95 protein-coding genes and 1 riboswitch (1 of these 96 running past the window's edge) are annotated in these 115,343 nt (G+C 39.0%); of the genes, 40 read left to right on the top strand and 55 right to left on the bottom strand.

Annotation, left to right across the window (positions count from 1 at the left end; all coding sequences use genetic code 11):
• The 3 genes from WAE64_RS21580 to WAE64_RS21570 form a co-directional block, all read right to left on the bottom strand.
• On the bottom strand, positions 1–7,319 hold the 5' portion of the coding sequence (locus tag WAE64_RS21580; protein WP_340239862.1) for an SdrD B-like domain-containing protein. Its footprint begins 2,728 nt before the window's first position; 7,319 of the gene's 10,047 nt are visible here — the first part of the coding sequence; its start codon is at positions 7,317–7,319; its stop codon lies off the left edge, out of view.
• Positions 7,320–7,957: 638 nt separating this feature from the next.
• Positions 7,958–8,395: an SRPBCC family protein gene (locus tag WAE64_RS21575; RefSeq protein WP_340239861.1), complete on the bottom strand. Its 438-nt coding sequence runs from the start codon at positions 8,393–8,395 to the stop codon at positions 7,958–7,960.
• 9 nt (positions 8,396–8,404) lie between these two features.
• On the bottom strand, positions 8,405–8,824 hold the full coding sequence (locus WAE64_RS21570) for a VOC family protein (protein ID WP_340239860.1): 420 nt from the start codon (positions 8,822–8,824) through the stop codon (positions 8,405–8,407).
• A gap of 130 nt (positions 8,825–8,954) precedes the next feature.
• Here WAE64_RS21570 and WAE64_RS21565 point away from each other — a divergent pair, with 130 nt between their 5' ends.
• Positions 8,955–9,926 carry a GlxA family transcriptional regulator gene (locus WAE64_RS21565; protein WP_340239859.1) on the top strand — a complete coding sequence of 324 codons (972 nt, stop codon included), beginning with the start codon at positions 8,955–8,957 and terminating at the stop codon, positions 9,924–9,926.
• 55 nt (positions 9,927–9,981) lie between these two features.
• On the opposite strand, the gene WAE64_RS21560 is transcribed toward WAE64_RS21565, so the two are convergent.
• The 3 genes from WAE64_RS21560 to WAE64_RS21550 are packed head-to-tail and all read right to left on the bottom strand — an operon-like array spanning position 9,982 to position 11,373.
• On the bottom strand, positions 9,982–10,353 hold the full coding sequence (locus WAE64_RS21560) for a DUF1801 domain-containing protein (RefSeq protein ID WP_340239858.1): 372 nt from the start codon (positions 10,351–10,353) through the stop codon (positions 9,982–9,984).
• A 4-nt stretch (positions 10,354–10,357) separates the two neighbouring features.
• Positions 10,358–10,936, bottom strand: a complete 579-nt coding sequence (locus tag WAE64_RS21555) for a dihydrofolate reductase family protein (protein WP_340239857.1) — start codon at positions 10,934–10,936, stop codon at positions 10,358–10,360.
• Positions 10,937–10,959: 23 nt separating this feature from the next.
• Positions 10,960–11,373 carry a pentapeptide repeat-containing protein gene (locus WAE64_RS21550; RefSeq protein WP_340239856.1) on the bottom strand — a complete coding sequence of 138 codons (414 nt, stop codon included), beginning with the start codon at positions 11,371–11,373 and terminating at the stop codon, positions 10,960–10,962.
• Between the two features lie 115 nt (positions 11,374–11,488).
• On the opposite strand from WAE64_RS21550, the gene WAE64_RS21545 reads away from it, so the two are divergent.
• Positions 11,489–12,466 carry a GlxA family transcriptional regulator gene (locus WAE64_RS21545; RefSeq protein WP_340239867.1) on the top strand — a complete coding sequence of 326 codons (978 nt, stop codon included), beginning with the start codon at positions 11,489–11,491 and terminating at the stop codon, positions 12,464–12,466.
• Positions 12,467–12,472: 6 nt separating this feature from the next.
• On the opposite strand, the gene WAE64_RS21540 is transcribed toward WAE64_RS21545, so the two are convergent.
• The 7 genes from WAE64_RS21540 to WAE64_RS21510 all read right to left on the bottom strand — a co-directional run bounded on the left by WAE64_RS21540 (position 12,473) and on the right by WAE64_RS21510 (position 18,632).
• Positions 12,473–12,817, bottom strand: coding sequence for a DUF6984 family protein (locus WAE64_RS21540; RefSeq protein WP_340239855.1), 345 nt, complete (start codon positions 12,815–12,817; stop codon positions 12,473–12,475).
• 1 nt (position 12,818) lies between these two features.
• Complete coding sequence (locus tag WAE64_RS21535) at positions 12,819–13,286, bottom strand: CYTH domain-containing protein (RefSeq protein ID WP_340239854.1); 468 nt, start codon at positions 13,284–13,286, stop codon at positions 12,819–12,821.
• 27 nt (positions 13,287–13,313) lie between these two features.
• On the bottom strand, positions 13,314–14,615 hold the full coding sequence (locus WAE64_RS21530; protein WP_340239853.1) for a voltage-gated chloride channel family protein: 1,302 nt from the start codon (positions 14,613–14,615) through the stop codon (positions 13,314–13,316).
• A 28-nt stretch (positions 14,616–14,643) separates the two neighbouring features.
• Positions 14,644–14,710, bottom strand: a riboswitch (Fluoride riboswitch).
• Between the two features lie 89 nt (positions 14,711–14,799).
• Complete coding sequence (locus tag WAE64_RS21525; RefSeq protein WP_340239852.1) at positions 14,800–15,234, bottom strand: carboxymuconolactone decarboxylase family protein; 435 nt, start codon at positions 15,232–15,234, stop codon at positions 14,800–14,802.
• Between the two features lie 78 nt (positions 15,235–15,312).
• Positions 15,313–15,885, bottom strand: a complete 573-nt coding sequence (locus WAE64_RS21520; RefSeq protein WP_340239851.1) for a Crp/Fnr family transcriptional regulator — start codon at positions 15,883–15,885, stop codon at positions 15,313–15,315.
• 68 nt (positions 15,886–15,953) lie between these two features.
• Complete coding sequence (locus WAE64_RS21515) at positions 15,954–18,104, bottom strand: xanthine dehydrogenase family protein molybdopterin-binding subunit (RefSeq protein WP_340239850.1); 2,151 nt, start codon at positions 18,102–18,104, stop codon at positions 15,954–15,956.
• Positions 18,105–18,143: 39 nt separating this feature from the next.
• Positions 18,144–18,632 carry a (2Fe-2S)-binding protein gene (locus WAE64_RS21510; protein ID WP_340239849.1) on the bottom strand — a complete coding sequence of 163 codons (489 nt, stop codon included), beginning with the start codon at positions 18,630–18,632 and terminating at the stop codon, positions 18,144–18,146.
• Between the two features lie 272 nt (positions 18,633–18,904).
• Between WAE64_RS21510 and WAE64_RS21505 the strand changes: the two genes are divergently transcribed.
• On the top strand, positions 18,905–19,927 hold the full coding sequence (locus WAE64_RS21505; protein ID WP_340239848.1) for a threonine aldolase family protein: 1,023 nt from the start codon (positions 18,905–18,907) through the stop codon (positions 19,925–19,927).
• Between the two features lie 95 nt (positions 19,928–20,022).
• On the opposite strand, the gene WAE64_RS21500 is transcribed toward WAE64_RS21505, so the two are convergent.
• Together WAE64_RS21500 and WAE64_RS21495 are read right to left on the bottom strand one after the other, a co-directional pair.
• Entirely contained in the window at positions 20,023–20,517 is a 495-nt protein-coding gene (locus WAE64_RS21500; protein WP_340239847.1) for a YcxB family protein, read from the bottom strand.
• 116 nt (positions 20,518–20,633) lie between these two features.
• Positions 20,634–21,065: a DUF4783 domain-containing protein gene (locus WAE64_RS21495; protein WP_340239846.1), complete on the bottom strand. Its 432-nt coding sequence runs from the start codon at positions 21,063–21,065 to the stop codon at positions 20,634–20,636.
• Positions 21,066–21,188: 123 nt separating this feature from the next.
• On the opposite strand from WAE64_RS21495, the gene WAE64_RS21490 reads away from it, so the two are divergent.
• Both WAE64_RS21490 and gldD read left to right on the top strand, forming a co-directional pair.
• Entirely contained in the window at positions 21,189–21,689 is a 501-nt protein-coding gene (locus WAE64_RS21490; RefSeq protein ID WP_340239845.1) for a phosphoribosyltransferase family protein, read from the top strand.
• Between the two features lie 12 nt (positions 21,690–21,701).
• Complete coding sequence (gldD, locus tag WAE64_RS21485; RefSeq protein ID WP_340239844.1) at positions 21,702–22,304, top strand: gliding motility lipoprotein GldD; 603 nt, start codon at positions 21,702–21,704, stop codon at positions 22,302–22,304.
• Between the two features lie 39 nt (positions 22,305–22,343).
• Here the strand turns inward: gldD and WAE64_RS21480 are convergent, their stop codons facing one another.
• The 5 genes from WAE64_RS21480 to WAE64_RS21460 all read right to left on the bottom strand — a co-directional run bounded on the left by WAE64_RS21480 (position 22,344) and on the right by WAE64_RS21460 (position 26,372).
• A complete protein-coding gene (locus tag WAE64_RS21480) occupies positions 22,344–22,898 on the bottom strand; it encodes a YceI family protein (protein ID WP_340239843.1) in 555 nt (184 codons plus the stop codon).
• Between the two features lie 46 nt (positions 22,899–22,944).
• Positions 22,945–23,592, bottom strand: coding sequence for a hypothetical protein (locus WAE64_RS21475; RefSeq protein ID WP_340239842.1), 648 nt, complete (start codon positions 23,590–23,592; stop codon positions 22,945–22,947).
• A gap of 133 nt (positions 23,593–23,725) precedes the next feature.
• The gene (locus WAE64_RS21470; protein ID WP_340239841.1) at positions 23,726–24,235 is read right to left on the bottom strand and encodes a QcrA and Rieske domain-containing protein; all 510 of its coding nucleotides are present in this window, start codon (positions 24,233–24,235) and stop codon (positions 23,726–23,728) included.
• Positions 24,236–24,502: 267 nt separating this feature from the next.
• Positions 24,503–25,615 carry a tetratricopeptide repeat protein gene (locus WAE64_RS21465; protein ID WP_340239840.1) on the bottom strand — a complete coding sequence of 371 codons (1,113 nt, stop codon included), beginning with the start codon at positions 25,613–25,615 and terminating at the stop codon, positions 24,503–24,505.
• A 118-nt stretch (positions 25,616–25,733) separates the two neighbouring features.
• On the bottom strand, positions 25,734–26,372 hold the full coding sequence (locus WAE64_RS21460; protein WP_340239839.1) for a collagen-like triple helix repeat-containing protein: 639 nt from the start codon (positions 26,370–26,372) through the stop codon (positions 25,734–25,736).
• 231 nt (positions 26,373–26,603) lie between these two features.
• On the opposite strand from WAE64_RS21460, the gene WAE64_RS21455 reads away from it, so the two are divergent.
• The 3 genes from WAE64_RS21455 to WAE64_RS21445 all read left to right on the top strand — a co-directional run bounded on the left by WAE64_RS21455 (position 26,604) and on the right by WAE64_RS21445 (position 29,224).
• Positions 26,604–27,080: a pyrophosphohydrolase domain-containing protein gene (locus WAE64_RS21455; protein WP_340239838.1), complete on the top strand. Its 477-nt coding sequence runs from the start codon at positions 26,604–26,606 to the stop codon at positions 27,078–27,080.
• Positions 27,081–27,137: 57 nt separating this feature from the next.
• On the top strand, positions 27,138–28,391 hold the full coding sequence (gene pepT, locus WAE64_RS21450; protein ID WP_340239837.1) for a peptidase T: 1,254 nt from the start codon (positions 27,138–27,140) through the stop codon (positions 28,389–28,391).
• 167 nt (positions 28,392–28,558) lie between these two features.
• On the top strand, positions 28,559–29,224 hold the full coding sequence (locus tag WAE64_RS21445; protein WP_340239836.1) for a YggS family pyridoxal phosphate-dependent enzyme: 666 nt from the start codon (positions 28,559–28,561) through the stop codon (positions 29,222–29,224).
• Here WAE64_RS21445 and ygiD read toward each other — a convergent pair.
• Complete coding sequence (gene ygiD, locus WAE64_RS21440; protein WP_340239835.1) at positions 29,212–30,093, bottom strand: 4,5-DOPA-extradiol-dioxygenase; 882 nt, start codon at positions 30,091–30,093, stop codon at positions 29,212–29,214. The genes WAE64_RS21445 and ygiD overlap by 13 nt on opposite strands.
• Before the next feature lie 203 nt (positions 30,094–30,296).
• Here ygiD and WAE64_RS21435 point away from each other — a divergent pair, with 203 nt between their 5' ends.
• Positions 30,297–30,668 carry a DUF423 domain-containing protein gene (locus tag WAE64_RS21435; protein ID WP_340239834.1) on the top strand — a complete coding sequence of 124 codons (372 nt, stop codon included), beginning with the start codon at positions 30,297–30,299 and terminating at the stop codon, positions 30,666–30,668.
• Between the two features lie 107 nt (positions 30,669–30,775).
• Here WAE64_RS21435 and WAE64_RS21430 read toward each other — a convergent pair whose 3' ends face one another.
• Complete coding sequence (locus tag WAE64_RS21430; protein WP_340239833.1) at positions 30,776–31,987, bottom strand: MFS transporter; 1,212 nt, start codon at positions 31,985–31,987, stop codon at positions 30,776–30,778.
• A gap of 152 nt (positions 31,988–32,139) precedes the next feature.
• On the opposite strand from WAE64_RS21430, the gene WAE64_RS21425 reads away from it, so the two are divergent.
• The gene (locus tag WAE64_RS21425; RefSeq protein ID WP_340239832.1) at positions 32,140–33,093 is read left to right on the top strand and encodes a hypothetical protein; all 954 of its coding nucleotides are present in this window, start codon (positions 32,140–32,142) and stop codon (positions 33,091–33,093) included.
• 179 nt (positions 33,094–33,272) lie between these two features.
• On the top strand, positions 33,273–34,994 hold the full coding sequence (locus WAE64_RS21420; RefSeq protein ID WP_340239831.1) for a tetratricopeptide repeat protein: 1,722 nt from the start codon (positions 33,273–33,275) through the stop codon (positions 34,992–34,994).
• Positions 34,995–35,076: 82 nt separating this feature from the next.
• Here the strand turns inward: WAE64_RS21420 and WAE64_RS21415 are convergent, their stop codons facing one another.
• Together WAE64_RS21415 and WAE64_RS21410 are read right to left on the bottom strand one after the other, a co-directional pair.
• Positions 35,077–36,474 (bottom strand): S41 family peptidase, encoded by a 1,398-nt coding sequence (locus WAE64_RS21415; RefSeq protein WP_340239830.1) that lies wholly within the window; start codon positions 36,472–36,474, stop codon positions 35,077–35,079.
• 104 nt (positions 36,475–36,578) lie between these two features.
• Positions 36,579–37,445, bottom strand: coding sequence for a bestrophin family protein (locus WAE64_RS21410; RefSeq protein ID WP_340239829.1), 867 nt, complete (start codon positions 37,443–37,445; stop codon positions 36,579–36,581).
• A gap of 312 nt (positions 37,446–37,757) precedes the next feature.
• On the opposite strand from WAE64_RS21410, the gene WAE64_RS21405 reads away from it, so the two are divergent.
• Together WAE64_RS21405 and WAE64_RS21400 are read left to right on the top strand one after the other, a co-directional pair.
• Positions 37,758–38,273, top strand: coding sequence for a SixA phosphatase family protein (locus WAE64_RS21405; protein ID WP_340239828.1), 516 nt, complete (start codon positions 37,758–37,760; stop codon positions 38,271–38,273).
• Positions 38,274–38,298: 25 nt separating this feature from the next.
• Positions 38,299–38,451 (top strand): hypothetical protein, encoded by a 153-nt coding sequence (locus tag WAE64_RS21400; protein WP_340239827.1) that lies wholly within the window; start codon positions 38,299–38,301, stop codon positions 38,449–38,451.
• A 33-nt stretch (positions 38,452–38,484) separates the two neighbouring features.
• On the opposite strand, the gene WAE64_RS21395 is transcribed toward WAE64_RS21400, so the two are convergent.
• The 4 genes from WAE64_RS21395 to fdhD are packed head-to-tail and all read right to left on the bottom strand — an operon-like array spanning position 38,485 to position 43,753.
• Positions 38,485–39,339, bottom strand: a complete 855-nt coding sequence (locus tag WAE64_RS21395; RefSeq protein WP_340239826.1) for an endonuclease/exonuclease/phosphatase family protein — start codon at positions 39,337–39,339, stop codon at positions 38,485–38,487.
• A gap of 6 nt (positions 39,340–39,345) precedes the next feature.
• Positions 39,346–40,503, bottom strand: a complete 1,158-nt coding sequence (locus WAE64_RS21390) for an alginate lyase family protein (RefSeq protein ID WP_340239825.1) — start codon at positions 40,501–40,503, stop codon at positions 39,346–39,348.
• 46 nt (positions 40,504–40,549) lie between these two features.
• The gene (locus WAE64_RS21385) at positions 40,550–42,895 is read right to left on the bottom strand and encodes an FdhF/YdeP family oxidoreductase (RefSeq protein ID WP_340239824.1); all 2,346 of its coding nucleotides are present in this window, start codon (positions 42,893–42,895) and stop codon (positions 40,550–40,552) included.
• 3 nt (positions 42,896–42,898) lie between these two features.
• The gene (fdhD, locus tag WAE64_RS21380) at positions 42,899–43,753 is read right to left on the bottom strand and encodes a formate dehydrogenase accessory sulfurtransferase FdhD (protein WP_340239823.1); all 855 of its coding nucleotides are present in this window, start codon (positions 43,751–43,753) and stop codon (positions 42,899–42,901) included.
• Positions 43,754–44,002: 249 nt separating this feature from the next.
• Here fdhD and WAE64_RS21375 point away from each other — a divergent pair, with 249 nt between their 5' ends.
• From WAE64_RS21375 to WAE64_RS21365, 3 genes are all read left to right on the top strand, one after another.
• Positions 44,003–46,054, top strand: coding sequence for a prolyl oligopeptidase family serine peptidase (locus tag WAE64_RS21375; RefSeq protein ID WP_379977265.1), 2,052 nt, complete (start codon positions 44,003–44,005; stop codon positions 46,052–46,054).
• A gap of 82 nt (positions 46,055–46,136) precedes the next feature.
• The gene (locus WAE64_RS21370; protein WP_340239821.1) at positions 46,137–48,470 is read left to right on the top strand and encodes a tetratricopeptide repeat protein; all 2,334 of its coding nucleotides are present in this window, start codon (positions 46,137–46,139) and stop codon (positions 48,468–48,470) included.
• 9 nt (positions 48,471–48,479) lie between these two features.
• Positions 48,480–49,346: a class I SAM-dependent methyltransferase gene (locus WAE64_RS21365; RefSeq protein ID WP_340239820.1), complete on the top strand. Its 867-nt coding sequence runs from the start codon at positions 48,480–48,482 to the stop codon at positions 49,344–49,346.
• A gap of 3 nt (positions 49,347–49,349) precedes the next feature.
• Here WAE64_RS21365 and WAE64_RS21360 read toward each other — a convergent pair whose 3' ends face one another.
• From WAE64_RS21360 to WAE64_RS21350, 3 genes are read right to left on the bottom strand one after another with little or no spacing between them, the layout of a single operon-like run.
• Positions 49,350–50,051: a glycosyltransferase family 2 protein gene (locus WAE64_RS21360; protein ID WP_340239819.1), complete on the bottom strand. Its 702-nt coding sequence runs from the start codon at positions 50,049–50,051 to the stop codon at positions 49,350–49,352.
• Positions 50,052–50,080: 29 nt separating this feature from the next.
• Positions 50,081–51,706, bottom strand: coding sequence for a glycerol-3-phosphate dehydrogenase/oxidase (locus tag WAE64_RS21355; RefSeq protein WP_340239818.1), 1,626 nt, complete (start codon positions 51,704–51,706; stop codon positions 50,081–50,083).
• Positions 51,707–51,755: 49 nt separating this feature from the next.
• On the bottom strand, positions 51,756–52,622 hold the full coding sequence (locus WAE64_RS21350; protein ID WP_340239817.1) for a geranylgeranylglycerol-phosphate geranylgeranyltransferase: 867 nt from the start codon (positions 52,620–52,622) through the stop codon (positions 51,756–51,758).
• 131 nt (positions 52,623–52,753) lie between these two features.
• Here WAE64_RS21350 and bshA point away from each other — a divergent pair, with 131 nt between their 5' ends.
• Positions 52,754–53,890 carry an N-acetyl-alpha-D-glucosaminyl L-malate synthase BshA gene (gene bshA / locus WAE64_RS21345; RefSeq protein WP_340239816.1) on the top strand — a complete coding sequence of 379 codons (1,137 nt, stop codon included), beginning with the start codon at positions 52,754–52,756 and terminating at the stop codon, positions 53,888–53,890.
• A gap of 70 nt (positions 53,891–53,960) precedes the next feature.
• Here bshA and htpG read toward each other — a convergent pair whose 3' ends face one another.
• Positions 53,961–55,769 carry a molecular chaperone HtpG gene (gene htpG, locus WAE64_RS21340; protein ID WP_340239815.1) on the bottom strand — a complete coding sequence of 603 codons (1,809 nt, stop codon included), beginning with the start codon at positions 55,767–55,769 and terminating at the stop codon, positions 53,961–53,963.
• 288 nt (positions 55,770–56,057) lie between these two features.
• On the opposite strand from htpG, the gene WAE64_RS21335 reads away from it, so the two are divergent.
• The gene (locus WAE64_RS21335; RefSeq protein WP_340239814.1) at positions 56,058–56,867 is read left to right on the top strand and encodes a serine O-acetyltransferase; all 810 of its coding nucleotides are present in this window, start codon (positions 56,058–56,060) and stop codon (positions 56,865–56,867) included.
• Positions 56,868–56,940: 73 nt separating this feature from the next.
• The gene (gene cysM / locus WAE64_RS21330; RefSeq protein ID WP_340239813.1) at positions 56,941–57,813 is read left to right on the top strand and encodes a cysteine synthase CysM; all 873 of its coding nucleotides are present in this window, start codon (positions 56,941–56,943) and stop codon (positions 57,811–57,813) included.
• Positions 57,814–57,851: 38 nt separating this feature from the next.
• Here the strand turns inward: cysM and WAE64_RS21325 are convergent, their stop codons facing one another.
• Positions 57,852–58,325 carry a hypothetical protein gene (locus WAE64_RS21325; protein WP_340239812.1) on the bottom strand — a complete coding sequence of 158 codons (474 nt, stop codon included), beginning with the start codon at positions 58,323–58,325 and terminating at the stop codon, positions 57,852–57,854.
• 148 nt (positions 58,326–58,473) lie between these two features.
• Between WAE64_RS21325 and WAE64_RS21320 the strand changes: the two genes are divergently transcribed.
• From WAE64_RS21320 to WAE64_RS21310, 3 genes are all read left to right on the top strand, one after another.
• On the top strand, positions 58,474–59,028 hold the full coding sequence (locus WAE64_RS21320) for an RNA polymerase sigma factor (RefSeq protein ID WP_340239811.1): 555 nt from the start codon (positions 58,474–58,476) through the stop codon (positions 59,026–59,028).
• 60 nt (positions 59,029–59,088) lie between these two features.
• Positions 59,089–59,442, top strand: coding sequence for a hypothetical protein (locus tag WAE64_RS21315; protein ID WP_340239810.1), 354 nt, complete (start codon positions 59,089–59,091; stop codon positions 59,440–59,442).
• Between the two features lie 188 nt (positions 59,443–59,630).
• Entirely contained in the window at positions 59,631–60,977 is a 1,347-nt protein-coding gene (locus WAE64_RS21310) for an FAD-binding protein (RefSeq protein WP_340239809.1), read from the top strand.
• 102 nt (positions 60,978–61,079) lie between these two features.
• Here WAE64_RS21310 and WAE64_RS21305 read toward each other — a convergent pair whose 3' ends face one another.
• From WAE64_RS21305 to WAE64_RS21295, 3 genes are all read right to left on the bottom strand, one after another.
• Complete coding sequence (locus WAE64_RS21305; RefSeq protein WP_340239808.1) at positions 61,080–64,379, bottom strand: UvrD-helicase domain-containing protein; 3,300 nt, start codon at positions 64,377–64,379, stop codon at positions 61,080–61,082.
• Between the two features lie 22 nt (positions 64,380–64,401).
• On the bottom strand, positions 64,402–65,187 hold the full coding sequence (locus WAE64_RS21300; protein ID WP_340239807.1) for a transglutaminase domain-containing protein: 786 nt from the start codon (positions 65,185–65,187) through the stop codon (positions 64,402–64,404).
• 78 nt (positions 65,188–65,265) lie between these two features.
• Positions 65,266–66,096, bottom strand: a complete 831-nt coding sequence (locus WAE64_RS21295) for an alpha/beta hydrolase (RefSeq protein ID WP_340239806.1) — start codon at positions 66,094–66,096, stop codon at positions 65,266–65,268.
• Positions 66,097–66,250: 154 nt separating this feature from the next.
• On the opposite strand from WAE64_RS21295, the gene WAE64_RS21290 reads away from it, so the two are divergent.
• Together WAE64_RS21290 and WAE64_RS21285 are read left to right on the top strand one after the other, a co-directional pair.
• Complete coding sequence (locus WAE64_RS21290) at positions 66,251–67,510, top strand: serine hydrolase domain-containing protein (RefSeq protein ID WP_340239805.1); 1,260 nt, start codon at positions 66,251–66,253, stop codon at positions 67,508–67,510.
• A gap of 332 nt (positions 67,511–67,842) precedes the next feature.
• Positions 67,843–69,579, top strand: a complete 1,737-nt coding sequence (locus WAE64_RS21285; RefSeq protein WP_340239804.1) for a DEAD/DEAH box helicase — start codon at positions 67,843–67,845, stop codon at positions 69,577–69,579.
• 96 nt (positions 69,580–69,675) lie between these two features.
• On the opposite strand, the gene WAE64_RS21280 is transcribed toward WAE64_RS21285, so the two are convergent.
• Together WAE64_RS21280 and WAE64_RS21275 are read right to left on the bottom strand one after the other, a co-directional pair.
• Positions 69,676–70,341 (bottom strand): response regulator, encoded by a 666-nt coding sequence (locus tag WAE64_RS21280; RefSeq protein WP_340239803.1) that lies wholly within the window; start codon positions 70,339–70,341, stop codon positions 69,676–69,678.
• 40 nt (positions 70,342–70,381) lie between these two features.
• Complete coding sequence (locus WAE64_RS21275; RefSeq protein ID WP_340239802.1) at positions 70,382–72,220, bottom strand: sensor histidine kinase; 1,839 nt, start codon at positions 72,218–72,220, stop codon at positions 70,382–70,384.
• Positions 72,221–72,533: 313 nt separating this feature from the next.
• Here WAE64_RS21275 and WAE64_RS21270 point away from each other — a divergent pair, with 313 nt between their 5' ends.
• A complete protein-coding gene (locus tag WAE64_RS21270; RefSeq protein ID WP_340239801.1) occupies positions 72,534–73,367 on the top strand; it encodes an RHS repeat domain-containing protein in 834 nt (277 codons plus the stop codon).
• 18 nt (positions 73,368–73,385) lie between these two features.
• On the top strand, positions 73,386–73,532 hold the full coding sequence (locus WAE64_RS21265) for a hypothetical protein (protein WP_340239800.1): 147 nt from the start codon (positions 73,386–73,388) through the stop codon (positions 73,530–73,532).
• A 103-nt stretch (positions 73,533–73,635) separates the two neighbouring features.
• Here the strand turns inward: WAE64_RS21265 and WAE64_RS21260 are convergent, their stop codons facing one another.
• Complete coding sequence (locus WAE64_RS21260; RefSeq protein ID WP_340239799.1) at positions 73,636–75,930, bottom strand: fused MFS/spermidine synthase; 2,295 nt, start codon at positions 75,928–75,930, stop codon at positions 73,636–73,638.
• Positions 75,931–76,127: 197 nt separating this feature from the next.
• Here WAE64_RS21260 and WAE64_RS21255 point away from each other — a divergent pair, with 197 nt between their 5' ends.
• Positions 76,128–76,418 (top strand): hypothetical protein, encoded by a 291-nt coding sequence (locus WAE64_RS21255; protein ID WP_340239798.1) that lies wholly within the window; start codon positions 76,128–76,130, stop codon positions 76,416–76,418.
• Positions 76,419–76,484: 66 nt separating this feature from the next.
• Here the strand turns inward: WAE64_RS21255 and WAE64_RS21250 are convergent, their stop codons facing one another.
• From WAE64_RS21250 to WAE64_RS21240, 3 genes are all read right to left on the bottom strand, one after another.
• Entirely contained in the window at positions 76,485–77,846 is a 1,362-nt protein-coding gene (locus WAE64_RS21250; protein ID WP_340239797.1) for a monooxygenase, read from the bottom strand.
• 79 nt (positions 77,847–77,925) lie between these two features.
• On the bottom strand, positions 77,926–78,804 hold the full coding sequence (locus WAE64_RS21245; RefSeq protein WP_340239796.1) for a DMT family transporter: 879 nt from the start codon (positions 78,802–78,804) through the stop codon (positions 77,926–77,928).
• 11 nt (positions 78,805–78,815) lie between these two features.
• Positions 78,816–79,598, bottom strand: coding sequence for a TatD family hydrolase (locus WAE64_RS21240; protein WP_340239795.1), 783 nt, complete (start codon positions 79,596–79,598; stop codon positions 78,816–78,818).
• Positions 79,599–79,839: 241 nt separating this feature from the next.
• Here WAE64_RS21240 and WAE64_RS21235 point away from each other — a divergent pair, with 241 nt between their 5' ends.
• Genes WAE64_RS21235 through WAE64_RS21220 form a run of 4 tightly spaced genes read left to right on the top strand, consistent with a single transcriptional unit; the run spans position 79,840 to position 83,718 of the window.
• Positions 79,840–80,595: a glycosyltransferase family 2 protein gene (locus tag WAE64_RS21235; protein ID WP_340239794.1), complete on the top strand. Its 756-nt coding sequence runs from the start codon at positions 79,840–79,842 to the stop codon at positions 80,593–80,595.
• 32 nt (positions 80,596–80,627) lie between these two features.
• Complete coding sequence (locus tag WAE64_RS21230; RefSeq protein WP_340239793.1) at positions 80,628–81,140, top strand: metallophosphoesterase family protein; 513 nt, start codon at positions 80,628–80,630, stop codon at positions 81,138–81,140.
• A 17-nt stretch (positions 81,141–81,157) separates the two neighbouring features.
• The gene (locus tag WAE64_RS21225) at positions 81,158–82,663 is read left to right on the top strand and encodes a hypothetical protein (protein ID WP_340239792.1); all 1,506 of its coding nucleotides are present in this window, start codon (positions 81,158–81,160) and stop codon (positions 82,661–82,663) included.
• Between the two features lie 50 nt (positions 82,664–82,713).
• On the top strand, positions 82,714–83,718 hold the full coding sequence (locus tag WAE64_RS21220; RefSeq protein ID WP_422706513.1) for an IS701 family transposase: 1,005 nt from the start codon (positions 82,714–82,716) through the stop codon (positions 83,716–83,718).
• A 29-nt stretch (positions 83,719–83,747) separates the two neighbouring features.
• Here WAE64_RS21220 and WAE64_RS21215 read toward each other — a convergent pair whose 3' ends face one another.
• Both WAE64_RS21215 and WAE64_RS21210 read right to left on the bottom strand, forming a co-directional pair.
• Positions 83,748–84,668 carry an FAD:protein FMN transferase gene (locus tag WAE64_RS21215; RefSeq protein WP_340239790.1) on the bottom strand — a complete coding sequence of 307 codons (921 nt, stop codon included), beginning with the start codon at positions 84,666–84,668 and terminating at the stop codon, positions 83,748–83,750.
• Between the two features lie 9 nt (positions 84,669–84,677).
• Positions 84,678–85,376, bottom strand: coding sequence for a hypothetical protein (locus WAE64_RS21210; protein WP_340239789.1), 699 nt, complete (start codon positions 85,374–85,376; stop codon positions 84,678–84,680).
• A 167-nt stretch (positions 85,377–85,543) separates the two neighbouring features.
• Here WAE64_RS21210 and WAE64_RS21205 point away from each other — a divergent pair, with 167 nt between their 5' ends.
• Positions 85,544–85,858: a hypothetical protein gene (locus WAE64_RS21205; protein ID WP_340239788.1), complete on the top strand. Its 315-nt coding sequence runs from the start codon at positions 85,544–85,546 to the stop codon at positions 85,856–85,858.
• Positions 85,859–85,890: 32 nt separating this feature from the next.
• On the opposite strand, the gene WAE64_RS21200 is transcribed toward WAE64_RS21205, so the two are convergent.
• Entirely contained in the window at positions 85,891–87,363 is a 1,473-nt protein-coding gene (locus WAE64_RS21200) for a UDP-N-acetylmuramate--L-alanine ligase (protein WP_340239787.1), read from the bottom strand.
• A gap of 383 nt (positions 87,364–87,746) precedes the next feature.
• On the opposite strand from WAE64_RS21200, the gene WAE64_RS21195 reads away from it, so the two are divergent.
• Both WAE64_RS21195 and WAE64_RS21190 read left to right on the top strand, forming a co-directional pair.
• Positions 87,747–89,231 carry a type III PLP-dependent enzyme domain-containing protein gene (locus WAE64_RS21195; RefSeq protein ID WP_340239786.1) on the top strand — a complete coding sequence of 495 codons (1,485 nt, stop codon included), beginning with the start codon at positions 87,747–87,749 and terminating at the stop codon, positions 89,229–89,231.
• A 49-nt stretch (positions 89,232–89,280) separates the two neighbouring features.
• On the top strand, positions 89,281–89,412 hold the full coding sequence (locus tag WAE64_RS21190) for a hypothetical protein (protein ID WP_340239785.1): 132 nt from the start codon (positions 89,281–89,283) through the stop codon (positions 89,410–89,412).
• Positions 89,413–89,462: 50 nt separating this feature from the next.
• On the opposite strand, the gene WAE64_RS21185 is transcribed toward WAE64_RS21190, so the two are convergent.
• Entirely contained in the window at positions 89,463–89,987 is a 525-nt protein-coding gene (locus WAE64_RS21185; protein WP_340239784.1) for a D-glycero-alpha-D-manno-heptose-1,7-bisphosphate 7-phosphatase, read from the bottom strand.
• A gap of 159 nt (positions 89,988–90,146) precedes the next feature.
• On the opposite strand from WAE64_RS21185, the gene WAE64_RS21180 reads away from it, so the two are divergent.
• The gene (locus WAE64_RS21180) at positions 90,147–91,004 is read left to right on the top strand and encodes a sterol desaturase family protein (RefSeq protein WP_340239783.1); all 858 of its coding nucleotides are present in this window, start codon (positions 90,147–90,149) and stop codon (positions 91,002–91,004) included.
• 112 nt (positions 91,005–91,116) lie between these two features.
• On the opposite strand, the gene WAE64_RS21175 is transcribed toward WAE64_RS21180, so the two are convergent.
• From WAE64_RS21175 to WAE64_RS21160, 4 genes are all read right to left on the bottom strand, one after another.
• A complete protein-coding gene (locus WAE64_RS21175) occupies positions 91,117–94,350 on the bottom strand; it encodes a TonB-dependent receptor (RefSeq protein ID WP_340239782.1) in 3,234 nt (1,077 codons plus the stop codon).
• Between the two features lie 217 nt (positions 94,351–94,567).
• Entirely contained in the window at positions 94,568–95,773 is a 1,206-nt protein-coding gene (locus tag WAE64_RS21170) for a bifunctional 3,4-dihydroxy-2-butanone-4-phosphate synthase/GTP cyclohydrolase II (RefSeq protein ID WP_340239781.1), read from the bottom strand.
• A gap of 290 nt (positions 95,774–96,063) precedes the next feature.
• Positions 96,064–97,044: a UDP-glucuronic acid decarboxylase family protein gene (locus WAE64_RS21165; protein WP_340239780.1), complete on the bottom strand. Its 981-nt coding sequence runs from the start codon at positions 97,042–97,044 to the stop codon at positions 96,064–96,066.
• 100 nt (positions 97,045–97,144) lie between these two features.
• Complete coding sequence (locus WAE64_RS21160) at positions 97,145–98,458, bottom strand: UDP-glucose dehydrogenase family protein (RefSeq protein WP_340239779.1); 1,314 nt, start codon at positions 98,456–98,458, stop codon at positions 97,145–97,147.
• A 433-nt stretch (positions 98,459–98,891) separates the two neighbouring features.
• On the opposite strand from WAE64_RS21160, the gene WAE64_RS21155 reads away from it, so the two are divergent.
• A complete protein-coding gene (locus tag WAE64_RS21155; RefSeq protein WP_340239778.1) occupies positions 98,892–99,563 on the top strand; it encodes a gluconate 2-dehydrogenase subunit 3 family protein in 672 nt (223 codons plus the stop codon).
• A 33-nt stretch (positions 99,564–99,596) separates the two neighbouring features.
• Positions 99,597–101,315 carry a GMC oxidoreductase gene (locus WAE64_RS21150; RefSeq protein WP_340239777.1) on the top strand — a complete coding sequence of 573 codons (1,719 nt, stop codon included), beginning with the start codon at positions 99,597–99,599 and terminating at the stop codon, positions 101,313–101,315.
• 60 nt (positions 101,316–101,375) lie between these two features.
• Here the strand turns inward: WAE64_RS21150 and WAE64_RS21145 are convergent, their stop codons facing one another.
• The 4 genes from WAE64_RS21145 to WAE64_RS21130 form a co-directional block, all read right to left on the bottom strand.
• Positions 101,376–102,098 carry a rhodanese-like domain-containing protein gene (locus WAE64_RS21145; RefSeq protein ID WP_340239776.1) on the bottom strand — a complete coding sequence of 241 codons (723 nt, stop codon included), beginning with the start codon at positions 102,096–102,098 and terminating at the stop codon, positions 101,376–101,378.
• 120 nt (positions 102,099–102,218) lie between these two features.
• On the bottom strand, positions 102,219–102,995 hold the full coding sequence (locus WAE64_RS21140) for a hypothetical protein (RefSeq protein WP_340239775.1): 777 nt from the start codon (positions 102,993–102,995) through the stop codon (positions 102,219–102,221).
• Positions 102,996–103,415: 420 nt separating this feature from the next.
• Positions 103,416–104,624 carry an AIR synthase-related protein gene (locus WAE64_RS21135; protein WP_340239774.1) on the bottom strand — a complete coding sequence of 403 codons (1,209 nt, stop codon included), beginning with the start codon at positions 104,622–104,624 and terminating at the stop codon, positions 103,416–103,418.
• Between the two features lie 70 nt (positions 104,625–104,694).
• Complete coding sequence (locus WAE64_RS21130; RefSeq protein WP_340239773.1) at positions 104,695–105,483, bottom strand: cyanophycinase; 789 nt, start codon at positions 105,481–105,483, stop codon at positions 104,695–104,697.
• A gap of 105 nt (positions 105,484–105,588) precedes the next feature.
• On the opposite strand from WAE64_RS21130, the gene WAE64_RS21125 reads away from it, so the two are divergent.
• Positions 105,589–106,674, top strand: coding sequence for a glycoside hydrolase family 130 protein (locus tag WAE64_RS21125; RefSeq protein ID WP_340239772.1), 1,086 nt, complete (start codon positions 105,589–105,591; stop codon positions 106,672–106,674).
• Between the two features lie 85 nt (positions 106,675–106,759).
• On the opposite strand, the gene argH is transcribed toward WAE64_RS21125, so the two are convergent.
• Complete coding sequence (gene argH, locus WAE64_RS21120) at positions 106,760–108,115, bottom strand: argininosuccinate lyase (RefSeq protein ID WP_340239771.1); 1,356 nt, start codon at positions 108,113–108,115, stop codon at positions 106,760–106,762.
• Positions 108,116–108,884: 769 nt separating this feature from the next.
• Between argH and WAE64_RS21115 the strand changes: the two genes are divergently transcribed.
• Together WAE64_RS21115 and WAE64_RS21110 are read left to right on the top strand one after the other, a co-directional pair.
• Positions 108,885–110,255, top strand: a complete 1,371-nt coding sequence (locus WAE64_RS21115) for a vanadium-dependent haloperoxidase (protein WP_340239770.1) — start codon at positions 108,885–108,887, stop codon at positions 110,253–110,255.
• A 75-nt stretch (positions 110,256–110,330) separates the two neighbouring features.
• Positions 110,331–115,343, top strand: a 5,013-nt coding sequence (locus WAE64_RS21110; protein ID WP_340239769.1) for a hypothetical protein, incomplete at its 3' end; no start/stop codon positions are given.

The following is a 115,343-nucleotide window of genomic DNA, read 5'->3' as shown; positions in this document are numbered from 1 at the left end:
CTTAGACAACGTACATCCCAATAGCTGGAGTTATTGCTCAAGATAGGGTCTACCTGATCTAGCTTAGTGATTTTTGCAATATTTCTGATAATACCCGCCTTGGTTGTTTTGGCTGTATAAGTATAAGTTTTTACAGCACCACCAGGGAAAGTACCTATTACACTTACCAATGAATCGGTACCAAATGGAGTTAAGCCCGGAGTTGTTGATGTAATAGTAAGACCTCTAGGCAATACATTAGTAATATGCACATTGGTAGCAGTTTTCACAGTGTTGTTTGTAACCGTGATAGTGTAGGTCAACACATCACCTATTTGTGCCTCTGTACGTGAGCCTACAATTGTAATGCCTAATTCAGCTTTGGCTGTATCGGCCGGAGGCGTACCGCAGCTATCTATTCTCGCTATTATTGCTGCGCTTTTACTGTAGCAGCCAATTGCGCTTTTCTCGAACACATAATAAGTGCCTGCACCAACGGCAGTTGGCGTAGTAACTAACGACGACGCTACGGTAGCACCTGTGCGGAATTCAAATACACCGCCTGCGGTTCTTGGAGTGCTTGTAACAGCAGCAGAAAGATTTACTGTTTTGACAGGACACACATTTTTAGCTGTTGCCAAAACAGTTGGCGGAACGATAGTATCGTTAGCAATAACCGTGATAGCGTTTGAGCTTAGCGATGTACAACCTTGTGCATTTCTGTATCTTACCGAATACGTGCCAGAGCTTTTTACTACAATGCTTCTGGTTGTATCTCCTGTACTCCAGACTCTGGCATTTGCCTGAGCGATGGTTAATATAACCGAGTCTTTACCACAGATATTAGGTGATTTATTACTTGTTATAGTCGGAACGCCAGATATACCATTGAGTGTGAGTTTAACTGTATCAACTGCCGCTTTACATGGGCCATTACCATCAGGGTCGTTAGAGGTTAGCACAAAGTTTACAAAGCCTCTAGTTATATCCTGATTTGAATAGCTGTATTTTGCAGTAAGGCTAAGTGAGTTATCAAAAGTACCCGTGCCGTCTGTTGTCCATCTTGTGCTTTGAGCTGCACCGCTTTTCTTACCATTCAAGGTAAAGAAATCTGTTTTTACACATATAGTAGTATCTTTACCTGCATTTACCATAGCTGGGCTGGTAACACAAGAGATAGTATCGTTACAATTGATAATCTGAACATTTATTCGGCTGCCTTCACTGAAACAACCATTACCTGCTCTTTCGAACACATAATAGGTGCCCGTGCCAACCGCAGAAGGATTTGCTACTGTAGCTGAGTCAGGATTATTAACTCTACGGAATGTAAAGGTGCCACCAACTGACGAAATAACGCTTGTTACGCCCGTTGTTAAATCAACTTGTGTAAACGGACATGCATTTACAAGGTCTTTGGTGATTGGTTTGGCCAGCGCCGAACTGGTAACTTGTATCGTAACAGCATTTGATTTTACGCTTTCACATTTGCCCACATTACAAACCGCCGTGTAGGTGGTTGTAGTGCCAGGTGATACATTGATAAACGCACCGATTTGCCCGTCAGACCAATTTACTGTACCTATACAGCCGGTAGCTTCTAGTTGAGTGGTATTGCCACCACAAATCTGTGTTTTCTTGGCACTAATCGCTGGAGCCGCCGGAATGCCTACCGTAATTGTAGTTATGGCCGATGCTGCACTTTCGCAAGTACCTAGTTTACATCTTACTGTGTAACTAGTTGTTGTATCTGGGCTTACCACAATTGAAGATGTTGTTTGCCCACTCGACCACGTAAATGTGCCTGCGCAGCCAGCAGCACTCAATGTAATAGTATCGGTTTTGCATATTGTTGCGCTTGTAGCAGTAATAGTAGGCGCCGCAAGCTGCGAGGTAACTGTTACCTGTAATTTATTTGATTGGTCGCTTGTACATTCTCCTTGAAGTGCTTTACAAACGGCAGTATATTCTGTTGTTGTAACCGGGCTCACCGTAATTGAGCTTCCGGTAAGGCCATTCGACCATATTACTTGTCCGTTACAACCTGTAGAAGAAAGTATTGTAGAACTACCTGCACAGATAGTTGCCAGAGTTGTGCTAATTACAGGTTTAGTGAGTGTGCCTACTGTAATATTGATATTATTAGACTTTTCACTTTCACAATCGCCTAATTTACAGGCAGCAGCATAAACAATGTTGGTAGTAACATTTACTGTAATGCTTGTTCCGGTTTGTAGATTCGACCATATAACTGTACCTGTGCAGCCATTGGCTGTTAAAGTTACATTGCCGGCAGTACATAGGTTTGTATTAGAAGCAGAAATAACCGGAGCCGCAATTGATTGATTACCAACATTGATTGTTTTTGAAGCAGAGGTTTCGCAAGATGCTGTTTTACAGGTAACTGTATAGGTTAACGTAGCAGTCGGGTTAACCGTGATGCTGCTCATGGTTTGTCCGTTACTCCATAGTAATGTACCCGTACAACCTGCTACAGTAAGTACACTAGAGCCACCCACACAAATAGAATCTTTGCTTGCTGTTATAGTTGGTGCTGCACCTGCTGCTACTGTTACCGAAACAGGAGTAGATATAGCACTATTGCAACCATTTACGTTACAAGTAGCCGTATAAGATGTTGTAATGCTTGGACTAACCGTAATGGTGGCAGTTGTAGCACCAGTGCTCCAATTTACTGTTCCCTCACAGTTATTGGCTGTTAACACCACCGATTCACCTGCACAAATTTGTGTTTTTGCACTTGTTATTACAGGCGCAGCAGGCTGTGGTTTTACGCTTATTGATTTAGATGCTTTTGCACTACATTGTCCGTTTGTACAAGTAACTTCATAAACAGTAGTAGTTGTTGGCGAAACAGCTATAACCGAACTGCTTACACCTGTTGACCACAACAATGTTCCGGTACAGTTAGAGACAGTAAGGTTTACATTACCTCCTGCACATACCGTATCTCTATTAGCGGTGATAACCGGTGTTTGGATACTTGGTGTAACCGTGATTGTAACTGGGGTAGAGGTAAGACTACCACAAGCACTTGATGCGCAGGTAACTGAGTATGTACCCGTAGTTGTTGGTTTTATGCTGATTGATGTGCCCGTCATACCATTCGACCAAGTCAAACTTCCTGTACAAGCACTGGCAGTAAGTACTACTGTTTCACCATTACAAATAGCGTTTTTGCTGGCTGTAATTGTTGGAGCAGTACCGCTTGTTGTACCAACGGTAACAGTAATTGGTGTCGATGGGCTACTGGTACAAGTATTGGTTTTACAGATTGCTGTATAATTTGTAGTTGTAGTAGGGCTAACTGTAATGCTTGAAGCAGTAGTATTGTTTGACCAGATTACGCTTCCGCTACAAGAGCTTGCTGTAAGGGTTATACTACCACCTGCACAAATGGTGTTTCCTGATACGTTTGAAGTAATAAGCGGAGGTGTAATTACATTCAAGTTAATTACTACAGGATTTGCATCGCCACTTATACAGGTATCAGTTATTTTACATTTAGCTGTATAAGTGGTTGTAGCAGTTGGCGTAACAGTAATAGTATTACCGGTTGCACCTGTCGACCACACAACAGTACCCGTACAGCCTATTGAAGTTAAAGTAGCACTTTCGCCGCTACAGATATATGGTGTCGAGGTTGCAATTAAAGGTGTTGGTGGGTTACAAACACCAGTAGAAATAGTAACATCGGCAAAATCGGTATCATCTTCTCCATTACCTGTGCCATTGCCAGGGGTAGAGTCATTATCTTTCTGGTCTGATTTTGTAATCTGAGCCCAGTTTTTAATAGTGCCCGAGGTTGCTGTAACTCTTGCCACAATCTGGAAGGTAGAGGCAAAACCTACACCAATAGTCTTAAATTTAGCAGTTACAGTATTACCGCTGATGCTAATACTGTCTCCGCCGGTAGCATTTAAAACCTGAAGGCCATCAGGCACTATATCTCTTACTTCAACATTGGTTGCCTGGCTTGAACCATCATTAAGAACAGTTACATAAAAAGTAATTTGCTCTCCGGTAACTGCGGCACTTTTGTTAACAGTTTTGTCAAGGCTCAAGTCTGCAAAAACTTCATCTTGCACAGGCGATATAATCACCTTGCTGTTATCATCTTCTTGTGTAGTAGAAGCATTGCCCGGAGTTGAATCAATATCTTTCTGGTCGGCTTTTGTTACCTGAGCAAAGTTAATTTTTTCTCCCAGCGTGCGTGGTCTTGCCAGGTAATCGAGTGTAATGGTTTGCCCTGCTGCAATATTTGAGATTTTTGCAGTAAGAATATTATTATTTTTGGTGAACGATGAACTAGATATAAATTCCAGGTCTGTCGGCATTTGGTCTTCAATCTCAACATTCGTTGCCGCATGCGGCCCTGCGTTGGTAACTTTTATTGTATAAATTATAGTCTCCCAAAGTTTAGGATTTGTCTTACTTACAATTTTTGTAAGGCTCAGGTCAATAAGGGTATCACAGTTTTTATGATTAACTGTTACCATTCTTGGAGGGCTGAAACAACCTGCACCTGATTTCTCGAACAGATAATACACTCCTGCATTTACTGCCGATGGGTTAGCTACTAAAGGAGATTTTTCGCTGGCAGTAGTACGCCACTGAAAAATACCACCAGGAGTAGTAGCACCATTTATAACATAATCGTTTAGGTTAACAGTTTTATTTTCGCACTCATCTATAACACATGAGCAAGCTGGAAGCGACGGACGGGCATTTACAACAATTGTAACCGGCAGGCGCGGATTAGGGCAGCTTGGATGTAAGCCGTCTATTTCGGCATAATAAGTAGTTGTAGTGGTAGGGAATACCAAATAATTTGTATTACTATTGGTTGTAAATGATGGCGCTCCGTTAATTGCCGACAGATACCATCTGATAGAGGCGTTGTTGCTTGTAACACCCTTAATAAAGATTGAGTCACCTACGCAAATTTCGTTGTCGGTAGCTGAAACTATAAGTGTAGGACAAGTAAGATAAATAGCTGCATCTATTGATAAAATATCTTTTTTGCTTTGTACGGTTGGATCAATACTGATTTTTCCGGAGTAACCAGTTGCAGGATTAAAATCACTATCAATTTTATCGTTACTACCTTTGCTTACCATTGTAGACAAGATAGCACCTGTTGGAAGCGAAGTTTTATCTATTGCTACCACATAGTCGCCGAGTGTAAGGTTGCTAAACAAATAATAACCGTTTGCATCGGTTGTGTCGGTCTTTAATGCGTTTCCTGTTGGAGTACCGTCAGTATTAGCTGTATACAAACGTAGTATAATACCTTTTACACCTACTTCATCTATATCCTGAATTCCATCGTTATCAGAATCTCTCCATACAAAATCTCCAATCGAACCAAGTGGGTTAACAATTGCTACATCAATTGTTTGGTTATCTTTGTTCAACGGGTTCGCAGTGTCGTTCTCAGGGTCTAATGTAATTTTGCCACTCAGCCCTGTAATATTATTGAAGTCGTTATCTTTTCTGATGTCACCGCCAAGATTCTTTTTTGAACTTATAACCGAGCCTTCTGGCAAAGTGTTAATAAGTACCTTTACCACATAACTACCTTTAGTGATATTTGTAAATCTATAAATACCATCAACATTAGTAGTATCTTTTGCTAAAGCAGCCCCTACCGGATTTCCCGCATTATCAGCCGAATATAGTTCAACAACTACATTGTTTACACCTATTTCAATATCACCACGTATTCCGTCATTATTACCATCGTTCCAGGCAAGTCCACCTATGCTTCCCACAGGTGTATATAAAGCTGCATCTACTGTAAGGTTATCTTTTTTGTTGCCTGTAGAGTCTACATGAATGCTAATTTTTGAAGAAAATCCAGTAGAAGCATTGAAATCATTATCTTTTGTGTCATCAGAGCCTACATCTTTTTTCTTCGAAATTCTAAGCGTGTCAGATAAATTAGATGTTGGTATCTTTACTACATAATCTCCTGACAACAGATTATTAAAAAGATAACGTCCGTTGTTATCGGTTGTGTCTTTTTTAATAGGGTTTGCAGAAACCTGTCCGGAGCTATTCATTGTATATAATTCTAAAACAATGCCCTTAATGCCGGGTTCGTTAGAATCCTGCAGCCCGTTATCGTTTTTGTCTTTCCATACAAAATCACCAATGCTGCCATAAGGCCCTGATATAACCTGTATAGGACAACAGCCCTGCGGGCCGCAAGTACTGGTAGTGCCGTTTGTAAAAGTATAATTACCAATAGCTTTGATGATAAGCGAAGAATCTGAACTTATGGTAGCTTCAGGTGTGCTGCTTGTTATCAGAACACCATTTCGGAACCATTGGATAGCTGTACTTGACTTATACGCAGAAGGCACAAAAACAGTATATTGTTCGCCCGGATAAATCAGAAGCGGTACAGATAAACAAGCCGTTGTTATATCATCTTCATTTAAGTTATTATTACCCGGTGTTGAGTCAATGTCAGTATCTCCTGCAGCTATCGATTTTATTTCGGCAATATTAAAATAAGTACCTCTCTGATTAACTTTACCTGTCAACTCCAAACTCACTGAGTCGCCGGCTGCTAATGTTGCTATATTCCATGTACCTTCACCAGAATCGGCAGCATAAGTGAAGTTGGCGCCACCTGTATTAGCTGTAAGTGTAAGACCCCCAATCGGAAAGTTATTTTTTACAACAATAGTATTTGCAGTAGTTGAGCCTTCATTTTTAAGCCATAAAGTATATTTTACCGAAGCGCCAAGCGTAGGGTTTGAATTATTCACTACACTTCGTAGAGATAAGTCAACGGTAGCAAATTTATTGGCTGAAACGCCTGAAACCGAGAAAAGTAACAACAGAAGTACTGTTGCTACGCCACGAAAAAACGATGAGTTTAGTGGAGGGTCATCTTCTCTATAAGATTTTTCTTGAACAGGGTCAACATCAGTAAGGCAAGGTACCCATTGTCGGTTTTGCTCATTATATGTACTTGCTATCTGATAAGTTTTGGTGGAAGTTGTTGAATGCATAACTGTACTACTAGTACTTGGGGCTAATTTTGCCTTAACATGGAATAATTGATTGAATTCGCTTGCCTGCGAAATATAGACATACTTTTGGTCTAGGTTAATATCATTATCAACTGCTATATTATCTATTGATTTGGTGGCAGAAGTAGTATTAAAAAAAGAGTTTCGACCCAATTTTCTCAAATAAATACCAAAAACTCTGCTTAGTTTTTTTAGGAGCAGAAATACGGTAATAGATGTAGAAGTATTTTTTGCAAAATTCTCTCTCTTGTTTGTGGTAAATATGTGTCTCATTTGCAAATATTTTTAATATTTACTTACTAATTGGGTTAATTCTTATCAATAGCATAATATATGCCATCTTTAATATCTAAAACTGTGCCAATATTTTTTTGTACGGTATGGGGCATAAATCCGTTTTTTGCGGAATATATAATTATCCTATCTGGTTATGGCATAATTTTCTATGTGAAAATTAGTGAATTGCTAAAATTGTGCCAAATTTTTTTGAAGAATATTGAAGGCAATAATGCAGAATAGCGATGAATTTAACAAATCTATACAAAATACTATTAAAAGGTACTATTATTATTGCATATTGTTGTTAAAAATTATCGAGCGGATACAATTACGTTAAATAAAAATAAAGCTTGAAGTGTATAACTCCAAGCTTATAATGTATTACTCCAAGGGTTGACACTGGTAGCCGACCTTGTTTATAATAGAAATGATTTGTTGGTTCGATACCTCCTCACCCTCTACTCGCAGTATCCTGTCACAGTCGTCTAAATCAAAATTTATTTTAAATGAAGGAAACTGGTGCGCTAGCATCTCAAATAGAAAAGCAGCTTGTTGTCTTTCCCGAATATTTGTCTTAAAAACCTCTACCATTGGCTTATTGGTTTAACTAAAATCCTAAACAACTTCACTTATTAATCATGTGCCAGTTTTTCTATGCGAAGCACGGCTTTATCCCACAAATCAGACATTGAATCGAAAGAGTCGTCAGCTATATCTGACTCGATATCAAGCACGGTTTTATCATCTTTCGAAGTCAATCGATACGTTTCATGTGTACCATTATATACCTGTGCTTCTTTACTTTCAAAATCCTCGATATTATCTTTTATGACCCCGTAATATTCCATCGATAAAAGTTCGTATGGGTCATGCGTAACAATACGGCCTATAACACCATACCCGGAGTCATCAGCAAATACTATTTTGCTTCCTTGTTGCCAGTCGCTTATGGCATGAGAACCCGGGCTGAAAGCGCTTAGCCAGTCACGGGTATATTTATCTTGCGTTAGCACGTCCCACACCTTTTCTTTAGAGGCATTGAGTGCGATTGATTTTCTGATTGTTTTCATAAGCTTAATTTAATAGTCATAATTTATCATCCAGCTAATGCCAAATTTATCGTTAAACATACCGAAATAAGAGCCCCACGATGCTTTTGCCAGCGGTACTGCAATTGTGCCTCCGGCCGAAAGACCGTTGAATAGCTTTTCAGCTTCTTCTTCGCTTTCAGCACTTATACAGAGATTGTAATTATTGCCGGGTGTTAAGCTGAAACCTTGAGATGGGACAACATCGGTAGCCATCAGCGATCCTCCATTACCAATTGGTAAGCCAACGTGCATTATTTTCTCTTTTTCTGCTTCGGGCATATCAGCTCCTTCGGGTGTATCTTTAAAACGTTGTATGAAAGAAAACTCGCCACCAAAAACTGATTTGTAAAAATTGAAAGCTTCTTCGGTAGTGCCCGGAAAATTGAGATATGTGTTTAGTATTGGCATTTTGTTAAAAGTTTACAGTGAATTATTAAAACAAAGTTAGCTAATAAAAGGCATTTGTCGGGGTGCTAAAAAAGTCAATTATAGGGGGTGTTTGAGACATTTTTTTTTCGTATTTTTGAAAGAAAAATCTATGACAAGCGTAGGTATTTTACTCCCACACGATTACAGATTATTGAGCGTTGCGGCTATTTTAGATGTGCTTGAGGCAGCAAATAACATCCAGAAAGCAACAGAAAATGAAAAGGCATTTAACATTGGCTTGTATCAAATTGCTGAACCCGGCCAGCAAATAGCAGATTCTTTTCATGGCTACCCCGTAGCGAAAATAGATCAGGAAAACCTTATTGATTTAATACTTATACCATCGTTCAGTACCAATGATATGAAACAAACCATTGGCAAGAACATGGCTTATATCCCTTGGCTACATCAGCAGTTCAGGCAGGGTGCCGAAATAGGTACGTTTTGTACAGGCGCATTTTTACTGGCTGCCAGCGGTTTGTTGAATGGTAAAGTGGCTACTACCCATGTTGATGCTTGCTCGGCTTTTAGTACTTCTTTTCCTGATGTAATACTACGTGGCGATAAAACTGTAACGCAAGATGGCCGACTTTTTACTAGCGGAGGCTCTACTTCATCGTTCCACCTTTTGTTGCATCTGGTTCAGAAGTATTGCGGGCGAGATGTAGCCGTGAAAATTGCCAAGATTTTTGCGATTGATATGGACAGGCACAACCAATCATACTTTAGTACTTTTCAACCCTCGCGCGACCATAACGATAACATAGTGGCTATGGTACAGCAAAAGATAGAGGCAAATTACCAAGAGGCGGAAACGATTGAAGAATTGATAAAAGACATACCGTCAAGCCGACGTAATGTGTTAAGAAGATTCAAACAGATTACGGGCATTCCGCCTATTGAATACCTGCAACAGATACGCATAGAAGCCGCAAAGAAATTGCTGGAGCAAACCAACCAACACATGGGTGAGGTGATTTTTAGCTCAGGCTACAATGACCCCAAGGCTTTCAGAAGAATTTTCAGGAAAATAGTGGGCATGACCCCAACCGCTTACAGAGAGAAATTTCAATCTAATTGATAAATATGCTATCGGCTGCAAACACAATTGTGGCCGATAGCATTTAAGTAAATGCTTAGGCATCTAAAAAATCAACCAGTTGATTCAGAATGCTTTCAATTTCAGCCTTACTGGCTTCTATTTCTGCCATATTGCGTAAGTATGTCATACGACGGGAAACATAATTTCCTTCTAAAATGGGTGAGCTTATTTTCTCAATATTCGGATGATGAAAAACAAGGTGGACAAGGTCTTGTGCTCGTGGATTAAAAGTAACTAAGTCTTCTTTATAATAATAGCTCGGTGCAGCCCATTTGATGCGTTCAGCAATTTTGCTATTAGCGTTTTTAATAATGATTCTTACCGCCTCTATCTCTTTTTTCAGCGGATGCTCCAGTTTTTCCATGAATTCGCTTACTTTTTCAGCGTCTGATACTTTTTTAGCCATTTTATTATTGTTTTGCAGGTGCATAATGAAGTACCACAATCCCACAACTAAAAGACTGACTTTTAACTAGCTCTAAACCAAAATTCGCTGTTAAATCACCAAATATTGAACGCCCATTACCAATGGCAGTAGGGTTTATAAAGAGATGATACTCATCAATCAGGTTGTTTTGTATAAAAGAAGAAACCAGACTAACGCCACCATAAAGCAGAATATCTTTACCTTCTTGATTCTTCAGTGTGTGAATGGTCTCAACCAAATCTCCACTTGCTATAATGGCATTGTTCCAATCGGCTGTTTGCAGCGTTTTTGAGAAAACATACTTAGGCATATTGTTAAAGGCTTTGGCCGCCTTTCTATCGTCTTCACTTGTATCCGGGTTGGTTTCTGCCGCAGGCCAGTACATCGACATTCCTTCATAAAGTACTCTGCCAATAATAAACGAGTCGGCAGGTTCCATCAATGCTTTTACATAATTTTTCAATTCATCATCCCAGTTCCACGTTGTCCAATCCATCTCGCCATTAGGGCCACAAACAAAACCATCAAGCGATACCTGCATTTGTAATTTAATCTTTCTCATGTGTGTAAGTTTTAAAGGTGAATTTATTGATTGTTATTATGTGTGAAATTTACTAGTAATTCTTCAATCGAAATACCATTAATAGTTAAGCCACTCAGGTTGCAATTATTGATGGCTACATTGCTCAAGTTACAATCAGTAATAGTACTAGCCTCAAAGTCGCAGTTTTCAAAAATTAAGGGACGCTGTTTAGCCTCAGCATCATAATTCGGGTGGTCTGCCGGAAGCATACCAACATTGCGGATAATTGCGCCACCGAGTTGTGCGCCTTCTATTTCCAAATCGCTCATGTTGGCGTTTGTAATTTTAGTGCCGCTCAGGTCTACATCGTTAAAATACAAACCTTTTACGCTTACACACTCAAATGTAGAGTTGTCAAGACAAGCATCTCGTACTTTAATCAGATTTTGCGAATAATTAATATCGATTTGGCTCATGGTGTAAATTGTTTGTATTTATGTGTACAAAATTAGACGGATTTATTAACTTTGATGTGGTGTGAAAACGACAATAATGGGGGTGAATCCGCCATTGTTCTATGCTTTAAATCCTATGAAAAACATTACGATTCTGATTCCTGAAAATGCTGTTTTAGCAAGCATTAACGACCCACGCAATATATTCGTGTCGGTTAATCAATTTCTCCAGTCAGAGGGTAAACCTGCAGCATTTAATGTGCAAATGGTAGGGCTTACTAAAGAAGTAAAACTCCACGATAATATATTTACCGTACATGCCGATGCTACTATTGATGAAGTAGCAGAAACTGACATGGTATTTGTGCCAGCATTAAGCGGAGATATGCAAACGGCCTTAGAGTTAAACAAGGGTTTTTTGCCTTGGATTGTGAAACAATATGAAAATGGGGCAGAGGTCATAAGCCTTTGTATCGGCGCTTTTTTATTGGCGTCTACAGGCTTATTGAATGGCAAACGCTGCTCTACTCATTGGCTATCGGCAAATGATTTCAGAGCTATGTTCCCAGAGGTAGAGTTAGTTGATGACAAGATTATAACAGAAGACCAAGGCTTATATTCGAGCGGAGGGGCCAGCTCTTATTGGAATTTGCTATTGCATTTGGTTGAGAAAAACGTGAACCGTGAAATGGCAATTAGAGCCGCCAAATATTTTGCTATTGATATTGAAAGAGATAGCCAGGCTTCGTTTATGATATTTAACGGGCAAAAGAGCCATGAAGACGATGCCGTGAAAAAGGCTCAGGAGTTTATCGAGAAAAACTTTGAAGATAAAATTACGCTCGACCAACTCTCTGATATGTTCGCCATTGGCCGCCGAAGCCTTGAGCGCCGATTCAAAAAGGCAACAAATAATACCATAATGGAATATATTCAACGGGTAAAAATTGAAGCCGCCAAAAAGCGTTTCGAAACCAGCCGAAAGAATATCACCGAAGTAATGTATGATGTAGGTTATACCGATAACAAGGCTTTCAGAAGTACTTTTAAGAAAGTAACGGGCTTATCGCCGATTGCCTATAAAAACAAGTATAACCGTAGTGCGCTATTCTGATTCCTGTTATCCTGCCTCTGCAGGCCTGATAGTTACTTTATCAGGCGTTGGGTATTCGAGCAATTTAGAGAAGTCAACTTTCCAGAAATCTAAATCAAGCAGGCGATTCTGATGGTCTTTGGTTAGGGTAATAACCACCGGAGTGCCGTCTGTATCGGTATATTCTACTTGTATCAGGTCTCCGGCGTAGCCTTCAACATCGCCACCAAGGCTGATACTTCCCATTTTTCCACCTTCGTATTCTTCTACAAGTTCATCATAAGGATAATCAGCAGGATTCAGATTTAATTGTAACAACAGGTGCGCTATGAAATCTTTCTCGTTTTGTCTGATAGGTCTTTTCTCGTTCATGTTACCAGTTTTTAAAAGGATTCACCGATAGGTTTGAATTATAGTATTTGTTATCTCCGGTTACTTCTACACTTATCCATCCGGGTATTTCAAAAGCTTCATCTTCATGCAGTAGTTCTATTTCCGCAACAATCAGCCCCTCATTAGCACCCAGAAATACATCTACTTCCCAAAGTTTTTCGGTGTGTAAAATCTTATATCTTATTTTTGATAGTTCCGACACTGCAAAATTATCTAACAATTCTATAGCTTCTTCTTTCGGAATCTCATATTCAAACTCGGTTCGGGTTGCACCTACCGAAGCACCTTTAATAGTAAGATAAGCATTAGTATCGGTTACTCTAACCCTTATGGTTTTATTGGGGTCTTTCAGGATATATCCTTGGCGATATAGTTGCCCCATAGGTTTATTAAAACTATCCCATTGTTCGTGGTGTACCAAATACTTTCTTTCTATTTCTAATGCCATATTGCTACTCTTAAAATTCTTAACTTTTTATTTTATCTCGCTTATGCGTTTGTCTTTTAGGTTTGCAAATCTACTATGTTTTGGCTCGCCAATCATCTGTTTTTGGTAAATGCTTGTATGGCCTGATGTCAGATAAGCCACTACGCAGGCTATGGCTACATAAATACCACTTTGGTGCCCAAATAATTCTATGCCCATAAGCATACAAGCTAGCGGCGTATTGGTGGCTCCGGCAAATACAGCCACAAAGCCCATACCTGTCAGCAAACCCATTGGTAAGGGAATAATATAAGCTAAGGCATTGCCTAAAGTAGCACCAATAAAAAACAAGGGTGTTACTTCGCCTCCTTTAAAACCTGCCGCTAGTGTCAGAATCGTAAATGCCATTTTCAGTGCAAAATCATAGGAGGGTAGTGGCTCATTAAATGCTTGTACAATGGTGGGTACGCCTAAGCCTATGTATTTGGTAGTACCAATAAGCCATATAGCTGTGGCAACTATAAGCCCACCAATAAATGGGCGAAGCGGCGGATAGCTGATGTACTTTTTAAACAAGCTGCCTATATAGTGAATAGTACGGCTGAAAGTTGCTGCACACACGCCTGCAGCAATGCCTGCTAAGATTGCGTACAAAATGCTAAGAGCCGAGACATCAGGTACTATTGTAATATAGTAAACGGTATGATGCGCCCCACAAAGTTTAGTAACTAAATCGGCAATGATAGCTGATAAAAAAGCCGGAAGAATGGCATCATAACGGAGTCTGCCAATCAGAAAAAATTCTAGACCAAAAACAGCACCGGCTAGGGGAGTGCCAAAGACTGACCCGAACCCTGCGGCTATGGCAGCTATAAGTAAGACTCTTCTTTCATTTTCATTCAACCTGAAAGGCTTGCTGAATTGGTCGGCAATGGCTCCGGCCATTTGTAAGGCTGTGCCTTCCCGTCCGGCAGAGCCACCCAATAGATGTGTAAGCAATGTGCCTAAGTAAATAAAAGGCGCCATTCGAAATTGAATAATTTCCTGCGGTTGATGAATGGTGTCTATCAGCAAGTTATTGCCTGCTTCTATACTTTTACCCAAACGCATATAAAGCCAACCAATAGCAAAGCCACCTAAAGGCAATAGTGCAATGAGCCATAGATGTGTTTCTCTGAAATTGCCTACCCAGTCGAGAGTGATTAAGAAAATAGCGGATGCGATACCTATGCAAGTGCCTATAACTGAGCTGATAAACAGCCATTTAAGCAAATAGGGAATAGCGGGATAGTGCCTGAAAAACAGACGAATTTTAAGAAGTATTCTGGATGATTGTTTTTTGTTCGACATACAAGTCCTGATTAAATGTGTGAGACATTTATAACCAGGCGCCATCAGCTTTTTTAAGGCGGTTCAATTAGGAAGACACCATTTCCTGTTTTGTTTTTGCAAAAGTAATAATTGTTTAATAGCTACAAAAGAAAAGTCGTAAGAATAGCTATTCTCACGACTTTTGTAATCTTACTTATACTTCTTAATCTAGCGGTAATTCAGAAGTAATAGCTATGCGGTTCCAGGCATTGATGGTTACAATAACCATGATAATCTGCGCTAAGTGATTTGCACCAAATAGTTGTTCAGCCTTTTTGTAGGTTTCATCAGAAACATGGTTCTGAATTAGCGTTATTTCTTCTGTTAAGGCTAATATCGCTCTTTCTTCTTCGGTGTAAAGCGTAGTTTCACGCCATGCGTTCAATAGATAAATGCGTTGCTCGGTTTCTCCGTTTTTCTTGGCCTCTCTGGTATGCATATTTATACAATAAGCACACCCATTAATCATTGAAGCTTTTATTTTTATTAAATCTTTATGTGTTTTGCTTACTTGTGTAGTTTGTAAGTATCCTTCTAGGGCATACATAGCCTTAAAAGCTGCTGGTTCAACTTGTTGAATATTGATTCTTGTGCTCATTTTTATATGTGTTTTAATGAGTACAAAGGTATGATGGGGCTATCTGAAAAAACTTAAACAGGTTTAAGAAATGCTAAATCAAAACTTTTTTTTACGTATTTCGCTCAGATACTCGGGCGTAAACCCCAGATAAGAAGCTAACATATATTGAGGTACACGATTGACAAACTCTGGTTGCAAGGCAAGGAAATTTCGATACATATCTTCTCTTGATAGATTGTGAATGTGTTTGATACGAACTTGTGAAGCTCCATAGGCTCTTTGAAGAATGATTCTGAAATAGCGTTCGAGCTGAGGGATTTCGTTAGATAGTGCTTCTTGTGCCTGATAGGTAAGCACAATAACATCAGATTGCTCAATGGCCTGAATATAAAAGGCTGACGGTGCCTGGCTTAAAAGGCTTGAATAATCGCTTATCCACCAATTTTCTAATGCAAAATTAACCGTTTGCTCATCGCCTTTATCACTAACAAAGAACATTCTTGAACAGCCTTTTTCTATAAAATAACTGGCTTTACAAATTTGCCCTTCTTCTAATAAATAATGTTTCTTTTTTACAGACAAGTGTTGAATATGGGCTGATATGAGCTGTTCTTCTTGTGGGTCTAAGTCGACGAACCTCTTAATATGGTTAAGTAAGCTTACAGACATACTCGTGATGCTTGGTGGGTATGATGAAAGAAGAAGAGCAGAATTTTACTTCTGCTCTTCTTGATAAATTATGCAATATTACTAATATCAAACGGAAGTTTACGGATACGCTTGCCTGTTGCTGCAAATATGGCATTGCCCAGCGCAGGCGCAATAGGAGGTAAGCCCGGCTCACCTACACCACCCGGATTAGCTCCGCTATCAATGATATGAATCTCCATTTTTGGCGTTTCATTGATTCGCATCAGGTTAAATTGATGAAAGTTAGTCTGGTCGCAAACACCGTTTGTGAAAGTAATACCGTCTTTAATAGCGGCTGTTAGCCCCATTACGATGTTACCCTCGGTTTGGGCTTTTACGTTATCAGGGTTTACATAGTAGCCGCAATCAATTACCGATACCACTTTTTCAATCTTCACACCGCTCTCTTTTTTACTTACGGTAATACAAGCCGCCGAAATACTATCGAACGATTTGAATACTGCCAGACCTTTGCCTTGCCCTACTGGTAATTTTTCGCTCCAGTTGGCTTTTTCGGCTAATGTTTCTAATACTTTTTTGAAGCGGGCATCAGATAAAATCTCTAAACGCGCCTGTAAAGGGTCTTTGCCTGCCAGGTGAGCCAGTTCATCAATAAAGCATTCTTGCCCCCAGCCAAAGTTTGAGGCATAAACCGAGCGCCACCACACAACCGGAATATCAGTTTTTACATTAGTCCAACTTATTTTTGAGGCAGTAGAAAAATGATAATTGCTGTTTTCGGTGCTTATTTCACCTGTTAACCAAGGGTCGGCCTCATCGTCTTTTAAGCCTTTAAATACTTGCCCAACAATAGACTCCCCAATGGCATGATGATGAAAACCTGTTATTTTATTATTTTCTACAAAACCCTGCATGTGGCTTAGCATACCCGGGCGATAAGGCCCTTGGGTCATATCATCTTCACGAGTCCATATTACCTTCACAGGTTTTTTTAACTCTTTCGATAAATGGCAGGCTTCCAACAAGAAATCGTGGTAAGCTTTGCGGCCAAAAGCCCCACCTAGTAATGTTACATTGATCTTAACCTGTTCGGGTTTTACATTCATGTATGCACACACGTCTCTCATTGTCCAGTCGGGGCCTTGTACAGGTGCCCATATTTCTATGGTACCATCGTCTTTTACATGTACAACGGCATTAACTGGCTCAATAGGCGCATGAGACAAGAAAGGTGTTTCGTAGTTAGATTCTATCTTTTGTTTAGATGAAGCATATTTTGCCGCAAAATCTCCTTTTTCTTCGTAGTTAATTCCTTCTTTCTTGGCTGCTTCATATAGCTCGGTAAAATATTTTTCTGAGCTTAGTGTTTTCTCATAATCGCCATTATCCCATTGTACTTTCAGAGCTTTTTTACCTTTTAAAGCTGCCCACCAATTAGTGGCAATTACGGCTACAGCTTCTGACTTACGGTGCGGCATTGTGCGCTCGGTTCTTACAACCTGCAAAACACCTGCTACTTTCTTGGTATCAGCATCATCAATTGAGGCTATTTTGCCGTGCAACATAGGCGAGTGCACAATACTGGCGTATACCATGCCGGGTACTTCGGCATCAATACCATAAGCAGCTTTACCTGTTACACGCTCTGGCACATCAAGACGTTTATTGTATTTGCCTAGTATCTTAAAATCTTTTGGGTCTTTTAATTTAGGGTTTTGCGGAATTTCCAGCTTCGATGCATCGTCGGCTAGCTCTCCATAAGTAAAACTTTTGTCGCTGCCACGAAGTAAGATTTTGCCATCTTGTGCAAAGCATTCGCTCACCGAAACGTTCCAGCGTTTAGCAGCAGTTTGAATAAGCATTTCACGGGCTGCTGCACCTGCTTTTCGGATAGGCTGCCATAGTGCTCTTACTGAACTACTTCCGCCAGATGTTTGGTCGCCGTATTTACCTTTACCATCGCTTTGCACAATTTTTACTTTTTCAAGACTTACCTCTAGTTCTTCGGCAAGTAATGATGGCACCGCTTGTGTTGAACCCTGACCCATATCGGGACGTGGATTCACGAGTGTGATGTTCCCGGCGGTATCAATTATGATAAAAGGATTTATTTCGAGACTTATGATGGCAGGGCTTATCTTTTTAAGTACTGCATCTTTGGCAAAAGACGATACTCCCAACGCAAAACCAAAGGTGGTTAAACTGGTAGTTTTTAAGAAATTGCGCCTTGAAGTCATGATATTTTCTAAAGTTTTTGTCGTTGTAAATGAATCATGTTATTTGCCGCCAAGGCTTGCACTGCTTTTGGCATTACCGGCTGCTTTGTGAATAGCTTTACGGATACGGTCATAGGTACCACAACGGCAAAGGTTGCCGCTCATGGCCGAATCAATATCTTCGTCGGTAGGATTCGGCGTAGTTTTTAATAAAGCCACCGCCGACATGATTTGCCCTGACTGGCAATAGCCACATTGAGGTACTTGTTCTTCAATCCATGCTTGTTGGATAGCATGTAGCTGCCCATCGCCTATGCCTTCGATTGTTGTTATTTTAGCATTTTTGGCGACAGTAGAAATGGGGGTTTGGCATGAACGGATAGGTTGCCCATTCAGATGAACGGTGCAGGCTCCACACATAGCCATTCCACAACCAAATTTGGTTCCTTTCAAACCAGCAAAATCACGGATCACCCAAAGAAGCGGCATATCGGGCTCGACATCCACTTTTACTTTTTTGTTATTAACTGTTAAATTGAAAACTGCCATAGTTGTAGGTATAGATTATTTCTAAACTAATGTAAAACTTCGCAAAATCTGAGACTTTTGCAATGGAAATGATATTATTCTTCTGGATATTCGACGAACATCAGAAAACTGATAAGTTTTTGGCATTTATAACCACAAACAACAGCGGCTCATAATTTTAGGTATTCATCTATTTTAATGGGTTGCCAGCCCTTAAGCTTCTATTAATAAGCTAAAAAATACTACATTGCAGTATCTTTAGATTTTAAAATAAATAATCCTCTTGCCTATCCATGTTTATTGATTTAAGAAGCGATACCGTTACAAAACCTACGCAGGGCATGAAAGAAGCCATGTTTACCGCAGAAGTAGGAGACGATGTATTTGGCGATGACCCAACAGTAATAGCATTAGAAGAAAAAGCCGCAACGATGTTTGGCAAGGAAGCTGCTCTTTTTTGCGCCTCGGGTACCATGACAAACCAATTGGCTATCAGGGTACATACCTCGCCGGGTAGCGAAGTAATATGCGATAAACTCTCACATATATATTTATATGAGGGTGGGGGAATTGCGCTTAACTCGCTTTCTTCTCTGAAATTACTAGAGGGCAACAAAGGCCGCATCAATGCACAACAAGTACGCGATGCTATCAATAATCCTGAAGATATTCATCAACCTATTACCAGTCTGGTATCGCTCGAGAATACGATGAATAAGGGTGGAGGATGTTATTATGATTTAGCAGAAATTGAAGCTATAAGGGTAGTATGCAACGAGCACCAACTCCCTTTGCATTTAGATGGAGCAAGACTTTTCAATGCCTTGGTAGAAACCAATGAATCAGCTCTGACGCACGGAAATTTGTTTGATTCAATAAGCATCTGTTTATCAAAGGGCTTGGGCTGCCCTGTTGGGTCTTTGTTGATTGGCAAAAAAGATTTTATCAAAAAAGCCCGACGTGTCCGTAAAGCAATGGGTGGCGGTTGGCGACAAGCGGGTTTTCTGGCTGCTGCAGGTATTTATGCTCTTGATAATCATGTTGAACGCTTGAAAGAAGACCATGCCAGAGCAAGAGAAATTGGCATCATGCTACAAGGCTTACCATTTGTAGAAGAAATATACCCGATAGACACCAATATTGTGATTTTCAGATTGCCCGACTCAATATTGGCAACTGAGTTTGTTGCAAAGGCTAAAGAGCAGAATCTGGGTTGCGTAACTTTTGGTAAACACCTGGTGAGGTTTGTTACGCATCATGATTTTTCAGACGAGCATCTGGCGGCTTTTGAAAAAACTATCAAGCAAATAATATAAGTAAACAAAAATCCCTCGCAGTTTCGTACGAGGGATTTTTTAATTAGAAGTTGTTTAGAGCTTTAATTTCAGTAGAAATAATCCTAAATAACTTCTTATGCTGCAAGTAATTCTTTTCTTTTCAGAATAGACTCAAAAAGTTTCAAATCATGCTCACTGTTGAATACATTGAACGGGAAACGTAAAAACTGCCCCTTACCGATAATCAACAAATAAGAATCTTCAGTTTTTTCAGCCGATTGAATGCTTTCCCATTTCATGATACCACCCTCTTTCTGATTCATTTTAACCAGAATCTGACGGCTATCTATTTCATACATAAATTTATCGAACATTTGTTTGTTTTGTTCCATTTGCGATGCTGCATAAAACTGAGCATACCAGAACAAGACGTATAAACCTCCTCCTACAACTGCCACTACCGGAATCCACCAGTTTTTGTACGACCCTGTAAAGTGTAATACTAATCCTAAGATAACTACTGCTGCCGGAATCAACAACCATTTCCAATCTTTGCGCATGTGGCGCTTGAAGGCAATTTTTACGTAATCTTTTTTATCTAACGCAAATTTCTTTGTTTTAACTATCATTTTTTTGTTTTGAACTTAAATGAAAGCACAAAAATAGAAAAAGGCTCCGATAATATCAGAACCTTTACTATTATTTTATATTATCCTTATGTAATTCAGAAAAGTAGCTTGTAAATTTAACTTTCTCTGAACTGAATCGTATCTATTACATATTTATTGTTGCTATCTTTTTTTAGTAAAATATAAACTAAAAAGTCTTTATTACGGCTGCGGTAATTGGCCACACTATATTTTAAATCGATATTTGATGCACCTTGATATACATATTGAAATGACAATGGAGGATTGCGTTGAAAAAATAACTTAAAAATCTGTTCGGCTTGTTGTGAAGAAATTTTCTGGAAGTCAATTTTTTCAGAGTCAATCACTAATTCAATTTCTTGGTTTAGGCAACTTGCAAGCAATTTAGGATTGCCCCCTTTGAATGATGATTTGATGCGGTCGGTTAGTTCGGTATCTATTCTTTTTTTAGGATTATCAACTTTTCTCTCAGGTTTTGTGGCATTTATAAATAGAATGAACACTAAAGCAGCAAACATGTATTTCATAAGCGTCATATTATAGTATGATAAGTTTTAAGTATCTTTGTTGGCGATTTATTGATGCATAGTCGTTTACATAAACTATGCCAAAATCTAATACTACTATCAGGGTTTTAATACAAACTAATTATGTCTAATCAATTATTGAATAGTACCGAAACTTTTCAAAAAATCCGTCGCATAGCCTACCAGATTTATGAACAGAATTTTGATGAGTCGGAAGTAATTATTGCTGGTATAAATGGCGAGGGGTATCATTTCGCCGAATTGTTGGTAGCAGAATTGAAACAGATTTCTTCTTTAACAGTAAATATTGCCAAAGTAAGTGTAGATAAACAGGCGCTTTCGCAACCCGATATTAAGATAGAGAGCGAGGTAGATACTTTTCGGAACAAGAATGTCGTTTTATGTGATGATGTACTGAACACAGGCCGCACGCTGGCCTATAGTTTACGTCCGTTTTTAAGTATTCCTTTAAAGAAAATACAGGTAGCTGTTGTTGTTGACCGAAATCACCCTAAATATCCAATCTCAGCCGATTATGTAGGGTATTCGCTTTCTACTACTTTGAATGAGCATATTCAGGTAATGCTAAGCGACGAAGCAAAAACAGGCGTGTATTTATATTAATGTTGTTGAAGAATGATAGCTAAAATAAGCCTTGTCAGGTTTTTGTTTGTTTCTGTATTAGCAGCGGGTATTTATGCCTGTAGTGATGATAAAGAACCTGATTATCAGCCTAAACCTACGGGTTTTAATCGTCTTGATTTACCTGCGCACGAGTATCAGCCTCTCACAGAAGAACACCCATATACATTTGAGTACTCAAAAGCTGCTATTGTGCAGAAAGATACTTTCATGAAAGCTGAGCCACATTGGATAATACTCTATTATCCTAAGCTCAATACCCGCATTCAGTTTACGTATAAGCCCGTAAACAATGACCCTAAACGCTTGCAGAATATGATGGCTGATGCCGCAAAGCTGGCGTTTCATCATGATAAAAAGGCTTATTCTATCACAGATAAAATTCTGACTACCAAAGACGGTAAAAAGGCAATTATTTTTGAGTTGGAAGGAGAAGTGCCAAGTCATTACCAGTTTTTTGTAACCGATACCACTAAGCATTATTTAAGAGGAGCAATGTATCTGATGACAGCCACAGAAAACGATTCGCTTCGCCCTGTGATTGACTATATGAAAGCCGATTGCAGACATATATTAGAGACTTTGAAGTGGAAATAATGTGAAGCCTCACATTATTTCCATTTTACATATCAAAGTTTAGAGTGGAAAAACCACTTTAAAACTTAGTTTTACTTCATCTTTGGTTTTTACACCGAATAACGATGGGCGTTCTATCTGAAATTGGCTCAACAAAATATCAAACTTACCATCGAGCACTATTTGTTTATCGCTATTAGTACGGTTTACGTTGATAGTTATTGGCTTGGTAACTCCATGAAACGTAAGGTTTCCGTCAGCCGTTAAAGTATTGTTATCAGCCTTTATTCTGTTACTTGTAAATGTTATCTTCGGGTATTTCAAGCCTTCCAGTACCTCAATTGCGTGCGAGTCACGGTTGGCATTGCCACTATCAAAAGCATCTACTTTTAGCGATACCGCCACTTGACCGATGTTTTTGCTTATGTCGTCATAAACAATAACAGCATTTACATCTTTGCAAATTCCCTCCCAATCATGCGCCGGATGGCTCATAGCGTAGGTAACAGTAGAGCTTTTTTTATCGGCAACAATTTTTCTGTTTTCTACATTAGGCGAAAATGCAAAAACAGTGAATAAAATTATGATGGCTATAAAGTTTTCTATGGTTTTCATTTTCAGTATTTCTAAATGTTTTTAAAAGCTCGTAAGGATTTTTCTACTAAAACTCAAACTTTAAAATAGCCATAGCGGCAAAATAGGCACCAAAAGTAGTATAAGCAGCAGCTCTGTGATAAGGCTTTAGCTTATAATTATCTCCGATTTTATCGGCCAGTATATTGGTTGTTATCATACCCGTAAGGTGAATGTAAGACAAATATTTATGCACTTTTACATTGCTTATGCCTTTGCGGTTGAGCATTCCGGGAGGAGCTGTAAAAGCCATGAGTGCCGTAGTACCATAGGCTATATTAATACCCAGCGCAGTAGCTTCATGCGCTCTTTTGATACGTGTATAGTTGTCGCCTCCTGCATTGTATAATTTAGCTCCTAATATACCTTGAGCTAGCATTCCGGCGGCAGTTAATATCCCCACAGCCTGATGAATCTTAAACATGGTTCTTCTTATTTTCAGTTCTTTTGCTCTGTTTTCGGCAGTTAGCTGTGGGGCAATGCCTACTTTTCTGTAAAGCCCTTTTTCGCCCCAGAAAATCCTTTGCGTAAGTAGCATTTTATCAGGCAAAAGTTTTGGTTGCTCTGCGGTTGAAGCCGAATCTAAATCGGCTAAGAGGCTGTCAGACTCAGTAACCTGGGCAAAAACACTTACAGAAAACAAACAAAAAAATAATAATAAGGAAGTTAATTTCATATACGTATAATTAGTTGATTTTAAAAAGGGAGGAGGATATTGCTCATCCTCCTGACCCCAGAAACATACCTATTAAGGTTATTCAAAAACACATATATCCAAATTTTAAGAAACACATATATCCAAATGATATTTAAGCTGAAACTCTGAGTGTATTGCCACTATTCTGAATTTCGGTTTTGTACACAGCTAGCGCCTCTGTTGCTGGCGATACTTTTACCGAGCCATCTAAATTAAATTCCGAACCATGATTCGGACATCTTAAGTCGTTGTTGGCACTACGGTATGAGATTGTAGAGCCTTGATGTGTACAAACTTTTGATAAAGCCACATAAGTGCCACCTGTGTTCACAATAATGATATTGGCTACATAATCAAATTGTCCTGCTGTTTTTAATTTACTGAAATCGGCATGGGTCAGGTCAATTGTAAAATCAATGTTGGCACCACTGGTTGTACCTTTTATGGCTGCACTGTTTGTGTTACCATTACTTCCTCCAGGATTCGGTGTAGGGTCGGTGTCGTCGCCTGAGCTAGAGCAAGCCGAAAGACCTGTACCCATACAATAAAAAGCCATTAAAGCACCTGTGCTTAAGCCGAGTTGTCGTAAAAACTGTCCTCTGTTTAATTGTGTTTTTTCCATAGCAAGCGTAAAATTTTAATACTTAGTGTATACTTGCCTTACGGATGATTTGGAAATAGGGTTGCGTTAGTAAATAAAATTTGACAAATACTGCATACTACTTCTTTGACGAAGAATGAATAAGAGGGGTTGCTTTAGCAGCCAGATTAATAGCTTATAAAGCAACAAATCTCTGATAAATTTCTTATTATCAGAGATTTGTATTGTGTTATATTTGAAATCTAAATTTCTTGAATAAGCCCGTTGGAAATTAAAAGAAAAACATGATTAATTAGCCAGATTTTTCTTTGCCTCGGCAATCACACCTTTGTTCTCGGCATAATCTAGTGCTTTTTTGTACATTTCATCAGCTCGTTTTTTATTGCCTGCTCTGTCGGCAATTCGGCCTATGCCTATGTAGGTCATGGCGTAATAATCTTTAGTGTAGCGTTCGTCAGGCTCGTTCTTTAATACATTATTATAGAGCTCCAACGCAAGTTTGTCATTTCGCTTTGATTTTTCAGCCAAAAGGCCATCAAATAAATTAGCCGCAATCTGATATACCGGGCTATTGATTTTGTGTAGCAAATCTATTTTATGCTCTGCCTCATCATACTTACCCAACATAATCAGGGTTTCGGTGTAGCGCATCAAATAAATGGGGTTTTGCGGATATTTATCATGCAGTTGGTCGGCATACGTAAGCGCTTTGTTGTAATTCAGCTCATATTTAAGATTAACATTCATATAATAATAGGCTGCTTCTACTCTCGAAAAAATAGACCGCTGCACTGCTAGTTCCAGTTGAGTTAGCCCTGCTTTTTTGTTGCCATTTTCAAAGAAAATCATAACAGGCTTTACCATAGGGTGGGTTTCAGGATACTGTACCCGATAATAATTGTACAGACCCGAGGTAAAATAAAACTCAGGGTTGCGTTCCATCATCCCAAAGCCATCTTTCATGTAGCCATAAGCTTTGCGTGCTTCGTTGGCGGCTTTCATAGATTCTTTTCTATAAGTGTAGGCCAGCGCAGTATAGCCATGTGAGGCAAGCAGAAAAAAAGTAGCTTCTGCTTTTTTATTAGGGTCGGTTAGCATAGATTCGGCTGATGCTCTGCATTTTTCGAGCAGAGCCATATAAGTACTAACAGCCTTCGGATTTTTTTCAAGTGGCAAATTCTGCCATTGTACTTGTAGCGCACTCAGAAGCGGCGTAACCGGATGTTGCGGATACTTTGCTTTTACTTTATGAAAAATAGCATCAGCTTCTCTGAACTCGTAATTATATAATTTATCCAAACCCTTTATCAGGTTTTGTTTAGATTCATTATCGTTGAGTAATTGTGCGGCAACAGAAAAACTAAAAAGTTGAAGGCAAATAAAGGTAAACAGCTTATTCATAAAAAGATTATAGTAATACCTACTAATAACGAAAAAGAAACAAAAAAGCCTCCCGTAAAGGAGGCTTTTTTTTCTTTTCTACGTAAGCTACTAATATTGTGTAGTTTACAAATCAAAATTAATGACTTTGTAAGTAGCTGGTTACTGCTTCGCGGCTTCTTAAATTAACACCGGCAGCTTCCATAGATAGACGTAAGGTCTTCTCGATAGTTACGTAAGAGAAAGTAAGGTCAGTTTGTGGCTTATAGCTCTTGATACCACCGATAGCGGCAGTTTGTGAGCTATAGAAGAAAGTTACCTTTCCTGTTTCGAAGCCAAAATTAACTTGCTCAGTAGCTCCATCAGTTTCTTTAATGATAACTCTTGGCAACGCAAGCCATTGAGTACCAACTTTCACGTAGGCTACTACAATACTTCCAGCCGAAATGTTTGCGTCTGCTACTTCGAACGCACCAGTTTGGCCTGTATTGCCTGTTCCGATACCAGCTGCATCTACTGTTCTCCAGTCAGTTGTTTTTACCGTTACTTCGGCATTTTTTACATTTGCATTTCCGTCTTGACCAGTAGCACCAGTAGCACCTGTAGAACCAGTTGCGCCAGAAGGACCTTGAGATCCAGTTGCACCTTGAGCACCAGTAGGACCTTGAGCACCTTGAGCACCGGTTGGACCTTGTGGACCTTGATCTCCTTTACATGACCATAAAGCAACAGATAACGCTAATGTTACCACTGAAAGAAGTCTATAAAATTTGTTCATGATTTGTTGGGTTTTGATAATTTGACTTCAGTTACGTAGCAATATTATTGAAATTTGCTCAACTTTGCAAATGTGAATATCTGTTTATTTATTTTACGGCGAAAATATTTCGAAGAAAAAATCAAAACAGTTTTTCTGTCTCCTGTTTTTGAAATAAAATGCCATTAAAATACAGATATGGCCTTATGAATTAAAATATTATTAAATTGAAAATAAATTTCATTGTATCTTATGCAAGTATTAGATTGTCTGAATCAGGTTGCTGATTTCCACCGAACCTTCCAACACCCAATTTTAGAAACACCACAAATACCGTCTAAACAAAGATGTAACTTAAGAGTAGCATTGATTGCCGAAGAGTTGAGAGAGTTAGAAGAAGCCATTGAGAGCAAAGATATAGTTGGCGTAGCCGATGCTTTGGCCGATATACAATATGTATTATCGGGGGCTGTACTTGAGTTTGGTTTGGGCGAAAAATTCCGTGAATTGTTTGATGAAGTGCAACGCTCTAATATGAGTAAAGCTTGTGCAACGCTTGCTGAAGCCGAAGAAACCATGAAGCATTATGCCGAAAAAGGAACAGAGTCTTATTATAAAGAAATAGAAGGCAAGTTTTTGGTGTACAGAACAAGCGACGATAAAACACTAAAAAATATCAACTACTCTCCGGCTGATTTAGAAGGAATATTAAATGTGAAAGCGGAGTAAAAAATTGAACAAAAAAAGAAGTGCATCGGTAATTATCTTTACTAACACCTATTAATTATGATACCTATTACTAATACCTTATATAATGTAAAAGAGAAGTTTCTGCGATATGTGCAAATTGATACGCAGTCGGATCCAAATTCTACTGCGAATCCTTCAACTGAAAAGCAAAAAGATTTAAGCCGAATACTGGTAGAAGAATTACTGGCTATGGGTATTACTGATGCACACCTTGATGAATGGGGTTATGTGTATGCTACTATTCCGGCTACTACAACCAAGCCAGTTCCGGTAATATGTTTTTGCTCTCATGTAGATACCTCGCCCGATTGTAGTGGCGCAGGAGTAAAGCCTATTATTCATGAATATTGGGATGGTGCAAGTATTGTTTTACCCGACGACCCTACTCAGGTTATTAAAGTTGAAGAACACCCTGATTTAAAACACCAGATAGGTAACGATATTATAACAGCCAGTGGAACGACACTTCTGGGAGCAGATAACAAAGCCGGAGTTGCCGAAATAATGGCAGCAGCAGAATATCTGATGAATCACCCTGAAATAAAACACGGTACAATTAAGATTTTGTTTACGCCTGACGAAGAAGTTGGCCGGGGCACCGAAAAAGTAGATTTGCAGAAACTGGGCGCTGATTATGCCTATACAATGGATGGTGAAACAGTAGGAACGCTGGAGGACGAAACATTTTCGGCCGATGGTGTAAGTCTTATAATTAATGGTGTGAGTACGCATCCCGGTTTTGCAAAAGGTAAACTAGAAAATGCCATGAAAATTGCGGCCGATATTCTGGCTGCTTTACCTAAAGATAGTTTATCGCCTGAAACTACCGAAGATTATGAAGGATTTATTCATCCTACGCAAATATCAGGTATTCAGGAGCAGGTAAAGCTCGATTTTATCATCAGAGATTTTACGGTGGCAGGTTTGCACGAAAAAGAAGCATATTTGCAAGCTATTATAGATAAGGTATTGGTTCATTATCCGAACTCGAGTGTTGACTTTAAAGTAATAGAGCAATACAGAAACATGAAAGAGGTATTGGTAAACCACCCGAAAGTAGTAGAGTATGCCTTGGAAGCCATAAGGGTATCAGGCATGAAGCCCGAACAGCGAAGCATAAGAGGCGGAACCGATGGCTCAAGGTTATCATTCATGGGTTTGCCTTGCCCAAATATTTTTGCTGGCGAACACGCCTTTCATTCAAAATTAGAATGGGTGTCGGTGCAGGATATGGAAAAAGCAACAGAAGTAATTATTAATCTAGCGAAAATCTGGGAACAGAAATGTTAGAAACTGTTTGAGTTAATCTTGTTAAGCTAAAAAAGGATTTTTTTGCTCAATACTGCGCTTTAAAAATCCTCATTTAGCTCTGCTAAACTCCGGTTTTTAAATCTTGTCTTGAGTCAAAAAAACTCCTTTTTTATCATTAAAATTTAACTCAAACAGTTTCTTGACGTATGTCGATTGTAAACAATATAGAAGCAATAGAGAACGAGATAAGTGGCAAGGGTGTTACACTTGTAGCTGTCTCTAAAACAAAACCTGTTGAAATGTTAATGGAAGCCTATAACGCAGGGTTTAAGCGTTTCGGTGAAAATTATGTGCAGGAACTGACCGATAAGCACGAGCAAATGCCAAAAGATATTGAATGGCATTTTATTGGGCACTTGCAATCGAACAAAGTAAAATACATTGCACCTTTTGTGAGCCTGATTCACTCGGTTGATAGTTTTAAACTATTGCAGGAAATAAACAAACAGGCAGCCAAACACAAGCGTGTAATTGACTGCCTGCTTCAGATATACATTGCCGAAGAAGATACCAAAAGCGGAATGACCGAAGATGAATGCCTTGAAATTCTGACTTCGGAAGCCTTGAAAAGCCTTACGAATATAAGTATTAAAGGCTTAATGGGTATGAGCACTTTTACTGACGACGAAGCCCAGGTAAAAAAAGAATTCAGAAAATTGAAAACTTTTCATAACTCATTAATTGAGACTTACCCTCGTTTATCAACGATTTCGATGGGTATGAGTGGCGATTACGAACTCGCCATCGAAGAGGGGAGTAACATGATTCGTGTCGGTAGCAAAATTTTTGGTAACAGGGTTTATCCAACCTGAAAACACCTCATACTGATACTGCCCATATCGAAACCTTCAAAGGTATATTTAATGGCTTCGCCTTTATTAACCAGCCCGGCTGTATAAAGCATGGGTAGGTAGTGGTCGTAACTTGGATGCGCCATTTGACCCAATGTGCCAAAAGATTTAAAATCAGCCAGGCTGGCTAATTGTCGGTTATCTAGTTTGTTTTTTACGATTGTGTCAAACTCCAAAGCCCAGTCAAACGGTTTTGAACTATCGCCATTCCAGTTTATTTGGCGTAGGTTATGTACAATATTGCCGCTGGCCAGAATCAAAACCCCTTTGTTGCGCAGGTTCTGCAACTCTTTTGCCAGTTCGAAATGAAACTGTGGCGGTTTAGAGAAATCGATACTCATCTGAAATGTCGGTATATCGGCCTCTGGGTAAATATGTCGTAATACCGACCACGCACCGTGGTCGAGCCCCATTTTGTGTTCTTCTATTATTCCAATAGATTTTACTTCTTTAATTACCTCGCGGGCTACTTCTGGTGCTCCTTTTGGCTCATATTTTACTTCGTATAATTCTTTCGGAAAACCACCAAAATCATAAATGGTTTGTGGTGCCGGATTAACCGAAACGTAAGTTTTATTCATGGTAAGCCAATGAGCCGATATAACCAAAATAGCTTTCGGACGCTCGATGCTTTTACCTAACGCGTGTAAACTATCTGTAAAACTATTGTCGGCCAAGGCATTCATCGGGTTGCCATGACCTATAAAAATAGCCGGCATTTTGTCTGATTTGCCAAAGCCATCTGATATATTTTTTAATTCCTGTAAATTCATTGCCTGAGTCGTAAAAGGTAAAATACTTAGCTTTTTTATAAAGTCTAATCTTTTCATACATATACATTATATGTATATACAACTATTTTTTATATAAGAAAATTCAATTTCTTTCAAGAGAAATATAAAGATAGGGTAAATGCTTGATTATTAGTCGTTTAATTGATGTTGGCTTACTTAATGCTTATTTATGTGTGTTTATTGGCAATGCTCTCTTATTTTTGCCGTAATTCGTTCAAAAAAAATAAATATACATATCAATGAATAAGTTTTTTATACAAGCAGGAGCTCTTTTGGGTGCTTTAGGGGTAGCGTTAGGTGCTTTTGGAGCACATGCGCTAAAAGATAAACTAACCGCATCGGGTAGGCTTGATACATTTGAAACGGCTGTAAAATATCAGTTTTATCATGCTTTAGCCCTAGTGCTGGTAGGCTTTTTAGCAAAGGAGATTATCTCTAAAAATCTTGCTTATAGCGGTTATTGCCTTTTAGGCGGTACACTCATTTTTAGTGGCTCTTTATACCTTATCTGTTTTACAGGTATCAAAACCTTTGGTGCTATTGCGCCAATTGGGGGGACGTTTATGATTGCAGGTTGGTTGCTGTTATTCTGGGCGGTAATGAAGAATTAATTGCTTACACCCATATAATTTTGCCACAATGTACACAAAATGCACAAAGTAACACAATAGTATAGTGTAACATTGTGCATTTTGTGTACATCGTGGCAATTCTATTTTTACTCCACATAATCTAAATCTTTAGCGAAAGTTTCTTTGAGTGAAGCATTGGCAATAAATGCCGCCCCGAAGCATACTACACCTATAATAGTAGCACTCAAAATAAGATTACCGTTAAGGGCTTTGGTGAGGTATTGGTGGGCTATTAAAATAGGTACGGCACCACCGCGTGCAAAGTTCGGGATAGTTGTTGCAACCGTAGCTCTTATATTAGTACCAAATTGCTCGGCTGACATGGTAATGAGTACAATCCAATACCCGGAGGCGGCACCCATCAACACACACATAATAAATATTGCAGTATTGCTGGCACCCCACAAATTAAGGTAAACCAGGCACAAACACAGGCAAACTGCCTGAAATATAAAAATAGTTTTGCGTCGGTTTCTTAATAATTGGCTTACGTATCCACTAATGAGGTCGCCGCAGGTAAGACCAATATACACATACATTACGGCTTGTCCGGCGGTTACTTTTCCTTCAATGCCTAGGGCTTTGGCAACCTCGGGGGCTAATTGCATAAGTATGCTTACAATAAAAAAAATCGGAAAGCCTATAAACATACAGGCAATGTAGCGTTTGAAGCGGTCTTTGTTTGTAAAAAGACTCAGGAAATCTCCACGGCTAACATTTTTTTCTTCGGCACGTTTATACATTTTAGATTCAAACGTACCAACCCTTAATAGTAGCAACAATAAGCCCATACCCCCACCTATAAAATAAGCTGTTCGCCAATAGAAAGCATCGCCGACCAATGCGGCTACTACTGCGCCAAAAGCACCCACAGATGCCATAATCATGGTGCCGTAGCCCCGTTTTTCTTTAGGCATGGTTTCGGCTACAATGGTTATACCGGCGCCTAATTCACCTGCAAGGCCGATTCCGGCCAAAAACCTTAATATTCCATATGTATATATATCAGTTACAAATCCGTTGGCAATAGTGGCTAGCGAGTAAAGTATAATTGAACCAAATAAAACAGAGAGACGGCCTTTTTTATCGCCAAGAATACCAAAAAAAATGCCACCACACAATAAACCAATCATCTGTACGTTAAATAGCCATAAACCGACACTAGTATTATCAGTTCCCACTACACCTAATTCTGTCAGACTACTATGACGAAGCACAACGAACAAAATAAGGTCATAGGCGTCTACGAAATAACCTAACGCTGCAACAAGTACTAATAAAATAGTAGATTTTTTCATGAATTAACAAAATTTCACGAAAATAGAGATTCGAATAGAATTTTACGAAAAAAATAACGACATTTTCGAAAGTTTTCTGAAATACATTCAATAAAAGGCTAGCTTTGTCGTTAGTAAGCCTAAACCGTTAAATACTAAATATCTCAATTTCTATGGAACAAAATCAAGAAAGAAGAAGTAACACGGCTATGACGGCCGGACTTGTTTTAGCCTGTGCACTAGCTGCACTTTTTGGCTTCCTTTATTTCAATGCACGTCAGGACATTGATTCTCGGAATGTCGACATCTCGCAAAAAACAAAAGAACTGCTCCTTACAAACTCTAAACTTGATTCCATTGCCGTACAACTTGATGCGAAAATTGCCGAAGTTCAGGCTCTAGGTGGACAAGTAGAGGATTTACAAGCACTAAAAACGCAATTAGAGCAAGACAAAAAGAATCTTGTTAACTCAAAAAGTGTAAGTATTAAACAATACGAAAGTAAAATCAAAAATTACGAATCGGCTCTCACCGAAAAAGACGCTGAAATCGCTAAACTCAGAGAAGAAAACTCAGTACTAACTACACAAAACCAGGTTTTGGGTGAAGAAAACACCACCTTAAAGTCTGAAAATACTGGTCTTAAAACCGACAAGCAAGCATTATCTGACTCAGTTTATAACGTTGGTGTAAAAAACAGAGAATTATCTGAGAAAGTAACACTGGCTGCTGCATTGAAAGCCATGAATGTAAATGTGAATGCTATCAACTCTCGAGGAAAAGAACGTGACGGTGGTGAATATAAAGCAAAAAGAGTAGATAAAGTGAAAATTTCTTTCAAACTGGCTGAAAATGCCCTTACGAAAAGAGAAGACAAAGTTATTTATTTAAGATTACTTGATCCTAAAGGCAATGTGATTTCAGATATGGCAACTGGCTCTGGTACATTTACTTTTGGTGGAAACGAAACTGTTTACACGTCGAAACAAACGGTTATGTATGATAACTCAGGCCAGAATGTAGATTTTGTTTATTCTCGTGGAAGTGCCTACGAAAAAGGTAAATATACTATCGAGCTTTATTCTGAAGGTTTCAGCATAGGTCGTGGTTCTTTTGATGTGAAGTAATTATCATATCTTTATACAAAAGCCGCTGGAGTAATCTAGCGGCTTTTTTGTTTTAGTATATAATGTTTTATCGCTCCAAAATTTTATGATGTATTAACGTATTGTGTTGGTAGTTAGGAAATTAATTGAAAAACTATGTAACTTAGAGTACCAATTAATAACATATATAATAGATAAAGATGAAAAATCCCTTACATTACATCCTGTGTTTGAGTATTCTTCTTTTTTCTTGCCAACAAAAATCAAACACCAATAAAGATTCAAGTACGAAGCCTTCAATGTCGGTTTGTAGTATGCCCGAGGTAATCGATAAGCAGTGGTATTCTTTAAACAAAAAAGCGCCACTTTTATCAGGTTTAGAGGGCATAAGTTTTCCAGTTACTACTAAAAGTGCTGAAGCACAAAAGTACTTTAATCAGGGGCTTATGTTGGCTTATGGTTTTAACCATGCTGAGGCTGCTCGCTCTTTTTATGAAGTTGTAAGGCAAGATTCTACCTGTGCTATGGGTTGGTGGGGCTTTGCCAATGTACTAGGGCCTAATTATAATGCCGGAATGGAGCCTGATAATTTTGAGCGAGCTTATGAAGCTGTACAAAAAGCTAAAGCGCTTTCGGCTAATTGTACGCCTAAAGAAAAAGATTTGATTCAGGCATTAAGCCAACGCTATGTAAACGATGCTACAATTGCCCGTGCCACTTTAGATGCTTCTTACATGGCTGCAATGAGGAATGTCTATAAAAAATATCCGACTGATGTTGATGTTGCTACGCTTTTTGCCGAGTCAATTATGGACTTGCACCCCTGGCAATTGTGGAAACCTGATGGCAGTACGCAACCTTGGACGCCCGAAATTATCGCCGTATTAGAGAAAGCCTTGCAAATAAACCCTAAACATGCAGGTGCTAACCATTTTTATATTCATGCCCAAGAAATGTCACAAAATCCGGGAAAAGCTTTGGTAAGTGCTAAACTATTAGAGACACTTGTGCCAGGCGCAGGGCATCTGGTTCATATGCCTTCGCATACTTATATCCGTATCGGTAAGTACCACGAAGGTGTGCTCACTAACCAACAAGCCTCACTTGTCGATAGCTTGTATGTGGAGGCTTGCCATGCGCAAGGTGCTTATCCCTTAGGATATTATCCGCATAATTATCATTTTATTGCCGCTTGCGGCACTTTAAGTGGTGAAAGCAAAAGTGCGATAACTGGTGCTATACAAACGGCTAACCATGCTCATAAAAAACTAATGCTTGACCCAGCTTGGGGTACTTTGCAACATTATTATACTATTCCGTGGTATGTGCAGGTAAAACTAGGTTTATGGAATGATATTTTACAAGCCAAAGCACCCGAGGAAAACTTAAAATATCCTGTATTAATCTGGTATTATGCGCAAGCAATGGCTGTGCTTTCGCAAAATAAGGTAGATTTAGCTAAACAGCACCTAGCACAGATGAAGGCTATTCTTAAGGACTCAACACTGAAAAATTTAACCATCTGGAACATAAATAATGTGTATGATTTATCAGTAATTGCTACAAAAATTGTAGAAGGCGAGATTAGTGCCAAAGAAAAGAATTATACTCAATCCATAGTGTTTTTGAAAGAAGCCGTTGCAAAAGAAGATGCGCTTAATTATAACGAGCCGGCAGATTGGTTTTTTTCTGTGCGCCATCATTTAGGAGCTGTGTTGATTGATGCCGGGAAATATGCCGAAGCAATTAAGGTTTATGAACAAGACTTAAAAACGTATCCTGAAAACGGGTGGGTGCTTAAGGGTTTAATGAATGCATATAGTAAAACAGGCGACAAAAAGAATTATGAGAAAGTAAAACAACGATTTGATGAAGCCTGGAAATTTGCAGATATTAAAATTGCTTCTTCAAGGATTTTGTAATGAGCGTAAATTAAAGACAGGATATAAAAAATACCGATGGAGCACTCCATCGGTATTTTTTATTATATGATTCTATACCTTCTTATTCTGGCAAAGTAATATACATTTCTTTGCGATTCTGCCGAGGATTCTCTGAAACGTTCACTTGTAATGGTTCGCCTTTCAACTCTGAAATTGATAAGCGGGCATTGGCAGATGTACGTACCTGTGCAACCTGACCTGTAATTACCTCTAATGCTTTTTTCAACAGTGTTTCGGTTTCATCGCCCCATGCTTTAAACGGAATTATATTATCTTTTACAGTATAAGTTGGCGTAAAACCGTTTTTAGTCCCATATTCTGATTCTCCTCTTGAGTTCAGGGTCTTCAAAACTATCGGCTGCATACCCCAATTCCAACGCTTTTGGTTGTCTTGTAAAGTAACCGACCCTACATTTTTTCCGTATGTGTGGTCACCAATCAGTATTACTTCCATGTATGGTCTGAGGCCATTGATAACCAACTCACTTGCCGAAGCTGTTCCGGTAGAAGTCAATACAAATACACGGTTCAATGACCCTAAGTTATTAGCTTCGTTTCTGAATTTCGTAGGGTTACCATAGGCAGGTCTGTCTTTAAGTACATTGGCATTCCATTGGTCGCTATGAATGATGTTGTTTACATTAAGGTTTTTCACAATTAAAGATGACAACACATCAGCAGAAGAGATATATCCACCTGGGTTAAGCCTTAAATCAAGTACTAATTCGTTTACCCCCTTGCTTTTAAACTCACCAAAAACTTTACGAAGACTATCGTCGAACGCAGTAAGAAATTGGCTATAAAGCAAATATCCGATTTTCTTATTGTCTTTTTCTATTACTTTCCAGAAGTGCACAGGGTTTTCTTGTACCTCTGCTTTAGTTACCTGTATAGTTGAGCCAGTTAAAGCTAGTGCATTATTTTCTACTTTACCCATACCAAAAGTTACGCTTTCGGCCGAAGTAAGCGAGCTGAAATTAGTTCTGGTTAATTGAGTGCCGTTAATTGTAAGAATAATATCACCACGTTTAAGACCAGCTTTTGCAGCAGGGCTATTTTTTATAACATAGGTAATGAAGAAGCCAACATTAGTCTGAGTATCATCTAAATCATACACCATATATCTAATACCAAATACTTTATTTATGCCATTCAGGGAGTTGGTAAGTTCTGTCGAACTTTCTTGAATCCACGAGAAACGGTCAGTATTCGGATAATCGTTCAACAAAGTGTAAAAATAATCATCCGGGTCGGCAGTAGAGTTGGCTTTGGCAGGCATTTGGTCGGTCCAAAGATACCAATATTTCATGTTATCATAAATCCATGAATTAACAGCCGCATTCTTGTCAGTAGTAGGGTCGGGAGTAATAGGCGTAGGCTCGCTTTCTTTTTTACAAGACAAGATAATTCCTGTCAGAAATAGCCCCAGAATCAGAAACTTTGCAGAGGTAAATTTCATACTCAAATATTATTTAGCGTTCTGTTGATAATGACGTAAGTTATTAACGATAAGTTGCGGGTTTTGTTATATTTAAGTAAATATACATTCATAACCCAGAAAAGTTACAATATTTCTAGTAAATTACCCTTAATATTAACTACCATATTATCAAGACCTAAATCGTTGGCATCAGTTCCAAACGGTTCTTCTATTTCTTCAGCCATAATTTCGATACCAGCAAAAGCATAAAAAACAAGCGTTACGATAGGGATAGACCAGAACTTATATTCAAGTACTGCGGTAATAGGCATAGTAAACACATAAATAAATATAATCTTTTTTATAAAAATGTTATAAGAAACCGGAATTGGTGTGTTTTTGATACGTTCACAAGCACCCAGATTATCGGTAAAAGAACTAAGCTCGTTGTTTAATGCCAGAAACTGCTCAAGATTGAAAAGCCCCTCTTGATGTAGCTTGTAGATTTCGGTATAGAGAGCCTTCGCTACACGGTTCGGAATATGCTTGTGGTCTTTATAATAGTCTTCGTTATAGGTAGCTGTAAAGGTCAGATGGTCTACCTTTGCTTTTCCTCTGAGGTGGTCTTTTGTGGCTTGTAAATAATTACCTATAAGTATTCTGATGGTTTCTCTTGAGGTATGACCCTCTGGCAAGAGTGTTGACAGTTTTAGTGCAAAATTCCTTGAATTATTGGTGAAACTGCCCCATATTTTTCGGCCTTCCCACCAACGGTCATAAGCTGTATTGGTTCGGAAAACTAATAGTAATGACAATACGAACCCTACTAATGAATGCACAGTAAGTGGGTTTCTGATGGGTACGTAATGTAAAATATTGTTTTCAACATAAGCAAAAATAGCTGTGTAGGCCGCTATGCCTAGCATAGCAGGCATTAACTTGCTGAATGTATCTGACTTATGGAAATAAAAAATAAATTTCCACCAGTTCTTAGGGTTATAATCTATCATAAAATTTGTGGAGAAGAGACTTTATGGCTTTTGCTAATATTAAATTGTTAAGTGTTATGGGTGCAAATATAATTTTTTTGTGTGATACTGCTAAAACTCAAAAACACAACTATTGTTCTTTTAGTTATACTACTCAGATGTATATATAAGGTTATTATTTTATTCTATTATCAATAGTGAATGTATGAGTGATTTTGGAAATCAAACTTTCTATATATTCTCTATTTCAAGGATTATTTTTTATGAATAATTCCAAAAAATTAAATTTATTTATCAGAATGCTTGTATATTCGTGCCAAAACCGTTGAAAATATGAAAAAACTGCTTTATTTGATTCGTCATGCTACCGCAGAAGAAGGTGGAAATAGCCCGATGTTCAGGGATTTTGACCGTAATCTTACTTCTCATGGCATCATAGAATCGGCCCGAATGGGAAAGTTTTTAGCAGAAAAAGGAGTAAAAATTGAATTGTTGGTAAGTAGTGCCGCCGACCGTTGTAAATCAACAGCCAAGATTTTTGCAGAACAACTTCATAAAGATGTTGACGAAATTGTTTTAGACGAAGCCATTTATGGAGGTGGAGCAAGAGCTTACTTAGCGGCGGTAAACAATATGAACGAAAAAGTAAAATCAGTGGCTATTTTTGGCCATAATCCTGACATTACTTTTTTTGCCGAATACCTTACCCGTGCTGACATTGGCGGCTCAATGGAAAAAGCCGGAATAGTAGTAATAGAATTTGAAGGTGTGAAATGGGCAGAAATTTCTAATAAAAGTGGTAAGTTTTTGAACTATTATTCGCCTGGCACCATTACAAAAACAGAGTAGTAATTTAAGTTTTGGTTTTAATCTGATGGCAAACGATACAAAGGGTAATAAAAATCGCCTTATCTTCCGAATCATATTTCTATTGTTTCTGGCTATTGTAATCTGGTTTTTGTATGATTTATCACGCCAGACAACTGCGCCCTGGAACAAGAAAAAACAGCTTGAACGTGCTTTCTGATGCAACGTTCAAGCTGTTTTTTTATACTTTTCATTAAAACGAGATAGTGGCCAATACCGGATGATGGTCAGAGGCGAATCTGCCATTCCACGAAGGTGAAAGAGTTGCGTGCTTTTTCACTTTAAAATCGGCATTCTTCAAAAATATATAATCTATACGCATACCGTCTTGCTCTCTTGCCTGGAAACCTGTAAACGAACTATATGGCCCGAAATGCGGCGTTAGCGTAAGGTTTTCAGAATCCTCTAAATGGTCGGGGTTATTCGTGTTTGTCAAAATCTCAATAGGCTCGCTGGTTGGTGTAGCGTTGAAATCACCTGTAATAATAGCAGGCGTTTGCCCTGCAATGGTCTTGATTTTAGACAACAGTAATTTGGCACTTTCCCGACGAGCAACTACCGCTTCATGGTCGAAGTGAGTGTTGAATACGAAAAAGATTTTTTTATCGGCTACACGTTCAAATTTAGCATAAGTAACAACACGGTTATATTTGGCTTCCCAGCCTAGCCCCACGGTTTCGGGGTGTTCATTAAGCCAGAAAGTGTTGTTTTCAAGCATAGTATATTTGTCTTTTCTGTAAAATATACAAGAAAATTCTCCGGCTTCTTTGCCATCGTCACGTCCTTTTCCAACCCATGCATAAGTATCAGGCAGTAGTTTTTCAAGGTCTTGAATCTGGCTGAAAAAGGCTTCTTGCATACCACAGATGTCGGCTTCGAAGTAAGTTAAAATGCTGGCCAGATTTTTCTTACGGTTATTCCATTGGTTGTCGCCGTCGGAGGCAATACCCAAACGGATATTGTAGGTCATTACATTGATGTCTTTCTGAGCAAAACTTGCTTGCACAAGACTAAGAGTGAAAACAGATAAAAAAAGGATTTTCTTCATGATAAATTAAAACCAGATTATGGGGTTGCGGATGGGTAAATTTCTGATTACTTCTTCGGTAGCTGGGTTATGTTCAAGCGATTGCCATGTTTGTAGCCAATTATTATCTTGAAAATTAGCTGCTCCAAAAATCAGGAAAGGTTGTGCCACAGGCCATTCTTTCCAGTACATCACATCGGCTTTAAAAGGCCATTTGCTTTTATCGGCCACATAAGGGTACATAAACTCAATCCCTTTTTTGATATTTAGCCCTTCGGGTGTGTTATAATCCCAAAGGTTATCTTGCGTGCTTGAAAGTATCTGGCAAATCATCACCATAGCATCAAGATTAAACAACGAATACCCATAGGGCTTGGTACGGCTGATTTCTAAAGGAAAGCTCCCGTCTGCGGCCATTTGCTTAGGTAACAAAACAGTTTTATAACGGTTACGGCAAAATTCGAGTAGAGTTTCGTTGTTGGTAAGTTTGGCAAAAGAAGCAACCTGCATAACCCAGCAAGTGCCGTGGTTATTTTTAGCTTCCATTTCGTCTTTACCGTAGGGATGGCTTGTTAGCCAGTTCAGGTATTCTGCAAACCAGTTTTTAATATCGGCTAAGAGTTTTTTGTCTACATTTTTGGCTTTTTCCATCTTCATTGTACCCTGCGCTACTTCCATCAGATGAATAGTATCAATAATGCCAATGCCCCGGCCTGATACTTTGCGGGTAATGGCTTGTGCATAAAGTAAGGAGGGGTTCATTCGGGTTGCAGGGTTTACAAACCAAGCCTGTAAATGTGTAAAGGCATGAGCCACATATTTTGTATCATTAGTTAGTAGATAAGCTGATGCCAATGCGCCAATAATTTTACTGAACCGAATCATGGCTAAGCGATGTGCAACGAAATTATCGGGGTTGGTCATGCCATCACGCTGTATATATGGCCCTTCAGGATTGGCAGGGTCGGGCCACCAATAATCACCTTCTGAATAAAAATCATGAATAGTGCCCTGGCTTCGGCTGCTGCTGTCAGCCGTAACTGTAACAGGTGCTTGTTGTAGCGCCCAGTTGGCTTGTGATACTATTTGTGCTCGGAGTGTTTCAATTGCTTGCTGCTTTACTGTTTGTTGTGCAAAAAGCGCGTGGGGGAGCAACAAACAAAAACTTATATAAAGTAAACGCATAGAATAATATTTGTACCGGATTGAATCTGAAAGGTACAAAATTCTCCTATTTTGCCAATACAATTTTACCCGATTCTGTTACAGGTTCAATAGTAATTACTACCGATTTTGAGGTTGGTGTTTGGCTTATATCGGCATAGCTATCAATCGGCACCAACACGTTGGCCTCTGGAAAATAGGTAGCTACACACTTAGCAGGAATATTGTATGGCACAACTATAAACCTTTCGGCTGTGCGGGTAAGACCTCCAAAGTGGTTATGTAGATTCACTACCTGGTATGTCTGCAAACCTGCCGCCTTAATATCCTGCTCGTTCATGAAAATAACCCTTCGCTCATTATAAATGCCTCTATAGCGATCATCTAAGCCGTAAACAGTTGTGTTAAACTGGTCGTGGCTTCTGATGGTCATCATCAGGTATTCATGCGTTTGTAGCTGAATACTATGTAGGGCATTAACTGTAAACTTAGCTTTTGCCGATGCCGTTGTGAATTTCTTTTGCCGAGGAGCATTTGGTAGATAAAAGCCTCCGTCTTGCCTTACTTGCTGATTATAATTATCGAAACCTTCAATACTTTGTTCAATTAAATCTCTTATGTGGTCGTAGTTAGAAACCACGTAGTCCCAATTGATAGTTGATTGTTTATCTGCAAGAGTAGCTTTGGCTATGCCTGCTATTATAGCAGGTTCGCTAAGTAAAGTTTCGGCCGGAGGAGCCAAAACTCCCTCGCTACTGTGCACCACACCCATTGAGTTTTCGACACTTACAAACTGTTTTCCTGTGGCTTGTTGGTCTATATCTGTGCGGCCTAAACAGGGTAATATTAAGGCCGTTTTACCATGAACTAAGTGACTACGGTTGAGTTTGGTTGAAACATGCACTGTTAAGTCACAGTTTTGCAGGGCTTTGGCCGTAAATTCGGTATCGGGTGTAGCCGATAGGAAATTACCGCCCATTGCCATAAATACACTTGCTTTTTGTTCTGCCATTGCCTTAATTGCTTCCACGGTATCATAACCATGTTTACGAGGCGGCGAGAACTGGAAAACGTCTCTTAGCTTATTAAGAAACTCGGTTTTAGGTTTCTCATAAATACCCATCGTGCGGTCGCCTTGCACATTTGAGTGTCCACGTACAGGGCAGGTTCCTGCGCCTTCTTTGCCTATGCTGCCTTTTAGTAATAAGAGGTTCACAAGTTCTCTGATAGTTGGTACAGAGTTTTTGTGTTGGGTTAGTCCCATAGCCCAGCAAATAATAATTTTATCGTGCTTTATAAGCAAGTCGGCTGCTTCTCTTATTTCGTGGAGCGGAATCCCGCATTCATCAGCTAGCTTTTCTAAATTGTATTTTTGCAGGTTTTCCGTAAGCGCATCAAAGCCCTCGGTATGTTCTTTTATGAATGCCTTATCTAATACATTCCCTTGTTGTTGCTCTGCTTCCAACAATATTTTATTGAATGCTTTTAGAAGAGCCAAATCTCCATTGATGCGTATCTGTAAATAAATATCTGTCAGTTTTTCGCCGCCAAATACTAAATCCTTTACTTCTTGCGGATGATTAAATTTCAATAAGCCGGCTTCAATCAATGGATTAATAGAAATGATTTTTACTCCGGCCCTTTTGGCTTTTTCAAGCGCAGTTAGCATTCTTGGGTGATTTGTGCCTGGGTTTTGCCCCAGAATCATAATTACCTCTGCCTTTTCAAAATCATCGAGTGTAACTGAGCCTTTACCTAAACCCAAGGTTTCCCCTAATGCAGAGCCACTCGACTCATGGCACATATTTGAACAGTCGGGCAGGTTATTTGTGCCATACATTCGTACAAAAAGCTGATACAAAAAAGCTGCTTCATTGCTGGTTCGGCCAGAAGTATAAAAAATAGCCTCGTCAGGCGATGCCAGTTTATTGAGATGTTGGGCAATTAACTGAAAAGCATCTTCCCAAGCTATTTTTTCATAATGTGTTTTACCTGCCTGTAATACCATTGGGTGTGTTAAACGGCCTTGTTGGCCTAACCAATAGTCAGATTTTTGAGAGAGTTCAGCTACTGAATATTTCTGAAAAAACACAGGTGTTACTTTACGTGTGGTGGCTTCTTCTGCTATGGCTTTTGCGCCATTCTCGCAATATTCAGCTATTTTCGACCGCTCACCATCGGGGTCCGGCCATGCGCAACTTGGGCAGTCTATACCACCTTTCTGGTTCAGGTTAAGCAAGGCTTTCAAGCCTCGGTTAACAGGCATTGCGCCAAAAACATGCTTAAACGATGAAACCACCGCCTTTACACCAGCCGCTGATTTGGCAGGGTCATCTATTTCGATTCCTGTAAAATCGGCAGGAGGCTGAGGGTGAATAATATTTTTTATATCAGAAGTTGATTCCTTTTTCATACATCAAATTTTTACTCTTTGGCTTCCACAATACACATTAAAACTATTTTCTCTCGAAAACCCTATCAACGTTATTCCGAAAGAACGGGCAGTCTCGATGGCCAAACTTGAGGGCGCTCCTACAAAAACGATTATCGAAATTCCTGCCATTACTGCTTTTTGTATCAGTTCAAAACTTGCCCGGCTGCTCATAAACAAGAGCGTATGAGCTAAAGGTAACAAGTTTTGCTGAAATGCTGCGCCTATAGCCTTATCTAAAGCATTGTGGCGGCCAATGTCTTCCCGAAGCAAAAACAAAGCACCGTTATCAGCATTTTTTATTTCCACTAAAGCTGCTACGTGCGAGCCACCTGTATGTTTGAAGAAAACTTGTTTTTCTTCAACAATGTTTGGTAATTGATAAATAAGAGGAGAAGAAATAGTAAGCGATGAAACAATAGGGGTAGGGCATTGGTGCTGAATAGCCTCTATGGAAGCCTTGCCGCAAATGCCACAACTTGATGTGGTATAAGAAAATCGTTCTAATTTCTGAAAATCAAGCCAGACATTTGGGTGTAACTCAATTCTTACAATATTTTCTTGTTGATGCTGTTGATTATCGGTACAATAGTGAATAGAAAGAATCTGGTCGAAGTGCCTAATGATATTTTCTGTAAACAAAAAGCCCATAGCCAGCTCAAAATCGTGGCCCGTTGGGGTGCGCATAGTTACCGAAATACTCTTTTGCTGACGATTATCTGCGGCCCCATAGCCCAGCCTTATTTCTAAAGGCTCTTCAACCACTACCAAATCAGATTGTTCTACCGGAATATTCCCTTTGAATTTAATAATGGTATCAGGTTTAATAGAATTTATCATCAGGTGCTAGTTTTTTATGTAACATAAATATTTTAGCTATGGTTTTAAATGCGCTAGCTGACATTTGCAAAGTAAAAGAAACAGGCCTGTTTTATGAAAAACAACAGTAGATTTAAATTTTGCTTATAGTATCTGAAACTATCGTTTTTACAAAATATTCTTTTACTTTGTAAAATCAAATTCATCTTTTACATGAAAAAAGCGCATAATATATTCATTATTTTATTTTTTATTTTTCCTTGTTTGGTAATGGCCCAATTGAATTATCCCACAACCCGTACAGTAGACCAAAAAGACAATTATCACGGCACGAGTGTTGCAGACCCTTACAGATGGCTTGAAGACGACCGCTCGGCCGAAACCGGCGAATGGGTAAAGCAACAGAATCAGGTAACGTTTAGCTATCTGGAGAAAATACCATATCGTGAGACTATAAAAAAGAGATTAGAAAAAATCTATAATTATGCCAAGTATTCGGCACCAAGTCGTAAAGGGGAGTGGTACTATTTCTACAAAAACGATGGTTTACAAAATCAAGCCGTTTTATATCGTCAGAAAGGTTTAAACGGTACACCCGAAGTGGTAATAGACCCCAACACGCTTTCTAAAGATGCAACTACTCGTTTGGCGCAGTTTGCTCTTTCAAAAGATGGTAAATATGCAGCCTATGCTTTATCGAAAGGTGGCTCTGACTGGCAAGATATTTTTGTGATGGATATGTCGACCAAGAAAAACTTGTCAGACAAAGTAGAGTGGGTAAAAGTATCGGGTATTGCATGGCAAGGCGATGGTTTTTACTACAGCCGCTATCCAAAACCTGCCGGAAGTGAACTGGCCGCTAAAAACGAAAATCATCAGGTGTTCTTCCATAAAATAGGTACTTCGCAAGCTGCTGACTTATTGGTGTTTGAAGACAAGGCCAATCCGCAGCGTTTTCATACCGTAAACACTACCGAAGACGAAAAATTTGCTTTATTATATGTAAGCGACCGTGGTAAAGGTAAAGATGGTAATGCCTTATTTTATAAAGAAGCAGGTGCGAAAGCATTTAAGCCCGTAGTAGCCGAAGTGAGCGATTTCTCGTATGGTGTAATCGAAAACGTAGGTAAGGCATTGTTGATTCAAACAAATAAAAATGCTAAAAACGAAAAGATAGAGAGCTTTGATACGGCTACCAACACCTGGAAGTCGATAATAGCAGAGAAAGAAGAACCTTTGCAATCATCGAGCGTAGCAGGTGGTAAGCTGTTCCTTACTTATATGAAAGACGTTACAACCCGTGCTTATGTATATGATGTAAAAGGTAAACTAGAAAACGAAATAACACTACCTGGCTTAGGTACAGCCTCTGGTTTTGGTGGCAATGCCGACGATAAAGCGGTGTTTTATACTTTTACATCGTTCAATTATCCGTCTACTATTTTTAGTTATGATATAGCTACCAAACAAAGCACGGTTTTCCGTGCACCGGAAGTAGATTTTAGAGCAACAGATTTTGAAACCAAACAGGTATTTTACCCGAGTAAAGATGGTACCAAAATTCCGATGTTTATTGTCTATAAAAAAGGACTTAAACTTGATGGGCAAAACCCAACTTTGTTGTATGGCTATGGTGGGTTTAACGTTAGCCTGAATCCGGCTTTTAGCCCGCTGCTGATTCCGTTTTTAGAGCAGGGTGGGGTATATGCACAAGCCAATTTAAGAGGTGGAAGCGAGTATGGTGAAAAGTGGCATGAGCAGGGCATGAAGCTGAAAAAACAAAATGTATTTGATGATTTTATTGCCGCAGGCGAGTACCTTATAGCAGAGAAATATTGTGACAATGCTCACTTGGCTATTCGTGGAGGTTCGAACGGAGGGCTTTTGGTTGGTGCCGTAATGAACCAACGACCAGAGTTAGCTCGTGTGGCGATTCCGCAGGTAGGGGTAATGGATATGCTTCGTTTTCAGAAGTTTACTATTGGCTGGAACTGGATTGCCGATTATGGCTCGGCCGATAATGCTGAAGAATTTAAGGTTTTATATGCATACTCGCCTTTACACAACATAAAAGAAGGTGTTGATTATCCGGCTACCTTGATTACTACCGCCGACCACGACGACCGTGTTGTGCCAGCGCACTCATTCAAATATGCGGCTATGCTTCAGGCAAAGGCAGGCAAGAGTAGCAGCAATCCGCTATTGATTCGGATTGATACTAATTCGGGGCATGGCGCTAGCAACACCGCAAAAAACATAGAACAAACTGCCGATATTTATGCCTTTATCTGGTGGAACATGAATGCTAAACTGAGTTTGTAAATTCTATAAATACCAGAGAAGTACGAACGCTTCTCTGGTATTTTTTCTGTTAACACAGCCTAAATGAAAACTCTTCTTGCTGATGAAAAAATCTCTAGATTTGCCTAAGCTTTATTTTGTTTTAGTTATTGTTGCTACCTGCATTGTTTACAGTAACCATTTTTATAATGCGTTTCATTTTGATGATTCGCATACGATTGAAACCAACCTTTACATCCGAAGCCTGAAAAACATACCTATGTTTTTCAAAGATGCTACAACTTTCAGCACGCTTCCTGCCAATCAGGCTTATCGTCCCGTAGTTACAACTTCGCTCGCTATTGATTATTGGTTAGGTAATGGTTACAATCTGTTTTATTTTCACTTGCTTACCTTTATTTTTTATCTGCTGCAAGGGGTATTGATGCTATTCTTTTTCCGAAAGATTTTTGATATAGCCTATAAGCATACCTGGAATTATTACATAGCGCTTATTGCTGTTGCATGGTATTTAGTGCACCCAGCTATGGCCGAAACAGTAAACTATATAATAGCACGCTCCGATACGCAGTCTACTTTTTTTGTGATACTGGCTTTTGTGTTATATGCCTATTCGTCGTTTTGCCGTAAAACTTTTCTGTACCTTTTGCCAATTGTTTTAGGGACACTGGCAAAGCCTACCTCGGTAATGTTTGCACCTATTTTGTTTTTCTACATTGCTTTCTTCGAGAAAAATATGAGTATTGCTGATTTTTTCAAGAAAAGCCAATTTAAACAAACACTAAATATTGTTCTGAAAGTATTACCTGCTTTGGTAGTGTGTGCCTTGTTGTATTTGTGGGTCGATAAGTTTACCCCTAAAACATGGGAGGCCGGTGGCAATTCGCCTTGGTTGTATCTTATTACCCAGCCGTTTGTGATTACCTATTATTTTGGTACATTATTTCTGCCTATACACCTGAGCGCCGATACCGACTGGCAATTGCTGGCCAATATCTGGGACATCAGATTTGTGATTGGTATGTTTTTTATTCTGGTAATGCTGGTATTGGCTTTTGTTTTTTCAAGAAAACCTTCTACCCGGCCAATCAGCTTTGGTATTGTTTGGTTCTTCTTAGCTTTAGTTCCTTCTTCAAGTATCATTCCGTTAGGAGAAGTAATGAACGACCACCGTATGTTTTTCCCTTTCGTGGGGCTTATTATGTCGGTAGTGTGGAGTGTTGCTTTGATTTTAATGAAAAATGCGACTTTCTACGAGAAAAACTCAATGGTAATTTTATCAGTAGTTGCAGTTATTCTGGTAGTATACGGAATCGGAACTTACCAGCGTAATAAAGTATGGAAAACCGAAGAAAGCCTGTGGTATGATGTAACCGTAAAAAGCCCTAAGAACTACCGGGGATTGATGAATTACGGCTTGTCACAGATGGCTAAAGGAGAATACGCCACTGCCGACAGGTATTTTACTGCTGCATTGGTAGGCTTGCCAAGCTACTCTACGCTTCATATTAATCTGGGGGTATTGAAAGATGCGCAAGGAGATAAAGCTACTGCCGAAATCTATTTTAAAAATGCTATGGCTTATAATAGTACAAATGCCGATTCTTATTATTTCTATAGTAGGTTTTTAGCTAAGTATTATCGATTCGATGAAGCCATTCCGCTTTTATTACGAGCCTTAGAGATTTCGCCCGCTTATTTAGCATCGAGAGAACTTTTGATGAAGATATATGACAGCAGGCAAGAATACGATAAGTTGGAACAATTGGCCGAAAGTACTTTACAGTTGGCACCAGACAACGCCGAAGCACAAAAATACAGAGAATCGGCTCAGAAAAAACAAAATAGCCTGAGCATTGAGTTGGAGCAGATAAAGCAAAACCCAAGTGCTGAAAAATACCTCGGTTTGAGTTTTTCTTATTATCAGATGAAACAATATCAGCAAAGTATTGATATTGCACTAGAAGCTATTAAGCTAGAACCAGATTATGCACAGGCATATAATAATATAGGTTCGGCATATAATGAACTCAAGCAATATGATAAGGCGATTCCGTATCTCAAAAAAGCGCTGGCTTTAAAGCCTGATTTTCAATTAGCCAAAAACAACCTGATTTTAGCAGAAGGAAGTAGTGGTATGTCAGACGGCAAAATAGCATCAGGAGTACAAGAGCAACTTTCTGCCGAGGCATATCTTACTTTGAGCCTTACTTATTTTAACCAGCAGAAATTTAAAGAATGTATAGATGCTTGCAGAAAAGCTTTAAAGTTGAAACCTGATTATGATTTGGCCTATAATAATATATGTGCGGCCTATAATCAGTTACAAGAGTGGGACAAGGCTATTGTAGCAGGAGAGAAAGGCTTGAAGATTAACCCTACTAATGCACTTTTAAGAGGTAATCTGGCGGCAGCCTATAAAGGAAAAAATAAATAATTCTTAGATATGGATAACCCAAAATGTATTGTTTGTGGCAATATACAGAATTTAAAATTTGAGCTGAAACATAAAGTGTATCAGTGTGCTTCATGCAATCTATATTCATCTGATGCCGATTTTGATTTAACGTTTCAGTCTAGTTTAGAAGAAGATAGCCGTGAGATAGGCTTAAAAAAACTTAGGTTGCATAATTTCGGACTGATAATAAAGGCTCTTAAAGAAAAATACTTTAAAGGCAAACAAACCATTAAAGGACTTGAAATAGGCTGCGGCAATGGTTGGTGGTTGGAGGTATGCCGTGATAATAGTATTGATTGCAAAGGCATAGAACCGGAACGTACTTTTGAAGAATATTATAAGCAGAATAAGCTGAACGTAACAATGGGTTTTTATCCTAACCCTGCTACCGACTTAGCCGAGGGATATGATTTTATTATCTTTAACGATGTTTTTGAGCATATCCCTGACCTCAACAGCTTGTTGCTTAGTATTAAAAAAGACCTCAAAAAAGATGGTTTGCTGATAATAAATATACCTATGAGCAACGGATTCTTCTATCGTGCAGCTACGGCGCTTTATTATCTTAAAATTAAATCGTTTTTAGACAGACTCTGGCAGTTTAACTTTCATAGCCCGCATATAAATTATTTCAATCCTAAAAACCTGCCTACTTACCTGAGTAATTATGGTTTTAAATTGCGGGAGAATTTCAGGCTTGAAACTCTCGATTTTTCGAGCATTAAAGAGCGAATTATGGCTGATAGCAAAATTAGTAAAGCAAAGGCTTATACACTCAGTAGCTTTTTAACAGTACTTAAGCCAGTTATTAAAAATTCGAGTGCTGATATAAGGGTATTCTTTTTCCGGCAATAAGTCTTATTTGCGGATATAAGCAAAAAACATAGCAATACTTACTTTTACCATATAGTAGATAGTAGAAAGTGAGCGGATAGAAGACTGTCCACCCTGGCGGCTTTTCATCACTACGGGTGTTTCTTCGATTTGGAGACCAGCTTTAGCAAATGTAACCAACGATTCAGGTTCGGGATACTCATCAGGGTAGTGGTTAGCGGCTATACTGATGGCTTTCTTATCGAATAAACGAAAACCGGAGGTAATATCCAGGATGCGCTTACCTGTAAATAGTTGATTTAGCCTATAAAAATAAGCGATACCGCTGCGGCGTAGCAGAGACGATTGAAAGCCCTCTTTTAAAATGAAACGAGAGCCTATAACTATATTAGCCTGAGTTTTTTCTTGTTGTGTCAGTAACTTAATGAGTTCGGTAGGTGGGTGCTGGCCGTCGCCATCCATTTGTACCGCTAAATCGTAGTTGTTTTTGTAGGCATATGTATAACCGGTTTGTACGGCTCCGCCAATACCCAGATTGACAGGTAAATTCAATACAATGACATTAAATTGTTTCACAACTGACAATGTATTATCTGTGGAGCAATCATTTACAACGGCTATATTGAGATCGTAAGGTAATTTTAGATTCAATAGCTCTGTCAGTAGTTTAGCAATAGAAGCCTCTTCATTATAGCAGGGCACAACTACAAGTAATTTTTTAGTCATTAGTTTATAGAGGTTTATGCATATCTTAACTATTGCGGCCTAACACCAGCACTTTGCATAAAGTTAGTCAGAAGTGCCTGATATGCCGCAATATTGTTTTGTTCCTGTTGCTCTGTCCATTGCAGTTGCTCGCCCATCAGCTTGGCAACCTTTGGTACTGTATCATAAGTTACCTGCCAGTCGAGCAGTTCGAGGCGTATTCTTCTGGCAAAAAAATCACGGAGCGTGCAAGCCATTTCTTGTTTCACTGTATAAAGTACTTCGGCTTCAATAAAAGGATAATCAGGATGAAGTCTTTTTGTTAAACCATGCTTTAGAACTTCTCTGGCCTGAGTGCCATATTTATGCAATAAATGCTGGCAGATGTCGGCATCTAATTTATATTCCTGCTCAATAGCTTGCCAATCTTCAAAACCATACCCTTCGCCACCTACCAGATAATGGTGTTGAGTAGAGCAGGGCGTATCAATCTCTAAAAGTTTACAAGCATCGTCAATGGCATCTTTAGCCATGAGCCTATATGTTGTCCATTTACCACCCAAGAGGCTTAATAAGTTAGAACTTTCATCATACTCAACCTCGTGGTCACGCACCAGTTTTTTCGTAGCTTTTGAACCCGATGAGGCAATCAGCGGACGTAAGCCTCCAAAACCTGATTTTATAGCCGAGCGGTCGGGTACTTTAGCCAGATAGGGGCGGAGTGTATCGAGCAGAAAATCTATTTCCTGGCTTTCTAAAACAGGTTCTTTCTTTAAATCGCTGTATTCATCGTCGGTAGTGCCTACCATCACATCTCCTTCAAACGGAATCACAAAAACAACCCGCCCATCTTTTGTTTTCGGAATCAGCATGGCGTCTTTGCTTTTAAGTACATCGGCAGGGAGCATAATATGCACACCTTTGCTAGGGCGCAGTCGTTTTTCTAATGCCGGGTTGGCCAATAGCCTGATACGGTCAGCAAATGGGCCTGTACAATTGATAAAAACCTTTGCTTTTATATTGAGCGTAGTATTATCTAATAAATCTTTCACACCTGCCGAGGCGATTTTGCCAGAGGTATCTTTCTCAAAACTTGTTATTTCTGCATGGTTTACTACGGCTACTCCTTGCTTGTCGGCACTATGTGCAAGCGCCAGGCAATAACGAGCATCGTCTAGTTGTCCATCGTAATACATCACCGAACTATGTAGCTTTTGTGTAAGCGTAGGAATATGCTCAAAAGTTTCTTTTTTGTTTAGCCATTGTGCTTTGGGCATGGTATCGTTTTTTGCAAAGAAACCATAAATAGTAAGCCCTATTGTAAAATACATACCCTCAACCCAGCTAAAAACAGGTGTGATAAGTGCCAAAGGATGTGCTAAATGTGGCGCATTTTTAATAACAATATGGCGTTCTTCAAGCCCGTGTCTAACCTGACGCAATTGCCCGAGATCAAGATTCTTGAATGCTTGTTCGAGATACCTGACCCCACCATGAATAAGTTTAGTAGATTTTGAGGAGGTTTCGGCGGCAAAATCATTCTTTTCTATCAATGCCACCTTCAAACCACGCAGAGCGGCATCTAAGGCACAGCCTGCACCGCTTGCACCACCACCTATGATACAAATATCAAATTCTTCGTTTTTGATACGCTCAATATTCTTATTTCTATTCATAATAGGGTTGTTGTCTCCTGCAAGGATATATAAAAACGTTTATTATTGCCTAAACAAAAATCATACTTGCAATGCCACCTAGCATAATAATTTTACAGATGCGGCTCAATAACGTAAAGTCTTTTTTACGGTCGGCCCAATAAAGTTTGTTCATCAGCCATGTAAAGACAATTATCGAACCACTGAAAATCATAATCAGGTACTGATTATGCAGGCTATAAGCCATTAAAAACAAGGTAGATACAAAAAGAACAATAAATATATATAAGAGTATTTTGGTGCGCCTGATACCCCATATAATGGGCAATGTTCGGCAGCCATAGCGGGCATCTCCCCGTATATCTTCCATGTCTTTGATTATTTCTCTGATTAAAGAGATAGAAAAAGCAAAGAGCGCATAGATATTTACCAGCATTTCGTTTTGCTTATAATAGACCGCTAGTACTATGAGCGAAAAAGCTGTAAGGAAGGCAATTAAAAAATTACCGATAAACGCCTGTCTCTTAAAGCGTTCGGAGTAAAACCAAAGCGCAGAAACTGCAAAAACGTTGATTAAAAAAACTTTTAATCCTAAAAAAAGACCGATGGCTATACCAATAAAATTGAGCACCTGATGGCTCAGAATTGCCCACCTGCGTTTAATGAGCCTGCCGATAATTACCTCTCGGGGTTTGTTAACCATATCAATTTTTATATCGAAATAATCATTGATAATATACCCTGCGGCGGCAATACATACGGTTGCAAATACAAGTATAAATTGTTTGTAATCAAGTATATATGACTTCCATTCTGATTTTGGCCCTACCAGAAATATGCGAGCCATGTATTGGGTCAATACAATTATAAGCAGGTTGTTGACACGAACCAGTCGAAAAAAAGCGGCTATTGTTTTCAGAAATCCTGTAGTGTTCATTTTCTCAAAAATACTAAAATTGTTTGAAAGAATTAGCATCGTCTTAAAAATCACAAATACTTAATTTGATGATATGAGATTTTTTTGAAAAAAAATTGTTGTACTACTATAAAGGCATTTAAACCGCATCTATGAAAATCGGAATTGTTTGTTATCCTACCTTCGGGGGGAGTGGGGTCGTTGCTACTGAATTGGGCAAGGCACTCGCCAAAAATGGCCATGAAGTACACTTTATCACTTATACGCAGCCAGCAAGATTAGACTTTTTTAATGAAAACATTTTTTACCACGAAGTAAACATAGCTAGTTATCCGTTATTCCAGTATCCGCCCTATGAGTCGGCTTTGGCTGGCAAAATGGTTGATGTTGTAAAATACGAAGAACTAGATATTCTGCATGTGCATTATGCTATTCCACATGCTACTTCGGCCTATCTGGCAAAGCAGATATTACGTTGCCACGGAATAAACATTCCTGTAATTACGACTCTACACGGTACCGATATTACTATTGTAGGGAAAGATTCTACACTTGCACCTGTGGTTACTTTTAGCATTAACGAGTCTGACGGCGTAACAACTGTATCGGCCGATTTGCAGAAAGAAACGTATAATACATTCAAGGTAAGAAAAGAAATAGAAGTAATACCTAATTTTGTTGATTTGGAGCGTTTCAAAAGACAGAAGAAAGAACACTTTAAGCGAATTATATGCCCGAACGACGAAAAACTTTTGGTGCATACATCAAATTTCCGTCGGGTAAAGCGTATCGATGATATTATCAAGGTTTTTGCTAAACTAAAAACAATTATACCAAGCAAACTATTGCTGGTAGGCGATGGCCCTGAGCGTGCAGCTATGGAGCAATTGAGTCGTGATTTAGGTTTGGGCGAAGATGTGCGCTTTGTAGGGAAACTAGATGCCATAGAAGAAGTGCTATCAGTAGCTGATTTGTTTTTAATGCCATCAGAAAAAGAAAGTTTTGGTTTGGCAGCTTTAGAAGCAATGGCCTGCGAAGTTCCGGTTATTTCGACTAACACAGGTGGCTTGCCTGAACTGAATGTACACGGTGTAACGGGCTTCCTGAGCAATGTAGGTGATATTGAAGATATGGTGAAAAACGCAGAATATATTTTGCAAGACGAAAACCTGCCGAGATTTAAAGCCAATGCTTTGGCGCATGCGCAAGAATTTGATATTTCGAACATAGTACCTAAGTACGAAGCGTATTATGAACGCATATTGAAAGAGCAAGAGGTTGTTCAATAGAATAGCCTGCTATAAAACGAAAAAATCCTCACATTCGATGCGAGGATTTTTTCATATACATTGCTATCAATTAAAGCGCCGCTACCGTTCTTTCTACAAAACGGGTTAGGTCTCCGCCTGATAACATACCTTGTGCCAATAATGCCAAATCATACAGTTGTTTAGCCAATTGTTGTTGCGCTTCGGCATCGGTAGTTTTGATAAGTTTATCAACCAAGGCATGATTCGTATTAATAACTACGTTATTGCCCATTGGCATCATGCCAAACATATCGTTTTGACCGCTTACACGTGACATATCTTTCCAACGACGCATAAACTCAGGCTGAACGATAGTAACAGGTAACTCGTCAGTCGGAAGTGCTTCTAACTGAATAGTATTGTTTCCGGCTACTGCTTTAAATAATTCTTCTACTTGCTTTTTCTCATCGTCGCTTAGTACGCTTTCCATCGCCAAGCCTTTATCAATCAACTTGTCAATACTGTCAGAGTCAACTCTTTTGAAAGTTACATTTTCAAGCTTAGATTCTAAGGCATTAATAAAGTGCGCATCAAGCGGCGAGTCCATGATTAATACATCATATCCACGTTTCTTTGCCGAAGCAATAAAGGCATCTTGTTGATTGGCATCGTTGGCATATAAAAATACCGCTTTGCTATCTTTATCGCTTTGGTTTACCTGTACTTTCTCACGATACTCATCAATTGTAAAGTATTCATTATCTACGTTTTTCAACAAAGTAAATTCTTTGGCTCTGTCATAGAATTTATCGTCTGAAATGATACCATATTTGGCAAATATACCTACACTTTCCCACTTCTCCTCAAATCCTTTGCGGTCTTGGCGGAACAACTCTTGTAGCTTATCGGCTACTTTTTTAGTAATGTGCGAATTGATTTTCTTTACATTACCATCAGCTTGCAGATAACTACGAGAAACATTCAACGGGATGTCCGGCGAATCGATTACGCCATGTAACATTTGTAAGAACTCAGGTACAACGTCTTTTACGTCGTCAGTAATAAACACCTGGCGGCTGTATAGTTGTACTTTCTCACGATTCAACTGGAAATCTTTCTTCACTTTCGGGAAGTAAAGTACACCTGTAAGGTTGAAAGGGTAATCAACATTCAGGTGAATCCAGAATAAAGGCTCTTCGCCGAAAGGATATAGTTCTTTGTAGAAACTTTTATAGTCTTCTTCTGTAAGCTCCGACGGAGATTTTGTCCAGATAGGATTCGGATTATTGATTACTTTACCGTCGAATTCAATTTCGATAGGCAAGAATTTTGCATATTTTTCAAGAATCTGGCTGATTCTGAAATTGTCCAGAAATTCTTCTGAATCTGGTGCAACGTGTAGAATAATATCGGTTCCACGCTCTTCTTTCTCTACTTCCGAAATTTCAAATTCGGTGCTACCATCACATATCCAACGGGCAGCAGGCTCATCACGGAACGACTTGGTGATGATTTCTACGTTTTGAGCTACCATAAAGGCAGAGTAGAAACCTAAACCAAACTGACCGATAATCTGGTTAGTATCTTGTGTGTCTTTGTATTTTTCTAAGAATTCTTTTGCGCCAGAGAAAGCAATCTGATTAATGTATTTCTTGATTTCTTCGGCACTCATACCAATACCCTTGTCGGAAATAGTAATGGTTTTCGCTTCTTTATCGACAGAAACCTTTACGGTTAAGTCGCCTAACTCTCCGTTAAACTCACCCATAGAAGCTAGTTTTTTCAGCTTTTGTGTGGCGTCTACAGCATTAGAAACCAATTCACGTAAGAAAATCTCGTGGTCGGAGTAAAGAAACTTTTTAATGATGGGAAAAATGTTTTCGGTGTTAATCGAAATCGTACCTTTTTCAGCTACCATAAGTATATCTAAAATTTATATGTTGTTTTAAATCAATGCTGTTTTTATATCAATTAATATTCCAATAGCTTAAATATTGATAAAAGTCTGACATATTGGCAGGAATACCTACGATTGCGCACGAGGTTTTTAAGCCATAAATGGGTGTATTGCATTTTAATGTCAAAAAAACCTCTTATCTTCAAATGCTTTTTTCAGTAATTTCGTTAACTCAGGAACAGTGGCATACTTTTGGGTGTTATCGTATAGCCTATATTATGAACAGAGTACCTTATAAAGCACAAACTAATGGATAAGCTTTTCTTTCAACATATCTTTGACAAACATCAGAACACTGAACCTGTACCGCCTACCAAAGAAATTTCGGCATGGGCTTTACGGATTATCCGATTGCTTTTTCCGGAGCAAACCAAAGAATATTTTCGTTCGGAAGAAGAAATAGAAATTCAATTCAAGAACCTTGAGTTGGAGTTAAGAAACATATTGATTTCTACTTATCAGTGCAAAGATTGTAACCCCGAATGGAGAGCCCGTGAGTTTTTTGAAAGAATTCCACACATATATGAGGTATTAAAAACCGATATTCAGGCAATTATCGAAGGAGACCCTGCGGCCAAAAGCGAGTTTGAAGTAATAAGGGCTTATCCGGGCTTTTATGCTATTTCTTTTTATCGTTTAGCACATGAGTTACATTTGCTGGAAATTCCTTTGTTGCCTCGTATCCTGACAGAATATGCACATTCAAAAACAGGTATTGATATACATCCGGGAGCGCAAATTGCTGAACACTTCTTTATTGACCACGGTACAGGCGTTGTAATTGGCGAAACCACGGTTATTGGCAAGCACGTAAAACTATACCAAGGTGTAACGCTAGGTGCACTAAGTGTAGACAAAGCAATGGTAAATACCAAACGCCACCCAACAGTAAAAGACTATGTTGTTATTTACTCAGGGGCAACTATTCTGGGTGGTAAGACAGTTATTAATGAGCATGCCGTTATTGGTGGTAACGTTTGGCTCACAAAATCGGTGCCTGCTTACGCTACGGTTTACCATAAACCCGAAATAACGGTGGTAGAGCGTGAAGCCGTCTAAAATTACTTTTAATTAGAAAATTCTCAGATAAAAATATTAGTACAACAAGCCCAAAGAAATAAAGCAATTTGGAATGGCAACAATTATTGACCTTGTAGGAAACACTCCCTTAGTAGAATTAAAGAAACTGAATCCTAATCCCAACGTAAAGATTTACGGTAAATTAGAGGGGAACAATCCGGCAGGAAGCGTGAAAGACCGTCCGGCTTTGAATATGATAAGAAGCGCCGTAGAGCGTGGAGACATAAAGCCCGGCATGAAGCTAATAGAAGCTACCAGCGGAAACACAGGTATTGGTCTGGCAATGGTAGCCCGCTTGTTTGATTTAGAAATTGAACTGGTAATGCCTTCTAACTCTACACGCGAACGCACACTCACGATGGAAGCCTTTGGCGCAAAAGTGGTTCTGCTCGATAACATAGAAAAATGTAGAGACTACGCCGAAGAACAAGCCGCTACGGGGCAATATTATATGTTGAACCAGTTTGCTAATCCTGACAATTACCTGGCACATTACAAAACCACAGGGCCGGAGATATGGCGAGATACTGAGCAGCAGATTACACATTTTGTAAGCTCAATGGGTACTACGGGTACTATTATGGGTACGTCGATGTATCTGAAAGAAGTGAATTCTGATATTCAGATTGTTGGGTGCCAGCCCACAGAAAATTCTTCGATTCCGGGAATCAGAAGATGGCCAGTAGAGTATTTACCAAAGATTTTTGACCCTAAACGAGTAGATAGGGTAATGGATATTTCGGAAGCAGAAGCAACTGATATGGCACGTAAATTGGCTAAAACCGAAGGTATTTTTGCAGGTATGAGCAGCGGCGGAGCAGCCTCGGCAGCTATAAAACTGGCACAAGAACTAGAAAGCGGCGTAATTGTGTTTATCTGTTGCGATAGGGGAGACCGTTATTTAAGCAGCGATTTATTCGGATGATATACCAGAGGGGTGTTTTAAAACACCCCTCTTTTTTATTATGGACACGCCACTTTTTTAAGTGTCTGGCCTACGGTTGCTCTGGCTGGATTTTTTAAAATCAGTTTGCCGTTTTTATCTTCAAGTTCTCCGCTTTTAACCAATAGTTTATCGCCTTCTAGTATAAAAATCTTTTCTTCTAATTGGTTAGAGCCTTCAATCATATATTCATAATCGGCAATAATTTCGTTGCCGTTCTTTTTGCCTAGCAATGTGCCTCTGGCGTGGTCTTTTTCCCAAGGAAGCCATTCCATGCTTCCGGTTACATTGTTGCCATCAATAGTTAGTCTTACTGTAGTTAGGTCTTTGCCTATTTTTTCTTCAAAGCAAAGCGTTTCTTTAGCTGGATTTGTAGCAGTTGCTACCGTGTCAGCGTTTGAAGTTGTTCCTTCAGTTGTCTGGGTTTCTGATGTTTTTGATTTACAAGCACTTACGGCAAGGATAAAACTGCAATACAAAACGATTTTTTTCATAAATATCTTTAATGATTAAAGGTGAAGTACTCAAGCAAAAGTATGGATTATTTACCATTCGTAAATAGTATTTACCACTCTTCACTAAAATATTATAAAAAACTGTGCCAAGCGTCTACAAAATCAAATGGCTATGTTTAGATAATTAATGACAACTACCGAACAAAATAAAGAGATTCAGCAAACCATCAGCGGCGAACGACAGCGACTGCTAGGATTTATCCGGCAGCGGGTGCCCTCTTTGTCTGATGCCGAAGATGTTTTGCAGGAGGTATTTTATGAGTTGGTAGAAATGTACAGATTAACTAAGCCTATCGACCAGACAGTTAGCTGGTTGTTTACAGTAGCCCGAAATAAAATCAACGATTTTTACCGTAAAAAGAAAACCGATGCGCTGGAAGAAGTAATGCAGGGTATGGCAGAAGATGAAGAAGACTTATCGTTGTTTGATATACTGCCCGATTCATCGACGCAAGACCCTATGATGCAGGAAACTATTCTGGAAGCGCTTTCAGAAGCCTTAGAAGACCTGCCGAGCCACCAGCGATTGGTGTTCGAAATGCATGAGCTTGAAGATAAATCGTTTAAAGAGATTTCAACTACTACAGGCGTGAAGGTCAATGAACTGATTGCTGCAAAACGACAAGCGGTTTTGTTTTTAAGAGAGCGACTCAGGTATTTGTACGAAGATTTATTTCAGTAGTTATCAATAAAAATATTAATCAATCAAGGATAGATACTGTCCTTTTAAATAGACATAAAAATGAGAAAGTTCTGGTTTTTTAAAGGTTTTGTTTTCATCATGGGTTTTGTTTTATTAGGTGGTTTTGTAGTAATGGGGCTATGGAACTGGCTTATACCAAGCATATTTGGTTTAGGCGCTATTACTTTTGCACAGGCTTTAGGGCTTCTGGTGTTGTCAAAAATCCTTTTTGGAGGATTCCGTGGTGGGCATTGGGGTGGCCCATACGGTGGTGGTCGCCAGTTCTGGAAACACAGAATGGCTGAGCGTTGGGATAAAATGAACCCGGAAGAGCGTGATGAGTTTAAGCAGAGAATGAAGAACAGGTGGGGTAGTAGATGCGGAGAGAGAAGAGAAGAAAGCGCTACTGAGTAAAAGAAAACCTATTAACAACAAACCCGATGACCAACTGGGGTGGCAGGTATAAGTACTTGTCACCCCAGTTGGCTTTTAGGGGTATTGAATAAATGCATATATAACAAAACCTGTATTTTTTTGCATTTACATAATATTTCTATAAATTGCTTTCCTACTCATTTATACCATTGTACCCTTATTAACCTATGAACAAACGAACATTTCTGAAAACTTCTTCGGCTCTTGTAACAGGAAGCATCATTTCACAATTAATGGCTTGTAAAGAAAGAGAAGCCCGTACAAATTGGGCTGGTAATTTAACTTATAGTACAGATAACATCTATACACCCAAAACGGTAGAAGAAGTGCAGGAAATGATAAAAAAATACGACCGACTGAGGGTTCTAGGGTCTAGGCATTCATTTAATGACATAGCTGATAGCATCGAAAATCAAATTTCGTCGGCAGGGTTAAATAAAATCATCGCTTTAGATACCGCCAATAGTACTGTTACGGTTGAAGGCGGCATAAAATATGGCGAGCTATGTAAGTATCTTGATGAGAATGGCTTTGCCTTGCATAATCTGGCTTCGTTGCCACATATTTCTATTGCAGGGGCTTGTGCTACTGCTACGCATGGCTCGGGTGTTAAAAACGGGAATCTGGCAACTGCTGTATCTGCCATTGAGTTTGTTGATGCCAACGGCAATGTTGTGAATCTTTCGGAAGAAAAAGACGGAGATGTTTTTCGTGGAGCAGTAGTAGGTTTAGGTGCTTTAGGGTTTGTAACAAAGCTTACGCTTAAACTAATCCCTACCTTTAGCATGAAGCAAGTAGTATATAAAAACTTACCAATGGCCGAGCTAGAGCATAATTTTGAGGCCATCATGTCGAGCGGATATAGTGTGAGTTTGTTTACTGACTGGAGCAATAAAAATATAAATCAGGTATGGATAAAGAGCCGCTTTGAGGATACTGATAGTGGCAGCGTAGCGCCCGATTTTTATGGAGCGAAGGCATCGGACCGAAACATACATCCATTAGAAGACCTTTCGGCTGAGAATTGTACCGAACAAATGGGTGTAAAAGGCCCTTGGTATGAGCGTATGCCGCATTTCAGAATGGGTTTTACACCGAGTAGCGGGAAAGAACTGCAAGCCGAATATTTTGTGCCATTAGAACATGGCTACAAGGCTATGATGGCCATTGAACAATTGCATGAAAAAATAACACCACATCTGTTTATCACAGAGATACGCACCATGTCGGCTGATGAATTATGGATGAGCCCTGGGTATAAACAAGCCTGTGCTATTATTCATTTTACATGGAAACAAGAAAAAGATGCTGTAATGCAGCTACTACCGCAGATTGAGCAACAACTAGCGTCATTCAATGCTCGTCCGCATTGGGGTAAGCTCTTCACTATGCCTCCGCAGGTATTACAGTCTCGTATCGAGAAGCTAGATGATTTCAAAAAACTGATTGCACAATATGACCCTAAAGGTAAGTTCAGAAATGCGTTTATAGGTAAAAATCTTTTTGGGAGTTGAAATGTGATTTTCTTACTAATAGTAAAAGGTCAGGGTATTTATTTGCAGCATATCCTGACCTTTTTACAATTCAGCTAATAATCTTTATTGCATATTTCTTTTCTATATGCTAACTTCTACCACATCAACCGATTCTAAATAAACTAGCATGAGTTTTAATTTTTCAGAGCCCATTTGCTGATATAATATACCCAAATCACGTATTTCTCGTATGTCTCGTTCTTTCTGGAAAAAATCATTGCTGCGCCCCGGTTTATAATTAACAATATACACCATATCATCTTTTATTACCACACGGTCAGGGCGTTGTATTTCTCCGTTAGGTTGCAATATCTCTCTTTCGTTTTCAATAATCAGGTCTTCTTCAAAAAGAGGTGTTAACAGGGGCAGATTGATAATTGTATCAATGGCTTCTCTCATTTCATTCCCTTCCTTAGGGCTGATAATGCCTTCAAATTCCAATTCCCGTAGTGCGTTTGGTATATCGTTTCGGGTACTGATTTTAGCAAACGCCGAGCGCACCTTGTTGTTTTTATCTTTACTTTTCTCGAGCGTTTCGGTATCAAATATCTTTTCAGAGATCCTTCTGAGGCGTAGTCGGTTGCTACGGTCTTCGCTGATAATCCGACTTAAATATATTTTGTCTTCATTCGGGGTTTTCTTAGTCGGCTTTTTGATAAACGAGCCTTTGTTTATTTCGTAAATATTTACTTCAGGGTCAAAAAAGCCTCCAATTTCCAGAAAGTTCTGCATTAACTCCCCAACACCCTGCACTTTTTTGTAATGGTTTTTCTGCGAAATCACAAATAGCTTATCGGCGGCTCTTGTAAAAGCTACATAAAGCATATTCAGGTTTTCTAAAAAAGTGGCCTGCATTTCGTCGTTATATTGTCCTAAAAGGTCAGTCATACTCAATCTTTCGCTAAACTTAATGGGCGAAGAAAGGAGACGAGAAGTGCGGTCTTCTGATTGGTAAGAAAGTTCTTCGTAATCTAATGTTTCCAGGTCTCCCCACATTTCGGCGTAGGCTTGCGGGCGTAGCGACCAATGGGCAAATGGAATAATGACAACGGGATATTCAAGCCCCTTAGAGCGGTGAATGGTGGTAATAGTGATAGCATCTTGTTCGGCCGGAGATTTTACCGACAAAGCCGAAGTATCTTTTTTATCTTCCCAATAGGTCAGGAAATCCTGTAAGTGATTACTGTCTTTCAGGCTATAATTAAGCACAACATCCAGAAATCTGAATAAGTAGTTTTTCTGGTCGGTACGGTTAAATAAATCAAAGGCATCAATAATCTTTTCAGCAAGCTCATAAATGCCCGACTTTATCATCACAATTGGGTCGAGGTGGTAACCATGTTTCGTGAAAATCTCATAAAACCGCATTGGGTCGGTAGCTTCCACTGCTTCGCTTATTTCGGTATTGTCATGGCTATCGGGTACGCGATTAAGTATGGTCTGATAGAATAGATAAGCAGCTTCCGATTTTACCAATCGGTTATCAGGCTGATTGATAATGCGCATAAAAGCTACTAACAGACGTACCGACGAAGAGTTTTTAAGCAAAAGGGAGTCTCGAGATATAATCTGGTATCCTGCTTCTGTCAGAAAATTAGCTACTAGTGCCGACTCTTTATTGCGGCGGCACAAAATGGCTATGTCTCCCTGGCTATAACCTTCTTGTATCACTTGCTGAATAAGCTCAAGTGTACGGTTAAGCATGTTGGTACTTTCTTTTTCGTAGTCCAGAAACTCAAACTGAATATGCCCTCCGGTAAGTGATTTGCCTGATTTCTCTTGTCTGAAATCTTCATATACATCGGGTAAAAGCTTAAACTCATTAGAATATCTATATAATATAGAGCTAAAGAAAGTATTATTGAAATCGATGATTTCTTGTGCACTCCGATAATTAGTAATAAGTGCCTTGGGCTTCAGCCTGTTTTTGATAGCAAAAAACTGATCTCTTTGATGGCTCTGAATAAGTGGACTTTCTACAAGGGCCTGTATATTGCCTTTAAACAAATGCACAATGAGTTCCATTTTGCCACCACGCCATCGGTAAATAGCCTGTTTGGCATCGCCAACTATCAGATTAAAATTATTGCCTGCCAGTGAGTTTTCGATGAGCGGCAGCAGGTTATAAAACTGCATATCGGAAGTATCCTGAAACTCATCAATCAATAAATGTTTGTATTTTTCGCCGATGCGCTCATAAATAAAAGGCACAGGCTCTGACAGAATAATGTTCAGAATCTTGCGGTTAAACTCTGCAATAAATACCTGATTTTTTTCTTTCAAAACGTAATCAAACTCAGCCTTTATTTTTTTTAATAAAGACAGCTTTCGCAGATTAGGCCTTAGAAGATTATAAAGTGTATATTTTTTAAGGTTTTTGTCCTTAAAATCCTGCATTTCATAAAAAATGCTTCGCAGGTTTTCTTTTATGTGGTCTATGCTGGCTTTTGTAGGTGCGGGTGTGCCCTTGGCACTATACCACTTGTCTTCTCTGATTGCTGCCCAATGGTAAGAATTGGGCGACGAATCTTTTTTATAATAATACTCGTTCTCAAAATCGTCACGCATATTATAAAAATAAGCGCCAATGCCTTTGCCTTTTTGGGTAAAATCTTCAATAAGCAGATTTTCGTTTTCTATCAGCTCTATTGCACTATTAGCTAGCCCTGTAATTGTGCTGCCAAACCATTTCAGATAGGTATGAATATTATTAGCTATTTCGCTGAAATCTTTATCGCCAAGGCCGTCAATTTTTATAAGTAAAGAATAAAACTGGTCATTTATAAGGTGATTACCAAATTTAGCTAATTCTTCGGTTACGAAATTCCAGCTTTGTCCATCGCCTACTTTTTCTTCTATAAAGCCTTCCAGAATCTTAGTGATTTCTTCATTGCCTTCAGCTCCTGCCTTTTCAATTAGCCGCTCTGCTGCCTCGGTCATTATGCGGTCGGTATCTAGCACAATTTCATAATTAAAAGGCATATCCAACTCCTCGGTAAAAGCATTTACCAATTGGTTAACAAAACTATCAATGGTTTTAACAGCAAAGTCTGAATACTCAAGAATGATATTTTTAAATGCTTTGGCAGCTATTGTCTGAATCTCTTCTGCCGATAAGTTGGTTTCTTTAAGAATTTCCTGAAACACATCCCACGATTTTGATTGCTCGTTAAAATTCTCAATATCAGCAATTGCTTTCAAGTCTCTCAGGATGCGCTCTTTCATTTCGTTAGCGGCATCGTTGGTAAAAGTAATGGCTAAAATCTGTTTGAAATAAAAGGGTTTATCGCCATTAATAAATAGTAATTTCAGGTATTCTTTAGTTAAAGTAAAGGTCTTACCCGACCCCGCAGAAGAACTATATATATTAAATTCAGACATTCTTGAGTATTTATAAAAAACATTATTCCTGGGCTTGCTCTACATTTACAAACATACTTACCAACTCCATGTTTCCAAATTGTGTTGCCAGCGCAACATCGGCGGCATCTCGCCCATACGCTAACACCACTCTATTGCCTTTTGGTTCGGTTTGAGTGGCATCGAAAGTGTACCAGCGGCCGCCCAGATAGGCTTCGAACCAGGCGTGTAAATCCATCGGCTTTAGCTCGTGAAGATAACCCACCACAAAACGGGCAGGGATATTTATGCTTCGGCAAAGGGCAACACCCAGATGCGAAAAATCACGGCATACACCTACACGTCCCTCTGATGTATTCTGTGCCGAGGTAGAGGCATTACTATACCCGTATTCGTAACGGATATTTTCATAAATCCATTGTCTGATAGTTTCTACCTGCTCGTATCCGGTTTGGGTGTCTTTTACAATTGTAGTTACTAAATTACCCATTTTATCAGACTCACAATAGCGGCTTGGCAGTAAGTAAATCAGAGATTCGTCCGGCAACTCTTGTACCGGCACAAAGTTAGCACTAAAATCTACATCTATCTGCTCGGTTACTTCAACAACTGCCGATGTTTTAATGGTAAAACTGCCTTGAGGCGTAAATAGTCGTTGACAAAGGTTACCGTATAAGTCGGTATATTCGCTTACTGGTACACTGGGTTCTAGTAAGTATTCTTCTTTAATAATCCACTGCCCTGAACCACTACGAGGGCGGAGCATCAGGATAAGTGGTGTATTTTGTTCGATTTCATAATCAAGCTGGCAACTGATAGCAAGTTTCATTGACGAATTTTGTGGCTTTTAAATTTTCTCGGATTTGTGTATAAAGATACAAAAAAATACTGTGCCAGCCCCCGAAACTTATACATGCTTTTTTATCCAGTTCAGCATATCATTCATAACAGCTTGTTTCTCGTACTCATTATGAATTTCATGATAAAGCTTTTCATAGCTTTTAAAAGTTACATCGCCTGATAATTGAGAAGCTAAAAGTTTGCTGGCTTCGTAGCTGGTTAGTTTATCTTCTGAGCCATGCATTATTAATAGCGGTACGGGTGCATGTTTTGCGTTTTTCAGTAGCCATTCTCCCCATTCTATAAGTGTGATACCCACCATACCCGACACCTGATTGTGCACAAGTGGGTCGGCTTTGTATTTGTCAATCACGGTGCGGTCGTGCGAAAGGTTTTCTATATCAAGCGAGTTGGCCTGTGTAAAAGACGGGGCAATGGCACGGGCTATTTTACCGATAATCCAGAGGGGTTTAGGTAACTCAAAACCCGGGCGAACAGCCGGTGCGGTGGCAATAAGTCCGTTTATGTCAGGTTTATGTCTGAACACATAGTTGAGTACTAATGCGCCACCCATACTGTGGCCGTATAGAAAAACAGGCTTATTGGGTACTGCTTCTTTGGCTAATGTAAGCAAACGGCTGATTTGCCCCATATAAGCTTCCATTGAGTCGGCGTGGCCTCTTTTGCCTGTGGTTTGTCCGTGTCCGTAGGTATCAACGGCTATCATGGCAAAGCCTTGCGAAGTAAAGATTTCAGCTACATGGGCATATCGGCTGCTGTGTTCGCCTAAGCCATGCACTAAAGCAATGATGCCCACAGCAGATTGCTCCGGTAGCCATTTCTGAAAAAATATTTTGCGTTGTTTGGTATCGGTTTCAAAGAAAGATTCATGAATCATAAATAGGCGTGTTTGTTATTCCAAATGTATTCAATTTATCTGATTTTTTTGAATACCGAAACATACAAAATGCAATACCTTGAATATGCTTGAAAATCAAAGAGAAACTTTATATTTGTTTCTAAAAATTCAAATCTGTTCAAACCTCTCTATCATGAAATATTTCAATTCTTTTATTCTTGTTTTTTTGCTAAGTTATTCTGCCTTTTCTCAGTCGCTAACATTTGCCACACCCGAAAGCCAAGGCATGAGTACGCAACGCTTACAGCGTATTGATAAAGTAGTGAACGAATATGTTGAAAAATCTTATACCGCAGGTGCTGTGGTACTGGTGGCAAGAAATGGTAAAATTGTGTATCATAAGGGCTTAGGGTTTGATGACCTCGAAACCAAAAAGGCAATGCCCAAAGATGCTATTTTCAGAATTGCTTCTCAAACCAAGGCTATTACAAGTGTAGCCGTGATGATGTTGTATGAAGAAGGCAAGTTTTTACTCGATGACCCTATCTCAAAATATATTCCTTCGTTCAAAAATCCGGTTGTGTTAGAAAAATTCAACGAGGCAGATAGTTCATATACATCGGTTCCGGCTAAAAGAGAAATCACTATCAGAGATTTGCTGACACATACTTCGGGTATTAGTTATGCAGGTATTGGTAGTAGGGAGGCTGTAGCTATTTATGCTAAAAACGATATCCCGAGCGGAATAGGGACCCCTAATTATACATTAAAAGATGCTATCAACCGATTGGCAAAAATGCCCTTGATACATAATCCGGGCGAAAAATGGTCTTATGGCTTGAATACCGATGTACTGGGTTATTTTGTAGAAGTAATATCAGGCACGAGTTTCGATGTGTTTTTGCAAGAGCGTATATTTAAGCCAATAGGTATGAATGATACCTATTTTTATTTGCCCGAGTCTAAGTTTAATCGTTTAACGGCCCTGAATACCGAAGACAAAGAGAAGAAAGTAATGAAAGTAAGCGGCAACTATGGCAATTATGCCAAAGAAAAAGGTACTTATTTTGCGGGTGGCGCAGGTTTGGTATCTACTGCTGCCGACTACGCCATGTTTCTACAGATGTTGCTCAATGGTGGCAAATATAAGGGGCAACAATTGCTAGGGCCTGTTACGGTAAATATGATGATTCATAACCAGATTGGCGATATAAACGTGGGCAATAATAAGTTTGGCCTTGGCTTTAGTATCACTACCGAAAAAGAAGCTGCAAAGTTGCCTCCGTCAGTTGGTACCTTCGATTGGGGTGGTTATTTTGGTACTACTTATTGGGCCGACCCAAAGGAGGGAATCATAGGTTTAATAATGACCCAGAAAGTGCCAAACAGCTATGGCGATTTGAGTAGCAAATTCAAAGTGCTGGTTTATCAGGCCATTACAAAACTCAATTGATTGGATAAATAATATTTGTTATTAGAATAGTGATTTTTTAGCCAATAAAGGGTCACTATTCTAGAAAAAATACAATTATTTTAGCCAAACCCTTGGTGAATCGGAATATTAGTATTAGTTTTGCAGAAGTTTTAAAAGGCACATCCGTATGGAGCCTCTGCAGTAATAAAAATTCGACACAAAGAGTTTCTCTTTCATTCAAATTCCTTTCAGAGCAGGCAACGGGTGGTTCTCATCGTTCGCTTTATTATTTTTTTTCGGCATTCGGGGCAGTCACGGTTTTGCGTGAGAACGGCAGTGTTAGTTCCGACTAAACAAATATCTTATCCTTGATGGAAGTAGTGAAATTTTCCGAGCTCCCGCTTTCGGAGTATGTTCTTCGTGCAATTGAAGAACTTGGTTTTGAGTACGCAACACCTATACAATCAGCCGCAATCCCAGTAGTAATGCGTGGTGGCGATGTAATTGGTCAGGCGCAAACAGGAACAGGCAAAACTGCAGCCTTTGGTATACCGGCCATAGAAGCAGTAGATGAAACTGATAGAAATACACAGGTTTTAATTATGTGCCCAACACGTGAGTTGGCACTTCAGGTAAAAGAACAAATCCAGAAACTTGCTAAGTATAAAAAAGGGCTTAATGTAGCTGCCATTTACGGTGGTGAGTCTTACGAGCGTCAGTTTTTGGCATTAAAGAAAGGCTCGCAAATTGTAGTTGGTACGCCAGGCCGTATCATGGACCACATTGAGCGTAAAACTTTAGTTTTAAGCAATATTAAACTTGCTATTCTTGACGAAGCAGATGAAATGTTGAACATGGGTTTCCGTGAAGACATTGAGAAAATTCTTGCTTTTGCTCCTACAGAAAGACAAACTTTGTTGTTTTCTGCAACAATGTCGCCTGAGATTCTTTCTATTACCAAACGTTTTCAGAAAAATCCTGAAATCGTAAAAACATTGAAAAAAGAAGTATCAAATGCCAATATCGAGCAGTTTTTCTTTGCTGTGCGCAAGGAAGCTAAGATGGAGGTAATGACTCGCTTAATAGATGTACATGATTTGAAATTGATGTTGGTGTTTGCAAATACTAAATCGAAAGTAGATGAAATTGTAAGCGATTTACAAGTACGTGGCTATGCAGCCGAAGGGCTTCACGGTGATATGCGCCAGCAAGTGCGTTCGCAAGTAATGAGTAAGTTCCGTGCAGGTGTAACTACTATTCTGGTTGCAACAGACGTAGCAGCTCGTGGTATTGACGTATCGGGCGTAGATGCAGTATTTAACTTTGATGTACCACAAGATTTAGAATATTACGTACACCGTATTGGCCGTACAGGTCGTGCAGGTAAAACCGGAAAAGCCTTTATGCTTATCTCGGGTCGTGATAAATACCGTCTTCGTGATATTGAAAATTATACTAAAGTAAAAATTGAACAAGGGAAAATTCCTACATTCAATGAATTAGTAAAAACTCGTCATCGTAAATTCTTGGATCAAGTAAGAGAAACACTTCTTTCTGGCGTTGATAACTTTTATGAAGATATTGTTGGTGAATTGAGCGAAGAAGGATACTCTGATGCACAAATAATGGCTGCATTAATTAACATGCAGGTAGGCGCAGTAAAAAGTGAATTTTCTGATGCACAATTATCTGATAGCTACCGCGAGCCAAGAAGTCAAGACTCAAGATTCGATAGAAAAGACTCAAGAAACAGCTTTGGTGGAAGAGATGGTGGTCGCCGTGAATCTGGTGGTAGAGAACAACGCAGTGGTGAACGTCGTTTCGAACCAAGAGACAGACGTCAGGAGCCAGGTAGCCGTGGTTCGGGCAGAACAGACATGGTTCGTTTGTTTATCAGCCTAGGTCGTAAAGACAACGTTGCGCCAAACCATATTGTAGGTGCTATTACCTCAGAAGCTCGTATTGCAGGTCGTGCTATCGGTCAAATCGATATTTATGACAAATTCAGCTTTGTAGAAGTACCACAACAAGACGTAAAACGCGTATTAGATGGTATGAATGGCAAAACTATCAATGCACGTGAAGTAAGTATGGAAATTGCGAAATAATTTTCATAACATCATAAAGTACAATAAATCGGTATCGAAGCAATTCAGTACCGATTTATTATTTTATGGCAGTAGGTTATTAAAGAATAGCCTTTTTTAAACCCATTTATTCTTCTGAGCTAGTTTTACAGCTTCGAGTTTTGAATGTACATGCAGTTTCATGTAGATATTTTCGGTATGTTTTCGGGTAGTTTTGGCCGAAATAAACAACTGGTCGGCAATTTGGGTATAACTTAAACCACTGGCAATTTTTTCCAGAATTTCAACCTCACGCTTTGTTAAATTAAACGATTGAGGTGATACTAAAGCTCTTTCTTTCTCTTCTTCAATAATTACCTCTCTTCTTAATATATTAAGCGTTTTGGCTGCAATAATGGGCGACATCGGTGCGCCTCCATCCATTAATTCTTCTATGCTTCTCAGAATCTTGCTAGGTTTTTCGTCTTTCAGCAAATAGCCCGAAGCACCTGCTTTTATAGCCTCAAAAATCTTATCGTCACGGTCAAGTACGGTAAGCATCATTATTTTTTGTAGAGGATTCTTCTTTTTTATCTCAAGGGTAGCTTTAATGCCATCCATCTCGGGCATTTCAATATCCATCAGAATAATATCAGGGCTGTACACTTTGAGTTTCTCCAGAGCATCTACTCCATTTATTGCTTTGAAATCAATGTGTAATTCTTCAAAAACCGAAAGGTTATCGCTGATGTTGTTCAACAAAGCGGGGTTATCGTCTACAAGACCTATGCTGATAGTATTCATAAGAAGCGAATAATATTTTTACAAATTAATGCCTTATTTATCACTCTTTCAATAGGGCATTTGCCGCATAAATAGGTATTTCTATACAAATTTTAGTCCCCTTGCCTGCTACCGACTCTATCTTTAGCACACCTTTAATTTCATTTATCCGGTTGTGCATATTTTTTATGCCGTAAGAGTCAGTACTCTTTAAACTTTCTGTTGACAGACCTACGCCATTGTCGATGATTGACAGGCTTATAGTGCCTTCTATTTGAGTACAACAGATTTCAAGCTGGGTAGCTTGTGCATGTTTGAGTACATTCTGTATTGCCTCCTGAATAACCCTGAAAAGGTTAATGGCCTGCATAGAACTCATATACACATCGGTATCAGACACAGTAAAATCAATAGTTACCTTTAGTTTGTCTTCAATTACTTTTAGTGCATAGTTGCGCAGGCGTTTATCAAAATCGTCTAAACTTATTTTAGACTGGTGCGTTGCCCAGATAGTATCACGTAGGCTCTGCACTGCCTCACGTATATTTTCGTTGATTCTTTCGAGTTTCTGGGGTTCAAGTTTTTGCTTATAAGCCAGGTAAGTAGCAGCATCAAGGCTGGTAGCAACAATGGTAAGCTGCGAGCCAACACTATCGTGGAGGTCACGGCTGATGCGCTCTTTTTCGTATTGGAGTGCCAGCTTGTTTTCAAGTGCCAGACGAGCCTGTTTCTCTTTCTCTTCACGCAAAGCTCTATAACGAATGCTCAGACCAAACATTAATACAACTATATCAAAAACCACACATATAACCTGCACTTGCTGGTTAAGCAGCCAGGTGTGCCCGATAAACTCAAAAGTGCGGAAATAAGATAAGACACCAAATATAAAAAAAGGCGTAATGCCAATCAGGTAGTTTTTAGCCAGCGAAGGGTTAATTTTGTTTGTATAACTGTAAACAACAAGATAAAAACTTAGCACTATTGTAAGTAAAAAGCAGCATATCATCATTACAAGCAGCAAATAAGGTGCTATACCTCTTGTTTCCTCAAAATAAATAATTGCCAGCCGCTGAAAGACCAATGCAAGCATCAAACCTAATGTAATTCTCCAGATAATAAGATTGATACGGTTGAATACATGCCCACCCAGAATATAGTTCCTTATAAAAAGCAGCAGAAAGACCAGAGAGAACCATAGTAACCAATTGCGGAGTTCGGCACCTGAAACAAAGCCGAAACCTTTCTGGTACAGGGGTAAAAAGAACCCCGAGGCCGTGAGGGTAAAACCTAGGCTAAATATTACATAAAAGGCATAATAGAGATAAACCCAATCTTTGTTAGTAAAAAAAATAGCCATTGCAAACATAAAAACTATAGCTACAATACCCGTAAAAAAACTGTAAAAACTGGTGTCAAAAGTATGGTCTGAAAAGAAAACCTCTTCTTTTTTGACGCTGGCATTTCCTTTAATTAACATCCGTTTTTTGTATAGCCTGGTGTATATGGTAGTATCGCTGTGCGGTTTTAATAAAATGGGTAGAATAAAATTCTGATGAGCGTAGAGTCTTTCTGCAAAAGGTGTTTGCCACGAAAGAGCTTTTACCAGTGTAAAGTCTTGCTTATAAAAACACACAGAATCTAGCCATACAAAGTCTATCTCGAAAAAGTATTTTTCAAATTGTGCTTTATTGTTTTTTATATGAATCCTGAGCCAGTGGTTGGCACTATCTTTTCCGAAACTGATGAGCTTATTTGGTAGTGGCCGAAAATTTTTATTGGCAATAGCACTAAGAGGCAATTGCTTGCCCGCATCTCTGAAATAATCAACATTTGATTGAGCACTGGTGTTGCTTGTAAAAAAGCATATATACAGAACCAGGTGGAGTAGTGCTGACCTCATATAGGGCTATAAACAGATTAAAATAGGACAATTGCCTTATTGAATGAACTATTATTTCTACAGAATTTTGTCACATCAAACCATATACGTTTTTCAACCGATTTACGTGTTTTCTGAATCTATGGAAATTTAACAAAAGCAGGTGGATTTCGGAAATAAATCTGAAAAATTGATAAAACGAATGAAAACAGTATTGCTTTCGACAAACTGCTAAAAAATAAACAAACCGATTTATAACAAAATCATGAGTTGAACAAAACTTTTAAACCGTAATTAACCTTAAATTCTTTTACATTAAAACAGCTTTATGGCTATGAAGAAAATCATCTACTCTATTATTATTTTATTTGCTATCGCCTGCAAGCCAGAATCTACAATTACTGAAGACCCTATGGCTAAAGATTGCCAGATTCAGAAAGTTGCCTACGAAGATGGCAGCAGCTATGTATATAAGTTTAGCGCAGCTAATCAATTAACTGAAATATTATATTCATGGAAAGATGAAGAAGGTAAACCTCTGAATCTTACTATCAAGTTTGATTACAATGCAACTGGTAATTTAGTAAAAGTTGTGAACAGCGAAGGATATATTGATGATTATATCTATGACAATAGCGGTGCATTAACAAGAGCCGACTTCAAATCTCCTGAAGGAGAACTTTACGAACAATTTATGATTAAGACAGATGCCCAGAAGCGTATATCAAGCTACACTACGTTAATGGATGGCTTTAATGTTGCATACGAATATAATGGCCCAGGCGGAATATTTTCTAAGTCAACCGTAAAGCTGGGTAATTCTATAGTTGATCAATATGAAGTAAAAACCTACGAAACAGATAAAACTAAAAAGAATTATGATATAGCAATTAAGGGGCATCCTTTCGACCCTAAATTGTTTACCAGCGACCTTATTTATTCTATTCCGCTTAATCTTCAACCTGCTAATATAATTGTAGGTACTGCACAGGCTATCACACATTATGACGAAAACTGGGAAAACTTTATGGCAACTACCAGGTTGTCGTGGGATGTGGCTAATAAATATACTTATAACGAAAATGGTTTTATAACTAAACAAGAGGCTGAAAATAAACTGGAAAAAGCAATGTTTATTACTACCTATAATTATGCTAATTGTAACTAATCTAAAACAGCAGTCAACATGAAAAATATACTCACATTACTTATTTTATTGAGTTGTACGCTTGCTACTATGGCAACACCAGACCCAAAAAAGAAAAACCAGAAAAAGGCACGTGTTACTAATAAAACCACGGCAATGCCTTCACCGCCTAAAAACAGAAGATAAACAGAATTTTGCTGTTAATATTAGAATAGAACTTATGACAAACGGAAAAGCCTTCTGAGGCGAATGTGCCAGAGGGCTTTTCCGTTTTTAACTTATGATAAATTTAGTCTTCGTCTTTCAGAATATTAGCCCATATTCTGCCAAAATCAAATTCATCTTTCGGCCACATATCAAGATTCACATTTCGCTTGTTTTGAGTAGTGCCATTCTGTAAAATACGTTTGCTTTGTAGGGTGCTGCTCAATAAAGCATATACATCAATATTGGCACGGGCATAATGCGCTTTTGTGAATGGGTCATCCAGTCTTTTCATGATTTCGGCTTCGTTAAGCTGCAGCGGTTTGTTAGAACCTACCAACATAAATCCCCCAAACTCATAAGTGTACGGAAACACATTCAGAAAACCATTTTTGATACGTTCGGTAGCGCCCCACGTAATAGCCATGCCGCCATCTTTCAGTTTTGACTTTAAAAGCTCGAAATACTCAACAGAATACAAATTACCCGAATACGAAGACTTTGGTCTTAGCGCATCGGCTTCTATAATGTCATATTTTTTTTCGTTTCTGTGTAAGAAATAGCGTCCGTCTTGCAAAATCAGATTTACACGTTTATCGGTCATGATATAATAGGCCGAGCTATCTTTACTGCGTTCTACGTATTCGTAAACAGCATCTGGCTGGTTTATAATTACCTCAAAGCAATCGAGATTTTTGGTAACTTCTCTACCACCTGCATTATAAAGCGTACTTGCCGAACCTAAACCAATAATACCAATATCTTCGGGGCTAGGGTGTATAAGGGCCGGAATTGCGCCTAATACAATGTGTGTATTGTCCTGATTGAAGGGAAACATACTTTGTCCTAAGCCATTGGTATATACAAAGGCATTGCCGCCAAAAGTTTTGATGAATGATAGTGCCGTTTCGTCTTCTCTGATAATAAAATCTTTTTCACTGGTCATTCCTCCCAGTTTCATCCAGAATTTTTCGTTTGCTGGTAGCAAGAAAACAGCCAGCACAAGCCCAACAGCCATGCTGATACGCACAAGCATTGAATTGAAACGGTGCTTGTGCATAATAAAAATATACACCAGACCTATTAAGCTTATTAACTTAATGGTAAGAGAGGTGCCCAAATAATTGAAACCCACCAGTGTTACAAACCATGAACCTGCCGTTGAGCCTACAATATTCATAAACTGTAACCAACCTACTTTGCGGCCTACTTCTTCGAACTTATCCTGAATGATTAATTGTGAGATAGTAAAGCTAAAGCCCATAATAAAGGTCGGGACAGCCATCAGAAACATCGGAATCACAAGCATAGTGGTAATGGCTATATTTGTGGCAAAAGAGGTTTCGTAGCTTTTTAAATAATCAAACAAGAAAGAGAAGGCCGATACATCTTTAACAGCCCATTGTAAGATAACTATTGAGCCAATGGTATAAAAATATAAGAAGTATTGAGAATTAAGAAACAGTTTTAGCCTGTTGCCTTTATAGTTTTTGGCAAACCGAACACCAAAATAAGTTCCTATGGCCATCATGCCAAGGTAAATAGCCAGAATGATAGAAAACGTAAGTGCAACCGATTTCATCATGGTTTCAATGATACGAAACCACATTATCTCGAAGCAAATAGCCATGAAACCCGAGGTTGTATATTGTAGAATCCAGTAAGTGAAGTTACGGTTCCATGTAAATCCTGCTGATTTAGAGTCAGTAAGTAAAGTAGCGCTTTCTTTTGTAGTTTGTGCTGTATTCTTTCTGGTTTCTGTGTAATAAATAATAACCGAAGTAATGGCACAGGTAAAGTTCAGCAAAGCCCCTAGACGAACGGCGCTTTCGAAGCCCATCACACGGATAAGTACAAAAGAGGTAACAAAAGTACCAATTGCTGCCCCAAGTGTGTTGGTAAAATATAATAAGCTTATATAATTGGCCTGCTTCTCGGAGGTCTTCTGTTCAAATGCCTTTGATAACAGGGGCAACGAAAGCCCCATCAGGAAAGTAGGAAAAAGTAAAATCAGGAAAAGAATGAGGTAAATCTGAAAACCACCACCTGCCTGTAAGGCATTTGATAAATAGAGCCAGTCGTAGATAATACTTTTACTGACCAAGGCAAAGAGACCAATGCCTAATTCGGCCAATACAAAATACAATATCGGGCGGTTTTTACCTGCACGGTCGGCTAGTTGGCCTCCGGCTAAATAGCCCAAACCTAAACCAGCCATAAAGGCCGATACAATAAGACTGATACTAACAGAACTGATACCGGTGTAGAAAACCAACCATCGTTGCCAGATTACCTGATAAATGAGAGCGGCAAAGCCTGATAAGAAAAAGATTAATAAGAGCAGTAATGATCGATACTTGCTTGTTTTTGCTGGGGTCATTGGTAAAGACTCGTAAAATCACAATAGGGTTTCTGAATCTGAAAAGTTTTTAGTCAGAAAATACCTAGTTGTAGTGATAAGTTATTCATAAAAGTTTTGGAATGCTAAAATTACGTGCTTTTTTTATTAAAAAAATAATTTTTATGCGAAGATTAAGTTATATTTACTTAATCTTACCCTTTAAATACTAACCCCTTATGAAAACATGTAGTTTAATTGCTAACATTATTATGTTAGTCATTCTGATTCCTGCTGCATTTGGTGCCATGATGTCTCCGTTTGTATTTGATTCAGGCGCCACTAAAAGAACATGGTGGATTTTTGGAACTCTTGTTGCTTTACCCATCTTAATTATTTCTACACAAATTATTTCCTGGGTTGCATATGCCCGTCATAATTATGACTTTGCTCTCAAAGTAAGCTTAGTACCTGTGTTAGATATTTTTATGATAATTTTCCTCTTTTCGGTTAGTAGTGAATTGAAGTAGAATTGTAGAAGACAAAAAAGCCTGAGAATAGCAACATTCTCAGGCTTTTTTGTCTTAGTTTGGGCATTATTCTTCAAAATAATAGCCGAAAATTATCCCCATTTCGTCTTCGGTGGTTAGGCCGAATCTCACGGTTTTGTCTGTTGTATTATTATAAGTAATACGGGAAGTGAGCCCTTCGCCTTTTTTTATTGAAATATAAGGTGTATAATTAATTTTCTCGGGGTGTTCCCAATCACCAGAAGTATAAACCACTTCACCATCACGGCTACCACCTTTGATTAGTATTTCAAACTTTTCGCCTAATTTATGGGTGTGAGAGAAAAGCATGGCTACTTTTATGTTTTTATCGAAAGTAAAAGTTTTTGAAATAACTGTCTTTTGTTTGGGTGGAATGTTAAGGTTCTGATTGGCTAAGTCAAGCACTTTCAAGGTGTTTTTTACATTGGCTTTATTGGTTGTATAAAGGTTAATGTAGACTTCGCCGGGAATCGGGCTTGTGCCTGTATTGAAATAATGCGAATTCATATCGAAAGTGGCATTGGGTGCTATGGCTACGGCAGTACCTTCAGGAAAAGTATAGTCCATGTTTGCTTCGCTGCCACCAAAATTAAAAATATGATTACCCATTTGTTGAAAAGTAAGAATATTGAGCGAGCCATCGGCATTGCGTAAATCCCGTACCTGATTCAATGGCGCAAGGTTCTCGGGGTTTCTGAACCCGTATAAAATAAAATGATGGCTACCCGGCCGCATTTTTATCTGAATGCGGTTTATATAGGCTGTTTCGGTATTGCCTAGGGGTTTTCGCACAAATAATTCCCGCTCAAATTTAGGTGCAACATCAAACTTATCAAGTTTCATCTGGTAGCCCATTCCGGCTGTAGGAGCTGCCAAAACCTCGAAAGGAGTTGTTTCACTAGGTGTTTTATCATCTAATAAGGATGTTTCTACCACATTACCTTTTTCGGGAGCACCTGCTTCAATCCAACGTCGTATAAATTCTATCTGGCCCGCATAGAGCGGCGCATTGCCTAGTGGCATAGTGCTGCCATAGTTTTTGCCACCATGGTGGCTGTTATCAGGATTTACTTTATGAAAAAACAGACTTTGTAGCGAGTTAAAGGCTTTTACTAGTTTCAGTCCGTCGGCTCTTGCAAGTTCGTTTTTGGGGGCAATTTCAAAAAGATTGTTATAAGCTTTGCCTTTGGCAAGAACCAGCCCGTGTTGTGCAAAAGAACCATCGTTTTCGGAAGCATGGCAACCCGGTATGGCACAAGAACTGGTAAGAATTCTGTTCTGAATTAAATCAAAGCTCGACTCTGCTGTATCTACTGGGTCGGTAGGGCCTTGTTTGCTACAAGCGTTCATGAGCGAAAGACACAGAACTGTAGACATAGCAAGGCTTGTAAAAATAGTATATTTCATAATTTAAGTCGAGTAAATACTTCGTTAACGTAAATATGAAATATAAATGTGTATTTCTGCTCTAAACTTCAACAATAAATTACTCGCTGGTTGCTTTCTCTGTTTTTTTTCGTTGCCCTATATACAACCCAACGATTACCAAGGCAGTACCCAGAAAAGTATGGTAGGTGATGGGTTCATCAAGCAGAAAATATGAATAAATAAACCCAAAAATAGGGCATAGGAATAAAAAGAAGGAGGCTTTTACTGCATCAACTTTTAGTAAATATAGCCACAGTTGTACGGCAAGTATTGAAACCGGGAATATCAGCCAGAGCACCGAAAGGATAAAGGTGAGGTCGAAATTATTTGGTGCTTTATGCAACAGGAAAGTAAGTGGAAGCATCAGGATACCCCCAAGGAATACCTGCCAGCCGTTAATGGCTGTTCTTGATAGCTTCCAGTCGATATTAGAATAATAAATAGTAGCTATAGAGTACGAAAGCATACTCAGAGCCATATAGATAAGCCCCAAAGGTGTAGCATGGCTTTGTTGAAGTAGGGGATAGGTTGCTACGGCAACGCCTACTAAACCCAGCAATACTGCCATCCACTCGCCCAGTTTTACGCTACGACCTATCCAGAATGCAGATAGAATACTGATAAACAAAGGATTTGTAGCAGTTGAAAGACTACCAATGCCTGCTGCTACTTCTTTGATACCCAATACAAAAAAACTCAGGTAAAGCGTTACATTCAATACGCCAAAAATAGTAAGCTCACGCCATTCTTTGCCTTTAGGTAGGCGGTCTTTCTGAATCAGAAACGAGTAGGCAAGCATAATAATACCGGCAGCCAGAAAGCGTATCTGAAACAAAACCAGAGGCTCAACCGAACGGAGCCCGAATTTTGCCGCCGCCGAGGCCGAAGCCCACGAAGCGGCAAATAAAATGCCTAAAAGAAGGAGTTTCAGGTTCAATGTTCAGGTAATTATTTTTGTATCAAATTTAGGGCATTAATGGTTGTTTGGTTCACTACTTCAGCAAAAGATATTTGCTTCAATTCGGCTATTCGTCGTGCTACCAGTTCAATATAGGCTACTTCGTTTCGTTTACCTCGGTGTGGTACTGGAGCCAGATAAGGTGAATCGGTTTCGAGCACAATATGTTGTAAATCAATAGATGGAAGTACTTTGTCCATACCACCGTTTTTGAAAGTAGCCACACCGCCAATGCCTAGCAAAAAGTTAAGACTAATTACTCGTTGTGCTTCTTCCAGATTGCCCGAGAAACAATGAAAAATACCTCGTAAATCGCTCCAGCCAAATTGTTCAATCAGCTCAATACATCTTACAATGGCATTCAGTTCGCCATTTTTAGAGTTACGAGAGTGAATACAAATAGGCAGATTGTATTTTTGTGCAAGGCGTAACTGAGCTATAAAAGCCTCTTCCTGTTGTGCCACGTAGCTCAAGTCCCAATAGAAATCGATACCTATCTCACCAATCATCGGGAATTTTCGTTGCGAAAGCCAGTTTTCTATTATGTTTAGTTCTTGCTCAAAGTTTTCTTTTATGTAGCACGGGTGCACGCCCATCATAGGCAAGCAAATACCCGGATATTGTTGTTCTAGCGCCAGCATGCCGTCAATAGTCTCGTGGTCGCAGTTTGGCATCCAGATTTGCTTTATGCCTGCATCAAAGGCTCTTTGTAGCATTGCGCCTCGGTCTTCGTCAAACTGGTCGTCGTAAATATGTGCGTGGGTTTCTATCATTTATGAGTCAATTTTTTTGCAAAATTACAATGAAGTTGTTTAGGATTTTAATTTCTGTTTAAAAATAGGGGTGTTTTGAGCGAGACAAATCAAATAATAAAAACATAGCAGAGCTATGGTTGAAATTATTTGATGCAGTCGTAGCCAAAACAACACATTTTTAAAAGAAAGAAATAATTCTCAACAACTTCAATGTTAAAAACTGCAAACAATATTACTTTTGAAATTTAAACCTCATTCGATGAATCTTTCAGTAGCAATTACCACCTTTAACAACACCCGCACAATAAGACAAGTATTAGCAGCAGTAAGCGGCTGGGCCAACGAAATAGTGGTATTAGATAGTGGTAGCACCGACGGAACACTAGAGATTGCCAAAGAATTTGGCTGCCAGATTTATTACCGAAAATTTGAAGGTTATGGCGCACAAAAGCACCATGCCGCCAAACATGCTAGCAACGACTGGGTGCTGGTTGTGGACTCCGACGAAGTAGTAACTAAGGAGTTGAAAGATGAAATAAACTCTCGTCTGGTGCTGGGCAATGAGTACAATGGCTTTATGGTGCCAAGTACTATTGTGTTTCTTGGCGAAATGCTTCGCTATGGCCGAGAATATAAAATGCCACGTTTGCGCCTGTTTAATAAGAAATTTGGCAATTATAACCTTAAAGATATTCATGAGGAAGTGATACTTGAGGGGAAGGTAGGCAAACTCAATAACCATGTTTTGCATTACAGCTATGCCGATGTAACTGACTTCTTTCAGAAAGTAAATAGTTATTCGTCAAGAATGGCTATGGAATTATATAAAAAAGGTAAAAAGGCTTCTATTCTGAAAATTATCACCAAGTTTCCGATTACTTTTTTGGTTGAGTACTTCGTCAGATTAAACTTCCTGAATGGCTACCGGGGATTTGTGTGGGCATTTGCGCAAACAGTTTATGCTACGCTGAAATATATTAAGTTAAGAGAATTGCAAAAGGGGGCTTCGGAATAATAGAAGTTTCAGACAATTGAAAATCTACTAACATGACTACCATTGGCCTCATATCAGATACACACGGTTATTTAGATGAGCGAGTATTTGAACATTTCAAAGATTGCGACGAACTATGGCATGCAGGCGATGTAGGCTCAGTAACAATTATTGAGCAATTAGAGGCATTTAAACCCACACGCTTTGTTTTTGGTAATATTGATTCAAAAGAAATACAATGGAAGTTGCCCGAACATCAGTTTTTCACGCTTGAGGGCTTTAATATCTGGATGACACACATCGGCGGTGCTCCGCCTAATTATAATCCGGCTGTAAAGAAGAAATTTAAAGAGCATATACCAGATATTTTTGTTTGTGGGCACTCACACATTCTGCGTGTGATACGAGACGAGAAAATGAATAATATGCTTTATATGAATCCGGGAGCAGCCGGGAATGAGGGTTTTCATAAAGTAAAAACTTTGTTGAAATTTACGTTAGATAATCGAAAAATGTCTAACTTAGAGGTTGTAGAGCTAGGCAAGAGAGGCGCAATAACTCGTTGATTTTAAGATTAGCTATTATGAAAGACATCGATAAACGTTATCTACTAATTTTTACTTTTCTATTACTGTTACCTTTTTCGATTTCTGCACAATTGGTACAAGGAAAAAGGATAGAGTTTGAACAAACCAGTAATAGTGAAGAAGAACACCAACTGTTTTCTATGGGAGAAAACGGTGTTTTGTTGTTTTATTCAAAAGAAGATTTTTATCGTAGAAAAAAGACCTTAGATTTTTACCGCTACGACAGTACTCTTACCGAAATATGGCAAGCTAATTTTGTGCCAGAAGAAGAGTTTTTATTGACCAGAATTTATCAGAACGAGCGATTTTTATTTGTACTTTTTAAGAAACGAGAAAAAACAGACATTCGAGTACTTCGGCTCGATTTAGAGACGGGAGATAAAACCTATGTAGAGGGCAATTTGCTCACCAATATGGATATTGAGCATTTTGTAGTGTTACAAAGCAAAGCTTTTATTGGTGGCAAATACAACGAACGCCCCGTAGTGGTAATGTTTAGTTTCTTTGATAAAACTTCTAAGGTATTGCCCGAGCTACATGCCAATCACCTCAATATTAATGAAATAGACGTAAATGCTGAAAACGAAAAAGTATATGTAATGCTTAAAAACGACCGTAATTGTCAGTATATCATAAAAACTTACTCTTACGAAGGTAAAGCACTAAACACATTGACTTTAGGCGATAAGCAAAAAACGCCTATTTCGGGTAAGATACTTTATACAGACAATGGTACACCCTTGCTACTCGGTAATTATGCCGAAGGTTGCTCGCCTCTATCTATTGGTATTTATATGCAGAATCTGGCAAATGATTCTAAAATACAATACATTGATTTCTCAGACCTGGATAATTTCTTTAGTTTCATGGCTCCTAAAAAAGAAGAGAAGATAAAAGCCAAAATCAGACTCAGAAAAGAGAGGGGTAAAGAAGTAAAGCTTAGAAACCGATTGTTGTTGCACGATATAGTGCCTACAGCAGAGGGCTGGATAGTAATTGCAGAAGTGTTTTATCCTGAATATAAAGCACCTGCAAACAATAGTATTAATAACTGGCGAGGTTATCGTATCGGTAACGATACCTACAATAATTTCCGTTATACACATGCCATTTTATGTGGGTTCGACCACAACGGTAAATTGCTTTGGGATAACAGCGTTTCGCTCAAAGACGTAGAATCCAGCGAGCTAAACCCTAAGGTACAGATTACCCGCCAGGGCGATTTTCATATATTGGCTTACCCTAATGAAGATTTAATAAAAACGGTTATTGTTCGCAAAGATGAAAAGGTAAAAGACCTAGAAAGCTTTGATTTAAAGACAAGTTCAGAAACCGAAAAGATTACAGATACCGACCGCACGAGCCTTATTGCCTGGTATGGAAATAGTTTTCTAGCCTACGGCTACCAGACCATCAGAAAAGATAATGCACTCACAAACCGTGAGGTGTTTTCTATCAGTAAACTTACTTACTCACTAAAAGAAAAAGAAGGAAAACAATAGTTAGGACTTTCGCTTTTGCTAAAGCGCCTAAAAATAATTAAGTTAGCTTCATGCTAACAAAAAGACAATATGTTGAGTATTTATTGAGTACACCTCTCAATTATACTTGTACGAATATGGCAAATCATTTGGATAATGTTAGCCACGATTCTATCTGTGATTTTTTAAAGCGAGAACGCTTTACACCACGTCAAATGTGGGAACTTTCTAAGCCTTATGTATGGGAACAAGATGATTCAGAAAGTTATCTTATATGTGATGATAGCGTTCAAGATAAGCGATATTCACGCTTTATTGAACTGGTAAAAAAACAATATTCTGGTAACGAGCATGGAACAGTTAAAGGTATAGGATTAGTAAATTTAATACATTCATCAGGTAAAGATGGGGATTTTTACCCGATTGATTATCGAATTTATGCGCCTGAAACTGATGGTAAAACCAAGAATGACCATTTTCAGGAGATGTTTCTTAGAACTATTGCTGATAAAAACCTTAAAGCACGGACTATTCTGTTTGATAGTTGGTATGCATCAGTAGATAATTTAAAGTTAATACATAGAAGCAGTTGGACATTTTTCACAACACTGAAAAGCAACCGTACCGTTAGTATTAATAAGGAGCAAGGGTATATTCACCTTGATACCATAGTGTGGTCTGAAAAACAACTCCAAATAGGTATTGAGGTTAAGTTGAAAGAAGTTCCTTTCTTAGTGAAACTGTTCAAGATAGTGTCCACAGACGGACACATTGACTGGGTAATTACCAATTCCTCAGACTTTAACCTTTGGGCTGACGATGTGAAAGAGAGTAACGCCGTCAGATGGCAGGTTGAAGAGTTTCACAGAGCATATAAACAACTAACTGGCTCTGAAAAATGTCAGTGTCGTGCGGCCCGTTCCCAAAGAAACCACTTAGCCTGTTGTTATCATGCTTGGTTATCTCTTAAAATTAAAGCCAAAGAACTTAATCAATCTTTATATCAAGTTAGAAATGGATTATTTGCAGATTTTTTGAAATTACAACTAAGAAAACCGAAAATCTCCGCTTTATAACCATTCCTAAGCGAAAGTCCTAAATAGTATCAGAGTACGATTGCTTTCATTTTTTTTGCCAGCTTTTTGCTACGGTGTTTATCCATTAAAGATAGCGCCTTTGATAACCAGTCGGAGACTGTTCCATCTTTGGCAATCACGCTTATCTGTTGAAAATCATTAACACCTATGCCTGTTTTGGGGTCTAGTATATGCGAATATTTTTTACCATCAATCTCTACAAACTGATACATATTACCTGATGTTGATACGCCGCAGTTTTTCAGGTAATAATCTTTATTGTTAATAATTACTTTCCAGCCTTTTTCTTTTGGTGGCGCATCTGATATTACAATATTGCCTCCGGCTTCAACCATAGCTGCCGAAATGCCGTTTTGTTGTAGGGTTTTTATCATTTCGTCTTCGGCGTAACCTTTGCCTATACCACCGAAATCGATACGCATTCCTTGTTTTTGTAATTGTATCGATTGGGCCTTCTTGTTCATCAATATATTGTCAATGCCTACTTTTGCTCTTGCCTCTGCAATCTGGGTATCTGATGGCAATTGCTTCTGGCGTTTCATTCGTCGCCATAGCTGTGTCATGGGGCCAATGGTAATATCAAAAGTGTTGTCAGATAAACGAGCGGCTTCTATTGACACCTCAATTATTTTCCATAAATCATTACTTACTTTTACGTATTCTCCGCTTCCGGCAGTTCGGCATAGGCGATTAACCTCACTATCTTCACGGTAATCGCTCATAATGATATTTAAGGTATCTAAACGCCGGAATGCCTGCTGCGCAGCAAACGAAGCCTGCGTAGAATCTTGCGCATAGAGCATAATTCTGAACATAGTGCCCATTTGCGGGTGCGAGAATTCAAAACGGGTTTGGCAGTAAGTATAACTGCAAAAAAAGAGGAATAAGCCTATTAGGCTATTCCTCTTATCAAGAATTTTTATAAGCATTTTTGACTATTACTTAATTTCAAACAAAGCATCAGCCAGGTTTGTGTTTGCTTCAATTTTAGATGCCGTAAGAGCCAATTGCATCATGCCTAGGTCTTGGTTTAATTTATGCGCAATTTTCACTCCGCTTACATCTTTATAATCGCTGTAGTCAGAAGTAATGGTTTGAGAACCCATTGGTGTTTCGGCAACAATCACCTGGCGTACCTTTAAGCCAGAAGCAACATCATAGAATTCTGTCATTTTCACAGCTCCGATAGTTACATCAATTTTGTGCGCATCGGCATTATTAACTTTTTCTTTGCCTACATAATTCAATTTGGCTCCCATAGCTGTATATTCAGCTTCTGGTACTATTACAGCCTGTACGGCTACGGCTTTTACTTTTTCCGGGTCTGTGATGTCCTCAGAACCTTGCATGCCACTTGCGCGCACTTTAGTACCATCGCACACCTGTTTCTGAACTTCGCCCATTCCTACTACGTTTACAGCTTGTAAGAATTTATTAGGCGTTTTTTTCTGGATAACAATCTCAAGAGATGCTCCTTGTGCTTCTCCTGTATAATTCATTGTTACGTCTTTTATTTTTGCAATAGCATCTTTACCACCAATAGCTGTTACGTAGTTATTGATTACTTCTTCGGCTGTTTGGGCAAATGATAATGTGCTTACAAACAGTGCGGATACAAAAAGACTAATTTTTTTCATCGATTAATGTTTTAGTGTTTTAAAAGTGATTGTAAAAATGTAAAACGATTTGGTAGTTTCCTAATATTTTATGATAATCGGGTATTTATGACTAATTATGCTTCAATAAACGATGATAAGTGTTTCAATATTTCTGAGACGCCGAAATACTTATTAATTTTGATGATATGATTATTATTAAAGGCATACCTTTCAAAAAAATCAACGGAATCACGCTTTTTCCGTTTATCATCGTAAGGCCCCGAAAACCTACTAAAACCCTGATAAACCATGAGCAGATTCATATAAGACAGCAGCTAGAGCTATTGGTGATACCGTTTTATATTTGGTATGTGGCCGAGTGGGCATATCATTATGTGCAATGCAAAAAATGGTGGGTGGCTTACCGGAGAATCAGTTTTGAAAAGGAGGCTTACGCCAATGAGTCAGATTTTGAGTACCTGCAAAAAAGGAAATTTTGGGCTTTTTTGAAATATAAATAGGGGCACTATTAAGCGCCCCTACCAAAGGGGTATTAATCGTTATTAAATACTTTTTTGAATTGTGTCAATAGACCTGACCACGAGTTATCTTCTTTCTGCTGGGAGATAACCTTCACTTTCGGGAATTCTTCTTTTACTTCTTTCTCTAAAACCTGTTTGGTGAGTTCGGGTAAAACTATACCACCAAATGTACCTGACGACATCATGAGCAAGTTGCTCTGGAACCAGTTTTGCTCTAACAGATAATCAACAAGTTTTTCACGTTCAGTAAATACAAGTAGTTTATCATCACCAAAGGCTTTTTTGATTTCTTCCGGCGAAATAGCAGGAAGGCGTTTCATTTCGAGCGTATGAGGAGAGTAGAAAACAACTGCTACATCAGCATCGTCCATCGTTCCTTCATACTGAGGAAGAAAATCCTTATTCAGACTACTGAATGTATGGAGTTCATAGCAAGCAACCAAGCGGCGGTTGTTATAAAGCGTTTTGGTTGCGTTGGTTGTAGCCTTTAGCTTAGACGGCGCATGGGCAAAATCTCTGTAAACAACAGTATTATTGTTTTCGCCAAGTTTTTCCAGGCGTTTCGATGCGCCTTTGAAATGGCTGATGGCCTCATAGAATTCTTCGTCGCTTATGCCAAGTCGGTCAAGAATTATCTTAGCACCATTCAGGTTTTTCATGTTATGTTCACCAAAAATCTCAAGAGGCACTTCCGTTTTTCCTACAAGCAAAATACACTTGCCATTTTCAACTCTGTAAGGGTGTGCCTTATATGGGAACTTACCAACGTCGGTTCGGTCTTTTTCGCCTATTACTTTTACAATATCATCGGTTTCGTCATAAATGATAGAGCCTGCTTTGGGTAAACCATCGGCTAGCTCTTCGAAAGTCTGCACGTAGCTGTCGAAAGTCTGAAATATATTGAAGTGGTCCCAGGCGATACCGCTAATAAGGCAGATATGCGGATGATAAAATAAGAATTTAGATTTTAAGTGAACTTTCGATTCAGGGTATTCATCACCTTCAATAATTATCACCGGCGACTCATCATCAAGATTTACCATTACATCAAAACCTTCAATCTGAGCACCTACCAGGTAATCAAATTTGCGGTTGTGGTATTTCAATACATGTAAAATCATGCTTGTGATGCTTGTTTTGCCGTGGCTACCAGCAATTACAACACGTAGCTTGTTTTGACTTTGCTCGTAGATGTATTCGGGGAACGAGTAAACTTTTATGCCTAACTCTTTTGCTTTAGCTAATTCCGGATTGTCGGCAAAAGCGTGCATCCCTAAAATAACTGCATCTAAATCTTTTGTGATTTTTTCGGGAAACCACCCTAACTCGGCAGGTAAAATGCCTGCTTCGGCCAAACGGCTTTTCGAAGGGTCGTTTATTTCGTCGTCTGAACCAGTTACGATATATCCTTTTTTATGAAGTGCAAGCGCCAGGTTGTGCATTACGGCGCCACCTATAGCAATAAAATGAATTTTTTGGCTCATTTATAACAAGAATTTCACAAACCCAAACGTTTTAAAATGACTTGTTTTTTGGATTTGGTATGATGATAGCAAAAATAAAAGTAATAAAAATTTGTGAACCACAGTCATAAAAACGGTGTTACAAATATCAGTTGCAAAGTTGTTAAATTTATGTCACATTTGCACACTATTTTCAAGAGAGATAGACCTTTAAGAAGCAAGAAATTAATTGGATTAATCCTATTTTAATAAAAAGGTTGGTTTCTAGTGGCTTAAGCGCTACAAAAGCCAATTATGGTAATTGATTTTAGATTAGTATAAATACAAAAAAATAAATATTTTAATTCAAAAAAAAGTTCAAGCAATTTTAAACCCTTAAAAGTTTTTATGCATTTTACTTAGAGATGAAACGTTACATAGACCTTATTGAACAAACCTTTGAGTTTCCGACACGGGAATTCGGTGTTGATGAAGAACACACACTTATGTTTAACAATGTGCCTTTAATGGACATAATTAAACAATATGGTACTCCATTAAAAATCAGCTATTTGCCTAAGATTTCGGAGCATGTTGAAAACGCTAAATTGCTTTTCAGAAATGCAATGAAAAAATATAATTACAAAGGAAGCTACACCTACTGTTACTGTACAAAATCATCACATTTCAAGTTTGTTATTGAAACTGCTCTCAAGAGTAATGTTCATCTCGAAACTTCGTCGGCTTTTGATATAGATATTATCAGATCGTTGTTTGAAGAAGAAAAAATAAATGAAAGCACCTACGTTATTTGTAATGGCTACAAACGCCCGAAATATTTAGAGGGAATCTCGGCTTTGCATAACGATGGTTTCATTAACTGTATTCCGATTCTGGACAATCTGAAAGAAATTGACTATTATCTGCAAAATTCAAAGGCGGAAACTGTAAATTTGGGTATAAGAATTGCTACTGACGAAGAACCAAATTTTGCTTTTTATACGTCTCGTCTGGGAGTAAGATATAGCGACATAAGCGAACTTTATAAAGAAAAAATAAAGCCTAACCCTCGCTTTAAGCTAAAAATGCTTCATTTCTTTATTAATGCAGGTATTAAAGATAACGCCTACTATTGGTCGGAGCTTACTCGTTTCATGTTTAAGTACTGTGAAATGAAGAAAGTGTGCCCAGACCTTGACTCTATTGATATTGGTGGCGGCTTACCGATTCAGACCTCTCTGGTATTTAATTATGATTATCAGGCAATGATTGACGAAATCATTGAGAATATCCAATGGATTTGTAACAAAAATAATGTGCCTGTGCCTCATATCTTTACCGAGTTTGGTAGCTACACAGTAGGAGAGAGCGGTGCAGTTATTTACAAAGTAATTGATAAAAAACAACAGAACGATCGTGAGTTGTGGTACATGATAGATGGCTCGTTTATTACTCAATTACCAGATTCGTGGGGAATTGGCCAGAAGTATATCATGATGCCTGTAAATAATTGGGATAGCCCTTACGAAAAAGTAAACCTGGGTGGCTTAACTTGTGACTCGCAGGATTTTTATAATACTGAGGCGCATTCAGAAGATTTGTATCTGCCTGTGTTTGATATCGAAAGCGAAGACCAATACATTGGCTTCTTCCATACAGGGGCTTATCAGGAATCATTGGGTGGCTATGGTGGTATTCAGCACTGCCTTATTCCGGCACCACAGCACGTTTTGGTTAATTTGGATGCTGATGGTAACATTACGACCGAACTCTTTGCTGAGGAGCAAGATAGCAACTCTATGATGGAAATTCTGGGGTATAAGTCACAGAAAAAGAAAGAGACGCATACGATACCTGGTAATGGAGCTTCTAAAAAAGCTAAAAAAACAACAGAAGAAGCTTTAGTATAAAATAAACCGTGTTGTTAAACGTTTTATTAAGAACCGAAATTAATATATAATGAGACCTAAATTACTGATTCTTTTTCTGTTGGTGGGTATAGGAGCCACAATGACCTCTTGTCGTAAACAGCAATGTCCGGCTTATGGTAAAACCTCACCCAAAAGTATAGCTGAGAAGAAACATTGTTAGTAATATAAGATGGTTCATAGGGTTTAAGGAATCCTATGAACCATTGTTTATTAATACGTAGGGTTATCTACAATAAATTTTGAAGCTTCCCAAAGGCTACCAAAACGGTAGTCGGCAAGGTTGGTGTTTTCTTTTCCTGTGGCAATGTGTATTGTTTTTACACCTGCTTTTATACCTGCTTTTACATCTCTTTCAGCATCGCCAATCATATATGAGTGGGTGGTATCGATGTTGTATTTAGCAATGGCTTTTTCGAGCATGAGCGAATCAGGCTTGCGCAACAACGACTCTGATGTGTATTGAGGGTGGTGTCTGCAATAATAAATATCATCTATTACACCGCCGCATTGGCTCTGTAAAAAATTATAACAATTTAATACGTCTTCGTGGCTATAAAGCCCTTTGGCAATACCTGCCTGATTAGTAACGACTATTAACAAATAACCCGCTTTTTTTAATAAATTCAGGCCATCTACCACTCCTTCCGGAATAATATAGTCTTCTATCTTATAAACATAATCGGTTCTGTCTTCATTGAGTACGCCGTCACGGTCAAGGAAAATGCACTTTTGCATATATCGAAATTAGGTTAGTAATGTGTGAATGTTTGGATATTACAAATTAAAGAAAAAATATAATAAATTGTAGCCAAAGTTTTGTGAAAATTTTATTTATGCCTAACTTTTGTTTTAATTAATCATTACATCTACGACCTCATATTAAAATATTGGATTATGGAGCAAATTGTTGAATATTTCAGAACCATCCCTTCATCGCACAGAAGTGTTATTCTGGTAGGTGGGATTGCGCTTTTCTGGATGCTTGAAAGTGCCGTTCCGCTATTTCGGTTCAAATATAGCAAAGTTAAGCATGCGGGCATAAATATCTTTTTTACACTTACTACTATCATCATCAATTTTGCATTGGCGTTTATCTTGCTGAAGTCGTCAGACTGGGCAGTTGCCAATCATTTTGGTATTTTACAATGGCTGCCCCAAATGCCTTTATGGCTTTTTGCCATTACCGGCCTTTTATTACTAGATTTAATAGGAGCATGGCTAGTGCATTGGGCCGAGCATAAAGTAAAATGGATGTGGCGTTTTCATCTGGTGCATCATACCGATACGCACGTAGATACAACCTCGGCTAATCGGCATCATCCGGGCGAAAGTGTGTTTCGCTTTGTGTTCACTACAGCGGGCGTTGTACTGGCAGGGGCACCCATGTGGTTGGTATTTATGTATCAGTCTATATCGGTGTTGCTTTCACAGTTTAACCACGCCAATATCGTAATCCCTAAATGGCTCGATAAGGCCATGAGCTGGGTGTTTGTATCGCCAGATATGCACAAGGTACATCATCATTATGTACAGCCTTATACAGACTCTAATTATGGCAATATATTCTCTATTTGGGATAGGCTATTTGGCACTTTTATGACCCTTGACAGAGACAAACTGATTTACGGAATAGATACACACATGAAACCCGAAGAAAACGACCGTTTGAGCAATTTATTGAAGGTTCCGTTCCAGACCTATCGCCCGCCGGTAGGGGCTAAGTTTAATGAGGAAACGCAGGCGGTTCAGTAAGAAACCCTTATTCTTTGAATCTGCTAAATCTAATTCACAGCTATACGAACATAAAAAAGAAATCCTGCCTCGTGAGAAGCAGGATTTCTTTATGTATTAAGCTATGCTATTCTTAGTTGAAGATATAACGTAGACCGATTTGAGCTCCCCAAGTGTTTGAAGCAGATGGGTTAAGTTCAAATGTATCAGTTCTAAGTTTACCACCAGTTTCAGCCATTTGGAACATTGGTTGACCGCTAGCATTTAATTTAGTGTATCTTAAGATAGCACCGTTGCTAACAACCTGACGGTAACGATTTCCCCATTTAGAGTTTAACAAGTTACCAATGTTAAGAACGTCAACACTTAATTGAAGTGTGTTTTTCTGTCCTTTTACATTAATGTGGAAATCTTGTAGTAATCTGAAGTCAAAACGGTTAACCCACGGCATAAGACCAGCGTTTCTTTCTACGTATTGGCCTTTTCTTTTGCTTAGGTATTTATCGTTATCTACTAGTTCGAAGAACGCTGCTGATTGTTGTTGTGCAGTATATTTAACCGAACCACTAGCTACGATGTCTTCAAAGATAATTTCTGAAGCATTTGCAGGTACATACAATAAGTCGGCACCATTGATACCATCGCCGTTTAGGTCGCCATTGTATACATAAGATACACGGCCTTGGTTTGAACCTTGGTAGAACAACGATACAGTTGTTGCAAGGTGCTTAGCATATTCAAATTTATAAGAAGCCGAACCAATTACACGGTGAGGTACTGCGAACTCACTGAATGCCAATGGTAGGTCGTTCAAGCTACCAACTGCTCTGTTGTTTGACCAAGCAGAAGCTGCTTGAGAACCAGGATTACCAGTTAAGTCTTTTACGTTGTTGAAAGCATAAGCAACGCTGGCAAAGAAGTTTCTATAACGTTTTTTAGCTTCTGCAGTGATTGTCCAACCACCACCTTTTGTAGTATTATCTAACACCATAGCCTCAGTAATTGCACTGTTTACTCTTCTTGTTGCAGAAGTATAAGTAGGTCTTGTATCTGGGCCTGTAAGTTTGCCTACCGGATTATTTAAGTTAATGTTTCTTTGGTAAACAGTTACTAAATCTTTAGAGTAGATAGCCTCTACTGTTAAATCGATATCACCGATGATTCTCTTATCAACTGCAAGGTTTGTTCTCCAGATTTGTGGCATTTTGAAATCAGGAGAAACAGCTGCAAGGCTACTTGGTGCTGACTGACCAGCAACTTTAGGAAGTTTATCCAAGTGAGCTGCAGGGTCTGCATTGAATGGGAATTTAGCAAGGTCAGTTGCATTTACAGTTTCGTAAGTGTACTGAATCATACCACTGTTGGTAGGTTGGTTAGTAAACCATACGAATGGAAGACGACCGTTGAAGATACCGGTTCCCCCACGTACTTGCCAGCCTTTGTCAGACCAGTTGAAACCAACACGAGGAGAGAACGCAGGTTTAGATTTTGGCCACAAACCAGTGTTGATTTTCTCGCCATTCAAGAATGTAAGAGCTGAGATAGCTTGGTTCTCGATAGGAGCAACAGGATAAACAGGTAAATCTACACGTAAACCAGCTGTTAATTTCAATTTGCTGTTTACTGCAAAATCATCTTGTAAATAAGCAGAACCTTGACCGAATGTTAGGTCGGCTACCGGAAGTTTACCACCTGGCAACAAGCTATAAGTGTAAGCGTAAGCTGCAGGAGTAGCACCATTAATGAAATCATCAATAGAGTTGAAACGATAGTAGCTGGTACCATAACGCAAGAAACTATTACCGAAATACATTTGCTCGTAAGATACACCCGCTAAGATTGTATGTTTACCAGCATAGTAAGTAAGGTTATCGATAAAGTTAACTGTAGTATTTTTTACGTCGTTGTTGTATGAGAACAACTCATAACCCAAGCTGATGTAAGAATCACCATCTTTCTTGATGTCAATGAAAGGGAATGGGCTACTTTTTGATGTACGAGTATCTTGTGCTAAAGTATAAGTAGCCAAGAATTGGTTTGATAACTTACTGCTGAAAGTTGAGTTTAACTCAGCCGCTAATGAGTTTACTTTGTTCAAGAAACCATAGTTTGAATTTTGGTAAGTTAATGAGTTCTGGCTCAAACGGCTTGAAGTAGAACGTGGGTTTGGCGCACTAGTAGCGTTGATAATCTGGTCATCAGTGTTGTTAACTGTCGAGTAACGAAGGTTAAACTTATGATTGTTGTTGATGTTCCAGTCTAAACGAGCCATTATTTTGTAGTTTTGAAGCGTAAAATTATCTCCATAACCTTCATAAGGGCCAGTTTCATAACCATATTGGTTTTTCACAAAAGCAGAAACTCTTTCTAGGTCTTCTGCAGTAGTTCTTGATACGTTAGAACCTGTAAGGCCAGGGCGTGAAGCCACCCAGTTGAAACCAGGTCTCACGTTTTTCTCGTACTCACCGCTTACAAAGAAGAACAATTTGTTTTTAACGATAGCTCCGCCGATTGTTCCACCATAGATATTGTTGGTAGTTTTGGCAGCAGTCGGAAGCTCAGTATCACCTACTTTAGTACCGTTGAATGATTGGTCTCTGTAGTATGTGTAAAGTGAACCTTTAAATTGGTTTGTACCACTTTTAGTTACAACGTTTACACCTGCACCTGTAAAGTTTGCTTGACGAACATCATAAGGAGCAATGTTTACTTGTACCTCTTCGATGGCATCTAGCGAAATTGGTTGAGCCGAACCACCAGGAAGGTTGGCATCGCTTAGACCAAAGTTATTGTTGAAGTTTGCACCGTCAATAGTAATATTGTTATAACGACCATCACGACCAGCAAAGCTAGTACCATTTGATTGTGGTGTAAGACGTGTGAAATCGTTGATACTTCTGCTGATAGTTGGTAAACTACGTAGTTGAGTACCGTTGATGTTTGTAGCTGCACCAGTTCTGTTTGAGCTGAAAACATCACTTCTGTTAGAAGTAACAACTACCTCTTGTAGTGCTGTTCCTTCATCTGAAAGGGCTGCATCAACATTGGCAGCAGAACCTAAGCTGGTAATGATACCTTCTTTTACTAAGTCTTTAAAGCCAACAAATGAGAAAGTGATTTTGAAAGGCCCACCTACACGAACAGCAGGAAGTACATAACGACCAGCTGCGTTAGTAATGGTACCATATTTAGTACCTGATGGCTCATGAATAGCAACAACAGTTGCACCCGGAAGCTCTGAACCTTTACCATCGGTTACAATACCACTAATAGAAGATGTGGTAACCTGAGCAAAGCCTTGAAAAGCAAATAAGATTCCTGCAAGGAGGCTAAAAGCCCCTCGCAAAAAAGTAGATTTTTGCATCATGTTTTTTTTGGAGTTAGAAATGTTTGAAGTAAATTTCATCAAGCAGATTACATTTTCTCTGCAAAGGTCTTAAAAATTTTCTCTAAAAAAAACAAGCGCCTAGGTGTTTTATATACATAAGCGCTTGATTGATAGTATTTTGTAAAATAGTTAATGAAAAATATTGATTAAGTACCATTTTACTATATTAAGAAATTGTTATGCATGCCTAATATTTTTAAGCACCCATAATTTTGTGTCCCATTTTATCTCTTTTGGTTTGTAGGTATTTTTCATTATATGGGTTAGCAGGAATCTCGATAGCTATGCTATCCACTATTTCTAAACCATAGCCTATTAAGCCAGCTCGCTTCTTAGGGTTATTCGAAATAAGCTGTATCTTTTTCACACCCAAGTCTCGCAGTATCTGTGCACCAACCCCATAGTCTCTTTCGTCCATCTTAAAGCCTAGCTCAAGGTTAGCCTCTACCGTATCACGGCCCATTTCTTGCAGTTTATATGATTTTAGCTTGTTTAAAAGCCCAATTCCACGTCCTTCCTGGTTCATGTATAATACAATACCCTTACCGTTTTTCTGAACCATATCCATTGCTGCATGTAGTTGTGGGCCACAGTCGCAGCGGCACGAACCAAAAATATCACCAGTTACGCACGACGAGTGTACACGTACCATTACGGGTTCATCGGGCTCCCAATTACCTTTTATTAAGGCCAAGTGTAGCTGGTCGTTATCTAGTTGGCGGTAAGCAATCATGTCGAAATACCCATGCTCGGTAGGCATTTCTACTCCTATTTCTCTTTTTATCAAAGACTCTTTTTTGAGACGGTACTCAATCAGGTCTTTAATACTTACCAATTTAAGATTAAACTTGTCGGCAATCTCACGCAATTGTGGCAAGCGTGCCATTGTGCCGTCTTCGTTCAGAATCTCAATCAATACGCCTACTGGCTGTAATCCTGCTAGCACGGCCAAGTCAACAGTAGCTTCTGTATGGCCTGTTCTTCTTAACACGCCACCATCAACGGCTTTTAATGGAAATATATGCCCCGGACGACCAAAATCTTCTGGCTTTGTATCCGGATTAACAAGTGCCTGAATGGTTTTAGCACGGTCGCTGGCCGAAATTCCGGTAGTACAACCATTGCCAAGCAAATCGATTGATACTGTAAATGCGGTTTCGTGTTGAGCCGTATTTTTGCCTACCATCATGTTTAACTCTAGCTCTTCACAGCGTTTGGCTGTGATAGGGGTACACATTAAACCACGACCCTCTTTTATCATGAAATTAACCATTTCGGGCGTAGTCTTTTCGGCAGCACACACAAAATCACCCTCGTTTTCACGGTCTTCGTCATCTACAACAATCACTATTTTGCCATTGCGAATATCTTCAATCGCATCTTCTATACGGTCTAATTTCATTCTAATAAATAAATAAGTATGCTTGTTTAGCTAATAAAACAGAATGTCTGTTGAAAACGTTTGTAAAGGTACAAGTTTTCGATAAAAGAGTGGTAATATTGCTTTTAATGAAGAGGGATTTTAATAAGATGTTGTGTTGCTACTCGAAATCTGGATTCAACAAATAGGCACTTTGATGAATAAATGGAGTAGTATTTTTGATTGGTTGGGTGAAATTTCATTGATAATAACATTACATGTTTTATACAACAAGAATGGAGGCCAAAGCCTCCATTCTTGTTGTATAAAACTTATTTCTTTTCGAAATCTCTGTGATTAGATTCTTCATAAAGTCTCTCTTTAGGAAGGTTTCTGAAGTAATCGTAAGTAATTGCCAGACCTTCTGCACGTGTTACTTTTGGCTCCCAACCTAATATTTCTTTTGCTTTAGTAATATCTGGTTGGCGTTGCTTAGGGTCGTCTTTTGGTAATGGTTTGTAAACAATTTTCTGGTCGGTGCCTGTTAGCTTAATTATTTCTTCCGCAAATTGTTTAATTGTGATTTCTGCCGGGTTTCCGATATTTACCGGATACGCATAGTCAGATAACAACAAGCGATAGATACCTTCTACTAAATCGGCAACGAAGCAGAATGAACGTGTTTGTGAACCATCTCCGAAAATTGTTAAGTCTTCGCCACGTAATGCCTGACCAATGAAAGCAGGTAATACACGGCCGTCATTCAGGCGCATACGAGGGCCATAAGTATTGAAGATACGAACAATACGGGTTTCAACACCGTGGTAAGTATGGTAGGCCATTGTCATGGCTTCCTGAAAGCGTTTAGCTTCGTCATACACACCACGAGGGCCAACAGGGTTTACGTGCCCCCAATACTCTTCTGTTTGTGGGTGTACGAGCGGGTCGCCGTACACTTCAGAAGTAGAAGCAATGATAACTCTGGCTTTTTTTACACGTGCAAGACCCAGACAGTTATGAATACCCAACGAACCCACTTTCAGTGTCTGAATCGGGATTTTCAGGTAGTCAATCGGGCTGGCAGGTGAGGCAAAGTGTAAAATATAATCTAGCTCGCCCGGCACATGGATAAACTTGCTTACATCGTGGTGATAAAACTCAAAATTCGGATGCTTAAACAAGTGTTCGATATTGCGTAAATCTCCGGTTATGAGATTATCCATTGCAATAACATAATGTCCTTCTTTAATAAATCTATCGCAAAGGTGTGAGCCTAAAAAACCTGCACCACCTGTAATGAGAACTCTTTTCATAGAAATATGTTAAATTTCCCCTGTATGGCTAAATAAATAGGAGAGAAAACTAAACAGGATAGGGGAGGTGATACCTGCATCGCTTTCCGAATTATTATATTTAAGCTTTTACTGTTTTTCTACCCATGCTGTAATAAGTATAGCCTAGCTCTTTCATGTCTTTCAGCTCATACAAGTTGCGACCATCAAAAATCACCTTGTTTTTCAATGTACCTTCCATTTTCTCAAAATCAGGTGTACGGAACTCAGGCCATTCGGTCATAATCATAAGAGCATCGGCACCTTGAAGCGCTTCGTAAGGATTTTTGGCATATTTTACTTTTTTACCTACTACCTCACGCACGTTGTCCATTGCTTCCGGGTCATAAACTACTACTTTAGCACCTGCTTTTCTAAGCTCTTTGATGTTATACAAAGCCGGAGCTTCACGAATATCATCAGTATGCGGTTTAAATGCCAATCCCCATAAAGCAATTGTTTTACCTTTTAGGTCGCCATCGAAATATTTTTTCAATTGCGGAATCAATTTGGTTTTTTGCTTTTCGTTTACTTTCATTACTGATTTCAAGATTTTGAAATCGTAATCAAATTCGTTAGCAGTTTTTTCTAAAGCCTGTACGTCTTTCGGGAAACAGCTTCCGCCATAACCGATTCCGGCAAATAAGAAACGTTTTCCGATACGGCTATCTGTACCAATACCTCTACGAATATCGTCAACGTTAGCATTTGCTTTTTCACAAAGGTTAGCTATTTCGTTCATGAAAGTAATCTTCATAGCCAAAAATGCATTAGCTGCATATTTTGTCATTTCGGCCGAACGCTCATCCATGAAAATAATAGGATTGCCTTGGCGCACTAATGGAGCATATAGTTTCTCCATTACTCTCTTCGCTTTCTCTGACTGAGTACCGATTACCACACGGTCAGGCTTCATGAAATCTTCAACAGCCACACCTTCTCTCAAAAACTCAGGGTTTGATACTACGTCAAATTCAACTTTTGCATTTTTAGCAATACGCTCGTGTACTTTCTCGGCTGTTCCTACAGGTACAGTACTTTTATCGATAATAACTGCATAGTTTTCTAACAAAGGGCCCAGGTCTGTTGCCACACCTAAGATATATTTTAAATCGGCAGAACCATCTTCGCCCGGAGGAGTTGGCAAGGCTAAGAAAATAACCTGTGCATCTTTGATTCCCTCTGCAAGATTGGTTGTAAATTTTAAGCGTCCTTCTTTGGTATTACGCTCAAATATAACATCAAGACCCGGCTCGTAGATAGTTAGTTTACCTTTATTTAATTTCTCAACTTTACGACTATCTATATCTACGCAAGTTACCTGATTGCCTGTTTCTGCAAAACAAGTACCAGTTACTAAACCTACATAACCTGTTCCAACAACTGCGATTTTCATATTATATGATTTTCAGAATTTAAAAATTTGTCTACTGTTTTTTTAGAGCAAAAAATATGCCGTAAAATTAGATTATTTTTTGAGAATATAAGCAAGCCTATGTGTGAAAAAATGAAAATATTTTTTCAAAATTAGGTACTTAACGAACAAGTACCTCTATTAAGTCTATATTTTTGTGATTAAATGGCAGTTTTTTTATTGAATGGTTTTTGAGCTCGAATGAGAGAAAACCAAGATTTTGGATTTGTACAATTTGTGCTTTTTATTTTTGGGTCTTAGTTAAAAATTACTAAGTATCTTTAAACGGCATACTTAAAATTTGGTTTTTCTCGTTTTTAATTGAATTTTCATGAAATCAAACTTGCATAGACAGTTTTTTCTTGCGTAATTTCACAGTCCAATATGTTTGACAACCCTTAAATTTACTACGACATTGAATAGAAGAGATGCCATGCAAAGAGTGGCCTTCCTGATGGGAGGTGCTTTGTCTGCCCCTACAATGATTGCTATGTTGGAAGGTTGTACGTCCAATACTGCAACCGAAGCAACAACTTCGAGTTTTTCTTTCTCTCCCGATTACAAAAATTTAGTTTCTGAAATTGCCGAGATAATTATCCCTAAAACATCTACCCCGGGTGCTAAAGATGCCGGAGTAGGGCCTTTTATAGAAGTGATGCTGAAAGATTGCTATATGCCTGCGCAACAAGAGCATTTCAAAAAAGGCTTAGATGCTTTAGAAGAGGCTTCGAAGAAAGAAAATGGCAAGAAGTTTCTGGAGAGCACGCCAGAGCAGCAAACTGCCCTTTTGAAGAAATTTGAGCAAATGGCCAATGATGAGGTAAGAGAAAACTCGCAGCCGAAAAAGATAGTTGATAACGAAACAGGATTAATAAAAGACCCTAAAGACCCAAATCCTAAAAAGGGTGAAGAAGCAAAGCAGGTGGCACCTCCGGTACCATTCTTTAAATTAATGAAAGAATTAACTTTACTAGGTTACTTTACATCAGAAGTAGGTGCTAAAAATGCATTGGCTTATGTGGCGATACCGGGTAGATATGATGGTTGTGTGAAAATGACTCCGGGACAAAAAGTTTGGGCTTTGTAAAAAATTAATTGACAGAAATTCGACCTTAAAGAAATGAATATTCAAGGAAAAGCAAAAGAACAAATGACTTACGACGCCATTGTTGTAGGGTCAGGTATATCAGGTGGTTGGGCTGCTAAAGAACTGTGTGAGAAAGGACTCAAAGTTTTAATGCTTGAGCGTGGACGTGATATTAAGCACGTAACAGGTTACGAAACAGCAGGTAAAAATCCGTGGGATTTTCCGCATAGAGGTAAAGTAGATAATATGGCGAGAGAGGAATATTGGGCCAATGTGCGTACAGGATACACCGCCAATGAAGAGCATCGTCATCATTTTGAAAACGATAAGAAAAACCCATATCTTGAAAAACGTGGTTTCGATTGGATTCGTGGCTATCATGTAGGAGGCCGCTCATTAATGTGGGGTCGCCAGAGTTACCGTTGGAACGAAAGAGATTTTACAGCTAACCTGGAAGACGGCCACGGTATCGACTGGCCTATCCGTTACAAAGACCTGGCACCTTGGTATAGCTATGTAGAGACGTTTATTGGCGTAAGTGGTTATAAAGAAGGGCTTGATGTATTGCCAGATGGTAACTTTCAGCCGGGTATGGAGATGAACTGCGTAGAAAAAGAAATACGTAATTCGGTACAGAAGAAATTTAATGGCCGCCATGTAACTATTGGCCGTACGGCACACTTAACTGCGCCAACGCAAATACAAACAGAATTGGGTCGTGCTTCGTGCCAGTACCAGAATGCTTGTATGCGTGGTTGCCAGTTTGGGGCATATTTCAGTACACAATCGGCAACTTTGCCGGCAGCTAACAAAACAGGAAATCTGACTTTGATGGCTGACAAGATTGTGTATGAAGTAATATTTGACGACGAGAAAGGCAAAGCAGTAGGTGTAAAAACTATTGACCAGAATACAAAAGAGCAGATGGATTTCTTCTCGAAAATTATCTTCCTGAATGCTTCGGCTATCAATTCGGCGTGGATATTAATGCAGTCGAAATCTAAAACACATGCCAATGGTTTAGGTAACGAGTCAGACCAATTAGGAAGAAATATCATGGACCACCACCTAAGCGTTGGTGCTTCGGGTACTTTCGAAGGGATGGAAGATATGTACTACTATGGCCGCCGTGCCAATGGTGTGTATATTCCACGCTTTACTAACTGGGGTAGCGATAAGAAAAGAGACTTCGTGAGAGGTTTTGGCTACCAAGGTGGTGCAAGCCGTGAAGGTTGGGGCCGTGGAAACTACAAAGAAGGTTTTGGTGCTGATTTCAAAGAGTCTATCACTACGCCTGGGCCTTGGACATTCGGCATTGGTGGTTTCGGCGAGACATTACCTGACGAAAACAACCGCTTTACACTTTCAGACAAGAAAGATAGCTGGGGCTTACCGATTGTTGAATTTGATGCAGCCTGGGGCGAAAATGCTTTGAAAATGCGTATTGATATGATGAACGAAGCTGCCGAAATGCTTGAAGCAGCAGGTTTGAAAAACATCAATGCTTATAATAACCTTACGCCGAATCCGGGTATTGGTATCCACGAAATGGGTACAGCTCGTATGGGAAGAGATAAGAAAACGTCTGTATTGAATGCTAACAATCAGGTTTGGGGAGCACCAAACGTATTTGTTACCGATGGTGCAGCTATGGTTTCGGCTTCTTGCGTAAACCCTTCTTTAACTTATATGGCATTAACTGCTCGTGCAGCAGATTTTGCAGTAAAAGAATTGAAGAAAATGAATTTGTAATAGCAGATAATGCATTTATAAAAAACGGCTACGGAGATTTTCTTCGTAGCCGTTTTTGTTTTATAACTTATTTAATTTTTGCAGTACATCTTTTAATTCCTGTTCGCTTATTTCGCCTGTGCCGCTCCATACTCGCCTGCCTTTTTTGATAATCACATAAGTTGGGCTTTCTTCTACCTTAAAAACTGAGGCAATAATATCATTCTTCTCCGAATCAACTTTCAGTAACTTTATTTGCTTGTTTTCGTCAGCTACTTTGTTGAGTAAGGGCGTCATTTTTTTGCAAGCCTCGCACCAATCGGTATAAAAATTAATCATTACTACATCGTTGGCTCTTACAATATCATCAAGATTTTGTAGTGTTAAAGCTGCAATAGGTTTTGTATTTGGGTTGCTCGATACGTAGGGTTTGCTTGAGGCAGTCCATTGAGCAAAACCTCCGTTTAGGTCATATACTTCCTTAAAACCCATAGTTCTCAGAAAACCGGCCGCATCAGCACTACGTTTACCCGAAAAACAATACAAAAACACAGGTTTGTTTTTGTCTAGTTTCTTTTTGGCAGCATCTTCAAAATCATCGTCGGTAAAGTTGATATTTGCGGCACGCTTAATGTGCCCGCTGGCAAATTCGGCAGGAGTACGCACATCTACTAATTGGGCTGTTTCGGCTTTTGCTTTTAGCTTGGCATCAAAATCATTGGCAGACAAAAGAAAGGCATCTTTTTTTTGTGCAAAAGCACTAACACCAAACAAAATAAAAACTATTGAAAGTATAGATTTCATTGATAAAATAAGAGAGTAATTTAAAACAAAAGTGTTTTTATATTTTGGAAACCAAAATTCAGTAACGAATCTACGCCTAAATTATTGAAAAGCCCATACAATAGTCTTTATAAATTCTGATTATCGGTTTCCCGTATGCAAGAAACTCTGGACACTCATATTGTATGGCGTCAACAACAAACTTTCATAATCAGGTTCGTCAAAAATTAAATCGTCGGGTATTTTCTCTTCGGCGCTGTGGTTTACAATCATGTTATAATATTGAAAACTATCAACCGGAACCGACAAGCGGTATAGCGCAGTATTGTTGCCAAGTTCTTCCATCTTCCAGACTGCGAGCTTTGTTTTTTCGTCAAGAATCTTTATCGTAAATTTTGTTCCCTGAAAACAATCTATTACAATGGTGTTGCCGGTATTTCGTACTGATTTAATAAAGTAAGTATCTGGTGCTTGTCCTTTGCTTACATGCACGGTAGAGTCGGTAAGGGTAAAAGAATAATGGTTTTTTAAGACTTTGGGGCAAAAAATGTAAGTAGTGCCATTAAGCTCTTGGGCTTCAAACCATTTTCGGGGAAGCTGACTCAAGATAGGGTCATCTTTGAACGACCGTAATTCATTTATTTTCTTTGATGTCTTAAAATCTCTGCACGCACGCTGAATCAGCGACTCGTAGTAATCGTCAAACGCTATTCTCTCTATCAAATTTTGAGAGAAAACAGAGTTTTTGGTTGTATCAATAAATACACTGTATCGTTTCTTAATCATCTTGTCAGGATTTTCAGGCGATATGGTGATGGTCTGATTGTAAAAACTACGATAAACTGTTTCTGTGTGTTTTTGTGCAAAAAGATTAATAACAAAAAGGCATAGTAAGCCCCCAATAGCGATTGTCTTCATTATAGCACGGGTATAGATTCATCTCATTTGTTATTAAACGGTTACAAAAACCGTGCTAAAAAGAAGTTTTATTGTAAATATAAATTTTATAAACTAATTGCCTGTAAGTCAGGTAAATAGGTAGAAAAATGCACTTATTTTGATTGAAAAAAAGGTTTGGAATAATTATTGATATAGCCGCTCAATCATTTTTATAGGTGTTATTCAGGTTGGAGCAAGAAGTGCTTACTTAAGACAGACTGTTTTCAGAAAAATAGTTCTTAATAAGAATTTAAAGAAGTTTCAAGACCAGAAGTAGAAAGAAACTCATACAGAGGGGGTACAGTAGTAGCAAGGCTTTAATAAAAAGAGCCTATTTAAATATATCTTCTGAGGCAAAGTAATGCCAGAAAGATAATTTAAACAGGCTCTAAACTTGTATCAGTTATAAACAAATTCGCCGAATTCGCTTTTGATGGTTACTTGTTTAGTATCGAATGCTTCTACACGGCCTATAATCTGTGCATCGATATTGAACGATTGAGCAATTTCGATAATGCGTTGAGCATGCTCTTGTGGCAAGTAAACTTCCAGACGATGCCCCATGTTAAAGACCCTATACATTTCTTGCCAGCTAGTGCCGCTTTGCTCATGAATAAGTTTAAACAATGGAGGTATCGGGAAAAGATTATCTTTTACAACATGCAATTTATCTATAAAGTGTAAAACCTTGGTTTGTGCTCCACCGCTACAATGAACCATGCCATGTATGTGCTGGCGAAGTTCGTCTAAGAAAACCTTAGCCACCGGCGCATAAGTGCGGGTAGGCGACAAGATGAGTTTACCAATATCAGGTAGCTTATCTAGGGTTTCTTTATCAAGTTCAGCATTATAAGGTTCGGTTGCTGTGGCATCGGTCAACGATTTTTTGCCACTGTAAACCAACGAGAAATCGATGTCTCCATCGAAACTCTCAGGATATTTTTCAGCATAGATTTTATCTAATACATCGTGGCGTGCCGAAGTAAGGCCGTTACTGCCCATGCCGCCGTTGTAATGGTTTTCGTAAGTTGCTTGTCCATAAGAAGCTAAGCCTACAATTACATCACCTGCTTGTATACGGTCGTTCGAAATCACGTCGGCTCTTTTCATGCGGGCAATAAGTGTGCTGTTTACTGCAATGGTTCGTACCAAATCACCCACATCGGCGGTTTCGCCGCCTGTGCTATATATTTCGATGCCGTGGCTGCGGAGCATTTCAAGGCATTCTTCTGTACCATTAATAATTTCGGCAATTACTTCGCCTGGAATTTTATTTTTGTTTCGGTCGATACTCGATGAAATAAGCATAGGGCCTACCGAACCTACACACAATAAATCATCGGTGTTCATCACGATAGAATCCTGTGCAATCCCTCTCCATACCGATACGTCTCCGGTTTCTTTCCAATACAAATAAGCCAGCGATGTTTTGGTACCTGCGCCGTCGGCATGCATGATGTTGCAATATTCTGCATCTCCGCCAAGCGTATCGGGCGAAATTTTACAAAAAGCTTTTGGGAATAAACCCTTATCAAGCTTTTCAATGGCTTTATGAACATCTTCTTTGGCGGCAGAAACGCCACGCTGCATATAACGGTCGGTACTCATCTAATATTAATTTTTATTGCAAAGGTAAGAAAAATGTCTTTTGCCTGCCGAAATAAATCTTTGCTTTGAGTTATTTTACACGTTTTCGTTTTGTAAGGTCAAATTTTTCGCCTTTGGCCAGCATTACAAACTTCATTTCTTTTGGGTTTTTCAATGCTTCAAAAATCATTACTTCGCTTTCGCCCAGTACCTCAGCTATTCTATTGCCTTCTACATATAGAGCAGTATTTTCATCAATACCAACGCCTAACAAAGTAGGATTCTGAAAAATCAGACCAATGAGTCGGTTTTGTCTTTGGCGTTTAATAAAATGTTGGTCAACAATAATGTTATTTAATAGCCCCAAACCCTTTTTTATTTCAACTTTTGAACCATCAATTACTTTGAAGTCTCCTTCACCGGTAATCATTTTCTCGCTCATAATTGCTGTTCCGGCACTTGTGCCCGCAAATACTACTTGTGCTTTGTACTTTGCATGTAGGGCATTAAATAGTTCTTCGTCCTGCAAAACAGCCATGATTCTGGTTTGGTCGCCACCTGTAAAAAACACACCTGTTGCCGATTGCAGTTGTTTCAAAAATATAGCCTTTGTTTCCGGTGTCAATGGCGATACTGCAGCTTGTTCAACTTTAATGCCTGATTGTGCCACTACGTCTTTATTGAAAGCATTAAAGCTTGCCTCTTGCTCGCCACTAGCCCAGGTAATAACCAGTATTTTGCCATTTTCTTTGCCGCTTAGTTCAATAAATTTGGCCATTACATCGGGTGTACGTTTGCCGCCACCTACCATAATTAAACGCTCTTGCGCCAGCAATGAAGTGGTTGTTAATAAGCAAATGAGAAAGATTAATCGTAGCATTTTAGTTTTATTGAGATTGTCTATATATTTGGATAGGGGATTAGTCCCCTTATTATTTATTCAACCTACTTATCTGGTGATAAGTAAAACCGAAAATACAAATCTATGAAAAAATACCTTTTCATTCTTTCCATTTGCCTGGCAGCTTGCCAAAATAAAACCGAAGACCAACAACAAGACTGGCAATTAGGCCCATTTGTGAAACAAGATGCCGACAACCCCGTTTTGTTACCTAATGACACCACTACTTTCGACGACCCTATTTTGAAAAGAAGTATTAACTGGGAAGCCAAAGATGTGTATAATCCGTCGGCAGTTGTGAGAGACGGCAAGGTGTATCTGTTATACAGAGCAGAAGATACGCTTAAAGTAGTTGATGGCACGTCACGCCTTGGATTGGCTGTGAGCGACGATGGGATTCATTTTACCCGCCAGCCTAAACCTGTGTTTTATCCGGCAGAGGACTTCATGAAAAAATATGAGTATCCGGGTGGTTGCGAAGACCCACGACTGGTAGAGACAGAAGACGGCCGATACATATTAACTTATACTGCCTACGATGGCAAAACGGCTCGTTTATGTGTGGCTTCATCGCCTGATTTACAGACCTGGAAAAAAGAAGGGCTGGCATTTAAAGATGCCAAATATGAGAGCCTGTGGTCGAAGTCAGGAGCGATTATTTGTGAGAAAGTAAAGGAGAAGTTTGTTGCTACAAAAATCAATGGTAAGTACTGGATGTATTTTGGTGATACCAATCTTTTTCTGGCAAGTTCGGATAATCTGACAGATTGGAAGATTCTGGAAGACGAAACAGGTAAACCTAAGCCAATTGTACAACCAAGAGACGATAATTTTGATAGCTGGCTAGTGGAATCAGGCCCTGCGGCTTTTGTAACTGATAAGGGCATACTACTTATTTATAATAGTGCCAATAAGGGTTTTCAGAATAAGGCAACTGATACCAAAAATGCTTACAGAGCCGGGCAGGTATTGTTTGATAAAAACGACCCGACAAAAATTGTCGACCGCTCGAAAACTTTCTTCTTTGAACCTGATAAACCTTATGAGCTAACCGGACAAGTAAATAACGTAGTGTTTGTTGAGGGCTTAGTTCATTTTAAAGACCGCTGGTTTTTGTACTATGGAACTGCAGATTCTAAAATTGCGGCGGCTGTTAGTGATAAGAAGTAGGTGAGAATTATATCTTAGATATATAGAGGAAAAACAGATATGTACCTTGGAGCCATGCAACATAACTCCAAGGTACAATTATATTTTATTCATTGCCCCAGTTCAGCAACTTCTCAAAGGCTTTATCTATTTTTTCGAATTCAAAGCTTTTAATCGCTTCGTTCATCATTCTTACAATTTCATCATTGCATAGGTTGCCGATGCTACCTTCAAGCGTATGATTCAAATCTCTTGATGCTTCGTAGGTGCCTCCGAAAATTTCGTCTTTTACCTGTAGATAAGCATCTCTGAAAGGTAAACCTTGCATTACCAATTCGTTTACTCTTTCGACCGAGAAAATCGGGTCATATTTTTTATCGGCCAATAAATCTCCTTTTACCTGAATATTAGGTAGCATCAAAGCTGTAATATCAAGACACTCAATTACCTGGTCGAATGCGGGCATCAGAATTTCTTTCAGAATCTGCATATCACGGTGGTAGCCACTTGGTAAGTTACTTGTTACAAAAGCTAGCTCGGTAGGTAAACCTTTTAATCGGTTGGTTTTTGCCCTCAGCAATTCGGCTACATCAGGGTTTTTCTTATGCGGCATAATACTGCTACCTGTTGTGAAATCGTCAGGCAGGGTCAAGAAACCGAAGTTCTGCGAGTTATACAGACAAATATCCATAGCCATACGTGATAGGGTAGTGGCCAAGGAAGTTAGGGCAGATAAAACCACATACTCGGTTTTGCCACGGGTCATCTGCGCATATACTACATTATAATTAAGGTCTTCGAAGCCTAGAATCTCGGCAGTAAGCTTACGGTTCAGCGGGAACGAACTGCCATAGCCTGCACCTGAGCCCAATGGATTTTTATTGACAACTTTATAAGCGCCTTGTAATACATTTATATCATCGACCAGACTTTCGGCGTAAGCTCCAAACCAAAGCCCAAACGAAGAAGGCATGGCAATCTGAAGGTGTGTATAGCCGGGCAACAGGTCGTTTTTGTGTATTTCACTTTTCTGAATTAATTGCTGAAATACCAATTCAATTTTCTGAACAATGATGCGTACCTGATGGCGCATGAATAATTTCAGGTCAACCAATACTTGGTCGTTACGGGAGCGACCACTATGAATTTTCTTACCTGTATCGCCAAGTGCCTGCGTAAGTAGCCATTCTACCTGAGAATGCACATCTTCGATATTTTTATCAATTAAAAACTTGCCATTTTCAATATCCTTGTATATCTTTCGGCACTCTTTTAAGAGGCTCTCTAGTTCAGGAGCTTCGAGCAAGCCGATTGTTTCCAACATGATGGCATGAGCCATTGAGCCGAGTACATCAAACTCTGCCAAATATAGGTCCATCTCACGATCGTTGCCAACCGTGAAGTTTTCAATTGCATTGTTTTCTAAAGTATTTCTACTGCTTTCCTTTTGCCAGAGTTTCACAATGAGTGTATTTGATTTGAGTACAAATATAAAGATGAAAATTACTGGTAATAAATTTTTTTACAATGATTTTAACGAATGCGAGAGCGTGCGAGGTTTTTAGCATGATTTTTGCACTATTATAATACAATTACTGTATTAGTCCCACAATAGTGTGTTTCTATTGTACAAAAACGAGCAATCGTTGAGGGTTTCTAGCACGGTACAGAAATAAAAGTAGCAAAAGCCTACTTTGGCATGGATTTAGTTAAATGTATAAGTTTGTACATCAAATACTATGCCATAGTACTTGTCTGAAGTGTAATTTGCTTCTTTTTTTCAGAGTAATAAAAAGTAAAAAATAATAATTGTTTTTGTGTGTCTGCCTTGTGACGTTTCACAATTATTATCGTCTTATGCATAACATAAGAATACCTAATTGATATTTATTTGAATTCCATATACATTTTTACTATTGAGTGAACCTTTACTATTTTACACGATGAGGAATACATTTCCTTTAATTAGAAGCTATGCATCTGTTGCTTCTGTTTTCTATCTGTTATTTCAATCATTCTCAAAGATTGAAGCCCTATTGGTTTTATCAGATGTTCGTGTATTTGCTGCTAAAGTTTCTTCGCAATCAAACAATTGCACTCTTAGTAATATCTGTAATACAGCAATGGTAATTCAGCATGGAAGAATGCATTAATTTTCTTCCAAAAAGTCATCAAATCTTGTTTTGATTGATTTAACGCTATTGATTGAATTTTGAGATATTTTAAGAAAAATGAAGTTTAGAACTCTATCACTACTCATGACGCAATTACTGATTACCACTAGTATGGTAATGGGGTATGTTGCTGTTCGTGCGAATGATAAGAACCCATCTGTTCAGGAAAAAGCAGGAAAAGTGCTTAGTGCTGAGGTTCCGGTGAAATGGAGTAACATGACACTGAGAATACTGAAAGGTACGCAAGGTGGCTCACCTACCTATGGCTCACGCTCGTTGGGCTATTTAGGTTTAGCTATGTACGAAAGCGCAGTACATGGTACTACTACTTATAAATCGTTGGCAGGCCAATTGAATGGTTTAAAAGACTTACCACAGCCAGAAAAAGACCAGAAATACAACTGGGTTATCTCTCTTAATGCAAGCCAGGCATATTTATTAAAACAATTATACGAGCATACGCCCGATGCCAACAAAGCAAGCATTGATTCTTTGGAGAATGCTATCTACAAATCAGAAAAAAATAAAGAAATAGCCGAGCGTTCGGCCAGATACGGTCAGGAGATTGCCAAAGCGATTTTTGAGTGGTCGAAAACTGATGGCGGTTATAAAGGTTACAAACGTAATTTTGATAGTACTTATGCCTTGCCAAGCGGAGATGGAAAATGGCAGGCACCACCAAAAGGACAATCGCCGGTAGCTTTGCCATTACACCCATATTGGGGTAGAAACCGCACCTTTGTTTCTTCGAATGGTCAGTTGGAAATTCCGAAAAAAATACCTTACAGTTATAGCAAAGAGTCTGACTACTATTTTCAGATGTATGAAGTGTATCAGATGAGAGATAAACTTACGCAGGAACAAAAAGAGATTGCAAACTGGTGGGGCGATGACCCAACCGAAACATTCTCGCCTCCGGGGCATTCATACAATCTTGCAACCATAACTATTGTTACGGCTAAGGCTGATTTCTTTAAAGCAACCCAGACTTATGCAAAAGTGGGTATGGCAGTAGCCGATGCTTTTATCAACTGTTGGAAATGCAAATACTATTACCATGCTCAACGACCATGGTTCTTTATCTTTTATAACATTGCTACGCTATGGAACCTTTACTGGCCAGAGCCTCCTTTCCCTGCTTTTTATTCAGGCCATGCTGCTCAAGCAGCAGCAACAGCTACGGTGTTGGCTGATATATATGGGAATCGCATGAACATTGTTGATGATTCTCATGTTGGCCGCCCAATGGATACCGAGCGAGTGGTGGAATATAAAGCCCGAAAATTCAGTTCGTTCTGGCAAGTGGCCATCGAAACAGCCGATGCTCGTTTGTATGGAGGTATCCATACCTGCCATGATAATGAAGTTGGGCTTTCGGAAGGAAAGAAAATTGGCAATAATGTAAATGCTTTGTCTTGGCAAGGCTAATTTTTAAAGTGAACAATTGCGAGACCGTTGCTGGTCATTATATACATATAACTATTGAGTGTAACAATTAATACCATGAGAAATTCTACATCTTGGTCCACAGGTGTTGGCAAAACTTTTATAGCCGAAAAAAGTAAAAGTTTGCTGAATGCTTTATTTAACCTATTATTACCTAACAAGCTGCCAAGCCTGAAATCCCAGGCTTTATCTGGTAGCCAATCCACAAACGGAAATATATTCGGTATCATAGCCATGAGACGTACTTTAGCCATAATAGCTATGCTAGGTATATGGTTTAGTACATCTGTGGTAAGTGCTCAGAATGCTCCTCTAGGCTGTGATAAATATTACATGCTTGTAGGAGAACTGATAGCGACATCAAATGGCGGACAAACAGCCCGCACTGATGTGTATCAGTTTGGCGCTAGCACAGGTATCACTAGTTGTAAGTTTGATGCCGGTGGGGGTGGTGAAGGTATGTGCGTAGACCCGGAAAGAAATATAGCTTACATCGCAACATGTTGTGATCAGGGCGAAGTTCGTGTATATGATTACAATCAAGCTAAATTTCTTAGCCCAATTAAACTTCCTGGTGAAGATTTATTAGATGTTACACTCACACCAGACTACAAATTTTTATATGTAACAACGTATAATAATATATATAGAATAAACACAACTACTAATACAGTAGAAGCTGCTTTTGCTAAATCTCGTGCGAGTAACTCGGCTACTCAAGAATTCTGGGGAATAGCAGTTCATCCAACTAGTGGAAATATATATTTTACTACCAACTGGCAATTTGGTAAAGGAACAAGTACTATCGAAATGATTACGCCAAACTTTACCACGGCTGGTACAAGTAAAAGTACAATCATAGCAACTGCACCAAGTGGGTATTACTATAGAGGTATCACTTTCCGCCCAGACGGAACTCTTTGGGCAGTATTATCTAATAGCAATACGAGTGGGAGCGGAAATGCCAGTTTAGCTGCCCGATTAGAAAAATATGATGTTGATACTAAAACACGTCTTAATACATATTATTTCCCTACACCTACTAAAAATAATGGTAGTGCCAATAATGGTAAAGTAGATCCATTTGATATTGCTTTCGGACCAGGAGGCGATATTTTTGTTACTACATTTGCCGGAGACTGTGTTACTAAAATAACTTATAATTCATTATCGAACGGAACAACTAATGGTTTCGGGACATACATCGACTACCAACCGGGCGTATCTGGTAAATCAATTACATTTGTTTGTGGTAACTTTAAATGTGATTGCGTAGCGCCTGTAATTACGGCTGCTAATGTTGGTTTTAGTGGTGGTACTTGTAATGGCTCATCACCTAATAATAATGGTTATGTAACTATTTCAGGTCTGGTATATAATAGCACTGAAAAAGTAAGAGCCGATATTAAACAAGGTACAACTTATGGTACAACTCCTATATATGGCGCAAGTTCAAACATCGAACTAAAATCGGGCGAGAGTTCAATTACTTTCAAAAACCTGAAACCTAATACAAGTTATACTGTACGTGTGTGGGGTGGTAAAGATGCCTGTTATACCGATTATACATTTAAAACACAACAAGTAGAATGTTGTACAAACTGTATTTCGAACACTTTTGTAGCTAATGGTAATTTTGGTTCATCAACTTTAACGGGTTGGAGCAAGAACCCTTCAACTATTGATTTTGGTGCAGGAAGCGGTTTTGCTGTTTTGAATAATAGCGATAACGGTAATAATAATTATGCCTACTATGAAATAACAAGTGGCGTAATAGGCGGTTTAAAATATACGTTAAATGCCGATGCTGCCACACATAACCCACCTAATGGAAGTACAGTAAAATCACAATTATATTTTGAATTTTTTAACGGAACTACACTAGTTGGTACATCAGATAAATTTGATGTAGTAAATGATTACACAACTGTTGGTTTATTGCCAATCTCGACCATTACTGCACTGGCTCCTGCTAATACTACTAAAATCAGAATAGTAGGGTATTCGAAAGGCAGAGCCTTGAAGTTTGATAACCTTGTGCTTACTGCTTGTTATGAGCCGGTAACGCTTTCAGCAGTTGCTGATGGTAACTGTACTCAGAATAAAGGTACTATTACTGCAACAGCAGATGGAGGTAGTGGTGATTATCAGTTTAGCAAAGATGGTACAAACTGGCAAACATCAAATATCTTCACAAACTTAGCACCGGGTAACTATACTATATATGTAAAAGATGTGAATAGTAGTTCTGATAATTGCAAGAAGAATACTACTGTTACATTAACCTGCGTGCCTTGTATATGTATTTCTAACAACCTTGTAATTAATGGTAACTTTGATAGCAATACCAATAGTTGGACAGCCACAAACGGTAGCTTTGAACGTGCAACTGGTTCGTCAACCGGAGGCTTCGGTTTGTTAAACAACAGCGATGCTTCTGGCGAGTACAAAGTTTATCAGGATATTACAGGAGGGATTATTGTAGGTAAAACTTATACACTTAATGCTTCAGCAGCTACTCATACCAAGTCAGCTCCGGCCGTAGCACAAATCTACTTTGAGTTTTTGAATGCTAGCGGTAATGTTATCTCAACATCATCTAAAGCTACTATTACCAATAATTATAATGGTACTCTGGTAGCTATTGCGCCTATCTCAGCAGTTGCACCTGCCAATACCGTAAAAATCAGAGTAGTAGGTTATGCGAGCGGAAGAGCATTGAAGTTTGATAGCGTAATACTTACTACTTGTTATGATGCAATTGATGGTTCGTTGGTTAGCTCTAATCCTGTATGTAATACCAACAGCGGTAGTATTACCGTAACAGGTGTAACCGGCGGAAGCGGGGAATATGAATATAGTAAAGACAACACCAACTGGCAAACATCAAATATATTTTCAGGTTTAGGTGCAGGCAACTATACTATATATATAAGAGATAAAAATACAGAAGGTGCTTCTTGTAAAAAGACTTTAACAAGTACACTTACGTGCATTCCTTGTGTTTGTGAGTCTGATAACCTTGTAACTAATGGTAATTTTGACAGCAACGCCAATAACTGGACAGCGACCAACGGAGGTTTTGAACGTGCAACAGGTTCATCAACCGGAGGTTTTGCTATTTTAAATAACAGCGATGCGGTAGGCGAGTTCAGAGTTTACCAGGATATTACAACTAATATAGTTGTAGGTAAAGTCTACACGCTTAATGCCTCAGCTGCTACTCATAACAAAGCGGCTCCTGCCATAGCGCAAATCTATTTCGAGTTTCTGAATGCAAGTGGTACTGTTATCGCCACTTCTTCTAAAGCTACCGTTACTAACGATTATAACGGAACGCTCGTACCTATCACCCCAATATCGATGGTAGCTCCAAGCGGAACTGCAAAAGTTAGAGTAGTAGGTTATGCTAACGGAAGAGCTTTGAAATTTGATAGCGTTAAACTTACTACTTGTTACGACACAGATGTTAATGGTACTGTAGCTAAAACAGAAATTGAGTGTGGACAAACCAATGGAACAGCTACAGTAACAGCGACAGGTGGTAGTGGAAGCTACGAATATAGTAAAGACAATAGTACATGGCAGGCATCAAATGTATTTACATTACCTGCTGGTACTTATACTATGTATATAAGAGACAAAAATGCTAGTAATTGTACTAAACAACTTTCGGTAACATTTACAGCTAAGCCAAACCCTACAATAACAGTAAACACTGCGAAAATCTGTTTAGGCGAAACAGCTACCTTAACAGCCACAGGTTGTACTGGCACAGTAAGTTGGACAGGCGGTGGTACACCAAATGGCAGTACTTTAGCAGTTAAACCAACTGCTAGTGGTACAACAACTTACACAGCTACATGTACAGCAAGCAATGGCTGTACAGCACAAGCTCAAGGTAAAGTTGAGACAGCACCAAAACCAAGTATTGCGGTAAATGATTTAACCATCTGTGCAGGAGAAAGTGGTAAATTGGAAGCGACAGGCTGTACAGGTACAGTAACTTGGAGCACAGGTGCGACAGGTACAAGTATCACAGTTAGTGCAGAAGGAACTTACACAGCAACATGTACATTAACGACCAATGGCAAATCATGTACAGCAGAAGCGAGTGGAGTAGTAAAAGTGAATAGTAAACCGCAGATAGCCGTAGCAGATGTAGAAGTATGTGCAGGCAAAGAAGCAACGCTTGTAGCGACAGGCTGTTCAAACGGAACAATCACATGGAATACAGGTGCAACAGGTTCAACCTTGAAAGTAACCCAAGCGAATGCAGGAACATTCAATTATACAGCAACGTGTACGATTTCATCGAACAATGCAACATGTGTAAATAGTGCAACGGGTAAATTAACAGTTAATCCAAATCCTGTTATCACAGTAAACACTGCGAAAATCTGTTTGGGAGAAACAGCTACTTTAACAGCGACAGGATGTACTGGCACAATAAGTTGGACAGGCGGAGGCACCCCAAGTGGCAGCACATTGGCAGTTAAACCAACAGTAGCAGGCACAACGACATACACGGCAACATGTACAACAGCTAAAGGATGTATCGGTACAGCAGAAGGAAAAGTTGAGACAGCACCGAAACCAAGCATTGCAGTAAATGATTTAACAATCTGTGCAGGCGAAAGTGGTAAATTGGAAGCGACGGGCTGTACAGGAACAGTAACATGGAGCACAGGTGCGACAGGTACAAGTATCACCGTGAGTGCAGAAGGGACATATACAGCAACTTGTACATTAACGACCAACGGTAAAGTTTGTACAGCAGAAGCAAGTGGAGTAGTAAAAGCGAACAGCAAACCACAGATAGCCGTAGCAGATGTAGAAGTTTGTGCAGGTAAAGAAGCGACATTGGTAGCAACAGGCTGTTCAAACGGAACAATCACATGGAACACAGGCGCAAGTGGTTCTACTTTAAAAATAACACAAGCCAATACAGGAACATATAATTACACAGCGACCTGTACGATTTCATCGAACAATGCCACATGTGTAAATAGTGCAACTGGTAAATTGACAGTTAATCCAAACCCTACAATCACAGTAAACACTGCGAAA

The organism is Emticicia soli (genome assembly GCF_037860775.1).
GTDB classification, from domain to species: Bacteria; Bacteroidota; Bacteroidia; order Cytophagales; family Spirosomataceae; genus Emticicia; species Emticicia soli.
The sequence above is the reverse complement of the archived record's forward strand: the minus strand, read 5'-3'. Positions and strand labels throughout refer to the sequence as shown.

What these genes read in the sequence shown, in the direction of transcription:
- WAE64_RS21575 (WP_340239861.1), bottom strand. Translation starts at nt 8,395, where the DNA reads ATGAAAACAATCAGAAAATCAATCGCACTCAATGCCTCTAAAGAAAAG.
- WAE64_RS21570 (WP_340239860.1), bottom strand. Translation starts at nt 8,824, where the DNA reads ATGCCAATACTAAACACATATCTCAATTTTCCGGGCACTACCGAAGAA.
- WAE64_RS21565 (WP_340239859.1), top strand. Translation starts at nt 8,955, where the DNA reads ATGACAAGCGTAGGTATTTTACTCCCACACGATTACAGATTATTGAGC.
- WAE64_RS21560 (WP_340239858.1), bottom strand. Translation starts at nt 10,353, where the DNA reads ATGGCTAAAAAAGTATCAGACGCTGAAAAAGTAAGCGAATTCATGGAA.
- WAE64_RS21555 (WP_340239857.1), bottom strand. Translation starts at nt 10,936, where the DNA reads ATGAGAAAGATTAAATTACAAATGCAGGTATCGCTTGATGGTTTTGTT.
- WAE64_RS21550 (WP_340239856.1), bottom strand. Translation starts at nt 11,373, where the DNA reads ATGAGCCAAATCGATATTAATTATTCGCAAAATCTGATTAAAGTACGA.
- WAE64_RS21545 (WP_340239867.1), top strand. Translation starts at nt 11,489, where the DNA reads ATGAAAAACATTACGATTCTGATTCCTGAAAATGCTGTTTTAGCAAGC.
- WAE64_RS21540 (WP_340239855.1), bottom strand. Translation starts at nt 12,817, where the DNA reads ATGAACGAGAAAAGACCTATCAGACAAAACGAGAAAGATTTCATAGCG.
- WAE64_RS21535 (WP_340239854.1), bottom strand. Translation starts at nt 13,286, where the DNA reads ATGGCATTAGAAATAGAAAGAAAGTATTTGGTACACCACGAACAATGG.
- WAE64_RS21530 (WP_340239853.1), bottom strand. Translation starts at nt 14,615, where the DNA reads ATGTCGAACAAAAAACAATCATCCAGAATACTTCTTAAAATTCGTCTG.
- WAE64_RS21525 (WP_340239852.1), bottom strand. Translation starts at nt 15,234, where the DNA reads ATGAGCACAAGAATCAATATTCAACAAGTTGAACCAGCAGCTTTTAAG.
- WAE64_RS21520 (WP_340239851.1), bottom strand. Translation starts at nt 15,885, where the DNA reads ATGTCTGTAAGCTTACTTAACCATATTAAGAGGTTCGTCGACTTAGAC.
- WAE64_RS21515 (WP_340239850.1), bottom strand. Translation starts at nt 18,104, where the DNA reads ATGACTTCAAGGCGCAATTTCTTAAAAACTACCAGTTTAACCACCTTT.
- WAE64_RS21510 (WP_340239849.1), bottom strand. Translation starts at nt 18,632, where the DNA reads ATGGCAGTTTTCAATTTAACAGTTAATAACAAAAAAGTAAAAGTGGAT.
- WAE64_RS21505 (WP_340239848.1), top strand. Translation starts at nt 18,905, where the DNA reads ATGTTTATTGATTTAAGAAGCGATACCGTTACAAAACCTACGCAGGGC.
- WAE64_RS21500 (WP_340239847.1), bottom strand. Translation starts at nt 20,517, where the DNA reads ATGATAGTTAAAACAAAGAAATTTGCGTTAGATAAAAAAGATTACGTA.
- WAE64_RS21495 (WP_340239846.1), bottom strand. Translation starts at nt 21,065, where the DNA reads ATGAAATACATGTTTGCTGCTTTAGTGTTCATTCTATTTATAAATGCC.
- WAE64_RS21490 (WP_340239845.1), top strand. Translation starts at nt 21,189, where the DNA reads ATGTCTAATCAATTATTGAATAGTACCGAAACTTTTCAAAAAATCCGT.
- gldD (WP_340239844.1), top strand. Translation starts at nt 21,702, where the DNA reads ATGATAGCTAAAATAAGCCTTGTCAGGTTTTTGTTTGTTTCTGTATTA.
- WAE64_RS21480 (WP_340239843.1), bottom strand. Translation starts at nt 22,898, where the DNA reads ATGAAAACCATAGAAAACTTTATAGCCATCATAATTTTATTCACTGTT.
- WAE64_RS21475 (WP_340239842.1), bottom strand. Translation starts at nt 23,592, where the DNA reads ATGAAATTAACTTCCTTATTATTATTTTTTTGTTTGTTTTCTGTAAGT.
- WAE64_RS21470 (WP_340239841.1), bottom strand. Translation starts at nt 24,235, where the DNA reads ATGGAAAAAACACAATTAAACAGAGGACAGTTTTTACGACAACTCGGC.
- WAE64_RS21465 (WP_340239840.1), bottom strand. Translation starts at nt 25,615, where the DNA reads ATGAATAAGCTGTTTACCTTTATTTGCCTTCAACTTTTTAGTTTTTCT.
- WAE64_RS21460 (WP_340239839.1), bottom strand. Translation starts at nt 26,372, where the DNA reads ATGAACAAATTTTATAGACTTCTTTCAGTGGTAACATTAGCGTTATCT.
- WAE64_RS21455 (WP_340239838.1), top strand. Translation starts at nt 26,604, where the DNA reads ATGCAAGTATTAGATTGTCTGAATCAGGTTGCTGATTTCCACCGAACC.
- pepT (WP_340239837.1), top strand. Translation starts at nt 27,138, where the DNA reads ATGATACCTATTACTAATACCTTATATAATGTAAAAGAGAAGTTTCTG.
- WAE64_RS21445 (WP_340239836.1), top strand. Translation starts at nt 28,559, where the DNA reads ATGTCGATTGTAAACAATATAGAAGCAATAGAGAACGAGATAAGTGGC.
- ygiD (WP_340239835.1), bottom strand. Translation starts at nt 30,093, where the DNA reads ATGAAAAGATTAGACTTTATAAAAAAGCTAAGTATTTTACCTTTTACG.
- WAE64_RS21435 (WP_340239834.1), top strand. Translation starts at nt 30,297, where the DNA reads ATGAATAAGTTTTTTATACAAGCAGGAGCTCTTTTGGGTGCTTTAGGG.
- WAE64_RS21430 (WP_340239833.1), bottom strand. Translation starts at nt 31,987, where the DNA reads ATGAAAAAATCTACTATTTTATTAGTACTTGTTGCAGCGTTAGGTTAT.
- WAE64_RS21425 (WP_340239832.1), top strand. Translation starts at nt 32,140, where the DNA reads ATGGAACAAAATCAAGAAAGAAGAAGTAACACGGCTATGACGGCCGGA.
- WAE64_RS21420 (WP_340239831.1), top strand. Translation starts at nt 33,273, where the DNA reads ATGAAAAATCCCTTACATTACATCCTGTGTTTGAGTATTCTTCTTTTT.
- WAE64_RS21415 (WP_340239830.1), bottom strand. Translation starts at nt 36,474, where the DNA reads ATGAAATTTACCTCTGCAAAGTTTCTGATTCTGGGGCTATTTCTGACA.
- WAE64_RS21410 (WP_340239829.1), bottom strand. Translation starts at nt 37,445, where the DNA reads ATGATAGATTATAACCCTAAGAACTGGTGGAAATTTATTTTTTATTTC.
- WAE64_RS21405 (WP_340239828.1), top strand. Translation starts at nt 37,758, where the DNA reads ATGAAAAAACTGCTTTATTTGATTCGTCATGCTACCGCAGAAGAAGGT.
- WAE64_RS21400 (WP_340239827.1), top strand. Translation starts at nt 38,299, where the DNA reads ATGGCAAACGATACAAAGGGTAATAAAAATCGCCTTATCTTCCGAATC.
- WAE64_RS21395 (WP_340239826.1), bottom strand. Translation starts at nt 39,339, where the DNA reads ATGAAGAAAATCCTTTTTTTATCTGTTTTCACTCTTAGTCTTGTGCAA.
- WAE64_RS21390 (WP_340239825.1), bottom strand. Translation starts at nt 40,503, where the DNA reads ATGCGTTTACTTTATATAAGTTTTTGTTTGTTGCTCCCCCACGCGCTT.
- WAE64_RS21385 (WP_340239824.1), bottom strand. Translation starts at nt 42,895, where the DNA reads ATGAAAAAGGAATCAACTTCTGATATAAAAAATATTATTCACCCTCAG.
- fdhD (WP_340239823.1), bottom strand. Translation starts at nt 43,753, where the DNA reads ATGATAAATTCTATTAAACCTGATACCATTATTAAATTCAAAGGGAAT.
- WAE64_RS21375 (WP_379977265.1), top strand. Translation starts at nt 44,003, where the DNA reads ATGGCCCAATTGAATTATCCCACAACCCGTACAGTAGACCAAAAAGAC.
- WAE64_RS21370 (WP_340239821.1), top strand. Translation starts at nt 46,137, where the DNA reads ATGAAAAAATCTCTAGATTTGCCTAAGCTTTATTTTGTTTTAGTTATT.
- WAE64_RS21365 (WP_340239820.1), top strand. Translation starts at nt 48,480, where the DNA reads ATGGATAACCCAAAATGTATTGTTTGTGGCAATATACAGAATTTAAAA.
- WAE64_RS21360 (WP_340239819.1), bottom strand. Translation starts at nt 50,051, where the DNA reads ATGACTAAAAAATTACTTGTAGTTGTGCCCTGCTATAATGAAGAGGCT.
- WAE64_RS21355 (WP_340239818.1), bottom strand. Translation starts at nt 51,706, where the DNA reads ATGAATAGAAATAAGAATATTGAGCGTATCAAAAACGAAGAATTTGAT.
- WAE64_RS21350 (WP_340239817.1), bottom strand. Translation starts at nt 52,622, where the DNA reads ATGAACACTACAGGATTTCTGAAAACAATAGCCGCTTTTTTTCGACTG.
- bshA (WP_340239816.1), top strand. Translation starts at nt 52,754, where the DNA reads ATGAAAATCGGAATTGTTTGTTATCCTACCTTCGGGGGGAGTGGGGTC.
- htpG (WP_340239815.1), bottom strand. Translation starts at nt 55,769, where the DNA reads ATGGTAGCTGAAAAAGGTACGATTTCGATTAACACCGAAAACATTTTT.
- WAE64_RS21335 (WP_340239814.1), top strand. Translation starts at nt 56,058, where the DNA reads ATGGATAAGCTTTTCTTTCAACATATCTTTGACAAACATCAGAACACT.
- cysM (WP_340239813.1), top strand. Translation starts at nt 56,941, where the DNA reads ATGGCAACAATTATTGACCTTGTAGGAAACACTCCCTTAGTAGAATTA.
- WAE64_RS21325 (WP_340239812.1), bottom strand. Translation starts at nt 58,325, where the DNA reads ATGAAAAAAATCGTTTTGTATTGCAGTTTTATCCTTGCCGTAAGTGCT.
- WAE64_RS21320 (WP_340239811.1), top strand. Translation starts at nt 58,474, where the DNA reads ATGACAACTACCGAACAAAATAAAGAGATTCAGCAAACCATCAGCGGC.
- WAE64_RS21315 (WP_340239810.1), top strand. Translation starts at nt 59,089, where the DNA reads ATGAGAAAGTTCTGGTTTTTTAAAGGTTTTGTTTTCATCATGGGTTTT.
- WAE64_RS21310 (WP_340239809.1), top strand. Translation starts at nt 59,631, where the DNA reads ATGAACAAACGAACATTTCTGAAAACTTCTTCGGCTCTTGTAACAGGA.
- WAE64_RS21305 (WP_340239808.1), bottom strand. Translation starts at nt 64,379, where the DNA reads ATGTCTGAATTTAATATATATAGTTCTTCTGCGGGGTCGGGTAAGACC.
- WAE64_RS21300 (WP_340239807.1), bottom strand. Translation starts at nt 65,187, where the DNA reads ATGAAACTTGCTATCAGTTGCCAGCTTGATTATGAAATCGAACAAAAT.
- WAE64_RS21295 (WP_340239806.1), bottom strand. Translation starts at nt 66,096, where the DNA reads ATGATTCATGAATCTTTCTTTGAAACCGATACCAAACAACGCAAAATA.
- WAE64_RS21290 (WP_340239805.1), top strand. Translation starts at nt 66,251, where the DNA reads ATGAAATATTTCAATTCTTTTATTCTTGTTTTTTTGCTAAGTTATTCT.
- WAE64_RS21285 (WP_340239804.1), top strand. Translation starts at nt 67,843, where the DNA reads ATGGAAGTAGTGAAATTTTCCGAGCTCCCGCTTTCGGAGTATGTTCTT.
- WAE64_RS21280 (WP_340239803.1), bottom strand. Translation starts at nt 70,341, where the DNA reads ATGAATACTATCAGCATAGGTCTTGTAGACGATAACCCCGCTTTGTTG.
- WAE64_RS21275 (WP_340239802.1), bottom strand. Translation starts at nt 72,220, where the DNA reads ATGAGGTCAGCACTACTCCACCTGGTTCTGTATATATGCTTTTTTACA.
- WAE64_RS21270 (WP_340239801.1), top strand. Translation starts at nt 72,534, where the DNA reads ATGAAGAAAATCATCTACTCTATTATTATTTTATTTGCTATCGCCTGC.
- WAE64_RS21265 (WP_340239800.1), top strand. Translation starts at nt 73,386, where the DNA reads ATGAAAAATATACTCACATTACTTATTTTATTGAGTTGTACGCTTGCT.
- WAE64_RS21260 (WP_340239799.1), bottom strand. Translation starts at nt 75,930, where the DNA reads ATGACCCCAGCAAAAACAAGCAAGTATCGATCATTACTGCTCTTATTA.
- WAE64_RS21255 (WP_340239798.1), top strand. Translation starts at nt 76,128, where the DNA reads ATGAAAACATGTAGTTTAATTGCTAACATTATTATGTTAGTCATTCTG.
- WAE64_RS21250 (WP_340239797.1), bottom strand. Translation starts at nt 77,846, where the DNA reads ATGAAATATACTATTTTTACAAGCCTTGCTATGTCTACAGTTCTGTGT.
- WAE64_RS21240 (WP_340239795.1), bottom strand. Translation starts at nt 79,598, where the DNA reads ATGATAGAAACCCACGCACATATTTACGACGACCAGTTTGACGAAGAC.
- WAE64_RS21235 (WP_340239794.1), top strand. Translation starts at nt 79,840, where the DNA reads ATGAATCTTTCAGTAGCAATTACCACCTTTAACAACACCCGCACAATA.
- WAE64_RS21230 (WP_340239793.1), top strand. Translation starts at nt 80,628, where the DNA reads ATGACTACCATTGGCCTCATATCAGATACACACGGTTATTTAGATGAG.
- WAE64_RS21225 (WP_340239792.1), top strand. Translation starts at nt 81,158, where the DNA reads ATGAAAGACATCGATAAACGTTATCTACTAATTTTTACTTTTCTATTA.
- WAE64_RS21220 (WP_422706513.1), top strand. Translation starts at nt 82,714, where the DNA reads ATGCTAACAAAAAGACAATATGTTGAGTATTTATTGAGTACACCTCTC.
- WAE64_RS21215 (WP_340239790.1), bottom strand. Translation starts at nt 84,668, where the DNA reads ATGCTTATAAAAATTCTTGATAAGAGGAATAGCCTAATAGGCTTATTC.
- WAE64_RS21210 (WP_340239789.1), bottom strand. Translation starts at nt 85,376, where the DNA reads ATGAAAAAAATTAGTCTTTTTGTATCCGCACTGTTTGTAAGCACATTA.
- WAE64_RS21205 (WP_340239788.1), top strand. Translation starts at nt 85,544, where the DNA reads ATGATTATTATTAAAGGCATACCTTTCAAAAAAATCAACGGAATCACG.
- WAE64_RS21200 (WP_340239787.1), bottom strand. Translation starts at nt 87,363, where the DNA reads ATGAGCCAAAAAATTCATTTTATTGCTATAGGTGGCGCCGTAATGCAC.
- WAE64_RS21195 (WP_340239786.1), top strand. Translation starts at nt 87,747, where the DNA reads ATGAAACGTTACATAGACCTTATTGAACAAACCTTTGAGTTTCCGACA.
- WAE64_RS21190 (WP_340239785.1), top strand. Translation starts at nt 89,281, where the DNA reads ATGAGACCTAAATTACTGATTCTTTTTCTGTTGGTGGGTATAGGAGCC.
- WAE64_RS21185 (WP_340239784.1), bottom strand. Translation starts at nt 89,987, where the DNA reads ATGCAAAAGTGCATTTTCCTTGACCGTGACGGCGTACTCAATGAAGAC.
- WAE64_RS21180 (WP_340239783.1), top strand. Translation starts at nt 90,147, where the DNA reads ATGGAGCAAATTGTTGAATATTTCAGAACCATCCCTTCATCGCACAGA.
- WAE64_RS21175 (WP_340239782.1), bottom strand. Translation starts at nt 94,350, where the DNA reads ATGATGCAAAAATCTACTTTTTTGCGAGGGGCTTTTAGCCTCCTTGCA.
- WAE64_RS21170 (WP_340239781.1), bottom strand. Translation starts at nt 95,773, where the DNA reads ATGAAATTAGACCGTATAGAAGATGCGATTGAAGATATTCGCAATGGC.
- WAE64_RS21165 (WP_340239780.1), bottom strand. Translation starts at nt 97,044, where the DNA reads ATGAAAAGAGTTCTCATTACAGGTGGTGCAGGTTTTTTAGGCTCACAC.
- WAE64_RS21160 (WP_340239779.1), bottom strand. Translation starts at nt 98,458, where the DNA reads ATGAAAATCGCAGTTGTTGGAACAGGTTATGTAGGTTTAGTAACTGGT.
- WAE64_RS21150 (WP_340239777.1), top strand. Translation starts at nt 99,597, where the DNA reads ATGAATATTCAAGGAAAAGCAAAAGAACAAATGACTTACGACGCCATT.
- WAE64_RS21145 (WP_340239776.1), bottom strand. Translation starts at nt 102,098, where the DNA reads ATGAAATCTATACTTTCAATAGTTTTTATTTTGTTTGGTGTTAGTGCT.
- WAE64_RS21140 (WP_340239775.1), bottom strand. Translation starts at nt 102,995, where the DNA reads ATGAAGACAATCGCTATTGGGGGCTTACTATGCCTTTTTGTTATTAAT.
- WAE64_RS21135 (WP_340239774.1), bottom strand. Translation starts at nt 104,624, where the DNA reads ATGAGTACCGACCGTTATATGCAGCGTGGCGTTTCTGCCGCCAAAGAA.
- WAE64_RS21130 (WP_340239773.1), bottom strand. Translation starts at nt 105,483, where the DNA reads ATGCTACGATTAATCTTTCTCATTTGCTTATTAACAACCACTTCATTG.
- WAE64_RS21125 (WP_340239772.1), top strand. Translation starts at nt 105,589, where the DNA reads ATGAAAAAATACCTTTTCATTCTTTCCATTTGCCTGGCAGCTTGCCAA.
- WAE64_RS21115 (WP_340239770.1), top strand. Translation starts at nt 108,885, where the DNA reads ATGAAGTTTAGAACTCTATCACTACTCATGACGCAATTACTGATTACC.